General features: G+C 68.1%; 83 protein-coding genes, 3 tRNA genes and 1 pseudogene (1 of these 87 cut by a window edge). 47 read left to right on the forward strand and 40 right to left on the reverse strand.

Going from position 1 to position 90,881, the window contains the following annotated elements; translation table 11 throughout:
- Positions 1-13, forward strand: the 3' portion of a protein-coding gene (locus ACIREO_RS31220) for an FAD-dependent oxidoreductase (protein WP_404116261.1). The gene continues 1,097 nt to the left of window position 1, outside the view; 13 of the gene's 1,110 nt are visible here — the last part of the coding sequence; its start codon lies off the left edge, out of view; it ends in the stop codon at positions 11-13.
- A 166-nt stretch (positions 14-179) separates the two neighbouring features.
- Here the strand turns inward: ACIREO_RS31220 and ACIREO_RS31225 are convergent, their stop codons facing one another.
- A complete protein-coding gene (locus ACIREO_RS31225) occupies positions 180-779 on the reverse strand; it encodes a TetR/AcrR family transcriptional regulator (protein WP_404116263.1) in 600 nt (199 codons plus the stop codon).
- Between the two features lie 97 nt (positions 780-876).
- On the opposite strand from ACIREO_RS31225, the gene ACIREO_RS31230 reads away from it, so the two are divergent.
- Entirely contained in the window at positions 877-2,040 is a 1,164-nt protein-coding gene (locus ACIREO_RS31230) for an epoxide hydrolase family protein (RefSeq protein ID WP_404116265.1), read from the forward strand.
- A 51-nt stretch (positions 2,041-2,091) separates the two neighbouring features.
- Here the strand turns inward: ACIREO_RS31230 and dnaB are convergent, their stop codons facing one another.
- Positions 2,092-3,549, reverse strand: coding sequence for a replicative DNA helicase (dnaB, locus tag ACIREO_RS31235; protein WP_404116407.1), 1,458 nt, complete (start codon positions 3,547-3,549; stop codon positions 2,092-2,094).
- A 475-nt stretch (positions 3,550-4,024) separates the two neighbouring features.
- Here dnaB and ACIREO_RS31240 point away from each other — a divergent pair, with 475 nt between their 5' ends.
- Positions 4,025-5,362: an MATE family efflux transporter gene (locus tag ACIREO_RS31240; RefSeq protein ID WP_404116267.1), complete on the forward strand. Its 1,338-nt coding sequence runs from the start codon at positions 4,025-4,027 to the stop codon at positions 5,360-5,362.
- 188 nt (positions 5,363-5,550) lie between these two features.
- On the opposite strand, the gene rplI is transcribed toward ACIREO_RS31240, so the two are convergent.
- The 4 genes from rplI to rpsF form a co-directional block, all read right to left on the reverse strand.
- Positions 5,551-5,997 (reverse strand): 50S ribosomal protein L9, encoded by a 447-nt coding sequence (rplI, locus tag ACIREO_RS31245; RefSeq protein ID WP_014155197.1) that lies wholly within the window; start codon positions 5,995-5,997, stop codon positions 5,551-5,553.
- Between the two features lie 18 nt (positions 5,998-6,015).
- Positions 6,016-6,252, reverse strand: a complete 237-nt coding sequence (rpsR, locus tag ACIREO_RS31250) for a 30S ribosomal protein S18 (protein ID WP_003967857.1) — start codon at positions 6,250-6,252, stop codon at positions 6,016-6,018.
- Between the two features lie 42 nt (positions 6,253-6,294).
- Positions 6,295-6,930, reverse strand: coding sequence for a single-stranded DNA-binding protein (locus ACIREO_RS31255; protein ID WP_404116269.1), 636 nt, complete (start codon positions 6,928-6,930; stop codon positions 6,295-6,297).
- Positions 6,931-7,001: 71 nt separating this feature from the next.
- On the reverse strand, positions 7,002-7,292 hold the full coding sequence (gene rpsF, locus ACIREO_RS31260; RefSeq protein ID WP_006604399.1) for a 30S ribosomal protein S6: 291 nt from the start codon (positions 7,290-7,292) through the stop codon (positions 7,002-7,004).
- Positions 7,293-7,576: 284 nt separating this feature from the next.
- On the opposite strand from rpsF, the gene ACIREO_RS31265 reads away from it, so the two are divergent.
- The 3 genes from ACIREO_RS31265 to ACIREO_RS31275 all read left to right on the forward strand — a co-directional run bounded on the left by ACIREO_RS31265 (position 7,577) and on the right by ACIREO_RS31275 (position 10,330).
- On the forward strand, positions 7,577-7,933 hold the full coding sequence (locus tag ACIREO_RS31265; protein WP_404116271.1) for a hypothetical protein: 357 nt from the start codon (positions 7,577-7,579) through the stop codon (positions 7,931-7,933).
- A gap of 174 nt (positions 7,934-8,107) precedes the next feature.
- The gene (locus tag ACIREO_RS31270; RefSeq protein ID WP_356709036.1) at positions 8,108-9,226 is read left to right on the forward strand and encodes a peptidoglycan bridge formation glycyltransferase FemA/FemB family protein; all 1,119 of its coding nucleotides are present in this window, start codon (positions 8,108-8,110) and stop codon (positions 9,224-9,226) included.
- Between the two features lie 72 nt (positions 9,227-9,298).
- The gene (locus ACIREO_RS31275) at positions 9,299-10,330 is read left to right on the forward strand and encodes an alanine racemase (RefSeq protein WP_404116273.1); all 1,032 of its coding nucleotides are present in this window, start codon (positions 9,299-9,301) and stop codon (positions 10,328-10,330) included.
- Between the two features lie 57 nt (positions 10,331-10,387).
- On the opposite strand, the gene ACIREO_RS31280 is transcribed toward ACIREO_RS31275, so the two are convergent.
- Both ACIREO_RS31280 and ACIREO_RS31285 read right to left on the reverse strand, forming a co-directional pair.
- Positions 10,388-11,893, reverse strand: a complete 1,506-nt coding sequence (locus tag ACIREO_RS31280; RefSeq protein ID WP_404116275.1) for a glycosyltransferase family 87 protein — start codon at positions 11,891-11,893, stop codon at positions 10,388-10,390.
- Between the two features lie 169 nt (positions 11,894-12,062).
- Positions 12,063-14,747, reverse strand: coding sequence for a transglycosylase domain-containing protein (locus ACIREO_RS31285; RefSeq protein WP_404116277.1), 2,685 nt, complete (start codon positions 14,745-14,747; stop codon positions 12,063-12,065).
- A gap of 389 nt (positions 14,748-15,136) precedes the next feature.
- On the opposite strand from ACIREO_RS31285, the gene ACIREO_RS31290 reads away from it, so the two are divergent.
- The 3 genes from ACIREO_RS31290 to ACIREO_RS31300 all read left to right on the forward strand — a co-directional run bounded on the left by ACIREO_RS31290 (position 15,137) and on the right by ACIREO_RS31300 (position 18,366).
- Positions 15,137-15,838 carry a helix-turn-helix transcriptional regulator gene (locus ACIREO_RS31290; protein ID WP_404116279.1) on the forward strand — a complete coding sequence of 234 codons (702 nt, stop codon included), beginning with the start codon at positions 15,137-15,139 and terminating at the stop codon, positions 15,836-15,838.
- Between the two features lie 62 nt (positions 15,839-15,900).
- On the forward strand, positions 15,901-16,983 hold the full coding sequence (locus tag ACIREO_RS31295) for an inositol-3-phosphate synthase (RefSeq protein ID WP_404116281.1): 1,083 nt from the start codon (positions 15,901-15,903) through the stop codon (positions 16,981-16,983).
- A gap of 93 nt (positions 16,984-17,076) precedes the next feature.
- Positions 17,077-18,366 (forward strand): MFS transporter, encoded by a 1,290-nt coding sequence (locus ACIREO_RS31300; RefSeq protein WP_404116283.1) that lies wholly within the window; start codon positions 17,077-17,079, stop codon positions 18,364-18,366.
- Between the two features lie 130 nt (positions 18,367-18,496).
- Here ACIREO_RS31300 and ACIREO_RS31305 read toward each other — a convergent pair whose 3' ends face one another.
- The gene (locus ACIREO_RS31305) at positions 18,497-19,939 is read right to left on the reverse strand and encodes a CCA tRNA nucleotidyltransferase (protein ID WP_404116285.1); all 1,443 of its coding nucleotides are present in this window, start codon (positions 19,937-19,939) and stop codon (positions 18,497-18,499) included.
- A 180-nt stretch (positions 19,940-20,119) separates the two neighbouring features.
- On the opposite strand from ACIREO_RS31305, the gene ACIREO_RS31310 reads away from it, so the two are divergent.
- From ACIREO_RS31310 to trxA, 7 genes are all read left to right on the forward strand, one after another.
- The gene (locus tag ACIREO_RS31310; RefSeq protein ID WP_404116287.1) at positions 20,120-22,417 is read left to right on the forward strand and encodes a DUF6049 family protein; all 2,298 of its coding nucleotides are present in this window, start codon (positions 20,120-20,122) and stop codon (positions 22,415-22,417) included.
- Positions 22,418-22,466: 49 nt separating this feature from the next.
- Positions 22,467-24,626, forward strand: a complete 2,160-nt coding sequence (gene murJ / locus ACIREO_RS31315; protein ID WP_404116289.1) for a murein biosynthesis integral membrane protein MurJ — start codon at positions 22,467-22,469, stop codon at positions 24,624-24,626.
- A 129-nt stretch (positions 24,627-24,755) separates the two neighbouring features.
- A complete protein-coding gene (locus ACIREO_RS31320; RefSeq protein WP_404116290.1) occupies positions 24,756-26,456 on the forward strand; it encodes a serine/threonine protein kinase in 1,701 nt (566 codons plus the stop codon).
- A gap of 45 nt (positions 26,457-26,501) precedes the next feature.
- Positions 26,502-27,206: an RNA polymerase sigma factor SigM gene (sigM, locus tag ACIREO_RS31325; RefSeq protein ID WP_404116292.1), complete on the forward strand. Its 705-nt coding sequence runs from the start codon at positions 26,502-26,504 to the stop codon at positions 27,204-27,206.
- On the forward strand, positions 27,203-28,120 hold the full coding sequence (locus ACIREO_RS31330; protein WP_404116294.1) for an anti-sigma factor family protein: 918 nt from the start codon (positions 27,203-27,205) through the stop codon (positions 28,118-28,120). The genes sigM and ACIREO_RS31330 overlap by 4 nt, the downstream gene beginning before the upstream one ends.
- A gap of 126 nt (positions 28,121-28,246) precedes the next feature.
- Positions 28,247-29,218, forward strand: a complete 972-nt coding sequence (trxB, locus tag ACIREO_RS31335) for a thioredoxin-disulfide reductase (protein ID WP_404116296.1) — start codon at positions 28,247-28,249, stop codon at positions 29,216-29,218.
- 44 nt (positions 29,219-29,262) lie between these two features.
- Positions 29,263-29,598, forward strand: coding sequence for a thioredoxin (gene trxA, locus ACIREO_RS31340; protein WP_404116298.1), 336 nt, complete (start codon positions 29,263-29,265; stop codon positions 29,596-29,598).
- Between the two features lie 81 nt (positions 29,599-29,679).
- Here trxA and ACIREO_RS31345 read toward each other — a convergent pair whose 3' ends face one another.
- The 9 genes from ACIREO_RS31345 to rpmH all read right to left on the reverse strand — a co-directional run bounded on the left by ACIREO_RS31345 (position 29,680) and on the right by rpmH (position 36,595).
- Positions 29,680-30,297 (reverse strand): GNAT family N-acetyltransferase, encoded by a 618-nt coding sequence (locus ACIREO_RS31345; RefSeq protein WP_404116300.1) that lies wholly within the window; start codon positions 30,295-30,297, stop codon positions 29,680-29,682.
- A 306-nt stretch (positions 30,298-30,603) separates the two neighbouring features.
- On the reverse strand, positions 30,604-31,704 hold the full coding sequence (locus ACIREO_RS31350) for a ParB/RepB/Spo0J family partition protein (protein WP_404116302.1): 1,101 nt from the start codon (positions 31,702-31,704) through the stop codon (positions 30,604-30,606).
- Positions 31,701-32,795 carry a ParA family protein gene (locus tag ACIREO_RS31355; RefSeq protein WP_404116409.1) on the reverse strand — a complete coding sequence of 365 codons (1,095 nt, stop codon included), beginning with the start codon at positions 32,793-32,795 and terminating at the stop codon, positions 31,701-31,703. The genes ACIREO_RS31350 and ACIREO_RS31355 overlap by 4 nt, the downstream gene beginning before the upstream one ends.
- Positions 32,796-33,099: 304 nt before the next feature.
- Complete coding sequence (gene rsmG / locus ACIREO_RS31360) at positions 33,100-33,816, reverse strand: 16S rRNA (guanine(527)-N(7))-methyltransferase RsmG (protein ID WP_404116304.1); 717 nt, start codon at positions 33,814-33,816, stop codon at positions 33,100-33,102.
- A gap of 99 nt (positions 33,817-33,915) precedes the next feature.
- Complete coding sequence (locus tag ACIREO_RS31365; RefSeq protein WP_404116306.1) at positions 33,916-34,425, reverse strand: protein jag; 510 nt, start codon at positions 34,423-34,425, stop codon at positions 33,916-33,918.
- Positions 34,426-34,439: 14 nt separating this feature from the next.
- Positions 34,440-35,708, reverse strand: a complete 1,269-nt coding sequence (yidC, locus tag ACIREO_RS31370; RefSeq protein WP_404116308.1) for a membrane protein insertase YidC — start codon at positions 35,706-35,708, stop codon at positions 34,440-34,442.
- A gap of 3 nt (positions 35,709-35,711) precedes the next feature.
- Positions 35,712-36,071 (reverse strand): membrane protein insertion efficiency factor YidD, encoded by a 360-nt coding sequence (gene yidD / locus ACIREO_RS31375; protein WP_404116310.1) that lies wholly within the window; start codon positions 36,069-36,071, stop codon positions 35,712-35,714.
- Entirely contained in the window at positions 36,068-36,439 is a 372-nt protein-coding gene (gene rnpA, locus ACIREO_RS31380; RefSeq protein WP_404116312.1) for a ribonuclease P protein component, read from the reverse strand. Before rnpA ends, yidD begins: the two co-directional genes overlap by 4 nt.
- Before the next feature lie 18 nt (positions 36,440-36,457).
- Positions 36,458-36,595 carry a 50S ribosomal protein L34 gene (gene rpmH, locus ACIREO_RS31385; protein ID WP_078850492.1) on the reverse strand — a complete coding sequence of 46 codons (138 nt, stop codon included), beginning with the start codon at positions 36,593-36,595 and terminating at the stop codon, positions 36,458-36,460.
- A gap of 380 nt (positions 36,596-36,975) precedes the next feature.
- On the opposite strand from rpmH, the gene dnaA reads away from it, so the two are divergent.
- The 9 genes from dnaA to ACIREO_RS31430 all read left to right on the forward strand — a co-directional run bounded on the left by dnaA (position 36,976) and on the right by ACIREO_RS31430 (position 49,774).
- Entirely contained in the window at positions 36,976-38,766 is a 1,791-nt protein-coding gene (gene dnaA / locus ACIREO_RS31390) for a chromosomal replication initiator protein DnaA (RefSeq protein ID WP_404116314.1), read from the forward strand.
- A 1,021-nt stretch (positions 38,767-39,787) separates the two neighbouring features.
- The gene (gene dnaN / locus ACIREO_RS31395) at positions 39,788-40,918 is read left to right on the forward strand and encodes a DNA polymerase III subunit beta (RefSeq protein ID WP_033296764.1); all 1,131 of its coding nucleotides are present in this window, start codon (positions 39,788-39,790) and stop codon (positions 40,916-40,918) included.
- 158 nt (positions 40,919-41,076) lie between these two features.
- Positions 41,077-41,955 (forward strand): phosphogluconate dehydrogenase (NAD(+)-dependent, decarboxylating), encoded by an 879-nt coding sequence (gene gnd, locus ACIREO_RS31400; protein WP_404116316.1) that lies wholly within the window; start codon positions 41,077-41,079, stop codon positions 41,953-41,955.
- A gap of 77 nt (positions 41,956-42,032) precedes the next feature.
- Positions 42,033-43,163, forward strand: a complete 1,131-nt coding sequence (recF, locus tag ACIREO_RS31405; RefSeq protein ID WP_404116318.1) for a DNA replication/repair protein RecF — start codon at positions 42,033-42,035, stop codon at positions 43,161-43,163.
- Positions 43,160-43,747 (forward strand): DUF721 domain-containing protein, encoded by a 588-nt coding sequence (locus tag ACIREO_RS31410; RefSeq protein WP_404116320.1) that lies wholly within the window; start codon positions 43,160-43,162, stop codon positions 43,745-43,747. The genes recF and ACIREO_RS31410 overlap by 4 nt, the downstream gene beginning before the upstream one ends.
- Positions 43,748-44,170: 423 nt before the next feature.
- Complete coding sequence (gene gyrB / locus ACIREO_RS31415) at positions 44,171-46,240, forward strand: DNA topoisomerase (ATP-hydrolyzing) subunit B (RefSeq protein ID WP_404116322.1); 2,070 nt, start codon at positions 44,171-44,173, stop codon at positions 46,238-46,240.
- 68 nt (positions 46,241-46,308) lie between these two features.
- Positions 46,309-48,936 (forward strand): DNA gyrase subunit A, encoded by a 2,628-nt coding sequence (gyrA, locus tag ACIREO_RS31420; protein WP_404116324.1) that lies wholly within the window; start codon positions 46,309-46,311, stop codon positions 48,934-48,936.
- Between the two features lie 93 nt (positions 48,937-49,029).
- Complete coding sequence (locus ACIREO_RS31425) at positions 49,030-49,626, forward strand: DUF3566 domain-containing protein (RefSeq protein WP_404116326.1); 597 nt, start codon at positions 49,030-49,032, stop codon at positions 49,624-49,626.
- 71 nt (positions 49,627-49,697) lie between these two features.
- Positions 49,698-49,774, forward strand: a tRNA-Ile gene (locus ACIREO_RS31430).
- 291 nt (positions 49,775-50,065) lie between these two features.
- On the opposite strand, the gene ACIREO_RS31435 is transcribed toward ACIREO_RS31430, so the two are convergent.
- A complete protein-coding gene (locus ACIREO_RS31435; RefSeq protein WP_404116327.1) occupies positions 50,066-50,425 on the reverse strand; it encodes a DUF6344 domain-containing protein in 360 nt (119 codons plus the stop codon).
- A 282-nt stretch (positions 50,426-50,707) separates the two neighbouring features.
- On the opposite strand from ACIREO_RS31435, the gene ACIREO_RS31440 reads away from it, so the two are divergent.
- The 3 genes from ACIREO_RS31440 (at position 50,708) to ACIREO_RS31450 (ending at position 54,300) form a co-directional block, all read left to right on the forward strand.
- Positions 50,708-50,842: a DLW-39 family protein gene (locus ACIREO_RS31440; RefSeq protein ID WP_003958712.1), complete on the forward strand. Its 135-nt coding sequence runs from the start codon at positions 50,708-50,710 to the stop codon at positions 50,840-50,842.
- Positions 50,843-51,067: 225 nt separating this feature from the next.
- Positions 51,068-52,966 (forward strand): VWA domain-containing protein, encoded by a 1,899-nt coding sequence (locus ACIREO_RS31445; RefSeq protein ID WP_404116411.1) that lies wholly within the window; start codon positions 51,068-51,070, stop codon positions 52,964-52,966.
- The gene (locus ACIREO_RS31450) at positions 52,963-54,300 is read left to right on the forward strand and encodes a hypothetical protein (RefSeq protein ID WP_404116329.1); all 1,338 of its coding nucleotides are present in this window, start codon (positions 52,963-52,965) and stop codon (positions 54,298-54,300) included. Before ACIREO_RS31445 ends, ACIREO_RS31450 begins: the two co-directional genes overlap by 4 nt.
- A 92-nt stretch (positions 54,301-54,392) precedes the next feature.
- On the opposite strand, the gene ACIREO_RS31455 is transcribed toward ACIREO_RS31450, so the two are convergent.
- Positions 54,393-55,802 (reverse strand): serine/threonine protein kinase, encoded by a 1,410-nt coding sequence (locus tag ACIREO_RS31455; protein WP_404116331.1) that lies wholly within the window; start codon positions 55,800-55,802, stop codon positions 54,393-54,395.
- A 101-nt stretch (positions 55,803-55,903) separates the two neighbouring features.
- On the reverse strand, positions 55,904-56,452 hold the full coding sequence (locus tag ACIREO_RS31460; RefSeq protein WP_404116333.1) for a helix-turn-helix domain-containing protein: 549 nt from the start codon (positions 56,450-56,452) through the stop codon (positions 55,904-55,906).
- Positions 56,453-56,622: 170 nt separating this feature from the next.
- On the opposite strand from ACIREO_RS31460, the gene ACIREO_RS31465 reads away from it, so the two are divergent.
- A tRNA-Ala gene (locus tag ACIREO_RS31465) sits at positions 56,623-56,695 on the forward strand.
- A 474-nt stretch (positions 56,696-57,169) separates the two neighbouring features.
- On the opposite strand, the gene ACIREO_RS31470 is transcribed toward ACIREO_RS31465, so the two are convergent.
- From ACIREO_RS31470 to ACIREO_RS31480, 3 genes are all read right to left on the reverse strand, one after another.
- A complete protein-coding gene (locus tag ACIREO_RS31470; protein ID WP_404116335.1) occupies positions 57,170-57,508 on the reverse strand; it encodes a hypothetical protein in 339 nt (112 codons plus the stop codon).
- A 62-nt stretch (positions 57,509-57,570) separates the two neighbouring features.
- On the reverse strand, positions 57,571-59,223 hold the full coding sequence (locus ACIREO_RS31475; RefSeq protein WP_404116337.1) for an ATP-binding cassette domain-containing protein: 1,653 nt from the start codon (positions 59,221-59,223) through the stop codon (positions 57,571-57,573).
- A gap of 383 nt (positions 59,224-59,606) precedes the next feature.
- Positions 59,607-59,732 carry a hypothetical protein gene (locus tag ACIREO_RS31480; RefSeq protein ID WP_404116413.1) on the reverse strand — a complete coding sequence of 42 codons (126 nt, stop codon included), beginning with the start codon at positions 59,730-59,732 and terminating at the stop codon, positions 59,607-59,609.
- Between the two features lie 13 nt (positions 59,733-59,745).
- Here ACIREO_RS31480 and ACIREO_RS31485 point away from each other — a divergent pair.
- Positions 59,746-59,889: pseudogene (locus ACIREO_RS31485) on the forward strand (IS630 family transposase); the annotation flags it as partial.
- A gap of 18 nt (positions 59,890-59,907) precedes the next feature.
- Here ACIREO_RS31485 and ACIREO_RS31490 read toward each other — a convergent pair.
- Positions 59,908-60,840: a GlxA family transcriptional regulator gene (locus ACIREO_RS31490; protein WP_404116339.1), complete on the reverse strand. Its 933-nt coding sequence runs from the start codon at positions 60,838-60,840 to the stop codon at positions 59,908-59,910.
- Positions 60,841-60,912: 72 nt separating this feature from the next.
- Between ACIREO_RS31490 and ACIREO_RS31495 the strand changes: the two genes are divergently transcribed.
- Positions 60,913-61,248, forward strand: coding sequence for a cupin domain-containing protein (locus ACIREO_RS31495; RefSeq protein WP_404116341.1), 336 nt, complete (start codon positions 60,913-60,915; stop codon positions 61,246-61,248).
- A gap of 134 nt (positions 61,249-61,382) precedes the next feature.
- Here ACIREO_RS31495 and ACIREO_RS31500 read toward each other — a convergent pair whose 3' ends face one another.
- Positions 61,383-62,105 carry a DUF5324 family protein gene (locus ACIREO_RS31500; RefSeq protein WP_404116343.1) on the reverse strand — a complete coding sequence of 241 codons (723 nt, stop codon included), beginning with the start codon at positions 62,103-62,105 and terminating at the stop codon, positions 61,383-61,385.
- 348 nt (positions 62,106-62,453) lie between these two features.
- On the opposite strand from ACIREO_RS31500, the gene ACIREO_RS31505 reads away from it, so the two are divergent.
- Both ACIREO_RS31505 and ACIREO_RS31510 read left to right on the forward strand, forming a co-directional pair.
- Positions 62,454-62,981, forward strand: coding sequence for a peptidylprolyl isomerase (locus tag ACIREO_RS31505; RefSeq protein ID WP_404116345.1), 528 nt, complete (start codon positions 62,454-62,456; stop codon positions 62,979-62,981).
- Between the two features lie 154 nt (positions 62,982-63,135).
- Positions 63,136-64,038 (forward strand): rhomboid family intramembrane serine protease, encoded by a 903-nt coding sequence (locus tag ACIREO_RS31510; RefSeq protein WP_404116347.1) that lies wholly within the window; start codon positions 63,136-63,138, stop codon positions 64,036-64,038.
- 243 nt (positions 64,039-64,281) lie between these two features.
- On the opposite strand, the gene crgA is transcribed toward ACIREO_RS31510, so the two are convergent.
- Complete coding sequence (gene crgA / locus ACIREO_RS31515) at positions 64,282-64,536, reverse strand: cell division protein CrgA (protein ID WP_404116349.1); 255 nt, start codon at positions 64,534-64,536, stop codon at positions 64,282-64,284.
- Between the two features lie 178 nt (positions 64,537-64,714).
- Between crgA and ACIREO_RS31520 the strand changes: the two genes are divergently transcribed.
- From ACIREO_RS31520 to ACIREO_RS31540, 5 genes are all read left to right on the forward strand, one after another.
- Complete coding sequence (locus ACIREO_RS31520; RefSeq protein WP_404116351.1) at positions 64,715-65,440, forward strand: DUF881 domain-containing protein; 726 nt, start codon at positions 64,715-64,717, stop codon at positions 65,438-65,440.
- Between the two features lie 141 nt (positions 65,441-65,581).
- Positions 65,582-65,770 carry a hypothetical protein gene (locus ACIREO_RS31525; RefSeq protein WP_124277875.1) on the forward strand — a complete coding sequence of 63 codons (189 nt, stop codon included), beginning with the start codon at positions 65,582-65,584 and terminating at the stop codon, positions 65,768-65,770.
- Complete coding sequence (locus tag ACIREO_RS31530; protein ID WP_404116353.1) at positions 65,767-66,405, forward strand: aminodeoxychorismate/anthranilate synthase component II; 639 nt, start codon at positions 65,767-65,769, stop codon at positions 66,403-66,405. The genes ACIREO_RS31525 and ACIREO_RS31530 overlap by 4 nt, the downstream gene beginning before the upstream one ends.
- The gene (locus tag ACIREO_RS31535; RefSeq protein ID WP_404116355.1) at positions 66,402-67,760 is read left to right on the forward strand and encodes a class E sortase; all 1,359 of its coding nucleotides are present in this window, start codon (positions 66,402-66,404) and stop codon (positions 67,758-67,760) included. The genes ACIREO_RS31530 and ACIREO_RS31535 overlap by 4 nt, the downstream gene beginning before the upstream one ends.
- A 36-nt stretch (positions 67,761-67,796) precedes the next feature.
- Complete coding sequence (locus ACIREO_RS31540; protein WP_404116357.1) at positions 67,797-68,525, forward strand: class E sortase; 729 nt, start codon at positions 67,797-67,799, stop codon at positions 68,523-68,525.
- A gap of 139 nt (positions 68,526-68,664) precedes the next feature.
- On the opposite strand, the gene pknB is transcribed toward ACIREO_RS31540, so the two are convergent.
- The 6 genes from pknB to ACIREO_RS31570 form a co-directional block, all read right to left on the reverse strand.
- Positions 68,665-70,644, reverse strand: coding sequence for a Stk1 family PASTA domain-containing Ser/Thr kinase (pknB, locus tag ACIREO_RS31545; protein ID WP_404116359.1), 1,980 nt, complete (start codon positions 70,642-70,644; stop codon positions 68,665-68,667).
- 171 nt (positions 70,645-70,815) lie between these two features.
- A complete protein-coding gene (locus ACIREO_RS31550; protein ID WP_404116361.1) occupies positions 70,816-72,270 on the reverse strand; it encodes a peptidoglycan D,D-transpeptidase FtsI family protein in 1,455 nt (484 codons plus the stop codon).
- A complete protein-coding gene (locus tag ACIREO_RS31555; RefSeq protein WP_404116363.1) occupies positions 72,267-73,667 on the reverse strand; it encodes an FtsW/RodA/SpoVE family cell cycle protein in 1,401 nt (466 codons plus the stop codon). The genes ACIREO_RS31550 and ACIREO_RS31555 overlap by 4 nt, the downstream gene beginning before the upstream one ends.
- A 21-nt stretch (positions 73,668-73,688) precedes the next feature.
- Positions 73,689-75,170, reverse strand: coding sequence for a Stp1/IreP family PP2C-type Ser/Thr phosphatase (locus tag ACIREO_RS31560; protein ID WP_404116365.1), 1,482 nt, complete (start codon positions 75,168-75,170; stop codon positions 73,689-73,691).
- A 129-nt stretch (positions 75,171-75,299) separates the two neighbouring features.
- On the reverse strand, positions 75,300-75,815 hold the full coding sequence (locus ACIREO_RS31565; RefSeq protein WP_404116367.1) for an FHA domain-containing protein: 516 nt from the start codon (positions 75,813-75,815) through the stop codon (positions 75,300-75,302).
- 10 nt (positions 75,816-75,825) lie between these two features.
- Positions 75,826-76,686 (reverse strand): FhaA domain-containing protein, encoded by an 861-nt coding sequence (locus ACIREO_RS31570; RefSeq protein ID WP_404116369.1) that lies wholly within the window; start codon positions 76,684-76,686, stop codon positions 75,826-75,828.
- 314 nt (positions 76,687-77,000) lie between these two features.
- Between ACIREO_RS31570 and ACIREO_RS31575 the strand changes: the two genes are divergently transcribed.
- A tRNA-Leu gene (locus tag ACIREO_RS31575) sits at positions 77,001-77,083 on the forward strand.
- Between the two features lie 235 nt (positions 77,084-77,318).
- Here the strand turns inward: ACIREO_RS31575 and ACIREO_RS31580 are convergent.
- The gene (locus ACIREO_RS31580; RefSeq protein ID WP_404116371.1) at positions 77,319-77,930 is read right to left on the reverse strand and encodes an FMN-dependent NADH-azoreductase; all 612 of its coding nucleotides are present in this window, start codon (positions 77,928-77,930) and stop codon (positions 77,319-77,321) included.
- A gap of 155 nt (positions 77,931-78,085) precedes the next feature.
- Here ACIREO_RS31580 and ACIREO_RS31585 point away from each other — a divergent pair, with 155 nt between their 5' ends.
- The 4 genes from ACIREO_RS31585 (at position 78,086) to ACIREO_RS31600 (ending at position 81,595) form a co-directional block, all read left to right on the forward strand.
- A complete protein-coding gene (locus ACIREO_RS31585) occupies positions 78,086-78,430 on the forward strand; it encodes a winged helix-turn-helix transcriptional regulator (protein ID WP_404116373.1) in 345 nt (114 codons plus the stop codon).
- A gap of 218 nt (positions 78,431-78,648) precedes the next feature.
- Complete coding sequence (locus ACIREO_RS31590; protein ID WP_404116375.1) at positions 78,649-80,106, forward strand: DUF2252 domain-containing protein; 1,458 nt, start codon at positions 78,649-78,651, stop codon at positions 80,104-80,106.
- Between the two features lie 59 nt (positions 80,107-80,165).
- A complete protein-coding gene (locus ACIREO_RS31595) occupies positions 80,166-81,206 on the forward strand; it encodes a J domain-containing protein (RefSeq protein ID WP_404116377.1) in 1,041 nt (346 codons plus the stop codon).
- Positions 81,207-81,250: 44 nt separating this feature from the next.
- Positions 81,251-81,595: a rhodanese-like domain-containing protein gene (locus ACIREO_RS31600; RefSeq protein WP_404116379.1), complete on the forward strand. Its 345-nt coding sequence runs from the start codon at positions 81,251-81,253 to the stop codon at positions 81,593-81,595.
- A gap of 87 nt (positions 81,596-81,682) precedes the next feature.
- Here ACIREO_RS31600 and ACIREO_RS31605 read toward each other — a convergent pair whose 3' ends face one another.
- From ACIREO_RS31605 to paaA, 5 genes are read right to left on the reverse strand one after another with little or no spacing between them, the layout of a single operon-like run.
- Complete coding sequence (locus ACIREO_RS31605; RefSeq protein WP_404116381.1) at positions 81,683-82,744, reverse strand: 2Fe-2S iron-sulfur cluster-binding protein; 1,062 nt, start codon at positions 82,742-82,744, stop codon at positions 81,683-81,685.
- A complete protein-coding gene (paaD, locus tag ACIREO_RS31610) occupies positions 82,745-83,245 on the reverse strand; it encodes a 1,2-phenylacetyl-CoA epoxidase subunit PaaD (protein ID WP_404116383.1) in 501 nt (166 codons plus the stop codon).
- A complete protein-coding gene (gene paaC, locus ACIREO_RS31615; RefSeq protein ID WP_404116385.1) occupies positions 83,239-83,940 on the reverse strand; it encodes a 1,2-phenylacetyl-CoA epoxidase subunit PaaC in 702 nt (233 codons plus the stop codon). The genes paaD and paaC overlap by 7 nt, the downstream gene beginning before the upstream one ends.
- Positions 83,937-84,227 (reverse strand): 1,2-phenylacetyl-CoA epoxidase subunit PaaB, encoded by a 291-nt coding sequence (gene paaB / locus ACIREO_RS31620; RefSeq protein ID WP_404116387.1) that lies wholly within the window; start codon positions 84,225-84,227, stop codon positions 83,937-83,939. The genes paaC and paaB overlap by 4 nt, the downstream gene beginning before the upstream one ends.
- On the reverse strand, positions 84,224-85,252 hold the full coding sequence (gene paaA, locus ACIREO_RS31625) for a 1,2-phenylacetyl-CoA epoxidase subunit PaaA (protein ID WP_404116388.1): 1,029 nt from the start codon (positions 85,250-85,252) through the stop codon (positions 84,224-84,226). The genes paaB and paaA overlap by 4 nt, the downstream gene beginning before the upstream one ends.
- A gap of 114 nt (positions 85,253-85,366) precedes the next feature.
- Here paaA and ACIREO_RS31630 point away from each other — a divergent pair, with 114 nt between their 5' ends.
- Genes ACIREO_RS31630 through ACIREO_RS31640 form a run of 3 tightly spaced genes read left to right on the forward strand, consistent with a single transcriptional unit; the run spans position 85,367 to position 88,274 of the window.
- Entirely contained in the window at positions 85,367-86,305 is a 939-nt protein-coding gene (locus tag ACIREO_RS31630) for a DUF5819 family protein (RefSeq protein ID WP_404116390.1), read from the forward strand.
- Positions 86,302-87,570 (forward strand): HTTM domain-containing protein, encoded by a 1,269-nt coding sequence (locus tag ACIREO_RS31635; protein ID WP_404116392.1) that lies wholly within the window; start codon positions 86,302-86,304, stop codon positions 87,568-87,570. Before ACIREO_RS31630 ends, ACIREO_RS31635 begins: the two co-directional genes overlap by 4 nt.
- Complete coding sequence (locus ACIREO_RS31640; RefSeq protein WP_404116394.1) at positions 87,567-88,274, forward strand: TrmH family RNA methyltransferase; 708 nt, start codon at positions 87,567-87,569, stop codon at positions 88,272-88,274. Before ACIREO_RS31635 ends, ACIREO_RS31640 begins: the two co-directional genes overlap by 4 nt.
- Before the next feature lie 67 nt (positions 88,275-88,341).
- On the opposite strand, the gene paaN is transcribed toward ACIREO_RS31640, so the two are convergent.
- Positions 88,342-90,042, reverse strand: coding sequence for a phenylacetic acid degradation protein PaaN (gene paaN / locus ACIREO_RS31645; protein ID WP_404116395.1), 1,701 nt, complete (start codon positions 90,040-90,042; stop codon positions 88,342-88,344).
- Between the two features lie 123 nt (positions 90,043-90,165).
- On the opposite strand from paaN, the gene ACIREO_RS31650 reads away from it, so the two are divergent.
- Complete coding sequence (locus ACIREO_RS31650; RefSeq protein WP_404116397.1) at positions 90,166-90,756, forward strand: TetR/AcrR family transcriptional regulator; 591 nt, start codon at positions 90,166-90,168, stop codon at positions 90,754-90,756.
- Positions 90,757-90,881: the final 125 nt, after the last annotated feature.

Here is a 90,881-nt window from a genome sequence, read left to right on the forward strand (position 1 = left end):
CCAACCCGGCTGAAGGGAACGGATACGACCGGGAGCCTGCGCCCTGCACGGTGAAGGCTCCCGCGACCCGTGTCACCTGCCGTGTCTCTGCCCTCGACGGTTTTCGGGCTTCTCACGCCGTGTCATCTGCTGTAGGGGCAGTCATGCCACGGGGCCCCACCTGTCGGGCCTCTTCGGGGTCAGGGCTGGTCGCCCACGAGAGCGATTGCGCGCGTCTCGGGAACCCCCAGCATCAGCAGGCTCGTGATCGTCGCTGCTCGGGTGCCGAGGGTCCCGTTCGACAGGTCGCTGTCCGCGATGGCGAACACGACGCCGTAGGCAACCTGGCTCAGAATGCCTGCCGGCAGGTGCTGCGCGAACACGTCACCGTCCTGGCCCCGTTTCACGAGGTCGGCGAGCAGCTCGTCGACCGGCCCGAGCAGACCGTGGATCGCCTCGCCGTACTCGCCACGACGCAGTGCCAACAGCACTCGGTACCGGTGCGCCACCGGCCAGAGGCGGGCGATGAATTCGGCCCACTCCGCGTCCGCTTCCGCCTCGGCGGCGTTGACTTCGGTGAGCACGGCTGTCATCTCGGTGACGGCCCGTTCCGTGAGTGTCCGAACCAGGTCGAGGCGCGAGGGGAAATAGCCATAGACGGTGCGACGGACGACGCCGGCAGCGGAGGCGATGTCGCCCATGCCGGCGTCGGGCTTCTCTCCCAGCACGTCGAGGGCGACGTCGAGGATGCGATCGCGCGTCTCGTTCATCGAGCGCACACGGGAGGACTCGGTGGGCACGGCACCATTGTTGCACACCAGCGTGCAACGAAGTAGATTGCACACCGGTGTGCAACAGAGAGCTGCACTCTGCTTCGAAGCCCAGGAGAAGAAGACAATGACCGCACCGACGCCGCCGGCCTCGGCCCTCGTACGCCCGTTCACCGTCTCGATCCCGGATTCGGAGATCGACGACGTGAAGCAGCGACTGGCCAGAACTCGATGGCCGGATCCGGAAACGGTGGGCGACTGGTCGCAAGGCGTTCGCGTGGAGAACGCCAGATCGCTGGTCGACCACTGGGAGCGCGGCTACGACTGGCGGCGCTTCGAGTCCGACCTCAATCGCTTCCCTCAGTTCCTGACCGAGATTGATGGGCTGGACATCCACTTCATCCACGCCAGGTCCAAGAATCCCCACGCGATGCCGCTGATACTCACGCACGGATGGCCGGGCTCGATCGTCGAGTTCCTGAAGGTGATCGGCCCGCTGACCGATCCGGTTTCGTTCGGAGGAGACGCCGCCGATTCATTCGACGTCGTCGTCCCGTCGCTCCCCGGCTTCGGGTTCTCCCAGAAGCCCACGGAGACCGGGTGGACCGTATCGCGCATCGCAAGCGCGTGGGTGGAGCTGATGAAGCGTCTCGGCTACACGAGATGGGCCGCACAAGGCGGCGATTGGGGTGCCGTCGTCACCACCGCCCTCGGGGCCATGCAACCTGAGGGACTTCTCGGAATTCATCTGAACACCCAGTACGCCTTTCCCGCACAGATACCCGACACCTTGTCGCCCGAACAGCGCTACGCCGTGGAGACCCTCGCCCTCTACAACGGCGATCTCGGTGGGTCGAACCACCTTCAGCGCACGAAGCCGGAGACCGTCGGATTCGCCCTGGCGGACTCTCCCGCTGGTCAGGCAGCCTGGATCTACGAGAAGTTCCAGTCCAAGACCGACAACCACGGGCTCGCCGAGGACGCCCTCAGCATGGACGACATGCTCGACGCGATATCCCTCTACTGGCTCACCAACAGCGCAGCGTCGTCCGGCCGCATCTACTGGGAGAACGCATCGGGCACTCTCGCCGGCCCGCAGCTGACGCTTCCGGTCGCGGTGACCGTCTTCCCGAGGGACATCCCACGCCTGCCACGAAGCTGGATCGAAGACACCTACAGCAATCTGATCCACTACGGCCAGGCCGACAAGGGCGGGCACTTCGCGGCCTTGGAACAGCCCGAGCTCCTGGTCAGCGAAATCCGCACCGGCCTGCGCACCCTTCGTTCCTGACGCCAACGCGCGAACTCAGGAGCGCATGCGCGTGACCTGCAACGGCCTGCGTCAGGTCTGGGCCATGTCCACGAAGCGGGAGTAGTGCCCCTGGAACGCCACGGTGATCGTCGCCGTCGGGCCGTTACGGTGCTTGGCCACGATCAGGTCCGCCTCGCCCGCGCGCGGTGACTCCTTCTCGTACGCGTCCTCGCGGTGCAGCAGGATCACCATGTCGGCGTCCTGCTCGATGGATCCGGACTCACGCAGGTCGGAGACCATCGGCTTCTTGTCCGTGCGCTGTTCGGGCCCACGGTTCAGCTGGGACAGCGCGATGACGGGAAGCTCCAGCTCCTTGGCGAGGAGCTTGAGGTTTCGGGACATGTCCGAGACCTCCTGCTGGCGGCTCTCCGCCCTCTTGGCCCCGCCGGACTGCATCAGCTGCAGATAGTCGATGACCACGAGCTTGAGGTCGTTGCGCTGCTTGAGGCGTCGGCACTTCGCGCGGATCTCCATCATCGAGAGGTTCGGCGAATCGTCGATGTAGAGCGGCGCGGCCGACACATCCGGCATCCGGCGGGCCAGCCGTGTCCAGTCCTCGTCCGTCATGGTGCCGGAGCGCATGTGGTGGAGCGCCACACGGGCCTCGGCGGACAGCAGGCGCATCGCGATCTCGTTGCGCCCCATTTCCAGGGAGAAGATCACGCTCGGCAGGTTGCTCTTGATCGAACAGGCCCGGGCGAAGTCCAGGGCGAGGGTGGACTTACCCATGGCGGGCCGGGCCGCGATGACGACCATCTGGCCGGGGTGCAGGCCGTTGGTCAGGGCGTCGAGATCGGTGAATCCGGTCGGAACACCGGTCATCTCACCGCTGCGGGAACCGATGGCCTCGATCTCGTCGAGAGCACCTTCCATGATGTCGCCGAGCGGCAGGTAGTCCTCGCTGGTGCGCTGCTCCGTGACGGCGTAGATCTCGGCCTGCGCGGAGTTGACGATCTCGTCGACGTCGCCGTCGGCCGCGTATCCCATCTGGGTGATCTTCGTGCCGGCCTCGACGAGGCGCCGGAGAACGGCCCGCTCGTGGACGATCTCCGCGTAGTACGAGGCGTTGGCCGCGGTCGGCACGGACTGCACCAGCGTGTGCAGATACGGAGCTCCGCCGACCTTGGTGATCTCGCCGCGCTTGACCAGCTCGGCCGCCACCGTGATCGGGTCGGCGGGCTCCCCCTTGGCGTAGAGGTCGAGGATCGCCGTATAGACGGTCTCGTGGGCCGGGCGGTAGAAGTCGTGGCCCTTGATGATCTCCACGACGTCGGCGATGGCGTCCTTGGAGAGCAGCATGCCGCCGAGGACGGACTGTTCGGCGTCGAGATCCTGCGGAGGCACCCGCTCGAAGCCGGACGACCCGCCGTCCCAGCCGCTCTCCCGGCCCCGCTCGTGCTGTTCGTCGCGCCCCTTGCCCTCACCGCGACGCTGACGGGAAACCGGCAGACGGTCACTGGGACCGACATCGGCCCAGGGGTCGTCCAAAGGCTCGGGAATGCTCACCGGGCCACCTCCTCCCGTCCGCTTCGCGGACCTAGCCGTGCCACTCTTTCTTACGGCACGGCACCGACAAACAAGACGCCCGACTCCGGTTCCGGCGCGTCAAGTTCTGCGGAATTCCAAGCCGGAACGGAGTGCGGGCGCCGCACCACGGTAGGCCTGTCCGCACCGTCAGCCAATCTGGTTATCCACAGGGCATGTGGACGACGGACCAGATGCTGTGGAGAACTCATCCGATCCTGTGCACGGACCGGGGGACAGCACTGTGGACAAACTCATACGCGCCCGCCGAAGAGGCTCATGACCTGCGGTTTCTCAATCCACCGGCTGTGGGGGAGAAAAACTTTTCTCCTCAGCCCAAGATCTCCGGACATGGCCTCCCGATGAGCGCGGAAACCCCACCAAGGTAAGGATCCAAACCGCATTGCATCTCTTACCTGTGGAAGATTAGATTGACCCCATGACCCAGGCGCACACGACACGGCCGCCTTCCCGCCGTCGGCACGACCGCGAGATCATCGCGCTCGCCGTCCCGGCCTTCGGCGCGCTCGTCGCCGAGCCACTCTTCGTCATGGTCGACAGCGCCATCGTCGGCCATCTCGGCACCCCGCAACTGGCCGGACTGGCGGTCGCCGCGGCCCTGCTGACGACCGCGGTGAGCGTCTTCGTCTTTCTTGCCTACGCCACCACAGCCGCAGTCGCACGACAGGTCGGCGCGGGAGACCTGGCGTCCGCCATCCGCCAGGGGATGGACGGCATCTGGCTCGCTCTGCTCATCGGTGCCGCCGTTGTCGCTGTCACACTCCCCCTGGCACCGTGGCTGGTCGACATCTTCGGGGCTTCCGATACCGCGACCCCGTACGCCACCACGTACCTTCGGATCTCCAGCCTCGGCATCCCCGCCATGCTCGTGGTGCTCGCGGCGACGGGAGTGCTGCGCGGTCTGCAGGACACCCGGACACCGCTCTACGTCGCCATCGGTGGATTCGCGGCCAACGGAGCCCTCAACGCCGGTCTGGTCTACGGTGCCGGGCTGGGCATCGCAGGATCCGCATGGGGGACCGTCATCGCGCAGGTGGGCATGGCGCTCGTCTACCTGGTCGTCGTCGTCCGTGGAGCGCGTCGGCACGGAGCCTCGCTGCGTCCCGACGCTGCGGGTATCCGGGCGAGCGCCCAGGCAGGCGTACCTCTGCTGATCCGTACGCTTTCGCTGAGAGCGGTCCTGATGATCGCGACCGCGGTCGCCGCCCGCCTGGGCGACACGGACATCGCCGCGCATCAGATCATCCTGTCTCTCTGGAGCCTCACGGCCTTCGCGCTCGACGCCATCGCTATCGCCGGGCAGGCCATCATCGGCCGGTATCTGGGGGCGAACGACGCCAAGGGTGCCCGCGAGGCCTGCCGCCGGATGGTTCAGTGGGGGATCGCCTCGGGGGTGGTCCTCGGGGCAGCCATCGTGCTCGCCAGGCCCCTCTTCGTCCCGCTGTTCACGGGCGACACATCCGTACAGGACACTCTGCTGCCGGCACTGCTGCTCGTAGCCCTCTCCCAGCCGATCTCGGGGGTTGTATTCGTTCTCGACGGCGTACTCATGGGCGCGGGGGACGGCCGCTATCTCGCCTGGGCCATGGTTCTTACGCTGGCCGTCTTCGCTCCTGCCGCTCTCCTGGTTCCCAGCTTCGGAGGAGGCCTCACAGCTCTCTGGGGAGCGATGACGCTGATGATGACCGTCCGGTTGGTGACGCTGTGGATGCGCATGCGGTCGGGTCGGTGGATCGTGACCGGAGCCACGCGCTGAAGCGCGCCCCCTTGAACACCTGGTCATCAGCCGGACTGCTCCGTTTCACGTGAAACGGCATCGCGAGAGACGGCCTCGCGAGAGACGGCCTCACCTGAAGCCGTCTCACGTGAAACGGCTTCGCAGGAAACGACGAAGGGCCGCACCCAGGGGTGCGGCCCTTCACCTAGCTCTGCTGAGCTGTGCCCTTAGGCAGCAACGACCTCGATACCGAGCTTCGCGGCAACCTCGGGGTGCAGACGGACGGACACCTGGTGTCCGCCGAGCGTCTTGATCGGCGAGCCGAGCTCGACGCGACGCTTGTCGACGTCCGGACCACCGGCAGACTTGATCGCCGAGGCGATGTCAGCCGGGGTGACGGAACCGAAGAGGCGGCCGGCGTCGCCGGAGCGAACAGCCAGACGGACCTTCACGGCCTCGAGCTTGGCCTTGATCTCGTTGGCCTGCTCGATCGTCGCGATCTCGTGGATCTTGCGGGCGCGGCGGATCTGCGCCACGTCCTTCTCGCCACCCTTGGTCCAGCGAATGGCAAAGCCACGCGGAACCAGGTAGTTACGGGCGTACCCGTCCTTGACGTCCACGACGTCACCGGCGGCACCGAGGCCAGTGACCTCGTGGGTGAGGATGATCTTCATGATTCGGTCACCCTTCCCTTATCGCGCGGTGGACGTGTAGGGCAGCAGCGCCATCTCACGGCTGTTCTTGACTGCCGTGGCGACGTCACGCTGGTGCTGCGTGCAGTTGCCGGTGACGCGGCGGGCACGGATCTTGCCGCGGTCGGAAATGAACTTCCGCAGCATGTTCGTGTCCTTGTAGTCCACGTACTGGGTCTTGTCCTTGCAGAACGCGCAGACCTTCTTCTTAGGCTTGCGCACAGGCGGCTTCGCCATGGTGTTTCTCCTGTGTGATCAAGAAGTGGGGTACGAGCTGCCCTAGAAGGGCGGCTCGTCCGAGTAGCCGCCGCCGGAACCGCTGGAGCTGCCGGAACCGCCGGAGCTGCCGGAGCTTCCGCCCCAGCCACCCCCGCCGCCCTGCTGGCCCCCGCCCTGCTGGCCGCCGGCCGGAGCATTGGTGGCCCACGGGTCGTCGGCGGGAGCACCGCCGCCGCCCTGCTGGCCACCGCCACCGGGACCGCCGCCCCAGTTGCCGCCGCCCTGCTGGCCGCCGCCGTATCCACCCTGGCCACCGCCCTGGCCACCGCGACCTGTGGTCTTGGTGACCTTGGCCGTGGCGTTCTTCAGGCTGGGGCCGACTTCCTCGACGTCCAGCTCGTAGACCGTGCGCTTGACGCCCTCACGGTCCTCGTAGGACCGCTGCTTCAGCCGGCCCTGCACGACGACGCGCATGCCTCGCGTAAGCGACTCCGCGACGTTCTCCGCCGCCTGACGCCAGACCGAGCAGGTGAGGAACAGGCCTTCGCCGTCCTTCCACTCATTGGTCTGCCGGTCGAAGATGCGGGGAGTGGACGCGACACGGAACTTCGCGACCGCCGCACCGGACGGGGTGAAGCGCAGCTCGGGGTCGTCGACGAGATTGCCGACGACCGTGATGACGGTCTCGCCTGCCATGGGTGAACCTCTCGGCGGGGATTGCTTCTGGCTGCTTGCTACTCGAACCCGATGACCGCTGAGCTAGATGCTCAGTGGGTCTCGGGACGGAGGACCTTGGTCCGGAGGACCGACTCGTTCAGGTTCATCTGTCGGTCGAGCTCCTTGACGACCGCAGGCTCGGCCTGCAGGTCGATGACCGAGTAGATGCCCTCAGGCTTCTTCTTGATCTCGTAAGAGAGACGACGACGGCCCCAGGTGTCGACCTTCTCAACCTTTCCGTTGCCCTCACGGACAACGGAGAGGAAGTTCTCGATCAACGGGGAGACTGCTCGCTCCTCGAGATCGGGGTCGAGGATGACCATCACCTCGTAGTGACGCATGTAGAACCCACCTCCTTTGGACTCAGCGGCCACGGTCGTTCCGTGGCAGGAGGGTCGTGATGCGTAAGCATCAGTGTCTCCGAGTAAAACAGCCGCCACTGACAACGCCCGTCTTCAGAATCGAGGGGGCCGTAGTGCTGGCTCAAGGCAGACACCGGTGCAGACCGTACAGACTACCCGCAGACCGGCTTCCGGTTGAAATCCGGTGTTCAGGGCGCACAATCAAGACAGATGCGGTGTGAGAGGAACTACATTCCACCGCCCTTCCCGCCAGGAGGTGCTCCATGGCACAGACAGTCCGACCTGCCGGCAGCCGCCCCTCTCCCAGCCGGGTGGCCAACGCCCGTCCGGCCACCGGGTCACTCTTCGCCACGGACGGCAAGCCGCATCCGCTGCAGGAAGCGCTGATGGTGGTGACCGGGGTCCTCGGCATCCTCGCGTTCGTGACGGCGATGTTCCACAACCTGCACCTGATCAGCTCCTGGGCCGGGCTGGTCGGCATCCTGACCGGTGTCTACGGGCAGTACATCTCCAGGACCACCTGGGAGCGGTTCGGTCTGGTCATGGGGATCGGCGCGTCCGCCGTCGGTTTCTACCTCGGCATGGCGCACGGCGGCCTTTTCGGCAGCATCGTCACCTGACCGGCAGAACCGGGCCGGCTCGCCCCACGCGGTGCGCGGCCGGGCAATCCCACGCGGGTGGCGCCAGGTCCGGTCCGGACGGGCCAGACCGGGCGCCCCTCAGGGACAGTAGGCTTCGGCGCGAGAGCCGGAGCCCCTGACCGATGGGGACACACCTGCCGAGGAGCGCCCCGCATGAGCCTGACCCTGAGGACCATCAGCCGAGAGCAGCATCTGGCGTACATCCAGAACCTGCCCTCGGCCAGTCACTGCCAGGTCCCGGCGTGGGCTGATGTGAAAACCGAATGGCGCTCGGAGAACCTGGGCTGGTTCGACAAGAACGGCGAGATGGTCGGTGCCGGGCTGGTGCTCTACCGTCAGCTGCCCAAGATCAAGCGCTATCTCGCGTACCTCCCCGAGGGACCGGTCATCAACTGGTACGCCCCGAATCTGGACGAGTGGCTCCAGCCGATGCTCGCCCACCTGAAGCAGCAGGGTGCCTTCTCGGTCAAGATGGGCCCTCCCGTGGTCATCCGCCGCTGGGACTCGGCCGCCATCAAGTCGGGAATCCAGGACCCCGATGTGAAGCGGCTGCGTGATGTCGAGGCCAGCCACATCGAGCCGCGCGCCTTCGAGGTTTCGGACCGGCTGCGGAAGATGGGCTGGCAGCAGGGCGAGGACGGCGGCGCCGGCTTCGGTGACGTACAGCCCCGCTATGTCTTCCAGGTGCCGCTGGCCAACCGCTCCCTCGAGGACGTACTCAAGGGCTTCAACCAGCTCTGGCGGCGCAACATCAAGAAGGCCGACAAGGCGGGCGTCGAGGTGGTCCAGGGCGGCTACGAGGACCTCGCCGAATGGCAGCGGCTGTACGAGATCACCGCCGTGCGCGACCACTTCCGGCCGCGCCCGCTCTCGTACTTCCAGCGCATGTGGTCGGTACTCAACTCCGAGGACCCCAACCGCATGCGCCTGTACTTCGCCCGGCACAACGGTGTGAACCTGTCGGCTGCCACGATGCTCGTCGTCGGCGGGCACGTCTGGTACTCCTACGGCGCCTCGGACAACATCGGGCGTGAGGTCCGTCCCTCCAACGCCATGCAGTGGCGGATGCTCCGCGACTCGTACGCGATGGGCGCGACCGTCTACGACCTGCGCGGCATCAGCGACTCGCTGGACGAGACCGACCACCTCTTCGGCCTGATCCAGTTCAAGGTCGGCACCGGCGGCGAGGCCGTCGAGTACGTCGGCGAATGGGACTTCCCCCTCAACAAGCTGCTGCACAAGGCGCTCGACATGTACATGTCGCGCCGCTGACCGCAGCCGACCACCGCCCATCAGCTCCTCTCCCACTCCCACCGCAGCCACCAGAAAGGTTCCGGGCCGGCCATGGCGCTCTCCCTCTACGTCGACACCGCGCGCTGGCGGGCGCACCAGAAGTCCGTACTGGACCAGTTCCCGGGCCTCGTGCCCGTCTGCAAGGGCAACGGCTACGGCTTCGGACACGAGCGCCTGGCCGACGAGGCGATCCGTTTCGGCTCCGACACGCTCGCCGTCGGGACCACGTACGAGGCCGCTCGCATCAAGGACTGGTTCAGTGGCGACCTGCTGGTGCTCACGCCCTTCCGCCGGGGCGAGGAGCCGGTGCCGCTGCCCGACCGCGTGATCCGTTCCGTCTCCTCCGTGGACGGCGTGCACGCCCTGGTGGGCGCGCGCGTGGTCATCGAGTGCATGAGCTCGATGAAGCGCCACGGCGTCAAGGAGGAGGAGCTGGGGCAGCTGCACGCGGCCATCGAGGACGTACGCCTCGAAGGGTTCGCGCTGCACCTGCCGCTCGACCGCACGGACGGGTCGGACGCGGTCGAGGAGGTCATCGCCTGGATGGACCGCCTGCGCGCCGCCCGGCTTCCGCTGCACACCATGTTCGTCAGCCATCTGCGGGCCGAGGAACTGGCCCGGCTGCGGCAGCAGTTCCCGCAGACCCTCTTCCGCGCGCGCATCGGCACACGGCTCTGGCTCGGCGACCACGAGGCGACGGAGTACCGCGGCGCGGTGCTCGACGTCACGCCCGTGGTCAAGGGGGACCGTTTCGGTTACCGCCAGCAGAAGGCCGCGTCCGACGGGTGGCTGGTGGTCGTCGCCGGCGGGACCTCCCACGGTGTCGGCCTTGAGGCGCCGAAGGCCCTGCACGGAGTGATGCCGCGCGCCAAGGGTGTCGCACGCGCCGGGCTGGCCACGGTCAACCGCAACCTGTCGCCGTTCGTCTGGGCGGGCAAACAGCGCTGGTTCGCCGAGCCGCCGCACATGCAGGTGTCGATCCTCTTCGTGCCCTCGGACGCCCAGGAGCCGAGGGTCGGCGACGAACTGGTGGCCCACCTGCGCCACACCACCACCCAGTTCGACCGCCTCGTGGACCGGTAGAACCCGTCCTCGTGGACCGGTAGAACCAGTCCTCGTGGCCGGGTGGACCGGCCCCCCTCAGTCGGAGGCCGCTCTTCCGGCGGTGCCCCACTCCGCCCGCGGTCCTACGACCGCGGGTGCCGCGTGCCGGGCCGGATGAGGGTGCATCCGCAGGATCGCCTTCCGGTCCGGCGCCCCGTCGAGCACTCCGCCCGAAGGGTCGTCGGCCCCGTCGAGCCGTACGGGATCCCGCTCCGGCCGCAGGATGTCCCTGACGATCACGGCGCACAGGTAGAGCGTTCCCGCCAGGTGCAGGGCGACCGCGACCTGGTAGCCCTCCTGCGGCAGCCCCTGGTGTTTGTCGCCGCTCGTCGTGTACGCGAGGTAGAGCCAGATGCCCAGGAAGTACATGACCTCGCAGGCCTGCCAGACGAGGAAGTCCCGCCAGCGGGGCCTGGCGAGCGCGGCCAGCGGGATCAGCCAGAGCACGTACTGCGGTGAGTAGACCTTGTTCGTCAGGATGAAGGCGGCCACCACGAGGAACGCCAGCTGCGCGAAGCGCGGCCGGTGCCGGGCGGTCAGTGCCAGCCCTGCGATTCCCGCGCACAGCACGACCATCAGCAGCACCGAGGCCGTGTTCACCGTGTCCACGTCGATGGGCCGGCCGGTGCGCTGGGTGATGACCAGCCAGAACGAGCCGTAGTCGATCTGCCGTTCCTGGCTGAACGTGTAGAACTTCTTCCACCCCTCCGGGGCGTAGAGCATCACCGGCAGGTTCACCACCAGCCAGGCCGCCGCCGCGCCGAAGAGCGCCGATCCGTACTCCCGCCATTTCCCGGCCCGCCAGCACAGCACCAGCAGGGGCCCCAGGAGCAGCACGGGGTAGAGCTTGGCGGCGGTCGCGAGGCCGATGAGAAGGCCGAAGGCGAGATTCCTGCCGCGCGACCACATGAGCATCGCCGCGGCTGTCAGGGCGACGGCGAGCAGGTCCCAGTTGATCGTCGCCGTGAGCGCGGCGGCAGGCGCGAGCGCGACCAGCAGCCCGTCCCAGGGGCGGCGCCGCTGCGTACGGGCGACGCACACCACGAGGAGCACGGCGCAGACCATCAGCATGCCCGCGTTGACCATCCAGTACATCTGCTCGCGCTGCTGTGCGGGGTCCGAGGACGGGGTCAGCGTCAGCCAGGACGCGACCTGCATGAAGAGGCCGGTCAGGACGGGGTACTCGAGGTACGCCATGTCACCGCTCAGCCGGTCGAAGTACGGCACGAGGCCGTCGGCGAAGCCGCGCCCGACGTAGAGGTGCGGGATGTCGGAGTAGCACGCGTGCGTGTACTGCGAACTGGTTCCGCGGAACCACGCCCAGTCGTAGCAGGGGATCTTCTGCACCATGCCCAGCGCGAACATCCCGATCGCCACGAGCGCGATGACGCGCACCGGTGTGAGCGGTCCCGATCCGAACCGTGCCCAGCGGCCCGCGGGGCCCCCGATGAGTTCGCTCCCCGCTGCGGCGATCTCGTCCTGTCGTGTGGGCGGTACGACGGACGGCTCCTGGTGCACGCTCGTGTCTTCTGCGCTTGGCATGCCGCACATCCTGCCGTACGGGGCTGTGTGCGGGCGTGGCACGCGTCCGGGACACACGAAGGGCCCGCCGGTACCTGGAAGGTACCGGCGGGCCCTCGTACGCGTGCCCGGCAGGCCCCTGGCGGGGTTTCCGGAGGGACGGTGGCGTCAACGCGCGCCGCCCTGGTGGCTATCCGCCGCCGCCGAGGATCCCGCCGCGGCCGTTCTCTTCACCTTCGGTCGTGCCTTCGGTCGTCCCGGTATCCGTCCCGCCTTCCGACGTTCCGGTGTCCGTCCCACCGTCGGCCCCGTCCGTGGTCCCGGCGTTGTCGTTGCCGTCGGTCGCCCCGCCGTCCTGATCGCCGAACTTGCACTCCCAGTCGTTCGGCGCACACGTCTCGCTCGGCGACGAGGTGGGGGACGACGGGGTCGAGGCACTGGGGCTCGGCGGCGGCTCTTCGCTGGACTCCGAAGGCGAAGGAGTCACGCTCAGCGACGGGCTCGGGCTGGGGCTGGCGCCGCCACCGTAGACCTTCTCGCCGATCGGCTCCGGCTTCGGGAAGTTGACGACCTTCGTGCCCTTCACCGCGCCGGTCATGTAGTCGTGCCAGATCTGCGCGGGGAACGAGGCACCGTGGATCGCCTCCTCATCGCCAGTGCCGTACATCTCCAGGAACTTGCGGTTCTTGTTCGTCGCGTCGTCGTCCATCCGGAACATGCTGACGGCCGTCGAGATCTGCGGGGTGTAGCCGACGAACCACGCCGACTTGTTGCCGTCCGTGGTACCCGTCTTGCCTGCCACGTCACGCCCCGGGATCTGGGCAGGGGTCCCTGTCCCGTTCTCGACGACGTTCTTCAGCACGTCGGTGACGTTGTCCGCGACGACGCTCGGGAACCCGGTCTCGCTCACGGTGTCGTGCTGGTAGATGACCTCACCCTCGTGCTTGACCTCGGTGACCGAGAACGGCTCCCGCTGCTTGCCGCTGGTGGCGAAGGTGGCGTACGCGCCGGCCATCCGGATGGCGCTCGGCGAGGAGGTCCCGATGGAGAACGAGGGGACGGTCGAGTTCGCCATGTAGTCGTCGTCACGCAGTCCTGCGGCTACGGCGGCCTCCTTCACCTTGTCGGTGCCGACGTCCATACCGAGCTGGACGTACGGGGAGTTGGCGGACTCCTGCATGGCGTACCGGAGCGTGACGTCTCCGTAGTTGTGGTCTCCATCGTTGGGCTGGAGCCACTGCTCGCCGTCCTCGTTCTGCCAGACCGAGCCGTCGTAATTGTTGATCTTCAGCTCGTTGTCGCCGTTGTACATGCTCTTCGGCGAGACCGGCGTACGCTCCGACTCGCTCTGCTGCTCGCCGCCCTCGGGATCGCGTTTCCCGTACTGCATGGCGGCCGCAAGCACGAACGGCTTGAACGTCGAACCGACCTGGGCACCGGTCGCGTCGGCGTTGTTGGTGTAGTGCTGCGTCGCGTCCTGGCCGCCGTACGTGGCGATGATGGCGCCCGTCTTGGTGTCCACCGACGCGCCGCCGAACTGGACGTGGGAGTCCAGGTCGGGACGCTTCTTCACGTCGATCTTGGCCTTGTACACCTTGTTGACCGACTTCTCGAGCTGGCTGACCTTCTTCTTGTCGAAGGTCGTGTGGATCTCGTAGCCGCCCTGGGCCAGTTCCTTCTCGGTGACGCCCTTGTCGTTGTGCGCGAGGAAGTACTTCGTGGCGAGGTCGACCAGATATCCGGTCTGACCGGCCAGCTTGGCCTCCTTCTTCGGCGGACCCGGCATGGGGAACTCGGTGAACGTCGCGCGCTTGGCAGCGCTGAGCCGGCCGTCCTTGACCTCCTCGTCGAGGATCCAGCTCCAGCGCCTCTTGGCCCGCTCGGTGTTCTTCTCCGGCGTAGCCTGCACCGGGTCGATGTCCTCGGCACCCGCGGGGTCGTAGTAGCTCGCCCCCTTGAGCAGCGTCGCCAGGAAGGCGCACTCGCTCTCGTTCAGGTCAGTGGCGTCCTTGTTGTAGTACGTGCGGGCCGCCGCCTGGAGCCCCGAAGCACCGCGGCCGTAGTAGGAGATGTTGAGGTAACCCTCCATGATCTCCTTCTTGCCCACCGTCTCGCCGACCTTGAGCGTGATGAAGAGTTCCTTGAACTTCCGGCTCAGGGTCTGGTCCTGGGTGAGCCGCGAGTTCTTCACGTACTGCTGGGTGATGGTCGAGCCGCCCTGCGTGTCACCTCCCCGGGCCATGTTGTAGAAGGCACGGGCGATACCCATGGGGTCGATGCCGCTGTCGGTCTCGAACGACTTGTTCTCGGCCGAGATGACGGCGTTCCGCATCGCCACGGGGATCTGGGCGTAATCGAGCGACTGGCGGTTGGCCTCACCGCCGCCCGCCGCGACCATCTGTGTGTCGTCGGCCCAGTAGTAGACGTTGTTCTGCGCTTTGGCGAGGTCCTTGACCTCCGGCGGCACCACCAGGGCGTACGCGAGGCCCGCCGCACCCATCAACAACCCCAGGAAGCCCAGGCACAGGCCGGAGACCAGCCTCCACGACGGGACCCAGCGGCGGAAGCCGTACTTGCCGGCCCGCGGGTAGTCGATGAAGCGCTTCTTGCCGGAGTCTGCGCGACCCCGGCCACGGACTTCGTGACCGCTGCTGTCGCCACCTCCCCGACGCCTGCCTCCGCCGCGCTGGGCGGCGCGACGGGCCTCGGCACGGCTGCCGAAGACCGGCTCGTCGCCGTGCGCTTCGGAAGGTGATTCTGACGTGGCTCTGCGTGACGCCTCGTTGCGACGTCCAGCAGGCTGTTGGGCGGCTCGTCTGGCCGCTGCGCGCCCGCCACCTTGGGGTTGCGGCGCTTTGCGACGGTGCTCGCTCATCGAACGACTACTCCTCGGGCAGGCGAGAGCGCCTGGAAGCGGCAGTTGAGATCCGGTCCCCCCGAATTACGGACAAGCCCTGCGGAAGGCTCACCCGCAGTACATCCGGCAGTCCGCCATAACTGACGCACGGTGGCGTCTCACGGTTCCCGGTGGTCTGCATGCCGCACAGACTACGCACGGTCAAAAACCTCTGGGGACCGAACTTCACCCCAAATTACGCAAGTCACTCCCTATGAATCGGGGATGTGACGCCGCTCACGAAGCCTCCCCTTGTCGAACATCGCGGGCCGATCTATCGTGCTGATGTATCGAGTCGATACATCAGCACGGCATAAGGTGGGCCCGACGGCCCGTGGAAGCACCAGGCAGAAGAAGAGGAGGCGAACATGAGCAGACGCTCCGGCATCCTCGAATTCGCCGTACTCGGCCTGCTCCGCGAGTCGCCCATGCACGGGTACGAGCTGCGCAAGCGCCTCAACACGTCGCTGGGAATCTTCCGCGCCTTCAGCTACGGCACCCTCTACCCCTGCCTCAAGACGCTGGTCGCCAACGGCTGGTTGATCGAGGAACCGGGAAGTGTTCCGGCATCGCCACCTGCCGCAGGCCGTGGGGTCGCCCCTGCGTCCTCGCTGGCGGGTCGCCGCGCCAAGATCGTCTACCGGTTGACGGCAGAAGGTAAGGAGCACTTCGAGGAGCTGCTCTCGCACACCGGTCCGGACTCCTGGGAGGACGAGCATTTCGCGGCTCGTTTCGCCTTCTTCGGGCAGACGGAGCGCGAGGTGCGGATGCGCGTGCTGGAGGGCCGCCGCAGCAGGCTGGAGGAGCGCCTCGAGAAGATGCGCGCCTCACTCGCCCGCACCCGCGAACGGCTCGACGACTACACGCTTGAGCTGCAGCGACACGGCATGGAGTCCGTGGAGCGCGAAGTGCGCTGGCTGAACGAGCTCATCGAGAGCGAGCGGTCGGGACGGGATCAGCGACGATCCTCCCCCGAGAGCTCCGCTCAACAGGACACATCAGGAGAGACGGGCGGCCTGCCCCGGCACAGGGACGACACCCGGCCGGATCCGTCCGACGACACCAAGTGATATCCCCGCAGATCCGCAAGGCGTCATCGGGGAACACCGAGAACACACAGGGAGCAATCGGCATGGGTTCGGTTCGCGTAGCCATCGTCGGCGTGGGCAACTGCGCCGCCTCGCTGGTGCAGGGCGTCGAGTACTACAAGGACGCCGATCCGGTCGGCAAGGTGCCCGGCCTGATGCACGTTCAGTTCGGCGAGTACCACGTGAGTGACGTCGAGTTCGTCGCCGCCTTCGACGTCGACGCGAAGAAGGTCGGCCTCGACCTCGCGGACGCCATCGGCGCCAGCGAGAACAACACCATCAAGCTCGCCGACGTGCCGAACACCGGCGTGACCGTTCAGCGCGGCCACACCCACGACGGCCTGGGCAAGTACTACCGCGAGACCATCGAGGAGTCGGCCGACGCCCCGGTCGACATCGTCCAGGTCCTCAAGGACCAGCAGGTCGACGTCCTCGTCTGCTACCTGCCCGTCGGTTCCGAGGTGGCTGCGAAGTTCTACGCGCAGTGCGCCATCGACGCCAAGGTCGCGTTCGTCAACGCTCTCCCGGTCTTCATCGCCGGTACCAAGGAGTGGGCGGACAAGTTCACCGAGGCGGGTGTCCCGATCGTCGGTGACGACATCAAGTCCCAGGTGGGCGCCACCATCACGCACCGTGTGATGGCGAAGCTCTTCGAGGACCGGGGCGTCATCCTGGACCGCACGATGCAGCTGAACGTCGGCGGCAACATGGACTTCAAGAACATGCTCGAGCGTGAGCGCCTGGAGTCCAAGAAGATCTCGAAGACGCAGGCCGTCACCTCGCAGATCCGTGACCGCGATCTCGGTGCGGACAACGTCCACATCGGCCCCTCGGACTACGTGGCCTGGCTGGACGACCGCAAGTGGGCGTACGTGCGTCTGGAGGGCCGCGCCTTCGGTGACGTTCCGCTGAACCTGGAGTACAAGCTCGAGGTCTGGGACTCCCCGAACTCCGCCGGTGTCATCATCGACGCCGTGCGTGCCGCGAAGATCGCCAAGGACCGCGGCATCGGTGGCCCGATCCTCTCGGCTTCCTCGTACTTCATGAAGTCCCCGCCGGTGCAGTACTTCGACGACGAGGCCCGCGAGAACGTCGAGAGGTTCATCGCCGGCGACGTCGAGCGCTGATCCAGCGGGTCACTGCTTCACCGACGTTTCCCCATGTGGGGGGTCCCCGGGCAATCCGCCCGGAGACCCCCCACATGTGTGACCCTTGCACACATGCCTGTCGTGCGTGATCTGGGCGTACTCCTGCGCCTTCGGAACTTCCGTCGCCTGCTTGCCGTACGACTTCTCTCCCAGTCGGCCGACGGTGTCTATCAGGTCGCGCTCGCCACCTACGTCGTCTTCTCACCCGAGAAGCAGACATCGCCAGGCGCCATCGCCTCCGCAATGGCGGTCCTGCTGCTCCCGTACTCGCTGATCGGACCGTTCGCGGGAGTGCTGCTCGACCGCTGGCCCCGCCGCCAGGTCTTCCTGTACGGGAACCTGCTGCGCGCCGCGCTGGCCTGCTGCACGGCCCTGCTGCTCCTGAGTTCCGTTCCGGACTGGCTCTTCTATGTCTCCGCCCTCTGCGTCACCGCCGTCAACCGTTTCGTGCTGGCCGGACTGTCGGCAGCCCTCCCTCGTGTCGTCGACAGCGATCGGCTCGTCCTCGCCAACTCCCTCTCCCCGACGGCCGGCACACTGTCCGCGACTGCCGGCGGGGGCCTCGCCCTGGGGATCCAGCTACTGACAGACGGCTCGGATGCCGCCGTGGTCCTGCTGGGCTCGGTCCTCTACCTTCTCTCCGCACTGGTCTCCCTGACCTTGCCCCGCACGCTGCTCGGGCCGGATCGGGAGCTGCACCATGTGCCACTGCGCGAAGCGCTCTCCACCACCGCGCGGGGACTCGTGGCGGGACTGCGCCATCTGGCCGAACGCAGGGACGCCGCGTACGTACTTGCTGCCATAACGGTGCTCCGCTTCTGCTACGGAGCACTGACGGTGATGGTGCTGATGCTGTGCCGCTACGCCTGGTCCGACAGCGAGTCCGACGGCCTGGCCCTCCTCGGGCTCGCCCTCGGCGCTTCGGCCGCGGGGTACTTCGCCGCGGCCCTCATGTCCCCATGGGCGGTCGGGCGCTTCGGGCGATACGGCTGGCTGGCCGGCTGCGCCGGGGCGGCCGCTCTCCTGGAGCCTGCGTTGGGGCTCCCTTTCGCGCCCGGGCCCATGTTGGTGGCGGCCTTCATCCTCGGGCTGGTGACACAGGGAGCGAAGATCGCGACGGATACCGAGGTGCAGACCTCCGTGGACGATGCTTACCGCGGCCGGGTCTTCTCCCTCTATGACGTCCTGTTCAACGTCGCGTTCGTCGCCGCCGCCGCGATGTCGGCCCTCGCTCTGCCCCCTGAGGGCCAGTCCGTCGTCGTGGTGCTCACCGTGGCCGCGCTCTACGCTCTCGTCTCGGTGGCCATGCTTCACCGTCGCCGCGCGAACATCAGGCTCCAGCACACCCGCACCAAGGAATGAGGGGCGTTGTTTCACGTGAAACAACGCCCCTCACCGACTGCCTGGCCCGCTCGACCCGCCGTCATGTTTCACGTGAAACACTCCGATTCCTCGACCCTCGGCCGGAGGTCCATCGAGCGCCCGTCCTGCATCAGCCCTGCGAGGCCCACCATTCCTTGAGGGCGGCGACTGCGGCCTCGCGCTCCATCGGGCCGTTCTCCAAGCGCAACTCCAGCAGGAACGAGTAAGCCTTACCGATCACCGGCCCAGGCCCCACACCCAGGATCTCCATGATCTCGTTGCCGTCCAGATCGGGCCGGATCGCCTCCAGCTGCTCCTGTTCCTGCAGTTGCGCGATGCGCTCCTCGAGTCCGTCATAGGTGCGCGACAGGGCGTTCGCCTTGCGCTTGTTCCGCGTCGTGCAGTCCGAGCGCGTCAGCTTGTGAAGCCGGGCCAGCAGCGGCCCCGCGTCCCGCACATACCTGCGCACCGCGGAGTCGGTCCATTCCCCGTCGCCGTACCCGTGGAAGCGCAGATGCAGCTCCACTAGCTTCGCGACGTCCTTGATCATGTCGTTGGAGTACTTGAGCTCGGTCATCCGCTTCTTGGCCATCTTGGCTCCCACCACTTCGTGGTGGTGGAACGAAACACGGCCGTCCTTCTCGAAGCGCCGCGTCCTCGGCTTCCCGATGTCATGAAGCAGGGCTGCGAGGCGCAGCACGAGGTCCGGACCGTCCTCCTCCAGGTCGATGGCCTGCTCCAGAACCGTCAAGGAGTGCTCATAGACGTCCTTGTGACGGTGATGCTCGTCACTTTCCAGGCGCAGGGCGGGGAGCTCGGGCAGCACTCTGTCGGCCAGACCTGTGTCCACGAGAAGCCCCAGACCCTTACGGGGGTGGCCGGAGAGCAGCAGCTTGTTGAGTTCCTCACGGACCCGCTCGGCCGAGACGATCTCGATACGTCCCGCCATGTCCTTCATCGCCTTCACGACATCGGGGGCTACCTCGAAGTCCAGCTGTGCGGCAAAGCGTGCGGCACGCAGCATGCGCAGCGGATCATCGGAGAAGGACGCCTCAGGCGTGCCCGGAGTGCGCAGGACACGCTGAGCGAGGTCGTCGAGGCCACCGTGCGGGTCGATGAACTCCTTCTGCGGGAGGGCCACAGCCATGGCGTTCACCGTGAAGTCACGGCGCACGAGGTCTTCCTCGATCGAGTCGCCGTAGGAGACCTCGGGCTTACGTGAGGTCCTGTCGTACGCCTCCGACCGGTAAGTCGTCACCTCGATCTGGTAGCCGTCCTTCTGCGAGCCGACGGTGCCGAAGGCGATTCCGACCTCCCAGACCGAGTCGGCCCAGGGACGGACGATCTTGAGTACGTCCTCCGGGCGGGCGTCGGTCGTGAAGTCCAGGTCGTTTCCGAGCCTGCCGAGCAACGCGTCGCGGACCGACCCGCCCACCAGGGCGAGGCCGAATCCGGCCTCCTGGAATCGGCTAGCGAGGTCATCGGCGACGGGGGACACCCGCAGCAGTTCGCTGACTGCGCGGTGCTGCACCTGACTCAGTGCACGTGGGCTGTCTTCGTTGGCGTTCGGCACAACAGAAAAGGGTACGTGCACCGACCGGCCCGGGCGTCATCGTTTCTTGTGGCCCTGCGAGACTCTCCCGATCATGTGGCACGGTCCCCGGCACTCAGGCGTCGGGCGCATCGTTACCATGCGGGGACGCAGAGACCGGCAAGGCCGGCACCAGCTGACGACGACGAGGGACGGATACGCGTGGCCGAGGCGGCAGACTTTCAGGGGATGAATCCCTCCCCTGCCCGCCGGTGGCTCCGGCGCACAGCCTCCTTGATCGTCGGGGCACCACTGATCGCCGGCCTCCTGGCCGGCCCCGCAGCTCCCTCGGCCCAGGCCGAGGTAGCCACGAAGGCCCCAACCGGCTCACACACCGTGGATGTGTCCCTGGACACGCTCGCACCCAGCGCACCGGTCGAGGGCGACACACTCACCGTCTCCGGCACCCTGACCAACAGAGGCAAGAAGACGGTCACGGACGCCGAGGTCGACCTTCGCGTCGGACCGCGGCTGTCCGGCAGGGGGGCGGTCGACGAGGCCGCCAAGCGCACCGGGTACCTGCCCGGCAGCGACCCGGCCAAGCTCGGCGGCGCCTACACGCTGAAGGTCGCCGAGCTCGCGTCCGGAGTCAGCGAGGACTTCACCCTGGCCGTTCCGGTGGACAAGCTGGACCTGGGCACCGAAGGCGTCTATCAGCTCGGGGTCTCCCTCACGGGCCGGACCACCGACTACACCTACGACCAGGTGCTCGGCCTCCAGCGGACCTTCCTGCCCTGGCAGCCGGAAGACACCGGGAGCAAGACCGAACTCACCTACCTCTGGCCGCTGATCGCTTCGGCTCATATCACCGCCGAGACGGGTTCCGACGAACAGCAGACCCCTGTGTTCGCCAATGACGATCTGGCTCTCGAGCTCGCTCCGGGCGGGCGCCTGGAACAGTTGGTCTCACTGGGGCGACAGCTCCCTGTCACGTGGGTGATCGACCCGGACCTGCTGGCCTCTGTCGATGCGATGACGAAGAACTACCGCGTCAAGGCCGGTGACACCACCGTCGCGGGGACGAACCAGACCATCGCCAAGAAGTGGCTCACGGATCTGCAAGCGGCCGTGAAGGACGGGACGGTGGTGGCCCTGCCGTTCGCCGACCCCGATCTCGCGTCCATCGCCCACCGGGGCAAGAACGTCTCGGGCGCCCTCAGCCATCTGCAGACGGCGACCGAGGTCGCGGGCACGACGGTGGAGACCGTGCTCCACGTGAAGCCGTCCACCGACTTCGCCTGGCCGGCCGACGGTGCGATCGACCCCTCGGTCGTCGACGTCGCCACTTCGGCCGGCGCCCACAAGGTGATCGCCCGCAGCGACAGTCTCGAGGAGACCGGCGGGCTCCCCTACACACCCACTTCGGCCCGGCCGATCGGCGGTGGCACCACCGCCGTCGTCGCCGACCACCGGCTCTCCACCGCGTTCACCGGCGACATGGCCAAGGCCGGCGCCTCGACCCTCGCCGTCCAGGAATTCCTGGCCCAGACGCTGGCGGTGACGGAGCAGGCCCCCGACAAAGAGCGCAGCATCGTCGTCGCCCCGCAGCGGACTCCCACCGCCGCCCAGGCACAGAGCATGGCGCGCGCCCTGCAAGCCCTCACGGCCGAGCACTGGACGCAGCCCCTCGACCTGACCAAGGCGGCCGAACAGAAGCCCGACGCGCAAGCCACCACAAGGGTTCCCGGGGCCTCTCAGTACCCCAAGAGGCTGCGGAACCAGGAGCTGCCCACCCAGGCGTTCCAGGACATCAGGACGACGCAGGACTCGCTCAACAGCTTCCAGGTCATCCTCACGCAGCCCGACCGCGTGGTCACTCCTTTCGGGAACGCGATCAACCGCTCCGTGTCGACGTCGTGGCGTGGCAGGCCACTGGAGGCGCAGCGCTACCGTGACGCCGTCCGTACCTATCTGCAGGGCCTCACCAACGAGGTACAGCTGATCACGAAGTCCGATGTGACCCTGTCAGGGCGCAGCGCCACGATTCCTGTCACCGTGCAGAACAAGCTGGTCCAAGGTGTCGATCACCTCGTTCTCCGTCTGAAGTCGGGCAACGCCACGCGGCTCAAGCTCAACGAGGGCAGAGCAGTCGCGGAACAGCCGGTCGAGATCGCGGGCGGGCACAGCCAGTCCGTGAAATTCGACGCCACGGCGAACGCCAACGGGCAGGCACAGGTCACGGCACGGCTTTTCACCGAGGACGGCGTGCCCTACGGCGAAGAGATGACCTTCACCGTGAAGGTCTCGGAAGTCACACCGACAGTGCTCCTGGTGATCGCCGGCGGGCTGCTGCTCCTGGTCCTGGCGGGCATCAGGATGTACACCCATCGCAAGCGCAGCGTCGCGGGCGCCGCAGCGGAGAACAACGGCGGCGAACCCGAGCAGCCGAGTGACCCGACGCCGGACACCGGTCCGGAAAGCGGGAACCCGTCGGGCCCGGGTGAGAAAGTGGACCGTTGAGCGATGTCTGTCGGGGCCTGTCGGCCGGGGACAATAAGGTGGGGTTTCGATGAACGCGCCGTACGACGGTGACCGCGGCCAGGGCGCGGGCGGAGCTGGGTCTTCCAGCAGCCCGCCGGTGCCACCGGGCACCGGTCAGGACGGGGAGGTACCCGACCCCTACCTGCAGCACGCGTACGACCACGACCCGTACCGTGCCCAGGACCTCGCCGCGCAGGATCCGGTGGCCGAGGCGCTCTACGACCGCGCCTCACATCCGCCGCCGCCTCCAGGCACCTACCAGGAGCCGCAGGCGCTCTACCAGCAGCCTCCCGCCGCGCAGCACGCCCCTGACCCCCGGATCTGGGCCCAGACGCCGCCACCGGAGCCCGCAGGCCCCTCCCGGCACCTTCCCTACGGCGACCACGCCGCGACCACCCAGTACGTAGGGGTGGACGACCTCGTCACTCAGGCCTCCGGCGACCGCGAGGAGCAGGACGCCTTCGCACACCTCTTCCGCGACCAGGAGGGGTCGGGCCGGCCTCCCGGCCCTCCTGCCGAACCCGAAGCGGCTCCTGCACCCGTGCCGCCGAAGTCCGGCGGCCGGGCCGCCGGAATACTGAAGTCCAGTGCGCTGATGGCAGCGGGCACTCTGGTTTCCCGGCTCACCGGCTTCGTGCGCAGCCTCGTGATCACCGCGGCGCTGGGTGCGGCGCTGCTCGGCGACAGCTTCACCATCGCGTACACCCTGCCGACGATGATCTACATCCTCACTGTGGGCGGCGGGCTGAACTCGGTCTTCGTGCCCCAGCTCGTCCGGTCCATGAAGGACGACGAGGACGGCGGCGAGGCGTACGCCAACCGTCTGCTGACGCTCGTCATGGTCGCGCTCGGCGTCATCGTCGTGATCGCTGTGTTCGCAGCTCCGCAGCTGGTGCACCTCATGTCGAGCACGATCGCGAACGAGCCGGCAGCCGACACGGTGGCGGTCACCTTCGCCCGCTACTGCCTGCCGACCATCTTCTTCATGGGCGTCCATGTGGTGATGGGCCAGATCCTCAACGCCCGCGGAAAGTTCGGCGCGATGATGTGGACCCCGGTCCTCAACAACGTCGTCATGATCTTCACGTTCGGCCTGTTCATCTGGGTCTACGGCACCTCGGCCGAATCCCGGATGGGCGTGGAGACGATTCCGCCGGAGGGCGTCCGGCTCCTGGGTATCGGCACGCTGCTCGGCCTGGTGGTCCAGGCCCTGGCCATGATCCCGTACCTCCGCGAGGCCGGATTCCGTTTCCGTCCCCGCTTCGACTGGAAAGGCCACGGGCTCGGCAAGACGGTCAAGCTCGCCAAGTGGACGGTCCTGTTCGTCCTGGCCAACCAGGCGGGCGTGCTGGTAGTCACCCAGCTGGCGACCTCTGCGGGCAAACTCGCCGGCAGGGACGGTTCGGGCTTCCTCGCCTACTCCAACGCCCAGCTGATCTGGGGCATGCCTCAGGCCATCATCACCGTCTCCGTCATGGCCGCCCTGTTGCCCCGCATCTCCCGTGCCGCCCATGACAACGACCCCGGGGCCGTTCGCGACGACATCTCGCAAGGTCTGCGCAACTCCGCGGTGGCCATCGTGCCGGTCGCATTCACCTTCCTCGCGCTCGGCCTGCCGATGTGCACCCTGCTCTACGCATCCAGCGGCACCGAGGCCGCACGGTCCATGGGATTCATCCTGATGGCGTTCGGCCTCGGACTCATCCCGTACTCCGTGCAGTACGTCGTGCTCCGCGGCTTCTACGCGTACGAGGACACCCGCACCCCCTTCTACAACACGGTCATCGTCGCAGCGGTCAATGCTGCGGCCTCTGCCCTCTGCTACGTGATTCTTCCGGCCCAGTGGGCAGTCGTGGGAATGGCGGCCTCCTACGGGCTGGCCTACGCGGTCGGTGTCGGCATCGCCTGGCGACGTCTCAGCAACCGACTCGGCGGCGACCTCGACGGAGCGCGTGTGGTGCGCACCTACGCCCGTCTCTGCCTGGCAGCGATCCCTGCCGCAGTGGTCGGCGGCGGTGTGGGCTTCGCTCTCCTGAAGGCTCTCGGCGAAGGCGCCGGCGGTTCCGTGGTGGCACTGGTCTGTGGCAGCGTCGTCCTGCTGGGCATCTTCTTCGTCGCGGCGAAGAAGATGCGCATCGAAGAGCTCAACGGCATGGTCGGCATGGTCCGGGGACGGCTCGGACGCTGAACACGCTCCGAGCCGCACAACCATCGCTGGACACCGCGTGTCGTGCATAGCGCCGGAGTGTGGGCACAATTGGCGTGACTGTGCAGAGCTGGCTGGCATCGCGCAACGGATGGGGAGGCAGGAACGACGGTGGCGGAACGTAGCACGGCTGCTGTCGACGTGGCCGACAACAGCGGCGACGAGCCGCTGACCGCCAAGGCGGACGCGGCCACGACCGACGGGACGGCACAAACCCAGGACTCAGAGGGCGCAAGCTCGCAGGACGCGGAGAGCGGGCGGGACAGCTCGGACACCGTGCCGGCGTCGCCCGACCTGCACAGCGGTCACAAGCTGGCCGGACGGTACCGCCTCGAAGAGTGCGTCACCCGACTGGACGGATTCAGCAGCTGGCGTGCTGTGGACGAGAAACTACGGCGAGCAGTAGGAGTTCATCTGCTGCCCGCCGATCACCCGCGCGCCCGCTCGGTGCTGGCCGCGGCCCGCTCCTCCGCGCTGCTGGGTGACCCCCGCTTCGTCCAGGTCCTGGACGCGGTGGAGGAGGACGCCCTCGTCTACGTCGTCCACGAATGGCTCCCCGACGCCACCGAGCTCACGGCACTGCTGGCCGCAGGCCCCTTCGAAGCTCACGATGCCTACCAGCTCGTGAGCCAGATCTCCCAGGCCATGGCCGCCGCACACCGCGAAGGGCTCGCGCATCTGCGCCTCACGCCCGGCGCCGTACTGCGCAGCTCGACCGGCCAGTACCGGATCCGCGGCCTCGCCGTGAACGCCGCTCTGCGCGGCATCACAGCCGATCAGCCACTACGCACCGACACCGAGGCCATCGGCGCACTGCTCTATGCGGCTCTGACCCGACGCTGGCCCTACGAGAGCGACGCGTACGGCCTCTCCGGGCTCCCCAAGGACCTGGGTCTGATTCCCCCGGACCAGGTCCGGGCCGGCGTCCACCGAGGTCTGTCCGAGCTCGCCATGCGCGCGCTCGCCAACGACGGAGCGACCGCATCACGGCAGGAACAGCCGTGCACCACCCCGGACGAGTTGGCCAAGGCCGTCGCGGCCATGCCGCGCATCCTGCCCCCGGAGCCCGCTTTCACCGCGCCGCCCGAGTACCAGCGCACGACGTATCAGCAGGGCACCTACGGACGCCCGTCGGTGCGGCCCACCTCAGCCACCCAGCCTGTCATCGCAGCTCCTCCGCCCCCTCTCCAGAGCCGTACCGGCAAGGCCCTCAAGTGGGCCGTGTCCGCGCTGCTCATCGCCGCTCTGGGCCTCGGTAGCTGGCAGCTCGCAGAAACCGTCCTCAACCGGAGCAACGACTCCGGGGACCCGGCCCCTACACAGACCGCCGAGGACGGGGCTGACGACAACAACGCCGTCGAGCCCAGCAAGCCCGTCACCATCGCCGGAGCCCAGGACTACGATCCGCTCGGCTCGGACGGTTCCGAGAAGCCCGCCTCGATAAAGAACGTCTACGACGGGGACACGAGCTCCTACTGGAGCACCGACGGCTACTTCAGCGCCGACTTCGGACGGCTCAAGGAAGGCGTCGGAGTCGTTCTCGACCTCGGCAAGGTTCAGCAGGTGGGCAACGTCCAGGTGACCTTCCTCGGCGGCCCCACTTCCGTCGAGCTGAGGACAACCGAGGACTCGTCCTTTCCTCAGCTGCCTGGCGGTTTCACCAAGGCCGCGAAGGGATCCGGAACAAAGGTGTCCCTCAAGCCCGACAAGCCGGTGCAGGCGCGGTACGTTCTGGTCTGGCTGACCAAACTGCCTCTGAGCGACGACGGCAACTACAGGGGCAAGGTCTCGGACATCAAGATCACGAGCTGACGGCGCCAGGGCACAGCTGAAGGCACCAGGGGAGGGGGCTCACCGTTGAACGACGCCAGATTCGCCGACATCAGCGATCAGGACCTCCTGACGCGGCACGTCGCAGGCGAAGCGGACGCCTTCGGTGAGCTCGTGCGACGACACCGTGACCGCCTCTGGGCCGTGGCGCTTCGTACGCTCGGCGACCGCGAAGAGGCCGCCGACGCCGTGCAGGACGCCCTTGTCTCCGCGTTCCGTGCCGCGCATACCTTCCGTGGCCAGTCGGCCGTCACCACGTGGCTGCACAGGATCACTGTCAATGCCTGTCTCGACCGTGCCCGCAAGGCGGCCTCCCGGAAGACCGCACCGGTCGAGGACACCGAGCGGCTCGACCAGCTCATGGAACCTCACGAATCCGCCGAGGCTCCCGCCGAACGGCAGGACCTGCACCGAGAACTCCTGGCCGCACTGGCCACCCTCCCCGCCGAACAGCGGGCCGCACTCGTCCTGGTGGATATGCAGGCCTACCCCGTTGCGGAGGCTGCCCGCATCCTCGACGTACCGACGGGCACCGTGAAGAGCCGCTGTGCGCGCGGCCGGGCCAGACTGCTCCCCCTGCTGACCCATCTGCGCAGTAGCAGAGAGGACGGAAAGGACCTCTCCATGGAAAGGAACCGGACGAAGGGGCCATCCGTCCCACCGGCGTCAGGACCGAGAGACGCAGGCGACGGTGATCCTGCCGGCGTAAAGGGTGGAGGTGGGACCGCATGACATCCACAGCCGACACGGCTCAGCACCCGGACGTCTCGGAGATCTCCGACCTCACCGAGGGACTGCTCACACCGTCCCGTGAGGCAGCACTCCGCGAACACATCAACACCTGCGAAGAGTGCGCCGACATCCACTCCTCACTGGAAGAGGTCCGCTCCCTGCTGGGGGCGGCAGGGCCCCTCAGCGCGCACATGCCTGACGACGTAGCTGCCCGGATCGACGCGGCACTGGCCTCGGAAGCCGCCCACCCCGCTTCGGTACCCGCCGCAGCCGCTCCCGTTTCACGTGAAACAACAACGGATGGCGTGGCAGCTCCCCGGCCCGCGGGTCGTCCTCGTGGGGCCACCGGGCCCGGCCGGAGTCCGGCTCGCCGTCGACGCCGCACCGTAATCCTCGGCACCGCCTTCGGTGCCGCGGCCGTCGGCATGAGCGTCTTCCTGCTCCAGTCCCTCCAGGTGTCCCAGGATTCGTCCGGCACGATGCCCGACCGCGGAGTCAGCGCCGCAGAGAAGAGCCAAGGGGACTTCTCGGAAGGCACGCTGGAAGGCCGTGTCCATACGCTTCTGAGTGAGTCGACGGCCTCCGGGTCTCCGGACGACGCCTCGGCCAAGCCGTCTCTGGATACCAAGTCGTCCCCGGGAGACCTGTCTCCCGGGGACGCGTCCCCCCGCACGCCCTTGTTCGCACCAGTCGTGGATGTTCCGCCCTGCGTCCAGCAGGGCACCGGCCGGGACGCACCTGCTCTGGCCATGGAAAAGGGCAGCTACGAGGGGACAGCCGCCTTCCTGGTCGTGCTGCCCGACGCGACCGACTCGAGTCGCATCCAGGCCTATGTCATCGACGCAGCCTGCGTGGATTCCACGCCCGCGACAAAGGGACAGCTGCTGCTCACACACTCCTACACACGCCCCTGAGGGCCTTACCGGGAGCCGGACCCGCATTTCGGGAATGCAGGCCCCGTAGGATCCGTTGGGTGGGGTGAGAGTCGTTGAACCGGCCCCAGTAGGTAGCAGGCAGTCTGTAGAGACGAGGAAGAACCCGTGAGCGACGTCCGTAATGTGATCATCATCGGCTCCGGGCCGGCTGGTTACACCGCCGCCCTGTACACCGCTCGCGCGTCGCTGAAGCCGCTGGTGTTCGAGGGCGCCGTCACCGCAGGCGGTGCGCTGATGAACACCACCGACGTGGAGAACTTCCCGGGCTTCCAGGACGGAATCATGGGCCCTGAGCTCATGGACAACATGCGTGCCCAGGCTGAGCGCTTCGGCGCCGAGCTCATCCCCGACGATGTGATCTCCGTCGACCTCTCCGGAGATGTCAAGACCGTTACGGACACCGCAGGCACGGTGCACCTTGCCAAGGCCGTCATCGTCACCACGGGATCTCAGCACCGCAAGCTCGGCCTGCCCAACGAGGACGCGCTCTCCGGGCGCGGCGTCTCCTGGTGTGCGACCTGCGACGGCTTCTTCTTCAAGGACCAGGACATCGCCGTGGTCGGCGGCGGCGACACTGCCATGGAAGAGGCGACCTTCCTCTCCCGGTTCGCCAAGTCCGTCACGATCCTGCACCGCCGTGACTCCCTGCGGGCCTCCAAGGCCATGCAGGAGCGAGCCTTCGCCGATCCGAAGATCAAGTTCGCCTGGGACAGCGAGGTCGCCACGGTCCACGGAGACCAGAAGCTCTCCAGCCTCACTCTGCGCAACACCAAGACCGGGGAGACCTCCGAGCTTCCGGTGACTGGCCTGTTCATCGCTGTCGGCCACGACCCCCGCACGGAGCTCTTCAAGGGTCAGCTCGACCTCGACGACGAGGGCTACCTCAAGGTGGAGGCCCCCTCGACGCGCACCAACCTGAAGGGTGTCTTCGGCGCCGGCGATGTCGTCGACCACACCTACCGACAGGCCATCACAGCCGCCGGTACGGGCTGCTCCGCGGCTCTCGACGCAGAGCGATTCCTGGCAGCTCTCTCCGACGAGCAGCTCGCCGAGCCGGAGAAGACCCCGGCAGCCTGACTGCATCCCCCGAACCACACCCCTGCGAAGCTAAGGAGGTCGCCGTGGCCGGCGCCCTGAAGAACGTAACCGACGACTCCTTCGACGAGGACGTCCTCAAGAACGACAAGCCCGTACTGGTGGACTTCTGGGCCGCTTGGTGCGGCCCGTGCCGTCAGATCGCGCCTTCGCTGGAGGCCATCGCGGCTGAGCACGGCGACGAGATCGAGATCGTCAAGCTCAACATCGATGAGAACCCGGCCACCGCGGCAAAGTACGGCGTGATGTCGATCCCCACGCTCAACGTGTACCAGGGCGGCGAGGTCGCCAAGACCATCGTCGGCGCCAAGCCGAAGGCAGCGATTCTCCGCGACCTCGAGAGCTTCATCGCTCAGAAGTAGAGACTGACTGTTTCACGTGAAACGGGCCCACCCTTCGGGGTGGGCCCGTTTCACGTGAGCCTGAGCCATCCGCGTCGAGAGTCAGAGGGGACGCAGTGCGGGTTCCTTCTGTACCGCCCCCAGCAGCCTTTCCAGGGCCAGCTCAACGTCTTCCTTCCAGGAAAGCGTGGTGCGCAGCTCAAGCCTCAGCCGAGGATGCGCGGGATGAGGGCGCACCGTCTTGAAGCCGACCGCGAGCAGGTGATCCGCCGGGAGCACACACGCCGGTTCCTTCCATCGGGCGTCACCAAAGGCCTCAATCGCCTTGAAGCCGCGTCGCAGCAAGTCCTTGGCAGCCGTCTGCACGATCACGCGGCCCAGCCCTTGCCCCTGGAATCCCGGCACGATCAAAGCGGTCATCAGCTGCACTGCATCGGGGGATACGGGGCTGGTGGGAAACGCGGTAGACCGGGGGACGTACGCGGGCGGCGCATAAAGAACGAAGCCGGCCGCGACATCGTCCACGTAGACGACCCTGCCGCAGGAGCCCCACTCCAGCAGCACGGCGGAGATCCAGGCTTCCTTCTCGAGTTCGGGTCTGCCTGCCTTTATCGCAGCTTCCCCGCTGACCGGATCAAGTTCCCAGAAGACACACGAGCGGCAGCGCCTGGGGAGATCCGGAAGGTTGTCCAGTGTGAGCGGTACGAGCCGTCGCCCCATGTAGGCGGTTCCTCACTTCCTTCGCCCGCCGCATCACGTGCGGATGCCAGCGCACTCCGTTCTCGGAACAGGCTGCCGACGAACCCCCCGACAGCACCAAGCCCCAAACCGACTGTCACCAGGTGGCTGCGATTCACTGATCGCACGGCCCCCGCCTCCTCTGAGGTGGATCACGGTGGTGGATACGCCATACCAGAACGCATCGTATCCACCCAGAGGTGATGGGGATACCGAGAGACGGCAAAGGGCGGACCGAGTTCCGGATAACTGCCCGGAACTCGGCCCGCCCGTTGTCGTCCAGCAGGCTCAGGCCTCGTCAGCATCAGCCTGCTCGTCCTCGGTGCTCTGTTCCAGCACCCGTCCCTCACCCGGAGCAAGGCTGCCAAGAATGCGGTCCAGATCCTCCATCGAGGCGAACTCGACGACGATCTTCCCCTTCTTCTGCCCCAGATCGACCTTCACCCGCGTCTCGAACCGATCGGAGAGGCGCGAAGCCAGATCGGTCAGAGCCGGCGAGACCCGACCGCCGGCCCTGGGACCCCGAGGCTTCGCGGAACTCGTCGGCTCGGATCCGAGAAGATTCACGATCTCCTCGACCGCGCGCACCGACAGCCCTTCGGCAACAATGCGGTGCGCCAGCCTGTCCTGCTCCTCGGAGTCATCGACCGACAGCAGGGCCCTCGCATGTCCTGCTGAGAGGACTCCCGCCGCAACCCGGCGCTGCACCGACGGGGAAAGCCGCAGCAGACGGAGCGTGTTCGACACCTGCGGGCGGGACCGGCCGATCCGGTCCGCCAGCTGATCGTGCGTGCACTTGAAGTCCTTCAGCAACTGGTCGTACGCCGCTGCCTCCTCCAAGGGGTTCAGCTGAGCTCGGTGCAGGTTCTCCAGGAGTGCGTCGAGAAGCAGCTTCTCGTCATCGGTCGCACGGACGATGGCGGGGATGCGCTCCAGACCGGCTTCGCCGCACGCCCTCCAACGGCGCTCACCCATGATGAGCTCGTAGCGATCCTCGTCGACCTTGCGTACGACGACGGGCTGGAGAAGACCGACCTCCTTGATGGAGGTGACCAGCTCGGCCAGAGCATCCTCGTCGAAGACCTCACGGGGCTGCCTCGGGTTCGACGTGATCGAAGTGAGGGGAATCTCGGCGAAGTACGCCCCGGCCGAGTCGGTCTGCCCAGCGGCGGGCTCCAGCTCGCCGACAGGAGAGCTCGGCTCCGGGACCATTGCGCCGGAAGGAAGCGCGGCCAGCTTCGCGGCGGCCACCCCACGCTCCGCGGTCATGACGGGGGACGCGCCCCCCACGTTCGTACCGCCCGCAGGACTCGCGACCTGCTTCTCCTGTGGAGCTGCGGGGATCAGTGCACCGAGCCCACGCCCCAGCCCTCTACGACGCTCGCTCACTGCATGCCCTCCGAATGACTCTGCTGGCTGTTCTGGACGCCCGTGTGGGCGGGCCCGCCCGCCGGGGCGTGCTGGGCCTCGTAGTGCACCCCGACGCCTCTCAGCGCGATCTCACGGGCCGCCTCGAGGTAGGACAGAGACCCGCTGGAGCCCGGATCGTATGTCAAGACGGTCTGCCCGTAGCTGGGAGCCTCCGAGATACGCACCGAGCGCGGGATGCTGGTGCGCAACACCTCTTTGCCGAAATGACTGCGCACCTCCTCCGCGACCTGTGAAGCAAGCCTGGTCCTGCCGTCGTACATGGTGAGCAGGATCGTCGAGACGTGAAGATCAGGGTTCAGATGTCCCCGGACCAGATCGACGTTACGAAGCAGCTGCCCGAGGCCCTCGAGCGCGTAGTACTCGCACTGAATCGGGATGAGCACCTCTGCCCCGGCTACAAGGGCGTTGACTGTCAGCAGACCGAGCGAGGGTGGGCAGTCGATGAGGATGTAGTCCAGCGGCTGGTCATACGCCTGGATCGCCCGCTGCAGACGGCTCTCCCGCGCCACCAGCGATACCAGCTCGATCTCCGCACCGGCGAGATCGATGGTCGCAGGCGCACAGAAAAGACCTTCGACATCCGGGACAGGCTGAACCACTTCGGAGAGCGGCATGCTCTCCACCAGTACGTCGTAGATTGAGGGGACTTCCGCGTGATGGTCGATCCCCAGAGCGGTGGAGGCATTCCCCTGCGGATCGAGGTCCACCACCAGGACGCGTGCGCCGTGCAGCGCGAGCGAGGCGGCGAGATTGACCGTCGAGGTCGTCTTCCCCACACCGCCCTTCTGGTTGGCCACGACCATGACGCGTGTCCGGTCTGGCCGTGGCAGCCCCTCGCCGGCGCGGCCGAGGGCCTCGACCGCCAGCTGAGCCGCACGACCAATGGGTGTGTCGTCCATTGGAGGCGGTGTTTCACGTGAAACACCGTCCCCCAGGGACTCGGTACGGGGACCGGGGACCGGGTCGGTCATCGGTCCCGCGATGTTGGCGTCGGACCGCAAGGATTCACTCTCCTCGACTTCAGGCTCGCAATGAACAGAGCCTGCCATGCTTTCGGGGTCGCGAACCAGCGAGGCCGACTCTTCTGTGGATGAATCCGGTTCTGTGGACAACTTGGTAGCCCGTACGGGCTTGCGGTCGCGCGGCGCGGCAGCCGTGCGACCGCGACCGATGATTCCCTGCAACAGAGAGCGACGTTTCACGTGAAACACGATGCCTGTGCAGTACAGCGGCAGACTCCCGACACTCCGCAGACAGCGGATATCGCTGCTTGCATGGAGCATCTGCGCGAAAGACACAGAAAGTGACCAAAGGGCGCAAAAAGGTCCGGTCGAGCTGTCGCTCGGCCGACACTCATCGCCGTCGTCGCGTCCGGCTCACCCGTGCGGCCTTGGCTCGCTTTGCGGCGAACCTCACACCGCCCGGGCTCTCACCGACCACCACACGCACCACGGTGGCCGTCGGATCAACCAGGCCCTCGCCGACGTGCAGCACCTCGGTCTCCACCACTCCGAGCTTGCTCAGAGCGGCCCGGGCTCCATGGATCTCTTCCTCGGCCGTACCCCCCTTGAGCGCCAGCATCTCCCCGTACGGGCGGAGCAGGGGCACGCCCCATCCGGCGAGCCGGTCGAGCGGGGCGACTGCCCGGGCCGTCACCACATGAACAGGCTGCAGCGTTCCGAGCACTTCTTCGGCCCTGCCACGGACGACCGTCACATGATCCAGCCCCAGGAGCTCGACGACCTCCTGGAGGAAGTTCGTGCGCCGCAGTAGCGGCTCGAGCAACGTGATCTTCAGGTCGGGGCGCACCAGCGCCAGCGGGATACCTGGAAGGCCGGCCCCCGACCCCACATCGCACACAGTGACGCCTTCGGGGACCACCTCGGACAGCACCGCGCAGTTCAGCAGGTGGCGTTCCCACAGGCGCGGCACCTCGCGCGGGCCGATCAGCCCTCGCTTGACGCCCGCATCGGCCAGCAGCTCCGCGTACCTGACAGCCTCTGGCAAGAACTCACCGAATACCGCTTGCGCCTCCTCGGGCGCCTGGGGGAGCTCTGCTTCCTCCGTCACGGGGACCGTCCTTCCGTACCGCTCTAGCACGCTGACTATCAGGCTGACAAAGATCGGCCCCGCCTGCGAACAGACGGGGCCGACAGTACAAGGATCCGGTCAGGCCGGGAGAACGACAACGAAGCGCTGGGGCTCCTCGCCCTCGGACTCGCTGCGCAGACCTGCCGCCGCGATCGCATCGTGCACGACCTTGCGCTCGAACGGCGTCATCGGCTCCAGCTTGACCGGCTCACCCGAGCTCTTGACCTCATCCGCGGCCTTGGCGCCCAGCGCCGCGAGCACCTCGCGCTTCTTGGCACGGAAGCCACCGATGTCCAACATCAGTCGGCTGCGGTCGCCGGTCTCGCGGTGAACGGCCAGGCGCGTCAGCTCCTGGAGCGCCTCCAGCACCTCACCATCGCGGCCCACAAGCTTCTCCAGGTCACGCGCCGAGTCGCTGATGATCGAGACCGCGGCCCGGTCCGCCTCCACGTCCATGTCGATGTCGCCGTCGAGGTCGGCGATGTCGAGCAGGCCTTCGAGGTAGTCAGCCGCGATCTCCCCCTCCTGTTCGAGGCGGGTCAGAGTGTCGCTGCCCTCAGCGGCCGTGGTGATGGTGCCTTCCGTCACGGATGGACTCCTTCTTACTTCTTGGACGGGTGCTTGGGCCGCTGCGGGCCCTTGCGCTGTCCGGACTTGGCTTGGCGTGAGGAGCCGGATGCCGCGGGCTTGCCCGCCGGCTTCGGCTTGTCGTCCTGCGATGCGTCCTGCTTCTCCAGCGAGGTCTTGGGTTCCGAGCCGGTGGAGCCGGAGTCCTTCTCCGTGCCGGGATGCGTGGCAGCAGTGTGACGCTTCGCCTTGGTCTGGCGCTTCGGCTGCTGGCGCTTGGCCGCAGCACCGCCCTCGGCCTCGAGAACGGCGGCTTCGCTCTTCGCGACCGTTCCGTCCTCCTGCGCGGCAAGGCCGAGCTTGCCCAGACCGGTGATGAACTTGCGCTCGATGTCGTTGCGGTCGGGACCCTTGACGACGATCCGCTTGACGGTGTTGCGCCGTGTACGGCCCCGCACCTCACCATGCGCGGTCACACTCTTCAGCACACGGCTCAGGTACTGGTCCTGCGCCTTGCTGCCCGGGGTGGGGTTCTGGTTGATCACGTACATCTGCTGACCCATGGTCCAGACGTTCGTGGTCAGCCAGTACACGAGAACACCGACGGGGAAGTTGATACCCATGACGGCGAAGATCAGCGGGAAGATGTACATCAGCATCTTCTGCTGCTGCATGTACGGGGTCTTGACCGTCAGGTCGACGTTCTTCGTCATCAGCTGGCGCTGGGTGAAGAACTGCGACGCGGACATCATCACGATCATGATCGCGGTCACGACACGGACGTCGGTCAGGGAGGCGCCGAGCGCCTGCACCTTCTCTTCGCTGTCCATGAACTTCGCGGCCAGCGGAGCACCGAAGATGTGTGCCTGACGGGCACTGTCCAGCAGGGGCTGGTCGATGACACCGATCGTCTTGCCCGAGGCGATGGCCGAGAGCACGTGATACAGGGCGAAGAAGAACGGCGACTGCGCCAGGATGGGAAGGCACGAGGAGAGCGGGTTGGTACCCGTCTCCTTGTACAGCTTCATCATCTCTTCGGACTGACGCTGCTTGTCGTTCTTGTAGCGCTCCTGGATCGCCTTCATCTTCGGCTGGAGCACCTGCATGTTCCGCGTCGACTTGATCTGCTTCACGAAGAGCGGGATCAGGCAGATTCGGATCAGGATCACCAGGGACACGATGGACAGGCCCCAGGCCCATCCCGTGTCATCGCCGAAGAGCGCTCCGTACAGCTTGTGGAACTGGACGATGACCCACGAAACAGGTGTGGTGATAAAGCTGAACAGACTGGCAATCGTGTCCACTAATCAGGCTCCTTGAGCTTTGGGCGAGGTCTCTGTGGCCGGGCTCAGGGGTTCGGAGACCGACCCCCTGGAAGGCACATCGGCGGCGGAGTCCCCGCCCTTGCCGCCACGCACACAGCTGCGCAGCATTTCGTGCCAACGCGGACGTTTGCGTGGCGGTACGTGATCCACGCCGCCGGGTGACCACGGATTGCAACGCAGGATGCGCCATGCGGTCAGCGCGGTTCCCTTGATCGCACCGTGCCGGTCGATCGCCGTATATCCATAGTGGGAACACGACGGGTAGTAGCGGCAGACGGGCCCGAGGAGAGGGCTGATCGTCCACTGATACAGCTTGATAAGAGCCAGCAGCGGGTACTTCATCGCGCACCCCTTCCCAGCAGCCGCTGAAGGGCGGCGTCCAGGTCTCGGGACAGCTGTGCATGGTCGGCGTCACCCGATCCGGGCAGCGCTCGTACGACAACAAGGCTACCGGGGGGCAGCTGAGCAAGCCGATCGCGGACCAGATGACGAAGCTTCCGCTTCACCGCGGTGCGAACGACTGCTCCACCCACTGCTTTGCTGACAACGAAACCCGCACGCGGCGGGGGAACGCTCTCCCCTGTCACGTGCGGGTCCGTAACACCGCTGCTTAGATGCACGACGAGTAGCGGGCGTCCGGCCCGACGTCCCCGGCGTACAGCGGCTGCGAAGTCCTCGCGCCGCCTCAGCCGATTCTCGGTAGGCAGCACGTCATGACCTGACCGCGATCAGGCGGACAGGTTGGTGCGACCCTTGCCACGGCGGTTCGCGAGAATCGCGCGGCCGGCACGGGTACGCATGCGCAGTCGGAAGCCATGGGTCTTGGCGCGACGACGGTTGTTCGGCTGGAAGGTGCGCTTGCTCACTCGGGGGCTCCAGAAATGATTCGTGTGTTGGCGGGACATCGCCTGGCTGTCACCGTGCGCCCACGAGGAACTCGCGTAAACGCCTTAGTGCACCGCTTCACAATCACAGATCGTGATGTTTGCCCATCGGAGGCAGGCGGCAGCAGCCATCGACAACTCGACCTGGTCACGGTACGCGCGGCTACGCCATCCGGTCAAACCGGCTCCGCACCACCCCCTGCTGTACACAGCCTGTGGACAACAACTTGAACCGCGCGGGTCGGCCTGACTACCGTGGCTGAACTCCGGTTCTTTTCCTTCCTCCCTGCCGGGCCTCACCCGACCCGACCCATCCGTCCCGAGAAGCACACATTCGTGGGACATGCGAGAGAGCGTGCCTTGTGGCTGACGTACCTGCCGATCTTGCCGCAGTGTGGCCGCGAGTGCTGGAACAACTCCTCGGGGAGGGCCAGCAGGGCATCGAGCCGAAGGACAAGCAGTGGATCGAGCGCTGCCAGCCTCTGGCACTCGTCGCTGACACCGCGCTGCTGGCCGTACCCAACGAGTGGGGCAAGCGCGTCCTGGAGGGCCGGCTCGCGCCGCTGATCAGCGAGACGCTGACCCGTGAGTGCGGGCGGCCGATCCGGATCGCGATCACCGTCGACGATTCCGCGGGCGAGCCCCCGGCTCCGCCGGCGCCCCCGATGCACCAGCCCCACCAAGGGCAGCAGTCCCACCGATACCAGGGGCCGCAGCACGACGAGCCCTCGCGTAACAACGGGTACGACGGCTACGGCCCCAGGCCCTCCGACGACGGCATGCCGACGGCCCGCCCCGCCTACCCGGACTACCAGCAGCACCGCCCCGAGCCCGGCGCCTGGCCCCGCGTCCAGGAGGACCTCTCCTGGCAGCCCCGGCACGGCGGCTACCAGGACCGCGACCCGTATGCGAGCCCGCGCCCCCAGCAGCCGCAGCACGACTACCGCCCGCAGCCGCCCGAGCACCAGGGCTACGAGCAGCAGCGGGACAGCCGCGACCGCCACGATCTGCAGGACCAGCAGCCCCAGCACCAGCACCGCCAGGGCGGCCCCGGGACCGGGAGGGCCGGCGGCGGCCCCATGGGCACGCAGTCCGCACCCCCGCCCGGGACCGGCGAGCCGCACGCCCGGCTGAATCCGAAGTACCTCTTCGACACCTTCGTGATCGGCGCGTCCAACCGTTTCGCACACGCGGCGGCGGTCGCCGTCGCCGAGGCACCCGCGAAGGCGTACAACCCCCTCTTCATCTATGGGGAGTCGGGGCTCGGCAAGACCCACCTGCTGCACGCCATCGGGCACTACGCGCGAAGCCTCTACCCGGGCACCCGCGTGCGGTACGTGAGCTCAGAGGAGTTCACCAACGAGTTCATCAACTCGATCCGCGACGGCAAGGGCGACACCTTCCGCAAGCGTTACCGCGACGTGGACATCCTCCTGGTCGACGACATCCAGTTCCTGGCGAGCAAGGAGTCGACGCAGGAGGAGTTCTTCCACACCTTCAACACGCTCCACAACGCCAACAAGCAGATCGTGCTCTCCTCGGACCGGCCGCCCAAGCAGCTCGTGACCCTCGAGGACAGGCTGCGCAACCGGTTCGAGTGGGGCCTCACCACCGATGTGCAGCCGCCCGAGCTGGAGACACGCATCGCGATCCTCCGCAAGAAGGCCGTGCAGGAGCAGCTCAACGCCCCGCCCGAGGTACTCGAGTTCATCGCCTCCCGCATCTCGCGCAACATCCGCGAGCTGGAGGGCGCTCTCATCCGTGTGACCGCCTTCGCGAGCCTGAACCGGCAGCCGGTGGATCTCGGCCTGACCGAGATCGTGCTCAAGGACCTGATCCCGGGCGGTGAGGACTCGGCTCCCGAGATCACCGCGCCGGCCATCATGGCGGCGACCGCGGACTACTTCGGACTGACGGTGGAGGACCTCTGCGGATCCTCACGCAGCCGCGTCCTGGTGACGGCACGCCAGATCGCCATGTACCTGTGCCGCGAGCTGACGGATCTCTCCCTGCCCAAGATCGGTGCCCAGTTCGGCGGGCGCGACCACACCACGGTGATGCACGCCGACCGGAAGATCCGAGCCCTGATGGCGGAGCGGCGTTCCATCTACAACCAGGTCACGGAGCTCACCAACCGCATCAAGAACGGCTGACGCGCCGGCAGCAGCCGGACTGTCACAGCGCACCCCGGGCGCCCCACGAGGACCGTACGTCGTCCTCATGGGGTGCCTTTTCGTCGTCACGATCAGCTGATCGCGTCGTCACGAGCAGCTGAGCTCGTCTCGTCAGGAGCCGCTGAGAGCGACGCCAGGAACGCCACGTACGAGCTCTGGGGCCGGCCTCAGGCCCCCTCGGAGCACCCGCTCCCGCTCCGGTCGACGGCCTGCACGAGGGCTGGGCGCCTACGAAGTGTTCGAATACGGGCCTCGGGCGGACCCTTCTCCACAGAAGTACGAGGAATCTGGCGTCCACAGCCTGGGGACTGCGAAGTTGTCCAGATTGCATCCACAGGGTCAGCTGCCGATACTCCATCAGGCCAGGTCACATGCCTGGGGATTTGTGGTCAACGATGATCCACAGCCTGTGGACAGAAATTTCGTCCACAGGGTCCGAATGATGTTGTCCACCGGCGGCCCACAGGCAGGGCCCGGTTGTCCCCAGCTTCTCCACACCCCTGTCCACTGTTCGGCAACCCGACACCCGCTTTCACTGCCAAGAGTGAAAGGCGTCACACGAGGACCCTCGGTTGGGCTGTGGGGAACGTGGGTAAAGCTGGGGACAGCCCTGGGGAGAAGTACCCCCGCCCTGTGCATCGGGTGTGCAGAACTTTCGCGTGTCCACAGAAACGCTCGGTTGTCCACCGGTGTCACCCACAGGGTCGGTGGACAAAAAACCGCACCTGACCTGCGAAAACGACGTTATCCACGGTTTCCACAGGGCCTACTACTACTACCACTCAGAGTTAGCCAGGAATCCGCTTCGAAGTGGGGCCTGTGCACAACTCGAGTGGCGAGCTCGGCGAACCTCTTGGCGCGACTTGACCCCGAGCAGCAACGAGTGTCGGTGCCGTACGTCAGACTGGACCCCGGTGGTGTCCCCAGCCCCTCGGCGGGGAGCCCCGGTCAGACGACGAAGGCCAGCAGGGCGAGCGAGCAACAGCAGGAGGCGGTTCCGGTGAAGATCCGGGTGGAGCGCGATGTACTCGCGGAGGCAGTGGCCTGGGTGGCCCGCAGCCTTCCGGCCCGTCCGCCGGCGCCCGTTCTCGCGGGCCTTCTGCTGAAGGCCGAGGACGGGGCTCTCAGCTTCTCGAGCTTCGACTACGAGGTGTCGGCCAAGGTCTCGGTGGACGCGGAGGTCGAGGAGGACGGCACGGTGCTCGTCTCCGGCCGTCTGCTCGCCGACATCTGCCGCGCCCTGCCGAACCGGCCGGTGGAGATCTCCACAGACGGTGTACGGGCCACGGTGGTCTGTGGCTCGTCGCGGTTCACACTCCACACACTGCCTGTGGAGGAGTACCCGGCGCTGCCGCAGATGCCGACGGCCACGGGCACCGTCCCTGGGGAGGTCTTCGCCTCCGCTGCTGCGCAGGTAGCCATCGCGGCGGGACGTGACGACACCCTGCCCGTCCTGACCGGCGTCCGGATCGAGATCGAGGGCGACACCGTCACCCTCGCGTCGACCGACCGCTACCGCTTCGCGGTCCGTGAGTTCCTGTGGAAGCCGGAGAACCCGGACGCCTCGGCAGTGGCCCTGGTGCCCGCCAAGACGCTCCTGGACACCGCGAAGGCACTGACCAGCGGTGACACGGTGACGCTGGCACTGTCCGGCTCGGGTGCGGGCGAAGGGCTCATCGGGTTCGAGGGCGCAGGCCGCCGTACGACCACCCGACTGCTCGAGGGTGACCTGCCGAAGTACCGCACGCTCTTCCCCACCGAGTTCAACTCGGTCGCGGTCATCGAGACCGCCCCGTTCGTCGAGGCCGTCAAGCGTGTGGCCCTCGTGGCCGAGCGCAACACCCCGGTGCGGCTCAGCTTCGAGCAGGGTGTACTCATCCTCGAGGCCGGTTCGAGCGACGACGCACAGGCTGTGGAGCGTGTCGACGCCGTGCTGGAGGGCGACGACATCTCGATCGCCTTCAACCCGACCTTCCTGCTGGACGGGCTCAGCGCGATCGACTCCCCGGTCGCCCAGCTGTCCTTCACGACGTCGACCAAGCCCGCCCTGCTCAGCGGCAGGCCTGCCGTCGACGCGGAGGCGGACGACGCCTACAAGTACCTGATCATGCCGGTCCGCCTCTCCGGCTGATCCGGGCGGCTGATCCGGGGGTCGCACCCGTCATCGCAGCTCCAGGCGGGCAGGCTCAGCGCAGAGCGTGCCCACCGTGCTGCACCCCGCCGTGCCGTCCCGGCCGGGCGTAGGCTCGGTCCCGGGTACGAATCGGCACAACGCTTAAGGAATCTCTGATGGAGCTCGGTCTCGTCGGCCTCGGCAAGATGGGCGGCAACATGCGCGAGCGCATCCGCCGCGCAGGCCACACCGTCATCGGTTACGACCGCAACCCGGACGTCGCCGATGTCCACAGTCTCGAAGAGCTTGTGGGCAAGCTCAAGGGTCCGCGCGTCGTGTGGGTGATGGTCCCGGCGGGGGCCGCGACCCAGTCCACCGTCGACGAGCTGGCCGAGCTGCTCTCCCCGGGCGACATCGTCGTGGACGGCGGGAACTCCCGCTGGACCGATGACGAGAAGCACGCGGTGGAGCTGGGCATCAAGGGCATCGGCTTCGTCGACTGCGGCGTCTCCGGCGGTGTCTGGGGCCTGGAGAACGGCTACGCCCTGATGTACGGAGGCGACGCCGAGAACGTCGCGAAGGTCCAGCCGGTCTTCGACGCTCTCAAGCCCGAGGGCGAGTTCGGTTCCGTCCACGCGGGCAAGGTCGGCGCCGGCCACTTCGCCAAGATGGTCCACAACGGCATCGAGTACGCCATGATGCAGGCCTACGCCGAGGGCTGGGAGCTCCTGGAGAAGGTCGACTCCGTCACCGACGTGCGCGAGGTCTTCCGCTCCTGGCAGGAGGGCACGGTCATCCGTTCCTGGCTGCTCGACCTGGCGGTCAACGCGCTCGACGACGACGAGCACCTCGATCAGCTCCGTGGTTTCGCCGCGGACTCGGGCGAGGGCCGGTGGACGGTCGAGGCCGCCATCGACAACTCGGTCCCGCTGCCCGCGATCACCGCGTCCCTGTTCGCGCGCTTCGCCTCACGGCAGGACGACTCGCCGCAGATGAAGATGATCGCCGCTCTGCGCAACCAGTTCGGCGGCCACGCGGTCGAGAACAAGAAGTAGGTCCGCACGAAGCGGGCCGCGCGCAGTACGCGGCCCGCGGCACACAGCAGAGCACGCAGTCGGAAGGGTCGGCGACCATGCACGTCACGCATCTCTCGCTGGCCGACTTCCGCTCGTACGCCCGGGTCGAGGTTCCTCTCGACCCGGGCGTCACCGCGTTCGTGGGGCCCAACGGACAGGGCAAGACCAACCTTGTGGAGGCGGTCGGCTATCTCGCCACGCTCGGCAGCCACCGGGTCTCCTCCGACGCCCCCCTGGTCCGGATGGGCGCGGAGCGTGCGGTCGTTCGTGCCGCGGTCACCCAGGGAGAGCGCTCGCAGTTGATTGAGCTCGAGCTCAATCCTGGCCGCGCCAACCGGGCCCGTATCAACAGGTCGTCGCAGGTCAGACCGCGTGACGTACTGGGGATAGTGCGGACGGTGCTCTTCGCCCCGGAGGACCTGGCCCTGGTGAAGGGCGACCCGGGTGAGCGGCGGCGCTTCCTGGACGAGCTGATCACGGCGCGGTCACCCCGGATGGCCGGAGTCCGCTCCGACTACGAACGGGTGCTGAAGCAGCGCAACACCCTGCTGAAGTCCGCCGCCATGGCCCGCAGGCACGGTGGCCGGTCGATGGACATGTCCACGCTGGACGTGTGGGACCAGCACCTGGGCCGGGTCGGCGCGGAGCTGCTGGCACAGCGGCTGGATCTGATCACGACCCTGCAGCCGCTGGCGGACAAGGCGTACGCGGACGTCGCCCCCGGCGGTGGACCCGTCGCGCTGGAGTACCGCAGTTCGGTCGGTGCCGATGTGGAGCTCGCGCGGACCCGTGAGGAGCTGTACGAGCAGGTGATGGCGGCTCTGGTCCAGGCACGCAAGCAGGAGATCGAGCGTGGGGTGACCCTGGTCGGTCCGCACCGCGACGACCTGGTGCTCGGCCTGCGCGGCATGCCGGCGAAGGGGTACGCGAGCCACGGCGAGTCCTGGTCGTACGCCCTGGCGCTGCGGCTGGCCTCGTACGACCTGCTCCGCACCGAGGGCAACGAGCCGGTGCTGGTGCTCGACGACGTGTTCGCCGAGCTGGACGCGCGCCGTCGCGAGCGGCTGGCGGAGCTGGTGGCCCCGGGCGAGCAGGTGCTGGTGACGGCGGCTGTGGACGACGACGTCCCGGGCGTGCTGGCGGGAGCCCGGTACGCGGTCTCCGCCGGGGCGGTGGAGCGGCTGTGAGCGGCCCCGCGGAGCAGAGCGGATCCTCGTCGGGTGCGGCGCCGCAAGGACCCACGCCGGGGCCGGCGAAGCAGCCGGAGGTGTCTGGCGTGGATCTGGCCCGCGTCGCCCTGCGCGCGGCGAAGGAGCAGGCCCGCGCCCGGGGCGCGGCGGCGCAGCAGAAGAACCAGGCGAGGCGCGGCGGTGGTCTGCGGTCAGGCGCCCGGTCCGACGGCCGTGACCCGCTGCCTCTGGGATCGGCGATCAACCGGCTGATCACCGAGCGGGGCTGGGAGACCCCGGCGGCTGTCGGCGGTGTGATGGGCCGGTGGCCGCAGATCGTCGGTGACGATCTGGCCAACCACTGTGTGCCTGTGCGGTACGACGAGGATCCGGCCGAGCGGGTTCTGACCGTGCAGTGCGACTCGACGGCGTGGGCGACGCAGCTCCGGCTGCTGGCGCCGCAGCTGGTGGCCCGGCTGAACACGGACCTGGGCCACGGCACCGTGCGGATGATCAAAGTGCTCGGTCCGGGCGGTCCGCAGCGCAGATACGGCCCTCTCCGTACTCCTGGGAGCAAGGGGCCGGGCGACACCTACGGCTGAGCTGGACCTTTCCTCGTCCGGAGCCGTCCGGAGCCGTCCGGAGTCCGCAAGAACCGGCCTGCGCCAGGGACGGCCGGAGGGGCTTTTCGCTCGCCTCTGTCCGGATTCGTCGAGGGCCTACCGTTTCCGTTCTGTCCGGGTATGCGGAGATTTGATTCACGCGAGGAGAGCGCAGCGTCCCTCACCGTAGCGGGAGGTTGACAGCCCGAAGCGCGCAAAGCCCTCGTGAGCCTCCCGGGGCCCCTTCCTGAATATGGGGAGTCGTCAGCCGCTCATTCAGGGCGGCACATGCGTACTCAGGCACCGGCAAACCCCCATTCATGTCGGCGCTACCGGTAGACTGGTGGACAATCCCGCTTCCTCGCGGGAGTAGTCGATACAAGCCGAACGACGCAGCCGCTCCCGCCTGCCGGAGAACGGCCTGTGCTGTGCCAGAAAGGGCGCTTCGTGGCCGATTCCGGCAACCCCAACGAGAACATTCCGTCCACAGCCGGTGAGCACGGCGAGGTCACCGCCTCGTACGACGCCAGCGCGATCACCGTGCTCGAAGGCCTGGACGCGGTCCGCAAGCGACCCGGTATGTACATCGGGTCTACCGGTGAGCGCGGTCTCCACCACCTCGTGCAAGAGGTTGTCGACAACTCGGTCGACGAGGCGATGGCCGGGCACGCGGACACCATCGACGTCACGGTCCTCGCCGACGGCGGGGTGCGCGTGATCGACAACGGCCGCGGTATCCCGGTCGGCATCGTGCCGTCCGAGGGCAAGCCGGCCGTCGAGGTCGTGCTCACCGTCCTGCACGCGGGCGGAAAGTTCGGCGGCGGCGGTTACGCCGTCTCCGGCGGTCTGCACGGCGTCGGTGTGTCCGTCGTCAACGCCCTGTCGACCAGGGTGGCCGTCGAGGTCAAGACGGACGGCTACCGCTGGACCCAGGACTACAAGCTCGGTGTTCCGACCGCGCCCCTGGCCCGTCACGAGGCCACCGAGGAGACGGGTACGACCGTCACCTTCTGGGCCGACGGCGACGTCTTCGAGACCACCGACTACTCCTTCGAGACCCTCTCGCGCCGCTTCCAGGAGATGGCGTTCCTCAACAAGGGGCTCACCCTCAAGCTCACGGACGAGCGCGAGGCGGCGAAGGCGACGGCCGGCGCGGACAGCGCCGAGGTGGTCGACGTCCCCGACGAGGAGTCGACCCGCACGGTCACGTACCACTACGAGAACGGCATCGTCGACTTCGTCAAGTACCTCAACTCCCGCAAGGGCGAGCTCATTCACCAGTCGGTGATCGACATCGAGGCCGAGGACAAGGAGCGACTCCTCTCGGCTGAGATCGCCATGCAGTGGAACACGCAGTACACCGAGGGTGTCTACTCCTTCGCCAACGCGATCCACACGCACGAGGGCGGTACGCACGAGGAGGGTTTCCGCGCGGCGCTGACCTCGCTGGTCAACCGTTACGCGCGCGACAAGAAGCTGCTGCGCGAGAAGGACGACAACCTCACCGGTGAGGACGTCCGTGAGGGTCTGACGGCGATCATCTCGGTGAAGCTGGGCGAGCCCCAGTTCGAGGGTCAGACGAAGACCAAGCTGGGCAACACCGAGGCGAAGACCTTCGTCCAGAAGGTCGTCCACGAGCAGCTGACGGACTGGTTCGACCGGAACCCCAACGAGGCCGCCGACATCATCCGCAAGGGCATCGCGGCGTCCACGGCCCGTGTCGCGGCCCGTAAGGCCCGTGACCTGACCCGGCGCAAGGGCCTCCTGGAGAGCGCCTCGCTGCCCGGGAAGCTCAGCGACTGCCAGTCCAACGACCCGACGAAGTGCGAGATCTTCATCGTCGAGGGTGACTCCGCCGGTGGTTCGGCGAAGTCCGGCCGTAACCCGATGTACCAGGCCATCCTGCCGATCCGAGGCAAGATCCTGAACGTCGAGAAGGCCCGGATCGACAAGATCCTGCAGAACACCGAGGTCCAGGCGCTGATCTCGGCCTTCGGCACCGGGGTCCACGAGGACTTCGACATCGAGAAGCTCCGCTATCACAAGATCATCCTGATGGCGGACGCCGACGTCGACGGCCAGCACATCAACACCCTGCTGCTCACGTTCCTGTTCCGCTTCATGCGGCCGCTGGTCGAGTCCGGTCACGTGTATCTCTCACGCCCGCCGCTCTACAAGATCAAGTGGGGCCGTGACGACTTCGAGTACGCGTACTCGGACCGTGAGCGCGACGCCCTGGTGGCCCTCGGCAAGCAGAACGGCAAGCGGATCAGGGAAGACTCGATCCAGCGCTTCAAGGGGCTCGGCGAGATGAACGCCGAGGAGCTGCGCATCACCACGATGGACGTCGACCACCGTGTGCTGGGCCAGGTCACGCTGGACGACGCGGCGCAGGCCGACGACCTGTTCTCGGTGCTGATGGGTGAGGACGTCGAGGCGCGGCGCTCGTTCATCCAGCGCAACGCCAAGGACGTCCGCTTCCTCGACATCTGAGTCGGCCGTACAAGGAGGAGGGTCCGGCGGACCCTCCGAGCCGCAGCGCGAAAGGACTTTGACCAGCAATGGCCGACGAGAACACCCCTGTGATGCCCGAAGAGGAGCCCACCGTCCCGGGCATCGGCATGCGTGTCGAGCCAGTGGGGCTCGAGACGGAGATGCAGCGCTCCTACCTCGACTACGCGATGTCCGTCATCGTGTCGCGTGCGCTGCCCGACGTGCGGGACGGCCTGAAGCCCGTCCACCGCCGGGTGCTGTACGCGATGTACGACGGCGGCTACCGGCCCGAGAAGGGCTTCTACAAGTGCGCCCGCGTCGTCGGTGACGTCATGGGTACGTACCACCCGCACGGCGACTCCTCGATCTATGACGCGCTCGTGCGACTGGCGCAGCACTGGTCGATGCGCATGCCGCTGGTGGACTCCAACGGCAACTTCGGTTCCCCGGGCAACGACCCGGCCGCGGCCATGCGGTACACCGAGTGCAAGATGATGCCGCTGTCCATGGAGATGGTCCGGGACATCGACGAGGAGACCGTCGACTTCCAGGACAACTACGACGGCCGCAACCAGGAGCCGACGGTTCTGCCGGCGCGCTTCCCGAACCTCCTGGTGAACGGTTCCGCGGGCATCGCGGTCGGTATGGCGACCAACATCCCGCCGCACAACCTGCGTGAGGTCGCCGCCGGTGCCCAGTGGTACCTCGAGCACCCGGACGCCTCGCACGAGGAGCTCCTGGACGCCCTCATCGAGCGGATCAAGGGCCCGGACTTCCCGACCGGTGCGCTGGTCGTGGGCCGCAAGGGCATCGAGGAGGCGTACCGCACCGGCCGTGGCTCGATCACGATGCGCGCGGTCGTCGCGGTCGAGGAGATCCAGGGCCGCCAGTGCCTGGTCGTCACGGAGCTTCCGTACCAGACCAACCCCGACAACCTCGCGCAGAAGATCGCCGACCTGGTCAAGGACGGCAAGGTCGGCGGCATCGCGGACGTCCGCGACGAGACCTCCTCGCGTACGGGCCAGCGGCTCGTCGTCGTGCTGAAGCGTGACGCGGTCGCCAAGGTCGTGCTCAACAACCTCTACAAGCACACAGATCTGCAGTCGAACTTCGGCGCGAACATGCTGGCGCTCGTCGACGGGGTGCCGCGCACGCTGTCGATCGACGCGTTCATCCGGCACTGGGTGACGCACCAGATCGAGGTCATCGTCCGGCGGACGAAGTTCCGGCTGCGCAAGGCCGAGGAGCGGGCGCACATCCTGCGCGGCCTCCTCAAGGCCCTGGACGCCATCGACGAGGTCATCGCCCTCATCCGGCGCAGCAACACGGTGGAGATCGCGCGCGAGGGCCTGATGGGCCTGCTGGAGATCGACGAGCTCCAGGCGAACGCGATCCTGGAGATGCAGCTGCGCCGGCTGGCCGCGCTGGAGCACCAGAAGATCACCGCCGAGCACGACGAGCTCCAGGCGAAGATCAACGAGTACAACGCGATCCTCGCCTCGCCGGCGCGGCAGCGGCAGATCGTCAGCGAGGAGCTGGCGGCGATCGTCGACAAGTTCGGCGATGACCGGCGCTCCAAGCTGGTGCCCTTCGACGGTGACATGTCGATCGAGGACCTCATCGCCGAGGAAGACATCGTCGTCACCATCTCGCGCGGCGGTTACGTCAAGCGCACGAAGACGGACGACTACCGCTCGCAGAAGCGGGGCGGCAAGGGCGTGCGGGGCACCAAGCTCAGGGAAGACGACATCGTCGACCACTTCTTCGTGTCGACGACGCACCACTGGCTGCTGTTCTTCACGAACAAGGGCCGCGTCTACCGGGCGAAGGCGTACGAGCTGCCGGATGCCGGCCGGGACGCGCGTGGCCAGCACGTCGCGAACCTGCTGGCGTTCCAGCCGGACGAGCAGATCGCGCAGATCCTGGCGATCCGCGACTACGAGGCCGCGCCCTATCTGATCCTGGCCACGAAGGGTGGTCTGGTGAAGAAGACGGCGCTGAAGGACTACGACTCCCCGCGTTCGGGCGGTGTCATCGCGATCAATCTGCGGGAGACCCAGGACGGCGCCGACGACGAGCTGATCGGCGCGGAGCTGGTGTCGGCCGAGGACGATCTGCTGCTCGTCAGCAGGAAGGCACAGTCGATCAGGTTCACCGCGACGGACGACGCGCTGCGCCCGATGGGCCGTGCCACCTCGGGCGTGAAGGGCATGAGTTTCCGGGAGGGCGACGAACTGCTCTCGATGAATGTTGTCCGGCCCGGTACGTTCGTGTTCACTGCCACCGACGGCGGATACGCGAAGCGCACCGCTGTCGACGAATACCGCGTCCAGGGTCGTGGTGGTCTGGGCATCAAGGCTGCCAAGATCGTCGAGGACCGCGGTTCACTGGTCGGCGCGCTGGTGGTGGAGGAAGAGGACGAGATCCTCGCCATCACGCTCGGCGGTGGTGTGATTCGTACGCGAGTCAATGAAGTCAGGGAGACGGGCCGTGACACCATGGGCGTCCAACTGATCAATCTGGGCAAGCGTGATGCCGTCGTCGGTATCGCGCGCAACGCCGAGGCCGGTCGTGAGGCCGAAGAGGTCGACGGGACCGATGAGGCCGAAGGCGCCACGGTCGAGGCCGATGCCGCGACCGTGGTCGAGGGCACAGCCGAGGGCACGACGCCTTCGGCCGGGGAGCACGAGGAGTAGAGCGTGAGTGGAGCCACGGGCGCCGGGTCGGCCGCTTCCGGAGCAGGCGCGCCAGGCGCCCGTGGCTCTGCCACGGACTCCCAAGGGGGCACTGTGACGGACACTCGGGGACCTCAGCCGCAGTACGAGGGGTACGCGACCGGGCCGTTGCCCGGCGAGCGTGAGCCCGCAGCGGGTCAGGCGGGCCCGTACCACCCGCCGCAGGCGTACCAGTCCCCTGGGGGCGGTACGCAAGGCGGCGGTACTCAGGGCGGTGCACAGGGCGCGGACGGAGCGCAGGCGACCCGGCTGCCCCGGACCGGGGCGCGGACCACTCCGCGTACCCGTAAGGCGCGGCTGCGGGTGGCGAAGGCCGATCCGTGGTCGGTGATGAAGGTCAGCTTCCTGCTCTCCATCGCGCTGGGAATCTGCACGGTGGTCGCGGCCGCCGTGCTGTGGATGGTGATGGACGCCATGGGCGTCTTCGAGACCGTGGGCGGCACGATCAGTGAGGCCACCGGCTCGAACGAGAGCAACGGCTTCGATCTGCAGTCGTTCCTTTCGCTACCGCGCGTCCTCATCTTCACCTCGGTCATCGCGGTGATCGACGTGGTGCTGGCCACCGCGCTGGCGACGCTGGGCGCGTTCATCTACAACCTGTCGGCCGGCTTCGTGGGTGGCGTGGAGCTGACTCTCGCCGAGGACGAGTAGGACGCCGGGTATCGATTTTGGGACTGGCCCCGACGTGCGCTAATCTTCAGAAGTCAGCGCAGCAGCGCGGCGGGGCTATAGCTCAGTTGGTTAGAGCGCATCCCTGATAAGGATGAGGCCACAGGTTCAAATCCTGTTAGCCCCACCAGCACGAAGGCCCCTCACCGGCAACGGTGGGGGGCCTTCGGCATGTACGGCGGTCGTGGTACGGGCGTCGTGGTACGCGCGTCGTGGGTACGGCGGCGTGACGCGAACCGCGCGGGACCGCCCGCCGGGCCAGGCCCTGTTCCGCGGGCTCCCCTGTGGAGCAGGACGGGGCCGCCCCGAAGGGGAGCCCGGCGTATCCGCCACGGCTTCGTCGAAGGCGCGTACGGGCGCACGGAAAAGGCCCCCGCCGGTGTGAACCGGACCAGGGGCCTGGGTGGTGTTCGCGGCGCCCTCAGGGTGGCAGCGGGGCCGAGTCCCCGGCGGGTGTGGCGCTGTGGGCGGAGCGGGTGCTGTTCGTCGCCTCGGTGGCGTCAGTGGTGTCGGCGGACAGCTGGCGGGTGGCGGGCGAGGAACCGTGCGCCTCGGCGCGGATGCGCTGCTTCATCGTGGGTGGCAGCGCCCTGTCACGCGGAAGGGTCCATCGCACCGACGGCGTGGTCGCGGTTGCCGGGGCTGCGCTCGTGTGCTCGTGGCTCGTGACCGTCGGCTCCGCGGCCGTGGCCTGGGCGGTGGCGAGGCCCAGCGACGCGAGAAGCGCGAAGAAGGCGGTGATGAAGGCGGTCCAGATGCTCTTGGCCCTGAAGGTGCTCATGGCCCCTCGCTTTCAGGTGGTCCGGTTTGCTTACCTTTCCGATGATGTGGATCCGGGCCGTGGAATCCGGGACCGACGCCCCCGGTGCGCCGATCTTCCGATGAACACCACTCTTATGGTTCAACCGGCTCGGAAAAGCCGGCTCGGAGGGTGGCGGGAGGTCGCGACAGGGGTCCGGAACGGCCGCCGCCCGGGGGCCGGGGAGGTCACCGATCGGTATCGGCCGGTGTGTATAGTCGGGCGGCAGAAGTCCCTTACGTCAAGGAAAGACGAGGTCGCGCGGTGAAGAAGCTTCTCCTGGTCGCACTGGCTGCCATCGGCGGGCTCCTCGTGTACCGCCAGATCCAGGCGGATCGCGCCGAGCAGGATCTGTGGACGGAGGCGACCGACTCCGTGCCCGCAGGTTCAGGTGTGTGAGACGGAACAGTCTGCTAGAAGCCCCGGCCGCCGAGCGGCCGGGGCTTTCTGCTGCCCGGGAGCCGCTGTTGCGGGACCGTGACAGCCGCACTCTTGAGTTCACCCAAGCAAATCGCTAGGTTGCAAGAGCAAAGCGATGTTGATGCAAGGGCGACCGAGGGGGATTCGGTGAGTGCACGGACGAGGGCGGGGACACACCACCGCAGGACGAGGGCGGCGGCGGTCATGGTCGGCGGAGCACTGTTCGCCCTGGTGGCAGGGGTGCTGCCCGCCATGGCGTCCGTACCGGCGGCGCAGGAGACCACCGCGCAGGACGGCACGGGCAGCGGCAGTCTCGTGATGGTGCTCGACTCCTCGGGCTCCATGGCGGATGACGACGGCACGGGCCGGACGCGTACGGAGAGCGCCCGCACTGCGGTGGGAACGGTGGTCGACGCGCTGCCCGACGGGCACCCGGCCGGCCTGCGGGTGTACGGGGCCGACCGGCCCCGGGGCTGCACGGACACCCGGCTCGTACGTCCGGTGAGCGCGCTGGACCGGGCAGAGATGAAGGAGGCCGTCGCAGCCGTGCAGCCCCGGGGGGACACCCCCATCGGGCTGTCCCTGCAGAAGGCAGCCGAGGACCTTCCCGCGCCGGAGGACGGTGTCATCGGGACACGCACGATCCTTCTGATCTCCGACGGCGAGGACAACTGCGGCACTCCGGCCCCCTGCGAGGTGGCCGAACAGCTCGGCAGGGAAGGCGTCGGGCTGCGCATCGACACCGTGGGCTTCCAGGTCGAGGGGGCTGCCAGGGAGCAGCTGGAGTGCATAGCCGAGGCGGGCAACGGGCGTTACTACGACGCACCGGACGCGGACGCGCTCGCACGCCAACTGCAGCGTTCCGCGCAGCTCTCGGCGGGCGGTTACCGGTTGAAGGGCGATCGGATCGAGGGAGGGGTCACCACGGCGAAGGCCCCCTCCATGGCCCCCGGCCAGTACCTGGACACCATCGGGCCCGGTGAGAAGCGGTACTACGCCGTGAGTCTGGACGCGGTCTCCACGGCGGACTTCGCGGCCACCGCGGTGCCGCAGCCCGGTGCGGCCGTCGACAGCCTCGACGCCCTGAGCACCGGCCTGGCGTACGGCGACGGCGAATCCACCTGTGAATCGGACACGGAGCGCTTCCTTCAGCAGGAGGGCGCGACTCCGCTTACCTCGGCCGTGTCCCGGATCCGTTCGGAGGACGGCGAGCGCGTCTGCGACGAGGCGGGCCGCTACTGGCTAGTGGTCGAGCGGCAGAGCAAGAAGGGTTCCGACAGCGCCCGTTGGCCCCTGGAGCTCGTGTACGGCGTGGAGACGCCGCTCGCGGGCGGAGTCACGCCCGCGCAGTCCCAGCCGGATTACGGAAAGGGTGGGGAGAACGCCCAGCTGCCGACGGGGGATCCGCGTGACGTGCGGGGCGGCACCGGCTTCAACGACGCCAAGGGGCTCGGCCGGGGAGTGTGGCGGGACCGGATCCTGCCGTCGCAGACCCTCTGGTACAAGGTGCCGGCGGGCTGGGGCCAGCAGGTGCGCTACGACGTCGAGTTCTCCAACGAGCCCACGGTGGACGGCGGGTCGGCCACCTACTCGTACGGAGGGACGCAGCTGTTCACCCCGGCGCGCTTCCCGGTCGACAGCGGCAGCGAGTTCCGTTCGACGGCGATGTACAGCGGGAAACCCGCGGCGCTGCGGATGGGTTCCGTCCCGGTCGCCTGGACCAACCGCTACGAGTCCCGTTCGGCGGTCACGCCGGTGCACGCCGGGGGCGACTTCTACATCGCGGTGACCCTGGGGGCGAAGGCGGCCGAGATCGCCGAGAATCCGCGCATCGGTGTGGTGCTGCGGGTCGCGGTACTCGGGGACGAGCTGGCCGGTCCCGAGCACGGGGCCGAGGCACTGGCGGGGAAGCCCGGCGGTACGAAGGCGGGCAATGACGGCAGTACGGCGGGGGCCGCAGACAGCGGTGGTACGGGCGGGGCAGGATGGACCGGCATCGCGGCCGCCGGCGGAGCGGGCGCCGTGGTCGCTCTGATCGCCGTGTTCCTGCTCGTACGCAGCCGGCGCGGGGCAGGTACGCAGACGACGAGGGGAAGCGCGTGAACAGGCAGCGCAACAAGGGCCGGGTGACGCTCGCGACGGTCGCGGCGGTGTGCGCGGTGGCGGCGATGCCGGGGCAGGCGCACGCGGCCGACGGCCCTGCGGCGTACACCTTCGATCCCGCGGCGTCGAAGGTCCAGGGCACGGAGACCAACGCCGACGCGGCGGAGCTGAAGCCGGGGTCGGTCTACAGGAGCTCCGTCAAACAGGGGCAGAAGCTCTACTACCGTCTGGAGCTCGACGACAAGACGGATGCCTACGTCTCCGCCGTAACCGTGCCGAAGGCCGGCGGAAAGGTCGCCTACGGCGACGGCATCACGATCAGCATCAGGGACCTCGACGACAACGAGTGCAGTTCCGAGGACGCGGCCTTCGAGTCGGCGGAGTTCCCGCGCCCGATCGCCGCGTACGCCCACCGGACCGTGGAGAAGGACAGCACCACCTGTGCGGCGAGCGGCACGTACAACGTCCTGATCGAGCGGGAGAGCAAGGCGACATCGTCCCCCGAGGCCTGGGACCTGGAGCTGCGCTTCGAGACCGAACCGGCGCTTAAGACCGGCGGATCGATGCCGACCGAAGCGCCGGAGAACTGGCCCTCGGCCTCGCCGGCGCCGCCCTCCGGTAAGCAGAAGCGGGCCGGTGGAAGCAGCTACTACGACGCCACCAGCCTGGAGTCGGGCGAATGGGTGGACACCATCGCACCGGGTCAGACCCGCTTCTACCGGGTCCCCGTGGACTGGGGACAGCAGATCTTCACCACGGCCGCGCTGAGCAACAGCAGTAAATCGACGGAGTATCTCGGCAACGCCCTGGCGCTGTCGCTGGACAACCCGGCACGCGGTCATGTGGACGGCGCGACGCTCTCGTACTCCGGTGCGCCCACTTCGGTGGCCCTGGACCCACTGCCTCCGGTGGCGTACCAGAACCGCTACGACTCGGGGTCCGACGTCAGCGCCATGCGTTTCGCCGGCTGGTACTACCTGTCGGTGACGCTCTCGCCGGAGGTCGCCGAGCAGTACGGAGACGCGCCCATCGGGCTGACGCTCAAGGTGAAGGTGGTCAACGACACCAAGCCGTCGCCCTACCAGGGGGACGCCGGGATCTTCGGGATCACGGACGACGACAGGGACATGGCCAAGAGCGGCCAGAGCGCGCCCGAGGCCGGTGAGAGCGACACGATGAAGATGGTCGCCGCGGCCGGTATCGGCGCGGGTTCCGTACTGGTGCTGGGACTCGGGGCATGGACCCTGCTGGCCAGGCGCAGGACGGTCCCTGCCGACGTGCCGCCGGGCGCGGGCGGGCAGCCGCCGTTCGGCGGTCCGCCGCAGGCCTGGTAGACCGCTCCCCGGGCCTGGCGGGCGTCAGGCCCGGTCGGCGCTCAGGTCCGGTCGGCGCTCAGGTCCGGCCGGCGCCCAGGCCCGTCGGGCCCTCAGGCCTGTGTGAGTGCCCAGATCCCCACCGCGAAGCAGATCAGGGCCACGACCAGCACCGGGACCGTCACCTTCGGGGGCGGTCCCGGCCGCTTGGCGGGGGACGTCCTCGGCGCGGCCGGCGAGACGCCCTGGGGCGCCTGCGGGTGCTGGGCCGTGTAGGCGTGCGTGGGCGCGGTCCCGTACGGCGCCGCGGACGTGGCGGCCTGGGCGAGGCCCGGGGCGGCACCGGAGGCGTAGGGGGACGCCGCGTGGGCCGGAAGCGGGGTGGACGGCGTCTGCGGCTCCGCCGGGTGCGGGATCGGCGCGGGATGCTGTGGAGGCGGAGCGAGATGGAAGCTGCCCGTCTCCGACATCGACGAGGGCTGCGCGTAAGGCTGCTGGCCCGGCGCGCCCTGCGGAGGAGCGTAAGGCTGCTGTCCGGGCCCCTGCGGCGCGTACGGCTGCTGCGAGGGCTGAGGGGCGGGCGGTGTGCCGCCGGCCGCCTGCGCGGGCTTCTGTGGCCCGTTGCCGGGCGCTTCGGGGGCGGCGGCGGGCCCGTCAGGGCCGAAGCCGGCGGGCAGCGGGCCGATCTGGTCGAACACCTCCACCCGGTCGTCGTCCGGACCGGGTTCCGGCAGCATCTCCACCGCTGCCGTCAGCGCCTTGCGCGCACCGGTGGCCGTACGGAAACGGGTGTGCGGGTCCGGTTGCAGCAGACCGGCGAGAACCTGCCACAGGGGCTCCGGCACACCCTGGGGCGCGCCCGGGGTGCCGTGCGCGGCGAAGTACTCGATCAGCGCCTGGGAGTCCGGCTTCTGGCCCTGCAGCAGATAGAGCGCGACGAGACCGACGGCGAACAGGTCCGCCGGGAAGTCGGGCTCCGCTCCCATCATCTGCTCGGGCGCGAAGTAACCGGGCGTGCCCACCACGTAGTTGGTCTCCGTCAGCCGCGGCTCGCCCTTCCGCATCGAGATGCCGAAATCGGAGAGCCTCAGATGCGGCCGGCCCGTACCGGTGGCCTCCATCAGGATGTTGGCCGGTTTGATGTCGCGGTGCACCACTCCCTCGGCGTGCACCGTGGACAGCCCGGACAGCAGCTGATCGAGCAGGAGGCACACGAATCGAGGGGGCAACGGGCCGTAGTCGCCGATGACATGGGCGAGCGACCCGCCGCTGACCAGGTCCATCGTGAACAGGACCTTGTCGTCGTCGGCGGCCCAGCTGGCCGGGGCGAGAACATGCGGATGCTCGATCCGCAGTGCCTGCTCACGGACGAAGCGCAGCAGCGTGTGTGCGTCGCTCTGCTGCAGGACCTTGGCCGCCACATACCGGCGGCGCCGGTGGTCCCATGCGCGCCAGACGGCGCCGACCCCACCACGTCCGATCGGATCGACCAGCTCGTACCGACCAGCGAAGACCTCACCCATTGCGCTGCGCCCGCTCCCGTTCCCGTTCGGTTCGTGCCCCGGCTGTCGGGATACTGCCACGGCTCTGCCGCCCAGGGGCGGCCCAGGCCCTGGATTCCGTACTAGCTCTGGTGGCCTTCGTAGTGCGCGACCGCGTCCGCGGTGCGTCCCGCTCCGTACACCCTGAGGAACTCTGCCAGCTCGGGGTGGGCCGGGGCGAGGGAGTCCGCCGCCTCGATGATGTCTCCGGCCGCCGAGACCGACCGCAGCAGCGACTGGATCTCGCGGACCACGCGCCGCACGGTGGGGGCCCCGCCCGTGCTGGAGGTCTGGGCCGTGTTGGTCAGGACCGAACCGCCCTGCGACTTCTTGATCTCTTCCATCCGGTCGGTGGCCTCTCCCGCGCTGACGCTGCCGTCCGCCACCTGGCTGGCGAGCTCCTGAAGTGCCTGGACCCGCTGGACGACCGCGGGATTGCCGATCTTGGCGCGCTGCCCGCTCATCAGCTGGGAGAGCATGGGGGCGGACAGCCCGAGCACCGCCGCGAGGCGTGCCTGGTTGAGGCCGAGGTCGTCGATCAGCCTGCGGAAGAGCGCCCCGAGCGGCTCTCCGTACCAGCTGCGCTGGAGCTCCCGGGCTCTAGCCGTCGCCTCTTGCTGCGCTGCGTCCATTGCGTCTCCCCTTCGCTGCGGCTTCGCTGCTGCGAACCTCGTCGTGCATCTTACGGAGAGCCGTTGCGGGCCGGGAGCCCCAATCCTTTTGCAGGATTCGGGGGGTCACCCGGTACTCTGTTCTGCGAAGGACGCCGCGTCACGGGTATGTCCCGTGGTGTCTGGTTTTCGGGGCCTTAGCTCAGTTGGTAGAGCGCTGCCTTTGCAAGGCAGATGTCAGGAGTTCGAATCTCCTAGGCTCCACGCTCCCCAAACCCCTCTGACCTGCGGAAACGCGAGTCAGAGGGGCTTTCTCGTTGCCGCAGGTGGGCACATGGTGGGTACATCGACGTTCGTCGTCCGCCGGCGCACAGCCGGTGCCCGTACTGGCAGGCGGGAGTCGGAGTCGTTCGACGACATCAAGTCCGCTGAGAAGTTCCGCGACCTCGTCAAGGCGCACGCTGAGCAGTGGCGGCCCGGCTGGACCCGAGGCCACGGTTTCGTTGCGGACCGGCGCCGCAAGGAGACGATGTTCGAGCCCTTCGCGCTCGCCTACGTCGACCGGCGCACCGGCATTCAGGGAGACACCCGCAGCAAGTACAAGACGCGGATACGCGCCAATATGACGCCCTGGTTCGGTCCCTACCCGTGGAAGACGGTGAGGGCACCATCCGCCGAGAGATGGTTCAGGACTGGGTCAACGACCTGGAGGCCGGGCGGCTCGCCCTGCTCGATCCTTCAGGTCTGTTCTGCGGGAAGGAACCTGGCGGCTTTGGCTACAAGTTGCTGGTGGAGGAAGTCGACGGCATCGTCGGGCCGCATTCGGGCCAAGGAGACCATGCCGGTGATGACCACGTCCGCGATTTCGGCCTGGGCGTCCTTCCACGTGTGGCTGTTGCCCTTTCGTGGGTTGAACCCGCGGGCACCCATAACGGCCTGTGCGGCTTCCCCGGTCTCCTCGGAGATCTTCAGTACCTGGAGCGTCCACTGCTCTTCCAGCGGCAGGCCGCGCTCCATGTCGTGAGCGGTGAAGCGGGCAGCCAAGGCATCGATGATGTTCCACGTGTCGCTCTGCATAGGTGGTGGCGCTCCTCGTTCGTGGCGGTGGGGGCCCGTGGGTGTGCTTCGCGTTCGACGGGTTACCGGTCTTTGGCCAGGGCGACGAGTTCGGCGAAGAGGCCGCCGCCGTCGGCGAGGTCGTCGTATCGGCCCTGTTCGATGATGCGGCCGTGGTCCATGACGATGATCCGGTCCGCGATCCGGGTGTTCTCCAGGCAGTGCGTCACGACGATGGTGATGCGGTCCGCGGCGATGGCCTTGATCTCCTCGAAGATGTCGTGCTCACCTCGCGGGTCCATCTGCGAGGTCGGCTCGTCCAGGATCAGCAGCGGCGGACGGCGGTAGAGGGCCCTGGCGCAGGCCGCGCGCTGCCACTGGCCGCCGGAGAACTCCGAGCCGCCCCACACCTCGCGGGCGAGCAGGGTGTCCAGGCCGTGAGGCAGTTCCTCGACCGCTTCGCGCAGGCCGACGGCGTCGATCGCGTCCCACACGGCGACGTCGTCGAAGGTGCGCGGCTGTCCCAGCGTGACGTTCTCGCGGACCCGTAGCGGCCACTGCGCGAAGATCTGCGGTACCAGCCCTGTGCAGCGCCATACGGATTCCGGGTCTACGGAGGCGAGGTCGTCACCGTTCCACAGCACCCGCCCCCTGTCGGCCAGGTAGATCCCGGTGATGAGACGGGTGAGTGTGGACTTCCCCGATCCGTTCTCCCCGACGATGGCCAGGATCTCGCCGCGCCGCAGGGTCAGCGAGACGTGGTCGACCGCCGGCGTTTCCTTGCCGGGGTAGCGGTAGACCACCTCGTCGAGGCGGACCTCCTCCACGGGTGCCGCAACGGCGGTGTCGCCGCGGTGCGGGGCCTTCTTCGCCGCGTCGTCGAGGAAGGTCTGCATGTCCGTCAGGTAGAGGCTGGTGTGGAACAGGGCGGCGCCGTTGATGACGACCTGGGACAGGGCGGCCAACGTCGTTTGCACTGCGACAAGCGCGGTCGCGGCGATAGCGAGGTTGACGCGGCCGGTCACGGCGAGCCAGGCGAGTCCGGCCCACGTGGCGGTGAGGAAGACGCCCCCGAGCAGCGAGGTGCCCAGGGTGATCCGCAGAGTGCGGGGGGCGGCAGCCAGGGTGCGGCCGTCGATGCGCTCGGACAGGGAGCGGTACCAGAAGAGCAGGTAGGAGGTCATGCCGTTGGCGCGGACCTCATCGGCGTACTTCGACGTGGTGGCCCACCACCGCATCATCGAGCGGGAGTTTCGGTCGGCGACGTTCGCGTAGTGGACCTCGTAGTCGACCCGGGCGGCCATGATCGCGCCGATGCCGGCGGGCAGCACGGCCAGGACGAGCAGGGGCAGCATCAGAGGGTTGAGGATCGACAGCACGCCGCTCGCGGTGAGCATGCGTACCAGGGCGGACATGAACCGCTGGGCGTCGTTGATCATCACGTGGCTGCGGACCACGCCCATCTCCGCTGCCTCGTGGCGGTCCGAGAAGCCCTCGCCGGAGAGCGCGGATGCCTCCACGAGGCACACCGCTTCGACGAGCGCGGTGTCCGCGTGGGTGGTGACCGGCGGGGTGAGACGTCGGTCGGCGTACGTGGACAGCGCGCTGGAGACACGAGCGAGAGCGGCCGCTCCGGCCACGACGAGGAGTGCGGGCAGCGCATCCCGTAGGCGGTGCGAGACGGCTCCGGTGCCGAGGATCACCTGCATGGCACGGGCGGCCCCGGTGAGGAGCACGGCCGCCGAGATCCCAGTGATGACTTGACACCCCAGGAGCAGGAGGACCGCCCGGCGGTCGATGATCCACGCCGTACGGGCGACGCGCCGAAGGACTGAGGGGAGCCTTGAGCAGAGGTCTGGGAACGAGACCTCGCCCAGGGGGTTGACGCTGTACTGCCCGCTGTACGTGAGGTCCGCCGGAGGCGGTGGCGGGGGTTTTGAGTGGGTCGCACTTGTGATGTCGGCAGTGGTCAACTGCGTCCCTCCAACAAGGTAGTTGACGCCGTTCTGGGTGATATTGGAGTCAACGACGCGAGCGGCGCTTTCGAACACACGTGTTTGAGCCGGTCCGGGTTCCGTGCAAGCGCACGGCCTGCGGGCGATGCAGGGTGAACGGACCCTTACGGCGCGGGCTGGGCGTGCTGTTCCGTGATGGCCGAATCGCCGAGGGCGAGGTGCATGGGGCGGGCGTGGTCGCCTCCGATGTATGCGCTCTCACCGGTGGCGAGCGCTTGCAGCCCCACCACGACCCGAAAGCCTTCCGTCCAAGCACTCGAACGCGACATCCGGGCCTGGGTCGCGGACTGGAACGACCACCCACGGCCCTTCATCTGGACCAAGACCGCCGACGAGATCCTCGACAAGGTCGCGACCTGCTGCCAGCGAATCTCCGACTCAGGTCACCAGGCCGTGTCCGCCGGATCACGAGGCCCTGAACGCCCGCCGGTAGGCGCCCGGGGTCGTGCCCGTCCGGACGCGGAAGCGGCGGCGTAGGTTGACCGCGGAGGCGAGGCCGACGCGGGCCGCGATCGCCTCGACCGGAAGGTCCGTCTCCTCCAGCAGAGTGCGTGCCGCGGCCACCCGTCGGGAGAGCAGCCATGCACCCGGACTTGTGCCGAACCACTTGGCGAAGCGGCGGGCCAGGGTGCGGGGCGAGACGCCGAGGTAAGCGGCCAGGTCGTCTACCGACGCTGTCCCAAGGCGCTCGTCGGCCCACTTGAGCAGGCCGTTGAGCGCGTCCCTGGGCGGTGGAGGCGGTGCGTGCTGCGTCTGGCCGACCTCGCGATGCGGCGGCAGCACCATGTGCCGCGCGAGCAGGGCCGCGTACGCCGCCCCATGGTCGTGCCGGACCAGATGCAGGCACAGGTCGAACCCCGCTCCCGCTCCGGCGCTGGTAGCGACGTCGCCGTGATCCACATAGAGTCTGTCCGGCTCCACGCGCACCCGGGGGAACTCGCGTCGCAGCTGCTCGGCGCGCGCCCAGTGCGTGGTGGCCGAGCGGCCGTCCAACAGTCCGGTGCGGGCCAGCGCGAACACCCCGGAGCAGATCGTGACCAGCCGTGCCCCGCGCGCGTGCGCCCGCAGCAGCGCTCGGCGTACGGGATCGGACAGCGGCTCTTCCACCGGCAGCCAGCCCGGGATGATCACGGTGTCCGCTGTGTCGAGCGCCGATAAGTCCTGTGACACGGACATCGCGTACCCGCCTGTGGTCGGCACTGGGCCGGGCGTCTCCGTGCACGTCTCAAATCGGTAGTGCTGTGGCATCTCTGGGCGCTTCGTGCCGAAGACCTCGACGGCGCAGCCGAGTTCGAACGTCGACTGCACCGGCCGTACCAGGGCTACCACGCGATGCATGGCACGAAAGTACCCCACGGTGTCGGCGCAGACTCTGTCTCGTCGAGACCCACTCGCGGCACTGTTGCAGGCATGCACCCCGAGATCCTTACGCAGGAGGGCTACACCTCCGTCTCTGTCGACGATTCCCCGGTCCGTGAGCTGTTCCCCGGCATCCGGCTGCGTCCTCTGTGGCGGGGGCCGGCCGGCGCGCACGCCAACGTGCTGGAGATGGAGGCGGGTACCTCCTGGCCACGCCGCGACGTTCACGCACCCGGCCCGGAGGAGGTCTACGTGGTTGCCGGCACCTTCAACGACGGAGCACGCGACTACCCGGCCGGCACGTTCCTGCACGCCCCGGCCGGGTCGTGGCACGTGCCCTCGACCACCACGGGCTGCACGCTGTTCCTCTTCTACCCTGAGGGCTAGTGGTGCTTCGTTAGGTTCAGTGTCTGGTTCGGTTGCGGGGTAGGAGTCGGTTTCACGTGAAACAGAGAGGGGCGTCGGAAGACCTCAAGGTCTTCCGACGCCCCTCTCGGGCGTCGTTCCCGGGGCAGTCCGGGTCAGCGCTGGTCGTCGCGCTTGGCGCCGTCCGCCTCCGAACCGGTCTCGGCGTCGTCCTGCTTGGCGCGGACCTCCGGGTCGAGCACGGTCGAGCCGCTGCCGTCGACCGAGGTCAGAGGGGCGCGGTCGTCGGGCACCTCGGTGGGGGCGGGCGGCTCGACCAGCCAGTCCGGGTTGGCCTGCTTGTCCCACCACTTCCAGGCGGCGAACGCTCCGCCGGCCAGAGCGCCCAGCACGAGGAAACCCTTGACCGCCCGGCCTGCCTTGGCCCGTCGCTCGTGCTTCCTGACGAGCTTCTGGATCTCCTTGGCGGTCACCTGGCCACGGAGGGCGGCCAGCGCCGCAGTGCTGCGGGCGGTGGCCTGCTCGGCCATGGGCCGACTCGCCGCCACGGCGTACTCGACGCGCGGCACGGTGTAGTCCGCCGCAGTGCGGGCGGCGCTGCGGGTCCGGACGGCGGCCTTGTGCGCTGCCTCGTCAACCTTGGGGGGCATATGGGTCAGCGCCTGTTCGATACGTGGTGCGAGATGCGTGCCGTACTGGACGCGGGCCTGCGCTGCTGCCTTCGACACCTTGGGTGCGAGCCGCGCACGAGCCTCGTACGCGTAGTGCGTGGCCTGTTCCTTGGCCGTGTCGGCGTAAGGCGCCACCACTTCCGCGGCGTGCTGCGCGCTGTCCTTCGCCGAGTAGGTTGCGGCGCGCACGCTGTCGATGCGGGTCACGGGATCCTCCTCATTGGTGGCGGGTAGGTACTCCGCCTATCCACCCAACTCGAAATCATGCCCGCTGGTGCCTAGGGCGCCAGGCGGGACGGGCATCCGGGTCATGAACGTCATTCTCGGGCAATACCGTGCAAGGGGAGCGTGTCGCCGACCTTGCCACGGTTCGTGTCGGCGCGCTCCGTGTCGTCGGGCACTTGGCCGCATTTATCCCGCAGGAAGTGTGGGAAAGGTGCAGGAAAACGGGCAACAAGGTGAGTGCCGCCTTTCCGGGTGCTGTGACCGCACTCTGGAGCAGTTGCACCGTGCGAGGATCGGTGGTCATCAGCGAAGACTTACGGAAGGCAGATCGTGGCCGAGCAGCTTTACGCCACTTTGAAGACCAATCTGGGCGATATCGAGATCCGGCTGCTGCCGAACCACGCGCCCAAGACGGTCAAGAACTTTGTCGAGCTCGCCAAGGGTGAGCGTGAGTGGACCAACCCGGAGACCGGCCGGAAGTCCACCGACAAGCTGTACGACGGCACTGTCTTCCACCGCGTCATCGGCGGTTTCATGATCCAGGGCGGTGACCCGCTGGGCAATGGCACGGGCGGCCCTGGATACGAGTTCGGAGACGAGTTCCATCCGGACCTCGCATTCGACAAGCCGTACCTGCTGGCGATGGCCAACGCCGGTCCTGGCACCAATGGTTCGCAGTTCTTCGTGACCGTGTCGCCCACGGCCTGGCTGACTCGGAAGCACACGATCTTCGGTGAGGTCGCCGACGAGGCGGGCAAGAAGGTCGTGGACGCCGTCGCCGCGGCTCCGACCAACCCGCGCACCGACCGTCCTCTCCAGGACGTGGTGATCGAGTCGGTCGTCATCGAGACGCGCTGACCCGCAGGCGGCCGTCTCCTGGGCCGCTGACCTGACAGGCCGCCGCCCTGCGGGGAACCAACCGCCCTGCTCGTCCGTACTGTTACATAACGGGCGAGCGGGGCCGTCGCATGTGTGCCCCCTGTACGGACGAGGACCGAAGGGGCCGTGACCGATGGACCAGCAGCCGCCGGAAGAGCAGGACGGGTCCGCGGCCGCGGGCGGGCCGCCCACGTGTTACCGGCATCCGGGCAGGGAGACGGGAATCCGCTGCACGCGGTGCGAGAGGCCGATCTGCACGGACTGCATGATCGAAGCATCGGTGGGCTTCCACTGCCCGGAATGCGTCCGTGATGGGTCGGGCAAGGGCCACCACCCCGCCGTGAACCGTCCGCGGACCCTGGCGGGCGGAAACGTGGCCGCCGATCCCCGACTGGTCACCAAGATCCTGCTCGGTATCAATCTCGCCGTCTTCATCGCGGTCTCTGTCGTCGGCCGCTCGCTGCTCGACGATCTCCTGCTCTTCGGCCGTGCCTACTCGGGCGATCCGTCGACCGGTCTCGAAGGCGTGGCGGAGGGGCAGTGGTACCGGCTGGTGACGTCGATGTTCCTGCACCAGGAGGTGTGGCACATCGCGTTCAACATGCTGGGGCTGTGGTGGCTCGGCGGGCCGCTGGAAGCCGCGCTGGGCCGTGCCCGCTACCTCGCGCTCTACCTGCTGTCGGGGCTCGCGGGCAGTGCTCTCACCTACTGGATCGCTGACCCCGCACAGGGCTCGCTCGGTGCCTCGGGTGCCGTCTTCGGCCTGCTGGGTGCCACGGCCGTGCTGATGCGCCGGATGAACTACGACATGCGCCCGGTCATCGCGCTGCTCGTGGTGAACCTGATCTTCACCTTCGCCTGGAGCGGGATCGCCTGGCAGGCGCATGTCGGTGGACTGGTCGCCGGCGCGCTGATCGCCATCGCCATGGTCCACGCACCGCGTGAGCGCCGGAATCTCGTGCAGTACGGCGCCTGCGCGCTGGTCCTCGTGGCGGTCGTGGTGGCCGTCCTCGTCAGGACTGCTGTGCTCACCTGAGCGGAAACAGTTGTTCCAGGGGTGCGGTTGTCCACAGAGTGTGCCGGATCTTGTGCATGACGTGGGGAACAGGTGTGCCCCTTGTCGCTGAACCGGGTTTTACCAGGCAGGACAAGGGGCGTACCCTCCCGCGATGCGTAAGCGTGTAGTCACACCGGCGTCAACTTCGAGGGAGGTTATCCACAGATCGTCTGACCTTTTCCCCTACCTGTGGATAACTCTGTGGGTAACTTCAGGGCAGAGCTACTTCCACTGAGTGGAGACGCCGAATCCGCCTGCGATGAAGCCGAAGCCCACGACGATGTTCCAGTTGCCGAGAGCGTCGATCGGCAGATCGCCCTCGGTGACGTAGAAGACCACGATCCAGGCCAGACCGATCAGGAAGAGCGCCAGCATCACCGGCGCCACCCAACTGCGGTTGGTCAGCTTTATGCTCGTCGACTGCTTCGCCGACGGCGGCGTGAAGTCTGCCTTCTTGCGGATACGTGACTTCGGCACGAGGGACTCTCCTGTCGATGCGCTGCGTGACCGCGCAGGGATCTGTGGCTTGCGCCGGGGCGCGAGGGGGAATGCTGCCTCCCCGGGGCGTCCGTTAGCGTAGTGCTTCCGTGGCGCCTAAGGAGATAAGGGTACGTTGAGCAATTCTGCCGACTCTCCTCGAGGTCCGGCCGGGCGCATGTCCCGATGGCCGGTCCAAGGCCTCACCGCTGCCGTTTTCGCACTGGCCGGACTGATCTTCGTCACCAGTGCCAATACGGCCAAGGGGACCGATATCCGGACCGACTCCTCCCTGCTGAAGCTCTCCGATCTCATTCAGCAGCGCAGTGACAACAACGCGGAGCTGGACGAATCGACCGCTTCCGTCCGTGCGGACATCGACACCCTCGCCCGGCGCGACGACGGGAGCACCCGCGCCGAGGACGCCGAGCTCGACGCGCTGGAGAAGGCCGCAGGGACCACGGAGGTCACCGGTGAGGCGCTCTCCGTCACGCTGGACGACGCCCCGGCCGACGCCACCGCCAACCCCGGATACCCCGAGCCCCAGCCCAACGACCTGGTCATCCACCAGCAGGATCTCCAGGCCGTCGTCAATGCCCTTTGGGAAGGCGGAGCCCGGGGGATCCAGGTGATGGACCAGCGGCTGATCTCGACCAGCGCTGTGCGCTGCGTCGGCAACACACTGATCCTCCAGGGGCGCGTCTACTCCCCTCCGTACAAGGTGACCGCCGTCGGTGACCGGGGGAAGCTGAGGCAGGCGCTCAACGACTCCACGGCGATCCAGAACTACCAGCTGTATGTGAAGGCGTACGGGCTGGGGTGGAAGGTCGAGGAGGACGACAAGCTGAGGCTTCCCGGCTATTCGGGCACCGTCGACCTCCATTACGCACAGCCTGTGGAGTAGCCCGCGGGAGGCCCCGGCCGGCTGTCTCCGTGAGGCACGCGCGGGACTGTGACGGACGTCCGTACAAGCGGCTTTCCACAGCTGACCCACGCCTGTGCCCCGGCCGTTTAGTCTGGTGCCGTACCGAATGGAGGCAACAGCATGTACGGCTGGATCTGGCGGCATCTGCCGGGCAACGCATGGGTGCGGGGCTTCATCTCGCTCGTGCTGGCCCTGGCCGTTGTCTACGCGCTCTTCCAGTACGTCTTCCCCTGGGCGGAGCCACTGCTCCCGTTCGGTGATGTGACGGTGGACGGCGAAGGCACCAGCGGAGCGGGGTCCGGTCAGTGAGCGCACGCATTCTCGTCGTCGACAACTACGACAGCTTCGTCTTCAACCTCGTCCAGTACCTCTACCAGCTCGGCGCCGAGTGCGAAGTGGTGCGCAACGACGAGGTGACGACGGCCCATGCCGACGACGGCTTCGCCGGGGTCCTGCTGTCGCCCGGCCCCGGCACTCCCGAACAGGCCGGTGTCTGCATCGAGATGGTGCACCACTGCGCGCGGAGCGGGATCCCGGTCTTCGGGGTCTGCCTGGGGATGCAGTCGATGGCCGTCGCGTACGGCGGTGTGGTGGGCCGGGCGCCGGAACTGCTGCACGGCAAGACCTCACCCGTGCTGCACGAGGGCAAGGGCGTCTTCGCCGGTCTGCCGTCCCCGTTCACCGCGACGCGCTACCACTCGCTGGCCGCCGAGCCCGCGACGGTCCCGCCCGAGCTCGAGGTCACCGCACGCACCGCCGACGGCATCATCATGGGGCTGCGCCACCGCGAACAGGCGGTGGAGGGCGTGCAGTTCCACCCCGAATCGGTGCTCACGGAGCACGGTCACCTGATGCTCGCCAACTGGCTTGCGCAGTGCGGTGACGAGGGCGCGGTCGGGAGATCGGCGGGGCTCGCCCCGGTGGTGGGCAAGGCCGCCGCGTGACCTCACCCCGCCCCCCTGCCGGGCAGGACGGCCCGTACGCGCAGGGAGCGTACGAGCCCGACGGCATGTTCGAGGCGGCGGTGGAGAAGCTCGCGGACCCGCTGAACGACCCGCTGCCGGGGCAGCACACCTCGCCCTGGTTCCGGGCGGAGAGCGCCCAGGGCGACGACGGGACGCGGCAGGCGCCTCAGGCGGCGGCTGAGGGGCCCGCGGAGCCGGCGGCCGAGTGGTATGACCCTGAGGGCTATCAGAGGGACTGGTACGGGCATCAGGGGCCGGAAACAGCCCCCACCGCCGGCACTGTCCAGGGGGTGGCGGTCATATCCGGCCAAGGGGCGCCTCCTCCGGCGCGGCCCGCACCCGATCCGGCCCCCGTGCAGGCAGGCACCGACGTCCTTCCGGACCCCGCGCCGCCCGTCACCGATGCCGGTCCGGTCCTGAGTGACGAGACCGTCGCTCTGCGGACCGCCGACACACGGAGCGCGTCACAGCCGACCGGATCCGGCACTTCGGAGTCCGCTTCCGAACCGCCGTCGACGGGAGGAAGGGCCGAGCGCCGGCGGGCGGCCAAGGGGCGTGGAAGACGTCGGAGCGAGCCTCGGCCCGCCACGGGGTCCGCCACGACGGAGCCCGCGGTCCCGATGTCACGGCTGGAGGCCCGGCGCGCGGCCCGTGCCGCCAAGGACAGCCCGGCCGTGGTGGCCAGCAGGGTCGTCGGCGAGGTGTTCATCACCTTCGGGGTGCTGATGCTGCTGTTCGTCACGTACCAGCTGTGGTGGACCAACGTCCGCGCCGACCAGATCGCCGGCCGGGAGACGAGCAAGATCCAGGACGACTGGGCCCACGGCGAGCGCAGCCCGGGGGCCTTCGAGCCCGGTCAGGGGTTCGCCATCATGCACATCCCCAAGCTGGACGTCGTCGCGCCGATCGCCGAGGGCATCAGCAAGGAGAAGGTCCTCGACCGCGGCATGATCGGTCACTACGGCGAGGGCAAGCTGAAGACCGCGATGCCTTCGGACGAGCAGGGGAACTTCGCGGTGGCCGGCCACCGCAACACCCACGGTGAACCGTTCCGCTACGTCAACAAGCTGAAACCGGGCGATCCGATCGTGGTCGAGACGCAGGACGCCTACTACACGTACGAGATGACCAGCATTCTTCCGCAGACGTCGCCGTCCAATGTGGCCGTGATCGACGAAGTGCCCCCGGGTTCCGGCTTCACCGGCCCGGGCAGGTACATCACGCTGACGACGTGCACCCCGGAGTTCACGAGTACGTACCGAATGATCGTGTGGGGCAAAATGGTCGACGAACGGCCGCGCAGCAAGGGGAAGCCCGACGCGCTCGTCGGCTGACGCGGGCTGGACGACATCACGACAGGGACGGGTGCGGTGGCAGCGAGGACCGATCACGAAGAGCGCACCGACGAGCCGGCGGCCCCGGTGCGGCGCAGAAGCCGCCATCCCGTCGCGACGGCGGTGAGCCTCTTCGGCGAACTGCTGATCACCGCGGGGCTGGTGCTGGGCCTGTTCGTCGTCTACTCGCTGTGGTGGACCAACGTTCTGGCCGACCGTGAGGCGGACAAGCAGGGCAACACCGTCCGCGACCGCTGGGCGGGAGGTCCCGGAGCGCTGGACACCAGGGACGGCATCGGCTTCCTCCACGTCCCCGCCATGAAGAACGGCGAGGTGCTGGTCAAGAAGGGCACCGACACCGGGACGCTCAACAACGGGATCGCCGGCTACTACACGGACCCCGTGAAGTCGGCCCTGCCCAAGGACGCCCAGGGCAACTTCGCGCTCGCCGCGCACCGGGACGGGCACGGCGCCAAGTTCCACAACATCGACAAGGTGAAGAAGGGCGACGCGGTCGTCTTCGAGACCAAGGACACCTGGTACGTCTACAAGGTCTTCGCGGAGCTTCCCCAGACGTCGAAGTTCGACGTCGACGCGATCGCCCCGGTGCCCAAGGAGTCGGGCGTGAAGAAGGCCGGCCGCTACATCACGCTGACCACGTGCACCCCCGTCTACACGTCGAAGTACCGCTACATCGTGTGGGGTGAGCTGGTGAGGACCGAGAAGGTGGACCGCGACCGTACGAAGCCGGCGGAGCTGCGCTAAGGGCTGTCCGGGATCGGGACAGCCCTCGGGCCGTTGTCCGTACAGTCCCGCCCGGCACCACGGACGAAAGCACAGGGCCCCGGTCACCGTAGAGGTGACCGGGGCCCTGTGTCTGTCCGCGACTGCGGCGCCGGGCGGGTCAGCCCCCCAGGCCGTCGAAGGGGTTGCCGCCGTCCGTACCACCGATGGTGGTGAGGGTGACCGTGCCACCCTTGTCGACCTGGGAGTTGGGCCCTGGGTCGGCCTGCATCACCATGGCGTTGGGCTTGTCGGAAGAATTGGGCGCGAGTGCGACCACGAGACCCAGGCCTTCGAGCGTGCCCTTCGCATCCTGGAACCGCTTGCCGACGATGTCACCGGGGATGGTGACCTGCTCGGGCTGAGCCGGGCCCTTGGAGACCTTGAGGACGATCTGGACGTCCTTGGCCTGCTTGCTCGGACCTGTGGGCGTCTGCTCGACGACGGTCCCGGCGGCCTCCTCCGAGTCGACGTCCTGCTTCGACACGTTGGTGAACCCGAGGGCGTTCAGCTGTGCCACAGCCGCGTCGTAGGAGCGGGTGCGCACATCGGGCATCGGCTCGGTCGCCTCCTTGGCCACGGTGATCGTGACCTCGGTGTCCTTCTCGACCTTCGAACCGCCCTCGGGGTCCTGCGAGATGACCGTGTCCACTGTCTTCTCGGACTCGGCGGTCTTGACGTTCACCGTGAAGCCCTCGTCCTCCAGCTTCTTGCGGGCGCTGTCCTCGGACTTCTCCAGGACGTCCGGGACCTCGACCTTCGGGGCGCCGGTGGAGACGACGACCGTCACGGTCTCGCCCGACTCCATCTTTTCGTCGGGGCCCGGGCTCTGGCTGCAGATCTTGTCCTTCTCCTGCTTCTCGCAGGGCTCCTTGGAACCGACCTTCAGCTCGACATCGGCGTTGTCCGCGAGTTTCTGCGCCTCGGCGAGCGTGGAGCCGACCATGTTCGGCGCGTCGAACGTGCTGTTGTTGCCGCCGCTGGAGCTGAAGACCGTACGGCCGATCAGGATCGCGCCGATGAGCACCAGGATGCCGGCTACGACCAGGAGGATCGTCGAGGTGTTGCTCTTCTTCTGGCGTCGGCGGCCCGGGCGGTCGTCGTAGCCGTAGCCGCCGTCGTCCGGATTGACCGGGGGGAGCATGGACGTCTGGCCACCGCCCTGGTCCGCCGCCCGCAGGGCGGTGGTGGGCTGGTCGTTGTTGTAGGCGTCGTACCCGCCGTAACCCGCCGCGCCCATGGCCGCCGTGGCCGCGACCGGCTGACCGTCGAGGCAGGCCTCGATGTCGGCGCGCATCTCGTCGGCCGACTGGTAGCGGTAGTCGGGGTCCTTGGTCAGCGCCTTCAGGACGATGGCGTCCATCTCGGGCGTGATCTCGGGATCGAAGTTGCTCGGAGGCTGCGGCTCCTCACGCACGTGCTGGTACGCGACCGCTACCGGCGAGTCACCGACGAACGGCGGCCGGACCGCGAGCAGCTCGTAGAGCAGGCAGCCGGTGGAGTACAGGTCGGACCGCGCGTCGACCTGTTCGCCCTTCGCCTGCTCCGGAGAGAGGTACTGGGCGGTGCCGATGACCGCGGCGGTCTGGGTCATCGTCATGCCGGAGTCGCCCATGGCACGGGCGATGCCGAAGTCCATGACCTTGACCTGGCCGGTGCGCGTCAGCATGACGTTCGCCGGCTTGATGTCGCGGTGGACGATCTGGGCGCGGTGCGAGTACTCCAGCGCCTGGAGGATCCCGACCGTCATTTCGAGGGTCCGCTCCGGCAGCAGCCTGCGGCCGGAGTGCAGGAGCTCTCTGAGCGTGGACCCGTCGACGTACTCCATCACGATGTACGGGATGGAGACCCCGTCGACGTAGTCCTCGCCGGTGTCGTAGACGGCGACGATCGCGGGGTGGTTGAGCGAGGCGGCGGACTGGGCCTCACGGCGGAACCGTGCCTGGAAAGACGGGTCGCGGGCGAGGTCGGCCCGCAGTGTCTTCACAGCGACGGTGCGGCCGAGCCGGGTGTCATGCGCGAGGTAGACCTCGGCCATGCCACCACGGCCGAGCACCGAGCCCAGCTCGTACCGGCCGCCGAGGCGACGCGGCTCTTCCATAACTGATCCAGCCCTCTCCGTCAGTCCCGACCGCACCCGTGTGTGGTCCGGCGGTGCGCTGTTCGCGCATACGCTACCGGGCGCTCCCGGCGTGATCGGCCCGCACCCGTCAGCTGATATCCGACCGGTATCCCAATGTGCTGGTGTGGACAGAAGTTGTGACGGGTGTCACTACTTTCCGTCGAGTACCGCCTTCATCACGTTCTTGGCGATCGGAGCGGCCAGGCCGCCGCCGGAGATGTCGTCCCGGTTGGCGTTGCCGTCCTCGACCACCACGGCGACGGCGACCGGGGAGCCGCTGTCGGTCTTGGCGTACGAGATGAACCAGGCGTACGGCTTCTCGCTGTTGTTGAGGCCGTGCTGCGCGGTACCCGTCTTGCCGCCGACAGTGACGTCGTCGATCTGCGCGTTGGTTCCCGTGCCCTCCTTGACCACGGTCTCCATCATCTGCTGCACCTTCTGGGCGTTCTCCGCCGAGAGCGGCTGGCTGAGCTGCTCCTTCTCGTGCGTGTAGATGGTGTCCAGGTTCGGCGCCTGGCGCTGGGCGACCATGTACGGCTGCATGAGCTTGCCGTCGTTGGCGATCGCGGACGCCACCATGGCCATCTGGAGCGGAGTCGTGCGGTTGGACGCCTGGCCGATGCCCGCCATGGCGTTCTGCGGCGGGTTGTCCTTCGGGTAGACGCTGGCGTCGGCCCGGACCGGCGTGAAGACCTCTTTGTTGAAGCCGAACTTGTCGGCCTGCTCGATCATCTTCTCGTTGCCGAGGTCGTCGCTCATCTTGCCGAAGACGGTGTTGCAGGAATAGCGCAGGGCCACCCGGAGCGAGGCGTCCTTGCAGGGGATGTTGCCCTCGTTCTGCAGCAGGTTGGACGACTGCGGGAGCCGCCAGGGCAGAGGGGAATCCGTCTTCGCGTCGATGTCGGTGTAGAGACCGTTCTCCAGCGCGGCGGAGGCCGTGACGACCTTGAACGTAGAGCCCGGCGGGTAGGTCTCCCGCAGGGCCCGGTTCAGCATCGGCTTGTCCTCGTCCTTCAGGAGCTTCTGCCGGGCGTCCGAGTCCTTCATGGAGTTGCCCGCGAAGACCGAGGGGTCGTACGAGGGTGTGCTGGCCAGTGCCAGGACGGCGCCGGTCTGCGGATCGAGCGCGGCGACGGCGCCCTTCTTGTCGCCGAGACCCTCGAAGGCGGCCTTCTGGGCGGCGCCGTCGAGGGTGGTGACGATGTTCCCGCCGGTCTTCTTCTCGCCGGTGAACATCGACAGGGTGCGGTCGAAGAACAGGTCGTCGCTGTTGCCGGTGAGGATGCCGTCCTCGATGCTCTCCAGCTGCGAGGAGTCGAAAGCCTGCGAGGAGTACCCGGTGACGGGTGCCCACATGGGGCCGTTCTTCCAGACGCGCTTGTACTTGAAGTCGCTGTCCGTGGTCTCGACCGAGCCCGTGACGGGTTCGCCGTCGACGATGATGTTGCCGCGCTCATGGGCGTAGCGCTCGATCTGGACGCGGCGGTTGTGCTCGTTCGCGTTGAGCTCGTCGGCACGCACGTACTGGACGTAGTTGGTGCGGACCAACAGGGCCAGGACGAGGATGCCGCAGAAGATCGCGATCCTGCGGAGCGGCTTGTTCACGGTCGGACCACCTGTGTCATCTCGGCGTCCGGGGATGGTGCGGGGGCCGGGGCGGGGCGCCGGGCCGTATCGCTGATTCTGATCAGGATCCCGACGAGGGCCCAGTTGGCGATGACGGACGAACCACCGGCCGCGAGGAACGGCATGGTCATACCGGTCAGCGGGATGAGCCCCATGACACCGCCGGCGACGACGAAGACCTGGATGGCGAAGGAACCGGAGAGGCCGATCGCGAGGAGCTTGCCGAAGGGGTCGCGGGCGGCGAGCGCCGTACGGACACCGCGCTCGACGATCAGGCCGTAGACGAGCAGGACGGCCATCATGCCCGCCAGGCCGAGTTCCTCGCCGACGGTCGCGAGGATGAAGTCGGAGTTGGCGGCGAATCCGATCAGGTCGGAGTTGCCCTGGCCGAGGCCGGTGCCGAGGGTGCCGCCCGAGCCGAACGCCATGAGGGACTTGGCCATCTGCTCGCTGGCGGCGATTTCTCCCCAGCCCGCGAAGGGGTCGAGCCAGGCCGTGACGCGGTCCTGGACGTGCTTCTCGAACGTGGCCACACCGACCGCGCCCGCGCCGGACATCAGGAGTCCGAAGACGATCCAGCTGGTGCGCTCCGTGGCGACGTACAGCATGACGACGAACATGCCGAAGAACAGCAGCGAGGATCCCAGGTCGGTCTCGAAGACCAGGATCAGGATCGAGAACGCCCAGACCATCAGGATCGGCCCGAGGTCACGGCCACGGGGCAGGTAGAGCCCCATGAAACGGCGGCTGGCCAGGGCCAGTGCGTCACGCTTGACCATGAGATAGCCGGCGAAGAAGACCGCAATGATGATCTTGGCGAACTCCCCCGGCTGGATCGTGCCGACGCCGGGGATGTTGATCCAGATCTTGGCACCGTTCACGGCGGGGAAGAACATCGGCAGGATCAGCAGGAACAGCGCGACCAGCATGGAGATGTAGGTGTAGCGCTGCAGGATGCGGTGGTCCTTGAGGACGATCAGGACGACGACCAGCAGGGCCACACCGACCGCTGAGAACATCAGCTGCTTGGAGGCGGCCGGTGCGAACGTCTTGAGCGCCTGGAACCGCTCCGACTGGTCCAGCCGCCAGATGAATGCCAGACCCAACCCGTTCAGCAGGGTCGCCAGCGGAAGCAGCAGCGGATCCGAGTACGGGGCGAATCTGCGCACGGCCAGGTGCGCCACCCCGCCGAGCAGCGCGAGTCCCAGCCCGTAGCCGAGCATGCCGGCGGGCAGTTCGCCGTTGAGGGCGAGGCCCACGTTGGCGTAGGCGAAAACCGAGATCAGAACGGCGAAGGCAACCAGAACCAGCTCGGTGTTACGGCGGCTCGGTGCGTCGATCGCGCCGATGGTGGTCGTGTTTGTGACAACGCTCATGTGCTGAAGGCCCCCTACGGCTTACTGCTTACCGCACTGCTGGGCCAGCTTGTTCTCTTCCTCCGAGAGGCTGGGGCCGGGAGTGGGAGTCGCGGTCTTGGTCTCCTTGGCGGGAGACGTTGCGGACGTGCTGTCGGCGGCGGCTTCGCCCTGCTCCTTGGCGGCGTTGGCGTCCGCCTCGGCCGCGCGTCGCTGCGCGTCCTTCTTGCAGGCGGAGGCCTGGGCGTCGAGCTCGCTGATCTTCTTGCGGGCATCGGTGAGGTTGCCCTGGGAGATGGTCGCCTCGACCTTGTTGCGCCAGTAGGGCGGGAGGTACTTCAGTTCGATCTCGGTGTCCTCTTCGACCTTCGAGAGCGACACCCAGGCGAGGTCCTGGCTGATTCCGCGGTACAGCGCGACGTTGTCGTCCTTCGCGCCCACGTAGAACTGCGTCTGGGTCCAGCGGTATCCGCCGTAGACGCCACCACCGATGACGGCCAGCGCGAGCACGATGTAGAGCGACCGCTTCAGCCACCTGCGGCGGCCGCGCGGCTTCACGAAGTCGTCGTCGGTGTACGAGGTGAAGGCGTCGTCCGGGCCGGAGCCGTAGCCCATGTCGTCGCCGCTGCCAGGGGGGCCGAAGCCTCCGGAGGGCGGCGGCACGGGGCGGCCGAGGCCGGCCGCACGGCCCGCCGGTGTCTCCATGGCGCGGCCGTCGTTCGCCTGGGCGGCCTGGTTCTCGGCGACCGCGCCGACGATGACCGGGGTGTCGTTGAGCTGCCCGGCCACGCTGTCGTTGCTGTCGACGTCCAGGACGTCGGCGACGATGCAGGTGATGTTGTCGGGCCCGCCGCCGCGCAGGGCGAGCTGGATGAGGTCCTGGATGGTCTCCTGCGGGCCCTGGTAGCTGGCCAGGGTCTCTTCCATCGTCTGGTGGGAGACGACGCCGGAGAGTCCGTCCGAGCAGATCAGATAGCGGTCACCGGCGCGGACCTCCCGGACGGAGAGGTCGGGCTCCACATGGTCGCCGCTGCCCAGGGCTCGCATCAGCAGGGAACGCTGCGGGTGGGTGGTGGCCTCTTCCTCGGTGATCCTGCCCTCGTCGACGAGGCGCTGCACCCAGGTGTGGTCCTGGGTGATCTGCGTCAGTACGCCGTCGCGCAGCAGGTACGCACGGGAGTCGCCGACGTGGACGAGGCCGAGGCGCTGTCCGGTCCAGAGCAGGGCCGTGAGCGTGGTGCCCATGCCCTCCAGCTGGGGGTCCTCCTCGACCATGACGCGCAGCTGGTCGTTGGCCCGCTGGACCGCCGTACCGAGCGCGGTCAGGATGTCGGAGCCCGGGACGTCGTCGTCGAGCTGGACGAGCGTGGAGATCACCTCGGAGCTGGCGACCTCTCCGGCCGCCTGGCCGCCCATGCCGTCGGCGATGGCGAGAAGGCGGGGACCGGCGTAGCCGGAGTCCTCGTTGCCTTCCCGGATCATGCCCTTGTGCGATCCGGCGGCGAAGCGCAGGGACAAGCTCATGCGCACCTCGCCCGTCGGCTCGGGGTACAGCCGGTCTCGAGCCACACTGCCCACCCTCCGGTCGGGAGCCGGGCCGGGTCCGTCGTCAGGACCGCGGCGGCTCGCTCGCTCCGCTCGCTCATTGTCGTACTACTTCCGCAGCTCGATGACGGTCTTGCCGATGCGGATCGGCGCGCCCAGCGGAACAGGTGTCGGGGTGGTGAGCCGGGTCCGGTCGAGATAGGTGCCGTTGGTGGACCCGAGATCCTCGACGATCCACTGGCCGTCACGGTCCGGGTAGATCCTGGCATGCCTGCTGGACGCGTAGTCGTCATCCAGCACGATCGTTGAATCGTGCGCCCGGCCCAGGGTGATGGTCTGGCCCTGGAGCGCGACGGTGGTGCCGGTGAGCGTGCCTTCGGAGACGACCAGCTTTGTGGGTGCTCCGCGGCGCTGGCGCCCGGACTGCTGGCGCTGCTGAGGCGGCGCTGCTTGCTGTTGGCGCGCCTGCTGCGGACGGGCGTCACCGGCAGTGCGGCGTGAGCCGCGCTGCGTGACGCGCGTACCGAACAGGTCGCTGCGAATGACCTGGACGGCCACGATTACGAATAGCCACAGAACAGCTAGGAAACCTAGCCGCATGACCGTCAGGGTCAGCTCTGACATTGCCCCCGCTTCACCCTTCGGCTTGCCGGTAAACGATGGTGGTGCTGCCCACGACGATCCGCGAGCCGTCGCGGAGCGTAGCGCGGGTGGTGTGCTGTCCGTCTACCACGATGCCGTTGGTAGACCCTAGATCCTGGATCGTCGAGGGCGTTCCGGTCCGGATCTCACAGTGCCGGCGGGATACGCCGGGGTCGTCGATCCGCACGTCGGCATCGGTGCTTCGTCCCATCACCAACGTCGGACGGGAGATCTGATGGCGGGTGCCGTTGATCTCGATCCAGCGCCTCACCTGAGCATCCGGCATGGGTCCGGATGCGGCCGGCGGGCGCCAGTCGCTGGAAGGGCCTCCGGGGCGCCCGGCGCCCGGCGGCGGAGTCGGGGGCATGGGAGGAGCGGAAGCCGGCGGGTAACCGTAACCGCCCGGCCCCTGAGGGGCGGCGGGGCGGTTCTGCTGGGCGTGGGGAGCGGGACCGCTCTGCTGGCCCTGCTGTGACGAACTCGACGCCAGGGTCCGGCTGCGTACGCGGTAGAGACCCGTGTCGAGGTCTTCCGCCTTCTCCAGATGGACCTTGATCGGTCCCATGAAGCTGTACCGCTGCTGCTTGGCGTAGTCACGTACGAGGCCGGACAGTTCGTCCCCCAGCTGGCCGGAGTACGGACTGAGCCGCTCGTAGTCCGGAGTGCTGAGCTCGACGATGAAGTCGTTGGGCACAACGGTTCGCTCACGGTTCCAGATCGACGCGTTGTTGTCGCACTCGCGCTGGAGTGCTCCCGCGATCTCGACCGGCTGCACCTCGGACTTGAAAACCTTGGCGAAGGTGCCATTGACCAGACCTTCGAGACGCTGCTCGAAACGCTTCATGACTCCCATGGGGCACCTCCTCCGGTGTCGTCATCCCTGTACTGCTTACTGATCGTATCCACGCGTGGGGAAATCGGCTGGTTCCCCTTGTCTGCACAGTGGATGAGTGTCACCTCTCACACGGATCGTAGAGGTGCCCTCCTGACAGTGTCCCGCACTCCGGGTGCACTCAGGAGGAGTGGGGCCGGGCTTTCCGCGTTCCCGGTTCCCGTCGTGAGTCCGGCGAAACAACGGATGTGAATCCACCCTGTCCAGCGTGCTAATCTTCGGTTGTCGCCAGGCGCTCGTACCACTCGGTGAGAGAGCCTCGAAACACCACTTATGCGCGAGTGGCGGAACGGCAGACGCGCTGGCTTCAGGTGCCAGTGTCCTTAGGGACGTGGGGGTTCAAATCCCCCCTCGCGCACAACGGGCAGTCGCTTGCGACTGCCGGGTTGGTTCGACAGAACCCCTGCACCGGAGAGATCCGGGGCGGGGGTTCTTCGTTGTGCGGACCACCGGGCGCCGTGTCCGGCCACCAGGTGCTGTGATGAAGTCCGCACCCGGTGCGGAAGTCTGGGTCGAGGCGGCTGCTGTTTCACGTGAAACGTCGGATCCGCACCAAAGAGGTGTTTCGTGCGGGCCGTCCGTCAGGGTCTGTGTCAGACGGCGAGGCGCGCTGCGAGAGCCTTGGCCTTCTCTGCCGCGTCGCTGAAGGCCTGGCTGCGGGAGGCGTCAGCGAGGGGGATGAGCTCTGCCATCTCGGGCTTCGAGTGCGCCAGCGTCAACTCCGGGACGATGAAGTCGACTTCGGCTCCCAGCATGCCCGTCAGCACCTTCTCCAGGTAGTTCTGGACGAACTCGAACTCCTCGCGCGGGGTGCCGGGGGCGTACGAACCGCCACGGCTGGCCACGACGGTGACCGGCGTGCCGGCGACGGGACTGTCCGGACCCGCGTTGTGGCCGACGATGATCACCTGGTCAAGCCATGCCTTGAGGGTGGACGGGATGGAGAAGTTGTACATCGGTGCGCCGATGAGTACGGCGTCCGCGGCGGCGAGTTCGGCTGCCAGTTCCCCCCGCAGGGTGTCCTCGGCGCCCGCGGCCACTGCCGAGGCGTCCAGGTGGGGGAGAGGGGCGGCCGCGAGGTCTCGGTAGACGACTTCACCGTCGGGGTGCTGCTCACGCCAGGCCGCGACGAAGGCGGCGGTGACCTCGCGAGACGTGGAGCCCTGGGGAAAGACGGCGGAGTCGAGGTGCAGAAGCGTGGCCATGGGAATCTCCGGGGGAGTCGGTGGCGGCTCGGCGTCGGCCCGCGGACGGTGCCCACGGGCGCAGCGGGCGCGATCGGTCTTTCAGTACGTACCTATTAATAACATAGTTCCTTACTTTTCATAAGCCCCGAACTGTGGCGCAGTACTCTGAGGGCATGGCGGATCACGACGAGAAGGCCTGTCGGCAGGTGGATGGGAGCATCACCCGCGTCTTCGAGCTGTTCGGGAAGCGCTGGACAGGCCCGATCGTCTCGGTGCTGATGCAGCGGCCGGTGTACTTCGCGGATCTGCGGCGGGCGATTCCAGGCATCAGTGAGCGGATGCTCTCGGACCGGCTGACCGAACTGGGGGCGGCCGGCCTCGTGGTGCGCCAGGTCGATGAGGGGCCCCCGCTGCGCGTGGCGTACCGGCTGACGGAGGCCGGCTCAGCCATGGAGCCCGCTCTCAAGGAGCTCGGGCGGTGGGCGGACGCCTATCTGGCAGGCCCAGGGGGCTGTTGACCCTTCGTGCCACGGGTCGGCCCGCTGTTGACCCTACGTGCCACGGGTCTGCCGGTCCGGGCGAAGATGTGGTGCCCGGCTGCTCCAAGATGTTGTCCACAGGCCGACCACCGAGTTGTCGACAGGGGCAGACGGCTGTCACGGGACGGCTGTACCGTCGACCGCAGTTGATGTTGATCGGACGGATCGGTCGAACGATGCAGGGGAGGCGGCGCTCCATGGGCGAGGCCGAGGCCATGGTGCCGGTTCAGCGGGCGGCAGGGGACGGGCGCATCCCGGTCGTGCCCGGCTTCGCGCGGCGCGTGGCCGGTGAGGTGCGGACGTCCGGAGCGGGCACGGAGTCGCCGAAAGCCGCGGGCAAGGCGCTGAGGCGCAAGGTGCCACGCTCCGCGCACAGTTCTCTGGCCCTGCCCGCCGACAGGCCGGATGCGGTACAGGCGGTCGAGGAGTCCAACCAGGGCCGGGTGCCGGGCCTGACACCCATACGGGTGGGGCGGATGGCGGCGACACCGTTCGCGTTCCTTCGCGGCTCGGCCGGCCTGATGGCGCATGACCTGATGGGCACTCCGGTCACGGGGGTGGGGGCCCAGCTCTGCGGCGATGCGCACGCGGCCAACTTCGGACTGTACGGCGATGCGCGCGGCAACCTGGTCATCGATCTCAACGACTTCGACGAGACCGTGTTCGGCCCGTGGGAGTGGGATCTCAAGCGGCTCGCGACCTCGCTGGTGCTCGCGGGCAGGGAGGCCGGGGCGGACGAGGCCACCTGCCGGCAGGGTGCGTACGACACGGTGGGCGCGTACAGGCGCACGATGCGTCTGCTGGCCGGGCTGCCCGCACTCGACGCGTGGAACGCCATCGCGGACGAGGAGCTCGTCTCACACACCGACGCTCGGGACCTGCTGGGGACGCTGGAGCGGGTTTCCGCGAAGGCACGGAACAACACGAGCGCTCGCTTCGCCGCCAGATCCACGGAGGAGAGCGAGGACGGAGGCCGTCGCTTCGTCGACGCGCCGCCGGTGCTGCGCCGGGTGCCCGACGCGGAGGCGGCAGCCGTCGCGGAGGGGCTCGGGGCCTACCTCGGGACGCTCTCGGAGGACAGGATTCCGCTGCTGGCCCGCTACGCGATCCACGATGTGGCGTTCCGCGTGGTCGGCACGGGAAGTGTGGGGACCCGGTCGTATGTGGTGCTGCTCCTCGACCACCGTGGTGAGCCGCTGGTCCTGCAGGTGAAGGAGGCCCGCCCTTCCGTGCTTTCCCCCTGTCTCCCGCGGGTCGGCTTCGAGGTGCCTGACGTGGTGCACGAGGGGCGCCGGGTGGTGCTGGGGCAGAAGCGGATGCAGGTGGTCAGCGACATACTGCTCGGCTGGGCCGAGGTCGACGGCCGGCCGTACCAGGTGCGGCAGTTCAGGAACCGCAAGGGCAGTGTGGATCCGGCCGCGCTCGCGGCGGACCAGGTCGACGACTACGGGCGGATGACCGGCGCGCTGCTGGCCCGCGCCCATGCGCACAGCGCCGATCCCCGGCTGCTCGCGGGTTACTGCGGGAAGAACACCGAGCTGGACGCGGCGGTCGCCGATTTCGCCGTGACGTACGCGGACCGGACCGAGGCGGATCACGCCGAGCTCGTCCGGGCGGTCCGAGCCGGGCGGATAGCCGCTGAGCTCGTTGTCTGAACGGATCTTGTGGCCACCGCGTGTCTCCGTGGCGCGGGCCGTGGCCATACGCTGGACGGGTGACCCACGAAGCCGCCGGGGTGCCGAACACCCGGAACGACGAAGACCGGCAGAACCAGGACCGGCAGGACGAGCCGCAGCAGGTGCAGGATGTGCCGCGGCACGCGGAGGACGCGTCCCAGGGTGACAGCCCGCGAGCGGATCCGGGCGATGCGCCGGAGGGGGGTCCCGCCGCCGGTGACACGGCCGGTGACACGGCCGGCGATCCGGCAGGCGGCGCGGCCGGTGAGGTGGGCGGCGACGCGCCGGCGGGCGAGGGCGGTGCCCCTCGGCCCGAGGAGCGGCTCGCCAAGGCCGTCCGGGTGGCCGAGCAGGCTCTGATCGAGTTCGAGATCGCGGTGGAGACCTTCCGGGTCGAGGTGGAGAACTTCTCCCGGCTGCATCACCAGAAGCTCGGCCCGATGTATGCACGCCTCGACGAGCTCGATGCCCAGATCGCGGAGGCGCGGGCTGCGAAGACCGGTGATCCGGAGGATCTGCGGAAGGCCCAGGAGGCACGGGCGATCGTCATGCCGATGCCTGGCGTCGACGAGCTCTTCCACGACTGGATGGACTCGGACGGGCTCTCGCCCGAGGCCTCGGCCATGCTCACCGACCAGCCTGTCCGCCCGCCGAAGCGGGTCAGGCCGGGCGAGGAGGCACGCAAGCTCTACCGGGAGCTGGCCCGTCAGGCCCATCCGGACCTGGCACCGGACGAGGAGGAACGGACACGGCGGGACGAGTTCATCTCTCGTGTCAACGCGGCCTACGGACGCGGCGACGTGGCGTTGCTGAAGGAGCTGGCCGCCGAGTGGGCGGCGGGGCCTGTGACGCCGGAGCTGCGGCTGAGCGAGAGCGAGGAGCTCTACGCGCGACTGGAGTGGCTCAGCCGCCGTAAGGAGCTGCTGACGGTTCTGGCCCAGGAGCTGGAGGAGAGCGCCATCGGTTCGATGCTGCGGATGGCACCGGACGATCCCGACCGGCTGCTGGACGACATCGGCGAGAAGCTTCTGACGGACGTGTCCCGGCGCGAGGACGAGCTGGCGGGGCTGGTGCAGTAGCGTTCCGGATGACCCTGGGCGTTCGTACGAGAGAAGGCATACCCATGAATTTCGCTCCGCTGCCATCGGTGGACGTCGCGGCGGTTCCGTCGGACGGCTTCGTGCTGGACGTCCGGGAGGACGACGAGTGGGCGGCCGGGCATGTCGAGGGTGCGCTGCACATTCCCATGAGTGACTTCGTGGGCCGCTTCGGTGAGCTGACCGAAGCGGCCGACGACGGTCGGCGTGTGCATGTGATGTGCCGCGTGGGAGGCCGGTCCGCCCAGGTCACTCAGTATCTGGTGCAGCAGGGTCTCGACGCCGTGAACATCGACGGCGGGATGCTGGCCTGGGACGGCGCCGGGCGCCCGATGGTCACGGACAACGGGAACTCGGCGTTCGTCCTCTGACGTGACGTGACGTGACGTGACGTGACGTGACGTGACGTGACGTGACGTGGTGCTGTCGGGCGTGTGTCTGTTCCGCCCCATGCGGCCTCAGCGGTCGAAGTCGAGTTCGACTTCCGGGGTGACGGGGTGCGACTGGCAGGCCAGTACGAAGCCTGCCCCGGTCTCCTCCGGCTCCAGCGCGAAATTGCGGTCCATCCGCACTTCGCCCGAGACCAGGAAGGCCCGGCAGGTCCCGCACACTCCCCCCTTGCAGGCATACGGAGCGTCGGACCGGCTTCGGAGCACCGTGTCCAGCAGCGATTCGCCGTCCTGGACCGGCCAGCTGCCCGACCGTCCGTCGAGTGTCGCCGTGAGCCTGCTCTCCGACGGCGCTGCCACCCTGGCGGCCGTCGGTAGCGCCGTCCCCTCGTCGGCGACGTGGAAGATCTCCTGATGGATCCGTGACCGGTCGGCGCCGAGTGCGCGCAGCGCGCTCTCCGCCCCACGGACCAGGCCGAGAGGTCCGCACAGGAACCAGCCGTCCACATCGGGCACCGACAACAGTGCGGGCAGCAGCCCGGTGAGCCGCTCGCTGTCCAGCCGGCCCGAGGGGAGCCCGGCAGCCTGTACCTCCCGGGACAGCGCGGTCGCCAGCTGGAAGCGGTCCGGATAGCGGTCCTTGAGGTCCGCCACCTCGTCGAGGAACATCGTCGACGCGGCTGTCCGGTCGCTGCGGATCAGACAGAAGCGCGCGGAGGGCTCCTTGGCCAGCAGGGTCGCCGCTATCGAAAGCACGGGGGTGATGCCGCTGCCGCCGACGATCGCCGCGAAGTGGCCGGGTCGCGGAGCGAGGACGAAGCGGCCCATCGGAGCCATCGCCTCCAGCTGGTCCCCCACGGCCAGCTCCTTGAGGGCGTACGTCGAGAACGCGCCTCCGTCGACCATGCGGATGCCCACCCGCAGCGAGGGGGCGCCCGGCTGCTCGGTCGCCGGTGCGCAGATCGAGTACGACCGCCTGATCTCCTCGCCACCTACGCGGAAGCGCACATTCAGGTGCTGTCCGGGAGTGTGGCGGAAGGTCTCGCGCAGTTCGGACGGCACGGCGAAGGTGACGGCCACAGCGTCGTCAGTGATCCGTTCGATCGCGCTGACCCGGAGCGGATGGAACATCTACAACTCCTTGAAGTGGTCGAACGGTTCACGGCACGCCACACAGCGGCGCAGCGCCTTGCACGCGGTGGAGGAGAACCGGCTCAGCAGCTCCGTGTCCGTGGAACCGCAGTGCGGACAGCGCACCGAGAGCGTCAGAGGAACCGGACCGCCGGGCCCGCTCCCCGGCCGTGGCGGCGCTATGCCGAACTCCGCGAGCTTGCGGCGCCCCTCGTCGCTGATGTCGTCCGTCGACCAGGCCGGGGCCAGGACCGTGACCACCGACACCTCCGGGATGCCGTGGTCGTGCAGCACACGCTCGATGTCGGCGGACATGCTCTCGATGGCCGGGCAGCCGGTGTACGTCGGGGTGAGCCGCACAGTGACCTTGTCCGGTCCGTCCACCCGCACACCGCGGAGCACACCGAGCTCGTCCAGCGTGAGGACCGGCAGCTCGGGGTCGGGCACGGAGCCCGCCAGCCGATGGAGCTCCGCTTCCAGCGGGGTCTCGATGGTCACCATGACGCCCCCGGGTGGCTGCGGTGCAGATGCTGCATCTCGGCGAGCATCGGCCCGAACGGCTCAGTGTGCAGACCCTGTCTGCCCGCTCCGGCCGTCCAGGCGCCGGACTGTGGCCCCGCCGGGAGGGTCAGGGTGGCCCGCTCCACCACGGAGGTGACAGCGGCCAGCCAGCCCTCGCGCAGGGCGAGCCGGTCGACGTCGATTCCCTCGACCGGTTCGAACAGTTCACCGGTGAAACGCCACAGGGCGTCCAGCGCGCGCTGCATGCGCCCATGGCTTTCCGTGGTGCCGTCACCGAGTCGAAGGACCCACTGCTCCGCGTGGTCCCGGTGATAGGCGACCTCCTTGACCGCCTTGGCCGCGAGATCCGCGAACTCGCTCCCACCGGCGGCCAGCTCCTCGTACAGCAGGTGCTGGTGGACGGAGAAGTAGAGCTGGCGGGCGATGGTGTCGGCGAAGTCGCCGTTCGGCTGCTCGACCAGCTGTACGTTGCGGAAGGCACGCTCCTCACGGAGGTAGGCCAGCTGGTCCTCGTCGCCCACGAAAGAGAGCAGCATCCTGGCCTGACCCAGCAGATCGAGCGCGATGTTGGCCAGGGCCACCTCCTCCTCCAGCACCGGGGCGTGGCCGGCCCACTCCCCCAGCCGGTGCGACAGCACCAGCGCGTCGTCGCCGAGGGCGAGAGCCGCGGTCACAGGTGCTTCACCCCTTCCGGGATCTCGTAGAACGTGGGGTGGCGGTAGGGCTTGTCCCCGGCGGGTTCGAAGAACGAGTCCTTCTCGTCCGGCGAGGAGGCGGTGATCTCCGTCGAGGGGACCACCCAGAGAGAGACGCCTTCTGAGCGGCGTGTGTACAGATCGCGGGCGTTGCGCAGGGCCATCTCGGCGTCCGGTGCGTGCAGGCTGCCCGCGTGGGTGTGGGACAGCCCGCGCCGGGAACGCACGAACACCTCCCACAGAGGCCAGTCGGTCGAGGTGCTCATGCGGTCGCCTCCGCGGGCCGGGTGGCCGCTCCGGCTGTGCCGGGCCGTGCCGCGTGCTTCTCTGCGTATGCCGCTGCCGCGTCGCGGACCCAGGTGCCTTCCTCGTGGGCCGCGCGCCGCTGGGTCAGCCGTTGTTCGTTGCATGGTCCGTTGCCCTTGAGGACCTCCTGGAACTCCGTCCAGTCGATCGCCCCGTAGTCGTGCTGCCCCAGCTCCTCGTTCCACCGGATGTCGGGGTCGGGTAGGGCGAGCCCCAGCGCCTCTGCCTGCGGGACGCAGATGTCGACGAAGCGCCGGCGCAGCTCGTCGTTGGAGTGCCGTTTGATCTTCCAGGCCATCGACTGCGCGGAGTGCGCCGAGGAGTCGTCGGGCGGACCGAACATCATCAGGGAAGGCCACCACCAGCGGTTCACCGCGTCCTGCGCCATTTCGTGCTGGGCTGAGGTGCCCCGGCTGAGGGCGAGCAGCAGCTCGTACCCCTGGCGCTGGTGGAAGGACTCCTCCTTGCAGATCCGGACCATCGCCCGCGCGTACGGGCCGTAGGAGCAGCGACACAGCGGCACCTGGTTGGTGATCGCGGCACCGTCCACCAGCCAGCCGATCGCGCCGACGTCCGCCCAGGTCAGCGTGGGGTAGTTGAAGATCGAGGAATAGCGTTGCCGCCCGGCGTGCAGTTTGTCGAGCAGCTCCTCGCGGCTGGTCCCCAGCGTCTCCGCCGCGCTGTACAGATACAGGCCGTGCCCGGCCTCGTCCTGCACCTTCGCGATCAGGATCGCCTTGCGGCGCAGTGAGGGCGCCCGTGAGATCCAGTTGGCCTCGGGCTGCATGCCGATGATCTCGGAGTGGGCGTGCTGGGCCATCTGGCGGACCAGAGAGGCCCGATACGCGTCGGGCATCCAGTCCCGCGGCTCGATCCGGTCGTCGGCCGCCACCGCGGCGTCGAACGCCGCCAGACGCTCCTCACCCGCCCCGTCCGGCGTGCCCGCCGTCCCCTGCGTCGTCTGGTCCGCAGTCACTGCCGCCATCCTGGGCTCCCTACCGACCGATCGTTCGGTTCCTTGGCTTCAATGGTGAGTCGGAGGCCCGTAGGGTGTCAACCCTGTGGATAACTGAGCGGTGATCGACGGGATCGGGGCGGGATGGATGCGGACCACGGTGGGCGCACCGGAAACGAGAAGAAGCTCGCCTGGCCCGGCGTGACGAACCGCCCGTCCACGGCGGATCAGGACGCGGAGCCCGCACCCGAGGGAATACCGGAGGCCGGGGCGGACCTCCCCCCGGGCCCGGCCGCCGCGGCGCCGTCGTCGGACACCACCGCAGGCCCGGAGCCCGGATCCGGTGCAGGGCCTGGACACGAGAGCCCGGAAGCAGCGGAAGCCGCACAGCCCGAACGCCGTCAGGGCGGCGGTATGGCCGCGCTCTCGCTTCCGTACCAGATCGCAGCGGCGCTGGCGCTGTCCGGCTTCGGGCTGCTGGCCTGCGTACACATAGCCATGGTTTTCCTGCACGTCGCGCCGTCCAACACGCTGACGAAGCAGCACGGCGAGGTGGTCGACGACTGGGTCTTCCCCGAGTTCGAGCAGAACTGGAAGCTGTTCGCCCCCAATCCGCTCCAGCAGAACATCTCCGTGCACGTACGCGCCGAGGTGTCCGACGACGGTGCTGACGGCAGCAAGGTGACTCGGTGGACCGACCTCTCGGGTGAGGACGGCGAAGCGATCCGCGGAAATCTCCTCCCCAGCCACGTCGACCAGAACGAGCTGCGCCGTGCCTGGGACTTCTACACCGGGTCCCACGACGGCGAGAACCGCCCCAACGGCCTGCGCGGTGAGCTGTCCGAGCGCTACATCCGCCGCATCGTCATGCTGCGGCTCGCCGAGCACGGCTACGGCGGCACGGTCGAGCGCATCCAGGTGCGGTCCGTTACACGCTCCGTCACTGCCCCGGAGTGGAGCGACGAGAAGACCGACACCCGGCCCGAGTACCGGGAGCTCCCGTGGTGGACGGTCACCCCGTCCGACCTCCCCGGGACGGACACGGCGGACGAGGCGGCGCAGACCGGAAAGGCGGAGAAATGAGTGCCCCCGCCCCGGCCGGCAGCTCGGAGACCGTCGGTCACGCGCTCGCCCGCGCCGTCCAGCGCGTCACGGCCGCCCCCCTCGGCCCCTACCAGAGCGCCGTCGTCCGAATCGGTGTCTCCGCGACTTTTCTGCTGTTCCTGCTGCGCGAGCTGCCTCACCGTCACGAGCTTTATGGCCCCGACGGTCCGTGGAGCTGGGGCATGGCGCGCCGGCTCATCACCAACAACGACGCCTTCACCGTCCTGATGTGGTCGGACAGCACGATCTGGTTCGAGACCGTGTACGCGCTCACGCTGGCGTCGGCCGCGCTCCTGATGATCGGCTGGCGGACCCGGGCCGCGTCCGTCCTGTTCATGGCAGGGGTGCTCTCACTGCAGAACCGCAGCATCTTCATGGGCGACGGCGGCGACAACGTCATCCACCTGATGGCGCTCTACCTGGTGCTGACCCGCTGTGCGAGGGTCTGGTCCCTGGACGCGCGCCGAGCGTCGCGGGGCCTCGCATGCCTCGCGGAGACCGGCCGTCCGGCCCGTGATGTGGCGGGCCCGGTCCTGTGGGCGGTACTCGGCTGCGTGCTCATGCCCGCCACCTTCATGGATGGACTCGGCGGCACATGGTGGCTGCCGTCCCTCCTGTGGGCGCTGTGGCTGGGAAACGGCGTCCGGTGGGTCCTGGACCGTCGCGCTCCGGGCCACGAGCTGCGTGCCCTCCTCGACGTCCTGGCCAACCTCGCCCACAACGCGGCGCTTCTCGTGATCATGGCCGAGGTGTGTCTGATCTACGCGACCGCCGGCTGGTACAAGATCCAGGGTTCCCGCTGGCAGGACGGCACCGCGGTCTACTATCCGCTCGAGCTGGACTACTTCACCCCGTGGGCCGGGCTCTCCGGCCTGGTCGCGTCCAGCGCCCTGGCGGTCATGGTGCTGACGTACGTCACCGTCATCGTGCAGGTCGCCTTCCCCTTCACGTTGTTCAACCGGCGGGTCAAGAACGTCCTGCTGGTCCTCATGATCGGTGAGCACGCAGGGATCTCCGTCCTGCTGGGCCTGCCCTTCTTCTCCATGGCGATGATCGCGGCGGACGCGGTCTTCCTGCCGACGGCCTTCCTCGTGTGGCTGGGACACAGGGGGTCGCTCGGCCGGCAACGCCTGTTCTCACGGGCGGCGGGCAGGCCCTGGCTCCCCGGGCAGCGGAAGGCCGGGCCGGACGACGGGGAGGCCCCACGCGGTGGCGGCGGCGGTGGCCATACGCTCGTCGGGTGACCAGCGAGACCGGCAGTACAGAAGAGCCCTCGGCGGCAGAGCCCGATCCGTCCGGGGAACCGATCCAGTACGACGACGGGTACGGCGCGGTGATCGGGGTCGGCCCGCACCCGCTGCCCTTGCCCGAGGGGGAGCGCTACGACCCCGAACTGCTCGCCCACGGTGACCGGCGCAATGTGGGCGACGGCTACCGGTACTGGACGCGGGAGGCGATCGTCGCCGATCTCGACCTGCGACGCCACGACTTCCATGTCGCGGTGGAGAACTGGGGTCATGACTTCAACATCGGCTCGGTGGTGCGCACCGCCAACGCCTTCCTTGCGAAGGAGATCCACATCGTGGGGCGGCGGCGCTGGAACCGGCGCGGGGCGATGGTCACCGACCGCTACCAGCATGTGCGGCATCACCCGGACACGGCGGACCTGACAGCCTGGGCGGAGGCCGAGGGGCTGCCCATCATCGGGATCGACAACCTTCCCGGAGCCGTGCCGCTGGAGCGGACGGAGCTGCCGCGCCGGTGTGTGCTGCTGTTCGGGCAGGAGGGGCCGGGGCTGACCGAGGAGGCGCGTAAGCACGCCTCGATGGTGTGCTCGATTGCGCAGTTCGGTTCGACCAGGTCGATCAACGCCGGTGCGGCGGCCGCCATCGCGATGCACGCCTGGGTGCAGCGGTACGCGGACGTTCCGGATCCTCGCGACGGGTGACGGACCGGTGGAGTGTGGATCTCGCGCGGGTCCACACTCCACCGGATGCCGTCGGCCGGGTCCTCCCTCAGGCCTGCCGGCGGACCTCCACCACCCGGAAGCGGTTGGAGACGAACGCCCCGTCACAGAGCGCGGCGTTGGCAGCCGGGTTGCCTCCTGAACCGTGGAAGTCGGAGAAGGCCGCGGTCTGGTTGACGTACACGCCGCCGGTGAGGTTCAGCGAGAGCTGGGCCGATTCGTCGAAGCAGACGTCCTCCACCGCGCGCTCCACCTCGGGGGAGGTGGTGTACGCGCCGACGGTCATCGCGCCCTTCTCGCGGATCGTGCGGCGCAGCAGGTCCAGCGCGTCACCGGTCGAGTCGACGGCGACAGCGAACGAGACGGGGCCGAAGCACTCCGAGAGGTAGGCCGCCCCGTCGTCGGGCTTGGTGCCGTCGAGTTTCACGAGGACCGGCGTACGGACCACGGCGCCGGGAAAGTCGGGGTTGGCCACCGGACGCGAGGCGAGAGCGACGTCACCCAGGGACGCGGCCTCTTCCAGCCGGGCCTTCACACCCGGGTTGACCAGGGCGCCGAGCAGTCCGTTGGCCCGGGCGTCGTCGCCGAGGAGCCCGTTCACCGCCTCGGCGATGTCCGCCACCACGTCCTCGTAGGACTTGGCGCCGGCGTCGGTCGTGATGCCGCCGCGCGGGATGAGGAGGTTCTGCGGGGTGGTGCACATCTGGCCGCTGTAGAGGGAGAGCGAGAAGGCCAGGTTGGAGAGCATGCCCCGGTAGTTGTCGGTGGAGTCGAGGACGATCGTGTTGACGCCCGCCTTCTCCGTGTAGACCTGGGCCTGGCGGGCGTTGGTCTCCAGCCAGTCCCCGAAGGCGGTGGACCCCGTGTAGTCGATGATCTTGATTTCGGGGCGTACCGCCAAGGTCTTGGCGATGCCCTCGCCGGGACGCTCGGCCGCCAGCGCGACGAGATTCGGGTCGAAGCCCGACTCGGCCAGCACCTCGCGTGCCAGCTGAACGGTCAGGGCGAGCGGCAGGACCGCCCGCGGGTGCGGCTTGACCAGAACGGGATTGCCGGTCGCCAGCGAGGCGAAGAGGCCGGGGTAGCCGTTCCACGTCGGGAACGTGTTGCAGCCGATCAGCAGGGAGATGCCGCGCCCCGCCGCCGTGTACGACTTGTGCAGCCGCAGCGGATCGCGCTTTCCCTGGGGCTTCGACCAGTCGGCGCTGCGCGGTGTACGTGTCTGTTCCTCGTAGGCGTACGCCACGGCCTCCAGGCCGCGGTCCTGGGCGTGCGGGCCGCCCGCCTGGAAGGCCATCACGAAGGCCTGCCCGCTGGTGTGCATCACCGCGTGGGCCAGCTCGTGCGTACGCGCGCTGATCCGGGCGAGGATCTCCAGACAGACCAGGGCCCTCGCCTCGGGCCCCGCCGCACGCCAGGAGCCCATGGCGGCACTCATGGCGGGGAGCAGGACGTCCGGGTCGGCGTGCGGATACTCGACGCCGAGCTCCGGTCCGTACGGCGAGATCTCTCCGCCGGTCCAGCCGTCGGTGCCGGGCTGGCGGAGATCGAGCCTGGTGCCGAGCACTGCGTCGAACGCGGCTTTGCCCTCGGCAGCGCCGAGGCTGCCGGGCAGGCCTCCCTCGCCGTAGGCCTTCGGGTGCTCGGGGTGCGGGGACCAGTAGGCGCGCGTGCGGATCGCGTCGAGGGCCTGGTCGAGCGTCGGGCGATGGATCTCGGACAGCTTCTCGGGGGAAAGCTCGGCGGCCATGACGGACCAACTCCTCGTCGAGCCGGGCAGGGACATGCTGACGGAGTTAGAGTAACCGAACGATCGGTCGGGACAAGGGGCCCCAGAGAACCTGTGGACAACTCATGGGGGAGGATCGCGGTCATGACCACGGCGAAGCGGGACACGTACACCCCGGAGACACTCCTGACCGTTGCCGTCCGTGTCTTCAACGAGCGCGGTTACGACGGCACGTCCATGGAGCACCTCTCCAAGGCGGCGGGTATCTCCAAGTCGTCCATCTACCACCACGTGGCGGGCAAGGAAGAGCTCCTGCGGCGGGCGGTGAGCCGGGCGCTCGACGGGCTCTTCGGGATCCTCGACGAGGCGGGGGCCACGCAGGGCCGGGCGGTCGCCCGGGTCGAATACGTCACGCGCCGGACGGTCGAGGTGCTCCTGGCGGAGCTGCCGTACGTCACGCTGCTGCTGCGCGTACGAGGCAACACGAAGACGGAGCGCTGGGCCCTGGAGCGCCGCCGTGAGTTCGATCAGCGGGTGTCCGAGCTGCTCAAGGCCGCGGTGGCGGACGGAGACCTGCGTGCGGACGTGGACATACGCCTGGCGACCCGGCTGCTCTTCGGCATGGTGAACTCGCTGGTCGAGTGGTACCGCCCGCAGTCGGGCGGATCCCAGGAGGCGGAGCAGCTCGCCGACACGGTCGTCCAGCTCGCCTTCGAAGGCATGCGGGCCGGCTGACCCTCACGTACGGCCCTGGGCCGGACGCGGCCTAGTGACCTGGTTCGGAGATGCGTGAGCAGTAGCGGCAGATCCGGTCGAGGATCTGGTCGGCGGTCTTGGTCCACTTGAAGGGCCGGGCCTCG

Origin of the sequence: Streptomyces sp. NPDC102441 (assembly GCF_044765585.1) — a bacterium.
Lineage (GTDB): Bacteria > Actinomycetota > Actinomycetes > Streptomycetales > Streptomycetaceae > Streptomyces.

Excerpts from the sequence above, each read along its gene's own strand:
- ACIREO_RS31230 (WP_404116265.1), top strand. The coding sequence starts at position 877 with ATGACCGCACCGACGCCGCCGGCCTCGGCCCTCGTACGCCCGTTCACC.
- ACIREO_RS31240 (WP_404116267.1), top strand. The coding sequence starts at position 4,025 with ATGACCCAGGCGCACACGACACGGCCGCCTTCCCGCCGTCGGCACGAC.
- rplI (WP_014155197.1), bottom strand. The coding sequence starts at position 5,997 with ATGAAGATCATCCTCACCCACGAGGTCACTGGCCTCGGTGCCGCCGGT.
- rpsR (WP_003967857.1), bottom strand. The coding sequence starts at position 6,252 with ATGGCGAAGCCGCCTGTGCGCAAGCCTAAGAAGAAGGTCTGCGCGTTC.
- ACIREO_RS31255 (WP_404116269.1), bottom strand. The coding sequence starts at position 6,930 with ATGGCAGGCGAGACCGTCATCACGGTCGTCGGCAATCTCGTCGACGAC.
- rpsF (WP_006604399.1), bottom strand. The coding sequence starts at position 7,292 with ATGCGTCACTACGAGGTGATGGTCATCCTCGACCCCGATCTCGAGGAG.
- ACIREO_RS31265 (WP_404116271.1), top strand. The coding sequence starts at position 7,577 with ATGGCACAGACAGTCCGACCTGCCGGCAGCCGCCCCTCTCCCAGCCGG.
- ACIREO_RS31270 (WP_356709036.1), top strand. The coding sequence starts at position 8,108 with ATGAGCCTGACCCTGAGGACCATCAGCCGAGAGCAGCATCTGGCGTAC.
- ACIREO_RS31275 (WP_404116273.1), top strand. The coding sequence starts at position 9,299 with ATGGCGCTCTCCCTCTACGTCGACACCGCGCGCTGGCGGGCGCACCAG.
- ACIREO_RS31280 (WP_404116275.1), bottom strand. The coding sequence starts at position 11,893 with ATGCCAAGCGCAGAAGACACGAGCGTGCACCAGGAGCCGTCCGTCGTA.
- ACIREO_RS31285 (WP_404116277.1), bottom strand. The coding sequence starts at position 14,747 with ATGAGCGAGCACCGTCGCAAAGCGCCGCAACCCCAAGGTGGCGGGCGC.
- ACIREO_RS31290 (WP_404116279.1), top strand. The coding sequence starts at position 15,137 with ATGAGCAGACGCTCCGGCATCCTCGAATTCGCCGTACTCGGCCTGCTC.
- ACIREO_RS31295 (WP_404116281.1), top strand. The coding sequence starts at position 15,901 with ATGGGTTCGGTTCGCGTAGCCATCGTCGGCGTGGGCAACTGCGCCGCC.
- ACIREO_RS31300 (WP_404116283.1), top strand. The coding sequence starts at position 17,077 with ATGCCTGTCGTGCGTGATCTGGGCGTACTCCTGCGCCTTCGGAACTTC.
- murJ (WP_404116289.1), top strand. The coding sequence starts at position 22,467 with ATGAACGCGCCGTACGACGGTGACCGCGGCCAGGGCGCGGGCGGAGCT.
- ACIREO_RS31330 (WP_404116294.1), top strand. The coding sequence starts at position 27,203 with ATGACATCCACAGCCGACACGGCTCAGCACCCGGACGTCTCGGAGATC.
- ACIREO_RS31345 (WP_404116300.1), bottom strand. The coding sequence starts at position 30,297 with ATGGGGCGACGGCTCGTACCGCTCACACTGGACAACCTTCCGGATCTC.
- ACIREO_RS31355 (WP_404116409.1), bottom strand. The coding sequence starts at position 32,795 with ATGGCAGGCTCTGTTCATTGCGAGCCTGAAGTCGAGGAGAGTGAATCC.
- yidD (WP_404116310.1), bottom strand. The coding sequence starts at position 36,071 with ATGAAGTACCCGCTGCTGGCTCTTATCAAGCTGTATCAGTGGACGATC.
- gnd (WP_404116316.1), top strand. The coding sequence starts at position 41,077 with ATGGAGCTCGGTCTCGTCGGCCTCGGCAAGATGGGCGGCAACATGCGC.
- recF (WP_404116318.1), top strand. The coding sequence starts at position 42,033 with ATGCACGTCACGCATCTCTCGCTGGCCGACTTCCGCTCGTACGCCCGG.
- gyrA (WP_404116324.1), top strand. The coding sequence starts at position 46,309 with ATGGCCGACGAGAACACCCCTGTGATGCCCGAAGAGGAGCCCACCGTC.
- ACIREO_RS31435 (WP_404116327.1), bottom strand. The coding sequence starts at position 50,425 with ATGAGCACCTTCAGGGCCAAGAGCATCTGGACCGCCTTCATCACCGCC.
- ACIREO_RS31445 (WP_404116411.1), top strand. The coding sequence starts at position 51,068 with ATGGTCGGCGGAGCACTGTTCGCCCTGGTGGCAGGGGTGCTGCCCGCC.
- ACIREO_RS31455 (WP_404116331.1), bottom strand. The coding sequence starts at position 55,802 with ATGGGTGAGGTCTTCGCTGGTCGGTACGAGCTGGTCGATCCGATCGGA.
- ACIREO_RS31460 (WP_404116333.1), bottom strand. The coding sequence starts at position 56,452 with ATGGACGCAGCGCAGCAAGAGGCGACGGCTAGAGCCCGGGAGCTCCAG.
- ACIREO_RS31470 (WP_404116335.1), bottom strand. The coding sequence starts at position 57,508 with ATGCAGAGCGACACGTGGAACATCATCGATGCCTTGGCTGCCCGCTTC.
- ACIREO_RS31490 (WP_404116339.1), bottom strand. The coding sequence starts at position 60,840 with ATGCATCGCGTGGTAGCCCTGGTACGGCCGGTGCAGTCGACGTTCGAA.
- ACIREO_RS31495 (WP_404116341.1), top strand. The coding sequence starts at position 60,913 with ATGCACCCCGAGATCCTTACGCAGGAGGGCTACACCTCCGTCTCTGTC.
- ACIREO_RS31510 (WP_404116347.1), top strand. The coding sequence starts at position 63,136 with ATGGACCAGCAGCCGCCGGAAGAGCAGGACGGGTCCGCGGCCGCGGGC.
- ACIREO_RS31520 (WP_404116351.1), top strand. The coding sequence starts at position 64,715 with ATGTCCCGATGGCCGGTCCAAGGCCTCACCGCTGCCGTTTTCGCACTG.
- ACIREO_RS31525 (WP_124277875.1), top strand. The coding sequence starts at position 65,582 with ATGTACGGCTGGATCTGGCGGCATCTGCCGGGCAACGCATGGGTGCGG.
- pknB (WP_404116359.1), bottom strand. The coding sequence starts at position 70,644 with ATGGAAGAGCCGCGTCGCCTCGGCGGCCGGTACGAGCTGGGCTCGGTG.
- ACIREO_RS31555 (WP_404116363.1), bottom strand. The coding sequence starts at position 73,667 with ATGAGCGTTGTCACAAACACGACCACCATCGGCGCGATCGACGCACCG.
- ACIREO_RS31560 (WP_404116365.1), bottom strand. The coding sequence starts at position 75,170 with ATGAGCTTGTCCCTGCGCTTCGCCGCCGGATCGCACAAGGGCATGATC.
- ACIREO_RS31565 (WP_404116367.1), bottom strand. The coding sequence starts at position 75,815 with ATGTCAGAGCTGACCCTGACGGTCATGCGGCTAGGTTTCCTAGCTGTT.
- ACIREO_RS31570 (WP_404116369.1), bottom strand. The coding sequence starts at position 76,686 with ATGGGAGTCATGAAGCGTTTCGAGCAGCGTCTCGAAGGTCTGGTCAAT.
- ACIREO_RS31580 (WP_404116371.1), bottom strand. The coding sequence starts at position 77,930 with ATGGCCACGCTTCTGCACCTCGACTCCGCCGTCTTTCCCCAGGGCTCC.
- ACIREO_RS31585 (WP_404116373.1), top strand. The coding sequence starts at position 78,086 with ATGGCGGATCACGACGAGAAGGCCTGTCGGCAGGTGGATGGGAGCATC.
- ACIREO_RS31590 (WP_404116375.1), top strand. The coding sequence starts at position 78,649 with ATGGGCGAGGCCGAGGCCATGGTGCCGGTTCAGCGGGCGGCAGGGGAC.
- ACIREO_RS31600 (WP_404116379.1), top strand. The coding sequence starts at position 81,251 with ATGAATTTCGCTCCGCTGCCATCGGTGGACGTCGCGGCGGTTCCGTCG.
- ACIREO_RS31605 (WP_404116381.1), bottom strand. The coding sequence starts at position 82,744 with ATGTTCCATCCGCTCCGGGTCAGCGCGATCGAACGGATCACTGACGAC.
- paaD (WP_404116383.1), bottom strand. The coding sequence starts at position 83,245 with ATGGTGACCATCGAGACCCCGCTGGAAGCGGAGCTCCATCGGCTGGCG.
- paaB (WP_404116387.1), bottom strand. The coding sequence starts at position 84,227 with ATGAGCACCTCGACCGACTGGCCTCTGTGGGAGGTGTTCGTGCGTTCC.
- paaA (WP_404116388.1), bottom strand. The coding sequence starts at position 85,252 with ATGGCGGCAGTGACTGCGGACCAGACGACGCAGGGGACGGCGGGCACG.
- ACIREO_RS31630 (WP_404116390.1), top strand. The coding sequence starts at position 85,367 with ATGGATGCGGACCACGGTGGGCGCACCGGAAACGAGAAGAAGCTCGCC.
- ACIREO_RS31635 (WP_404116392.1), top strand. The coding sequence starts at position 86,302 with ATGAGTGCCCCCGCCCCGGCCGGCAGCTCGGAGACCGTCGGTCACGCG.
- paaN (WP_404116395.1), bottom strand. The coding sequence starts at position 90,042 with ATGGCCGCCGAGCTTTCCCCCGAGAAGCTGTCCGAGATCCATCGCCCG.
- ACIREO_RS31650 (WP_404116397.1), top strand. The coding sequence starts at position 90,166 with ATGACCACGGCGAAGCGGGACACGTACACCCCGGAGACACTCCTGACC.